The sequence below is a fragment of the Rubritalea tangerina genome, from assembly GCF_042683245.1.
Classification (GTDB): Bacteria; Verrucomicrobiota; Verrucomicrobiia; order Verrucomicrobiales; family Akkermansiaceae; genus Rubritalea; species Rubritalea tangerina.
In genome coordinates this window covers 1-115,343 of record NZ_JBHUJB010000031.1, presented here as the reverse complement: position 1 = coordinate 115,343, position 115,343 = coordinate 1, and the positions used below count along the sequence as shown (strand labels likewise).

General features: G+C 49.9%; 102 protein-coding genes, 2 tRNA genes and 1 other RNA gene (1 of these 105 running past the window's edge). 52 read left to right on the top strand and 53 right to left on the bottom strand.

Features of this window, described 5'->3' with window-relative positions; all coding sequences use genetic code 11:
- Positions 1-33: the 5' end (the start) of an Amuc_1098 family type IV pilus outer membrane protein gene (locus ACFSW8_RS07405; protein WP_377177838.1), read on the bottom strand. 2,355 nt of this gene lie to the left of the window's left edge; 33 of the gene's 2,388 nt are visible here — the first part of the coding sequence; it begins with the start codon at positions 31-33; the stop codon falls past the left edge of the window.
- A 124-nt stretch (positions 34-157) separates the two neighbouring features.
- On the bottom strand, positions 158-334 hold the full coding sequence (locus tag ACFSW8_RS07400) for a hypothetical protein (protein ID WP_377090869.1): 177 nt from the start codon (positions 332-334) through the stop codon (positions 158-160).
- A 136-nt stretch (positions 335-470) separates the two neighbouring features.
- On the opposite strand from ACFSW8_RS07400, the gene ACFSW8_RS07395 reads away from it, so the two are divergent.
- Together ACFSW8_RS07395 and ACFSW8_RS07390 are read left to right on the top strand one after the other, a co-directional pair.
- A complete protein-coding gene (locus ACFSW8_RS07395; protein ID WP_377091588.1) occupies positions 471-1,553 on the top strand; it encodes a type IV pilus twitching motility protein PilT in 1,083 nt (360 codons plus the stop codon).
- A gap of 30 nt (positions 1,554-1,583) precedes the next feature.
- The gene (locus ACFSW8_RS07390) at positions 1,584-2,690 is read left to right on the top strand and encodes a type IV pilus twitching motility protein PilT (RefSeq protein WP_377090870.1); all 1,107 of its coding nucleotides are present in this window, start codon (positions 1,584-1,586) and stop codon (positions 2,688-2,690) included.
- Positions 2,691-2,771: 81 nt separating this feature from the next.
- Here the strand turns inward: ACFSW8_RS07390 and ACFSW8_RS07385 are convergent, their stop codons facing one another.
- Positions 2,772-3,365: an SET domain-containing protein gene (locus ACFSW8_RS07385; RefSeq protein ID WP_377090871.1), complete on the bottom strand. Its 594-nt coding sequence runs from the start codon at positions 3,363-3,365 to the stop codon at positions 2,772-2,774.
- A gap of 15 nt (positions 3,366-3,380) precedes the next feature.
- Entirely contained in the window at positions 3,381-3,998 is a 618-nt protein-coding gene (locus tag ACFSW8_RS07380; protein WP_377090872.1) for a hypothetical protein, read from the bottom strand.
- 160 nt (positions 3,999-4,158) lie between these two features.
- On the opposite strand from ACFSW8_RS07380, the gene ACFSW8_RS07375 reads away from it, so the two are divergent.
- The 11 genes from ACFSW8_RS07375 (at position 4,159) to ACFSW8_RS07325 (ending at position 15,719) form a co-directional block, all read left to right on the top strand.
- Positions 4,159-5,070 (top strand): ParB/RepB/Spo0J family partition protein, encoded by a 912-nt coding sequence (locus ACFSW8_RS07375; protein ID WP_377090874.1) that lies wholly within the window; start codon positions 4,159-4,161, stop codon positions 5,068-5,070.
- Between the two features lie 11 nt (positions 5,071-5,081).
- Positions 5,082-6,065, top strand: a complete 984-nt coding sequence (locus ACFSW8_RS07370) for a M28 family peptidase (protein ID WP_377090875.1) — start codon at positions 5,082-5,084, stop codon at positions 6,063-6,065.
- Between the two features lie 159 nt (positions 6,066-6,224).
- Positions 6,225-6,300: transfer RNA gene (locus tag ACFSW8_RS07365), tRNA-Phe, on the top strand.
- Positions 6,301-6,410: 110 nt separating this feature from the next.
- Complete coding sequence (gene pgsA, locus ACFSW8_RS07360) at positions 6,411-6,998, top strand: CDP-diacylglycerol--glycerol-3-phosphate 3-phosphatidyltransferase (protein ID WP_377090879.1); 588 nt, start codon at positions 6,411-6,413, stop codon at positions 6,996-6,998.
- 12 nt (positions 6,999-7,010) lie between these two features.
- Positions 7,011-8,153: an N-acetylglucosamine-6-phosphate deacetylase gene (gene nagA / locus ACFSW8_RS07355; RefSeq protein ID WP_377090880.1), complete on the top strand. Its 1,143-nt coding sequence runs from the start codon at positions 7,011-7,013 to the stop codon at positions 8,151-8,153.
- A gap of 144 nt (positions 8,154-8,297) precedes the next feature.
- Positions 8,298-8,807 carry a hypothetical protein gene (locus ACFSW8_RS07350; RefSeq protein WP_377090882.1) on the top strand — a complete coding sequence of 170 codons (510 nt, stop codon included), beginning with the start codon at positions 8,298-8,300 and terminating at the stop codon, positions 8,805-8,807.
- Between the two features lie 136 nt (positions 8,808-8,943).
- Positions 8,944-9,336 carry a hypothetical protein gene (locus ACFSW8_RS07345; RefSeq protein ID WP_377090883.1) on the top strand — a complete coding sequence of 131 codons (393 nt, stop codon included), beginning with the start codon at positions 8,944-8,946 and terminating at the stop codon, positions 9,334-9,336.
- 188 nt (positions 9,337-9,524) lie between these two features.
- The gene (locus ACFSW8_RS07340; protein WP_377177836.1) at positions 9,525-10,835 is read left to right on the top strand and encodes a TolC family protein; all 1,311 of its coding nucleotides are present in this window, start codon (positions 9,525-9,527) and stop codon (positions 10,833-10,835) included.
- A 19-nt stretch (positions 10,836-10,854) separates the two neighbouring features.
- Positions 10,855-11,982, top strand: a complete 1,128-nt coding sequence (locus ACFSW8_RS07335) for an efflux RND transporter periplasmic adaptor subunit (RefSeq protein WP_377090885.1) — start codon at positions 10,855-10,857, stop codon at positions 11,980-11,982.
- Positions 11,976-15,101 (top strand): efflux RND transporter permease subunit, encoded by a 3,126-nt coding sequence (locus ACFSW8_RS07330; RefSeq protein ID WP_377090886.1) that lies wholly within the window; start codon positions 11,976-11,978, stop codon positions 15,099-15,101. Before ACFSW8_RS07335 ends, ACFSW8_RS07330 begins: the two co-directional genes overlap by 7 nt.
- Positions 15,102-15,128: 27 nt before the next feature.
- Positions 15,129-15,719, top strand: coding sequence for a hypothetical protein (locus ACFSW8_RS07325; RefSeq protein WP_377090887.1), 591 nt, complete (start codon positions 15,129-15,131; stop codon positions 15,717-15,719).
- A 110-nt stretch (positions 15,720-15,829) separates the two neighbouring features.
- Here ACFSW8_RS07325 and ACFSW8_RS07320 read toward each other — a convergent pair whose 3' ends face one another.
- The 7 genes from ACFSW8_RS07320 to ACFSW8_RS07290 form a co-directional block, all read right to left on the bottom strand.
- Complete coding sequence (locus ACFSW8_RS07320) at positions 15,830-16,570, bottom strand: 3-keto-disaccharide hydrolase (RefSeq protein ID WP_377090888.1); 741 nt, start codon at positions 16,568-16,570, stop codon at positions 15,830-15,832.
- Positions 16,571-16,673: 103 nt separating this feature from the next.
- Positions 16,674-17,930, bottom strand: a complete 1,257-nt coding sequence (locus ACFSW8_RS07315) for an SHD1 domain-containing protein (protein ID WP_377177834.1) — start codon at positions 17,928-17,930, stop codon at positions 16,674-16,676.
- A gap of 111 nt (positions 17,931-18,041) precedes the next feature.
- Positions 18,042-22,118 carry a PVC-type heme-binding CxxCH protein gene (locus ACFSW8_RS07310; RefSeq protein ID WP_377090891.1) on the bottom strand — a complete coding sequence of 1,359 codons (4,077 nt, stop codon included), beginning with the start codon at positions 22,116-22,118 and terminating at the stop codon, positions 18,042-18,044.
- A gap of 146 nt (positions 22,119-22,264) precedes the next feature.
- A complete protein-coding gene (locus ACFSW8_RS07305; protein ID WP_377090892.1) occupies positions 22,265-23,338 on the bottom strand; it encodes an anti-sigma factor in 1,074 nt (357 codons plus the stop codon).
- Positions 23,335-23,946 carry a sigma-70 family RNA polymerase sigma factor gene (locus ACFSW8_RS07300; RefSeq protein ID WP_377090893.1) on the bottom strand — a complete coding sequence of 204 codons (612 nt, stop codon included), beginning with the start codon at positions 23,944-23,946 and terminating at the stop codon, positions 23,335-23,337. Before ACFSW8_RS07300 ends, ACFSW8_RS07305 begins: the two co-directional genes overlap by 4 nt.
- A 59-nt stretch (positions 23,947-24,005) precedes the next feature.
- The gene (locus ACFSW8_RS07295; RefSeq protein ID WP_377090894.1) at positions 24,006-25,028 is read right to left on the bottom strand and encodes an ABC transporter permease; all 1,023 of its coding nucleotides are present in this window, start codon (positions 25,026-25,028) and stop codon (positions 24,006-24,008) included.
- Positions 25,025-25,969, bottom strand: coding sequence for an ABC transporter ATP-binding protein (locus tag ACFSW8_RS07290; RefSeq protein WP_377090895.1), 945 nt, complete (start codon positions 25,967-25,969; stop codon positions 25,025-25,027). The genes ACFSW8_RS07295 and ACFSW8_RS07290 overlap by 4 nt, the downstream gene beginning before the upstream one ends.
- Before the next feature lie 136 nt (positions 25,970-26,105).
- On the opposite strand from ACFSW8_RS07290, the gene ACFSW8_RS07285 reads away from it, so the two are divergent.
- Both ACFSW8_RS07285 and msrA read left to right on the top strand, forming a co-directional pair.
- Positions 26,106-26,894, top strand: a complete 789-nt coding sequence (locus tag ACFSW8_RS07285; protein ID WP_377177832.1) for a M48 family metallopeptidase — start codon at positions 26,106-26,108, stop codon at positions 26,892-26,894.
- 32 nt (positions 26,895-26,926) lie between these two features.
- The gene (gene msrA / locus ACFSW8_RS07280) at positions 26,927-27,577 is read left to right on the top strand and encodes a peptide-methionine (S)-S-oxide reductase MsrA (protein WP_377090897.1); all 651 of its coding nucleotides are present in this window, start codon (positions 26,927-26,929) and stop codon (positions 27,575-27,577) included.
- A gap of 78 nt (positions 27,578-27,655) precedes the next feature.
- Here the strand turns inward: msrA and ACFSW8_RS07275 are convergent, their stop codons facing one another.
- The 3 genes from ACFSW8_RS07275 to ACFSW8_RS07265 form a co-directional block, all read right to left on the bottom strand.
- Complete coding sequence (locus tag ACFSW8_RS07275) at positions 27,656-28,678, bottom strand: aldose epimerase family protein (protein ID WP_377090898.1); 1,023 nt, start codon at positions 28,676-28,678, stop codon at positions 27,656-27,658.
- A 62-nt stretch (positions 28,679-28,740) separates the two neighbouring features.
- On the bottom strand, positions 28,741-32,259 hold the full coding sequence (locus ACFSW8_RS07270; RefSeq protein ID WP_377177830.1) for a PVC-type heme-binding CxxCH protein: 3,519 nt from the start codon (positions 32,257-32,259) through the stop codon (positions 28,741-28,743).
- Positions 32,260-32,365: 106 nt separating this feature from the next.
- Positions 32,366-33,127 carry an AraC family transcriptional regulator gene (locus ACFSW8_RS07265; RefSeq protein WP_377090899.1) on the bottom strand — a complete coding sequence of 254 codons (762 nt, stop codon included), beginning with the start codon at positions 33,125-33,127 and terminating at the stop codon, positions 32,366-32,368.
- A gap of 76 nt (positions 33,128-33,203) precedes the next feature.
- On the opposite strand from ACFSW8_RS07265, the gene ACFSW8_RS07260 reads away from it, so the two are divergent.
- Both ACFSW8_RS07260 and ACFSW8_RS07255 read left to right on the top strand, forming a co-directional pair.
- Complete coding sequence (locus ACFSW8_RS07260; protein WP_377090900.1) at positions 33,204-34,370, top strand: Gfo/Idh/MocA family protein; 1,167 nt, start codon at positions 33,204-33,206, stop codon at positions 34,368-34,370.
- 91 nt (positions 34,371-34,461) lie between these two features.
- Positions 34,462-35,157, top strand: a complete 696-nt coding sequence (locus ACFSW8_RS07255; RefSeq protein ID WP_377090901.1) for a PEP-CTERM sorting domain-containing protein — start codon at positions 34,462-34,464, stop codon at positions 35,155-35,157.
- 131 nt (positions 35,158-35,288) lie between these two features.
- Here the strand turns inward: ACFSW8_RS07255 and ACFSW8_RS07250 are convergent, their stop codons facing one another.
- Together ACFSW8_RS07250 and ACFSW8_RS07245 are read right to left on the bottom strand one after the other, a co-directional pair.
- Positions 35,289-36,650 (bottom strand): dipeptidase, encoded by a 1,362-nt coding sequence (locus ACFSW8_RS07250; RefSeq protein WP_377177828.1) that lies wholly within the window; start codon positions 36,648-36,650, stop codon positions 35,289-35,291.
- Between the two features lie 86 nt (positions 36,651-36,736).
- The gene (locus tag ACFSW8_RS07245; RefSeq protein ID WP_377090903.1) at positions 36,737-37,174 is read right to left on the bottom strand and encodes a YlbF family regulator; all 438 of its coding nucleotides are present in this window, start codon (positions 37,172-37,174) and stop codon (positions 36,737-36,739) included.
- A 242-nt stretch (positions 37,175-37,416) separates the two neighbouring features.
- On the opposite strand from ACFSW8_RS07245, the gene ACFSW8_RS07240 reads away from it, so the two are divergent.
- The gene (locus ACFSW8_RS07240; RefSeq protein ID WP_377177826.1) at positions 37,417-38,118 is read left to right on the top strand and encodes a PEP-CTERM sorting domain-containing protein; all 702 of its coding nucleotides are present in this window, start codon (positions 37,417-37,419) and stop codon (positions 38,116-38,118) included.
- A gap of 72 nt (positions 38,119-38,190) precedes the next feature.
- Here the strand turns inward: ACFSW8_RS07240 and ACFSW8_RS07235 are convergent, their stop codons facing one another.
- From ACFSW8_RS07235 to ACFSW8_RS07215, 5 genes are all read right to left on the bottom strand, one after another.
- The gene (locus tag ACFSW8_RS07235) at positions 38,191-39,702 is read right to left on the bottom strand and encodes a tetratricopeptide repeat-containing sulfotransferase family protein (protein WP_377090906.1); all 1,512 of its coding nucleotides are present in this window, start codon (positions 39,700-39,702) and stop codon (positions 38,191-38,193) included.
- Between the two features lie 331 nt (positions 39,703-40,033).
- Positions 40,034-40,822, bottom strand: a complete 789-nt coding sequence (locus ACFSW8_RS07230) for a thiazole synthase (RefSeq protein ID WP_377090908.1) — start codon at positions 40,820-40,822, stop codon at positions 40,034-40,036.
- 57 nt (positions 40,823-40,879) lie between these two features.
- Positions 40,880-41,725, bottom strand: coding sequence for an SMP-30/gluconolactonase/LRE family protein (locus ACFSW8_RS07225; protein ID WP_377090909.1), 846 nt, complete (start codon positions 41,723-41,725; stop codon positions 40,880-40,882).
- 55 nt (positions 41,726-41,780) lie between these two features.
- The gene (locus ACFSW8_RS07220; protein WP_377090910.1) at positions 41,781-42,764 is read right to left on the bottom strand and encodes a hypothetical protein; all 984 of its coding nucleotides are present in this window, start codon (positions 42,762-42,764) and stop codon (positions 41,781-41,783) included.
- 120 nt (positions 42,765-42,884) lie between these two features.
- Positions 42,885-44,174: a purple acid phosphatase family protein gene (locus tag ACFSW8_RS07215; protein WP_377090911.1), complete on the bottom strand. Its 1,290-nt coding sequence runs from the start codon at positions 44,172-44,174 to the stop codon at positions 42,885-42,887.
- A 177-nt stretch (positions 44,175-44,351) separates the two neighbouring features.
- Between ACFSW8_RS07215 and ACFSW8_RS07210 the strand changes: the two genes are divergently transcribed.
- The 4 genes from ACFSW8_RS07210 (at position 44,352) to ACFSW8_RS07195 (ending at position 49,291) form a co-directional block, all read left to right on the top strand.
- On the top strand, positions 44,352-45,611 hold the full coding sequence (locus ACFSW8_RS07210) for a DEAD/DEAH box helicase (RefSeq protein ID WP_377090912.1): 1,260 nt from the start codon (positions 44,352-44,354) through the stop codon (positions 45,609-45,611).
- 72 nt (positions 45,612-45,683) lie between these two features.
- Complete coding sequence (gene ruvC / locus ACFSW8_RS07205) at positions 45,684-46,187, top strand: crossover junction endodeoxyribonuclease RuvC (RefSeq protein ID WP_377177824.1); 504 nt, start codon at positions 45,684-45,686, stop codon at positions 46,185-46,187.
- Positions 46,188-46,193: 6 nt separating this feature from the next.
- Positions 46,194-47,294: an acyltransferase family protein gene (locus ACFSW8_RS07200; protein ID WP_377090914.1), complete on the top strand. Its 1,101-nt coding sequence runs from the start codon at positions 46,194-46,196 to the stop codon at positions 47,292-47,294.
- A gap of 74 nt (positions 47,295-47,368) precedes the next feature.
- Entirely contained in the window at positions 47,369-49,291 is a 1,923-nt protein-coding gene (locus ACFSW8_RS07195) for a fructose-bisphosphatase class III (protein ID WP_377090915.1), read from the top strand.
- A gap of 3 nt (positions 49,292-49,294) precedes the next feature.
- Here the strand turns inward: ACFSW8_RS07195 and mnmE are convergent, their stop codons facing one another.
- The 6 genes from mnmE to rpsM form a co-directional block, all read right to left on the bottom strand.
- Complete coding sequence (gene mnmE, locus ACFSW8_RS07190; protein ID WP_377090916.1) at positions 49,295-50,644, bottom strand: tRNA uridine-5-carboxymethylaminomethyl(34) synthesis GTPase MnmE; 1,350 nt, start codon at positions 50,642-50,644, stop codon at positions 49,295-49,297.
- Positions 50,645-51,742 (bottom strand): histidinol-phosphate transaminase, encoded by a 1,098-nt coding sequence (gene hisC / locus ACFSW8_RS07185; protein ID WP_377090917.1) that lies wholly within the window; start codon positions 51,740-51,742, stop codon positions 50,645-50,647.
- A gap of 78 nt (positions 51,743-51,820) precedes the next feature.
- The gene (locus tag ACFSW8_RS07180; RefSeq protein ID WP_377177822.1) at positions 51,821-52,354 is read right to left on the bottom strand and encodes a hypothetical protein; all 534 of its coding nucleotides are present in this window, start codon (positions 52,352-52,354) and stop codon (positions 51,821-51,823) included.
- A 79-nt stretch (positions 52,355-52,433) separates the two neighbouring features.
- The gene (gene rpsD, locus ACFSW8_RS07175; RefSeq protein ID WP_377090919.1) at positions 52,434-53,045 is read right to left on the bottom strand and encodes a 30S ribosomal protein S4; all 612 of its coding nucleotides are present in this window, start codon (positions 53,043-53,045) and stop codon (positions 52,434-52,436) included.
- 28 nt (positions 53,046-53,073) lie between these two features.
- Positions 53,074-53,619 (bottom strand): 30S ribosomal protein S11, encoded by a 546-nt coding sequence (gene rpsK, locus ACFSW8_RS07170; protein WP_377090920.1) that lies wholly within the window; start codon positions 53,617-53,619, stop codon positions 53,074-53,076.
- Between the two features lie 19 nt (positions 53,620-53,638).
- Positions 53,639-54,007 (bottom strand): 30S ribosomal protein S13, encoded by a 369-nt coding sequence (gene rpsM / locus ACFSW8_RS07165; RefSeq protein ID WP_377090921.1) that lies wholly within the window; start codon positions 54,005-54,007, stop codon positions 53,639-53,641.
- A gap of 152 nt (positions 54,008-54,159) precedes the next feature.
- Here rpsM and ACFSW8_RS07160 point away from each other — a divergent pair, with 152 nt between their 5' ends.
- Together ACFSW8_RS07160 and argF are read left to right on the top strand one after the other, a co-directional pair.
- Positions 54,160-54,729, top strand: coding sequence for a 5-formyltetrahydrofolate cyclo-ligase (locus ACFSW8_RS07160; RefSeq protein ID WP_377090923.1), 570 nt, complete (start codon positions 54,160-54,162; stop codon positions 54,727-54,729).
- A 92-nt stretch (positions 54,730-54,821) separates the two neighbouring features.
- Complete coding sequence (gene argF, locus ACFSW8_RS07155; RefSeq protein WP_377090924.1) at positions 54,822-55,718, top strand: ornithine carbamoyltransferase; 897 nt, start codon at positions 54,822-54,824, stop codon at positions 55,716-55,718.
- Positions 55,719-55,805: 87 nt separating this feature from the next.
- Here argF and ACFSW8_RS07150 read toward each other — a convergent pair whose 3' ends face one another.
- The 3 genes from ACFSW8_RS07150 to ACFSW8_RS07140 are packed head-to-tail and all read right to left on the bottom strand — an operon-like array spanning position 55,806 to position 58,426.
- Positions 55,806-56,393 (bottom strand): hypothetical protein, encoded by a 588-nt coding sequence (locus ACFSW8_RS07150; protein ID WP_377090925.1) that lies wholly within the window; start codon positions 56,391-56,393, stop codon positions 55,806-55,808.
- A 33-nt stretch (positions 56,394-56,426) separates the two neighbouring features.
- Positions 56,427-57,122, bottom strand: coding sequence for a pseudouridine synthase (locus ACFSW8_RS07145; protein ID WP_377090926.1), 696 nt, complete (start codon positions 57,120-57,122; stop codon positions 56,427-56,429).
- 41 nt (positions 57,123-57,163) lie between these two features.
- Positions 57,164-58,426: an FtsW/RodA/SpoVE family cell cycle protein gene (locus tag ACFSW8_RS07140; RefSeq protein ID WP_377090927.1), complete on the bottom strand. Its 1,263-nt coding sequence runs from the start codon at positions 58,424-58,426 to the stop codon at positions 57,164-57,166.
- 35 nt (positions 58,427-58,461) lie between these two features.
- On the opposite strand from ACFSW8_RS07140, the gene ACFSW8_RS07135 reads away from it, so the two are divergent.
- Entirely contained in the window at positions 58,462-59,799 is a 1,338-nt protein-coding gene (locus tag ACFSW8_RS07135; protein WP_377177820.1) for a polysaccharide deacetylase family protein, read from the top strand.
- A 68-nt stretch (positions 59,800-59,867) separates the two neighbouring features.
- On the top strand, positions 59,868-61,319 hold the full coding sequence (gene ffh, locus ACFSW8_RS07130) for a signal recognition particle protein (RefSeq protein WP_377090929.1): 1,452 nt from the start codon (positions 59,868-59,870) through the stop codon (positions 61,317-61,319).
- A gap of 147 nt (positions 61,320-61,466) precedes the next feature.
- Here the strand turns inward: ffh and ACFSW8_RS07125 are convergent, their stop codons facing one another.
- Together ACFSW8_RS07125 and ACFSW8_RS07120 are read right to left on the bottom strand one after the other, a co-directional pair.
- On the bottom strand, positions 61,467-62,030 hold the full coding sequence (locus ACFSW8_RS07125) for a TFIIB-type zinc ribbon-containing protein (RefSeq protein WP_377090930.1): 564 nt from the start codon (positions 62,028-62,030) through the stop codon (positions 61,467-61,469).
- A gap of 80 nt (positions 62,031-62,110) precedes the next feature.
- A complete protein-coding gene (locus ACFSW8_RS07120) occupies positions 62,111-62,740 on the bottom strand; it encodes a hypothetical protein (RefSeq protein ID WP_377090931.1) in 630 nt (209 codons plus the stop codon).
- Between the two features lie 248 nt (positions 62,741-62,988).
- Here ACFSW8_RS07120 and lepA point away from each other — a divergent pair, with 248 nt between their 5' ends.
- Positions 62,989-64,785 carry a translation elongation factor 4 gene (gene lepA, locus ACFSW8_RS07115; protein ID WP_377090932.1) on the top strand — a complete coding sequence of 599 codons (1,797 nt, stop codon included), beginning with the start codon at positions 62,989-62,991 and terminating at the stop codon, positions 64,783-64,785.
- A 57-nt stretch (positions 64,786-64,842) separates the two neighbouring features.
- Entirely contained in the window at positions 64,843-65,523 is a 681-nt protein-coding gene (locus ACFSW8_RS07110; RefSeq protein WP_377090933.1) for a phospholipase D-like domain-containing protein, read from the top strand.
- On the opposite strand, the gene ACFSW8_RS07105 is transcribed toward ACFSW8_RS07110, so the two are convergent.
- Complete coding sequence (locus ACFSW8_RS07105) at positions 65,497-66,858, bottom strand: AI-2E family transporter (protein ID WP_377177818.1); 1,362 nt, start codon at positions 66,856-66,858, stop codon at positions 65,497-65,499. The genes ACFSW8_RS07110 and ACFSW8_RS07105 overlap by 27 nt on opposite strands.
- A gap of 69 nt (positions 66,859-66,927) precedes the next feature.
- Here ACFSW8_RS07105 and ACFSW8_RS07100 point away from each other — a divergent pair, with 69 nt between their 5' ends.
- Entirely contained in the window at positions 66,928-67,644 is a 717-nt protein-coding gene (locus tag ACFSW8_RS07100; RefSeq protein WP_377090935.1) for a glycosyltransferase, read from the top strand.
- A gap of 106 nt (positions 67,645-67,750) precedes the next feature.
- On the opposite strand, the gene ACFSW8_RS07095 is transcribed toward ACFSW8_RS07100, so the two are convergent.
- The 4 genes from ACFSW8_RS07095 to ACFSW8_RS07080 form a co-directional block, all read right to left on the bottom strand.
- A complete protein-coding gene (locus ACFSW8_RS07095; RefSeq protein WP_377090936.1) occupies positions 67,751-68,461 on the bottom strand; it encodes a YebC/PmpR family DNA-binding transcriptional regulator in 711 nt (236 codons plus the stop codon).
- A 98-nt stretch (positions 68,462-68,559) separates the two neighbouring features.
- Complete coding sequence (tilS, locus tag ACFSW8_RS07090; RefSeq protein ID WP_377090937.1) at positions 68,560-69,510, bottom strand: tRNA lysidine(34) synthetase TilS; 951 nt, start codon at positions 69,508-69,510, stop codon at positions 68,560-68,562.
- A gap of 139 nt (positions 69,511-69,649) precedes the next feature.
- The gene (locus ACFSW8_RS07085) at positions 69,650-71,335 is read right to left on the bottom strand and encodes a 30S ribosomal protein S1 (protein WP_377090938.1); all 1,686 of its coding nucleotides are present in this window, start codon (positions 71,333-71,335) and stop codon (positions 69,650-69,652) included.
- Positions 71,336-71,603: 268 nt separating this feature from the next.
- A complete protein-coding gene (locus ACFSW8_RS07080) occupies positions 71,604-72,674 on the bottom strand; it encodes a 6-phosphofructokinase (RefSeq protein ID WP_377091592.1) in 1,071 nt (356 codons plus the stop codon).
- 557 nt (positions 72,675-73,231) lie between these two features.
- Between ACFSW8_RS07080 and ACFSW8_RS07075 the strand changes: the two genes are divergently transcribed.
- Complete coding sequence (locus tag ACFSW8_RS07075; RefSeq protein WP_377090941.1) at positions 73,232-73,633, top strand: Minf_1886 family protein; 402 nt, start codon at positions 73,232-73,234, stop codon at positions 73,631-73,633.
- A gap of 133 nt (positions 73,634-73,766) precedes the next feature.
- Positions 73,767-74,123: a transfer-messenger RNA gene (gene ssrA, locus ACFSW8_RS07070) on the top strand.
- Between the two features lie 70 nt (positions 74,124-74,193).
- Here the strand turns inward: ssrA and ACFSW8_RS07065 are convergent.
- From ACFSW8_RS07065 to ACFSW8_RS07040, 6 genes are all read right to left on the bottom strand, one after another.
- A complete protein-coding gene (locus ACFSW8_RS07065) occupies positions 74,194-75,177 on the bottom strand; it encodes a malate dehydrogenase (protein WP_377090942.1) in 984 nt (327 codons plus the stop codon).
- 134 nt (positions 75,178-75,311) lie between these two features.
- Positions 75,312-75,584 carry a TlpA family protein disulfide reductase gene (locus tag ACFSW8_RS07060; RefSeq protein ID WP_465270187.1) on the bottom strand — a complete coding sequence of 91 codons (273 nt, stop codon included), beginning with the start codon at positions 75,582-75,584 and terminating at the stop codon, positions 75,312-75,314.
- A 30-nt stretch (positions 75,585-75,614) separates the two neighbouring features.
- Positions 75,615-76,028: a hypothetical protein gene (locus ACFSW8_RS07055; protein WP_377090943.1), complete on the bottom strand. Its 414-nt coding sequence runs from the start codon at positions 76,026-76,028 to the stop codon at positions 75,615-75,617.
- Between the two features lie 139 nt (positions 76,029-76,167).
- A tRNA-Asn gene (locus ACFSW8_RS07050) sits at positions 76,168-76,242 on the bottom strand.
- Between the two features lie 112 nt (positions 76,243-76,354).
- Entirely contained in the window at positions 76,355-77,434 is a 1,080-nt protein-coding gene (locus ACFSW8_RS07045; protein ID WP_377177815.1) for a S1C family serine protease, read from the bottom strand.
- A gap of 116 nt (positions 77,435-77,550) precedes the next feature.
- Complete coding sequence (locus ACFSW8_RS07040; protein WP_377177813.1) at positions 77,551-78,543, bottom strand: S1C family serine protease; 993 nt, start codon at positions 78,541-78,543, stop codon at positions 77,551-77,553.
- A gap of 147 nt (positions 78,544-78,690) precedes the next feature.
- Here ACFSW8_RS07040 and ACFSW8_RS07035 point away from each other — a divergent pair, with 147 nt between their 5' ends.
- Positions 78,691-80,928, top strand: a complete 2,238-nt coding sequence (locus ACFSW8_RS07035) for a transglycosylase domain-containing protein (protein ID WP_377177811.1) — start codon at positions 78,691-78,693, stop codon at positions 80,926-80,928.
- A gap of 56 nt (positions 80,929-80,984) precedes the next feature.
- The gene (locus ACFSW8_RS07030) at positions 80,985-82,622 is read left to right on the top strand and encodes a transglycosylase domain-containing protein (RefSeq protein WP_377177809.1); all 1,638 of its coding nucleotides are present in this window, start codon (positions 80,985-80,987) and stop codon (positions 82,620-82,622) included.
- 106 nt (positions 82,623-82,728) lie between these two features.
- On the opposite strand, the gene ACFSW8_RS07025 is transcribed toward ACFSW8_RS07030, so the two are convergent.
- From ACFSW8_RS07025 to ACFSW8_RS07010, 4 genes are all read right to left on the bottom strand, one after another.
- A complete protein-coding gene (locus ACFSW8_RS07025; RefSeq protein WP_377091594.1) occupies positions 82,729-83,184 on the bottom strand; it encodes a SixA phosphatase family protein in 456 nt (151 codons plus the stop codon).
- A 90-nt stretch (positions 83,185-83,274) separates the two neighbouring features.
- Positions 83,275-84,372 carry a DNA polymerase III subunit beta gene (dnaN, locus tag ACFSW8_RS07020; RefSeq protein ID WP_377090949.1) on the bottom strand — a complete coding sequence of 366 codons (1,098 nt, stop codon included), beginning with the start codon at positions 84,370-84,372 and terminating at the stop codon, positions 83,275-83,277.
- 311 nt (positions 84,373-84,683) lie between these two features.
- On the bottom strand, positions 84,684-86,111 hold the full coding sequence (gene dnaA / locus ACFSW8_RS07015; RefSeq protein ID WP_377090951.1) for a chromosomal replication initiator protein DnaA: 1,428 nt from the start codon (positions 86,109-86,111) through the stop codon (positions 84,684-84,686).
- 503 nt (positions 86,112-86,614) lie between these two features.
- Positions 86,615-88,201 (bottom strand): sodium:solute symporter family transporter, encoded by a 1,587-nt coding sequence (locus ACFSW8_RS07010; protein WP_377090953.1) that lies wholly within the window; start codon positions 88,199-88,201, stop codon positions 86,615-86,617.
- Between ACFSW8_RS07010 and ACFSW8_RS07005 the strand changes: the two genes are divergently transcribed.
- The 6 genes from ACFSW8_RS07005 to ACFSW8_RS06980 all read left to right on the top strand — a co-directional run bounded on the left by ACFSW8_RS07005 (position 88,200) and on the right by ACFSW8_RS06980 (position 95,226).
- Complete coding sequence (locus ACFSW8_RS07005; RefSeq protein WP_377090954.1) at positions 88,200-88,529, top strand: hypothetical protein; 330 nt, start codon at positions 88,200-88,202, stop codon at positions 88,527-88,529. The two genes, ACFSW8_RS07010 and ACFSW8_RS07005, sit on opposite strands and share 2 nt — an antisense overlap.
- A gap of 105 nt (positions 88,530-88,634) precedes the next feature.
- Positions 88,635-89,396: a 3-deoxy-manno-octulosonate cytidylyltransferase gene (gene kdsB / locus ACFSW8_RS07000; RefSeq protein ID WP_377090955.1), complete on the top strand. Its 762-nt coding sequence runs from the start codon at positions 88,635-88,637 to the stop codon at positions 89,394-89,396.
- A gap of 20 nt (positions 89,397-89,416) precedes the next feature.
- Entirely contained in the window at positions 89,417-91,030 is a 1,614-nt protein-coding gene (locus ACFSW8_RS06995) for a CTP synthase (RefSeq protein ID WP_377090956.1), read from the top strand.
- Positions 91,031-91,126: 96 nt separating this feature from the next.
- Positions 91,127-91,582, top strand: coding sequence for a RidA family protein (locus tag ACFSW8_RS06990; protein ID WP_377090957.1), 456 nt, complete (start codon positions 91,127-91,129; stop codon positions 91,580-91,582).
- Between the two features lie 159 nt (positions 91,583-91,741).
- Positions 91,742-93,748, top strand: coding sequence for a discoidin domain-containing protein (locus tag ACFSW8_RS06985; protein ID WP_377090958.1), 2,007 nt, complete (start codon positions 91,742-91,744; stop codon positions 93,746-93,748).
- Positions 93,749-93,858: 110 nt separating this feature from the next.
- Entirely contained in the window at positions 93,859-95,226 is a 1,368-nt protein-coding gene (locus ACFSW8_RS06980; RefSeq protein WP_377090959.1) for a discoidin domain-containing protein, read from the top strand.
- Here the strand turns inward: ACFSW8_RS06980 and ACFSW8_RS06975 are convergent.
- Entirely contained in the window at positions 95,220-96,494 is a 1,275-nt protein-coding gene (locus ACFSW8_RS06975) for a C25 family cysteine peptidase (RefSeq protein ID WP_377177807.1), read from the bottom strand. The two genes, ACFSW8_RS06980 and ACFSW8_RS06975, sit on opposite strands and share 7 nt — an antisense overlap.
- Before the next feature lie 284 nt (positions 96,495-96,778).
- Between ACFSW8_RS06975 and ACFSW8_RS06970 the strand changes: the two genes are divergently transcribed.
- Both ACFSW8_RS06970 and ACFSW8_RS06965 read left to right on the top strand, forming a co-directional pair.
- Complete coding sequence (locus ACFSW8_RS06970) at positions 96,779-98,422, top strand: acetolactate synthase large subunit (RefSeq protein WP_377090962.1); 1,644 nt, start codon at positions 96,779-96,781, stop codon at positions 98,420-98,422.
- Between the two features lie 2 nt (positions 98,423-98,424).
- A complete protein-coding gene (locus ACFSW8_RS06965; RefSeq protein WP_377090963.1) occupies positions 98,425-99,819 on the top strand; it encodes an aldehyde dehydrogenase family protein in 1,395 nt (464 codons plus the stop codon).
- 55 nt (positions 99,820-99,874) lie between these two features.
- Here ACFSW8_RS06965 and trpB read toward each other — a convergent pair whose 3' ends face one another.
- Positions 99,875-101,065, bottom strand: a complete 1,191-nt coding sequence (gene trpB / locus ACFSW8_RS06960) for a tryptophan synthase subunit beta (RefSeq protein ID WP_377090964.1) — start codon at positions 101,063-101,065, stop codon at positions 99,875-99,877.
- A gap of 296 nt (positions 101,066-101,361) precedes the next feature.
- Here trpB and ACFSW8_RS06955 point away from each other — a divergent pair, with 296 nt between their 5' ends.
- The 5 genes from ACFSW8_RS06955 (at position 101,362) to ACFSW8_RS06935 (ending at position 104,839) form a co-directional block, all read left to right on the top strand.
- Positions 101,362-102,090, top strand: coding sequence for a L,D-transpeptidase family protein (locus ACFSW8_RS06955; protein WP_377177805.1), 729 nt, complete (start codon positions 101,362-101,364; stop codon positions 102,088-102,090).
- Between the two features lie 293 nt (positions 102,091-102,383).
- The gene (locus tag ACFSW8_RS06950) at positions 102,384-102,764 is read left to right on the top strand and encodes a DoxX family protein (RefSeq protein ID WP_377090968.1); all 381 of its coding nucleotides are present in this window, start codon (positions 102,384-102,386) and stop codon (positions 102,762-102,764) included.
- 117 nt (positions 102,765-102,881) lie between these two features.
- Complete coding sequence (locus ACFSW8_RS06945) at positions 102,882-103,412, top strand: NUDIX hydrolase (RefSeq protein ID WP_377090969.1); 531 nt, start codon at positions 102,882-102,884, stop codon at positions 103,410-103,412.
- A gap of 81 nt (positions 103,413-103,493) precedes the next feature.
- Positions 103,494-104,312 (top strand): tRNA threonylcarbamoyladenosine dehydratase, encoded by an 819-nt coding sequence (locus ACFSW8_RS06940; RefSeq protein WP_377090970.1) that lies wholly within the window; start codon positions 103,494-103,496, stop codon positions 104,310-104,312.
- Positions 104,309-104,839 (top strand): J domain-containing protein, encoded by a 531-nt coding sequence (locus tag ACFSW8_RS06935; RefSeq protein ID WP_377090971.1) that lies wholly within the window; start codon positions 104,309-104,311, stop codon positions 104,837-104,839. Before ACFSW8_RS06940 ends, ACFSW8_RS06935 begins: the two co-directional genes overlap by 4 nt.
- A 128-nt stretch (positions 104,840-104,967) precedes the next feature.
- On the opposite strand, the gene folD is transcribed toward ACFSW8_RS06935, so the two are convergent.
- On the bottom strand, positions 104,968-105,846 hold the full coding sequence (folD, locus tag ACFSW8_RS06930; protein ID WP_377091595.1) for a bifunctional methylenetetrahydrofolate dehydrogenase/methenyltetrahydrofolate cyclohydrolase FolD: 879 nt from the start codon (positions 105,844-105,846) through the stop codon (positions 104,968-104,970).
- A gap of 38 nt (positions 105,847-105,884) precedes the next feature.
- Positions 105,885-106,541, bottom strand: a complete 657-nt coding sequence (locus ACFSW8_RS06925) for a lysophospholipid acyltransferase family protein (protein WP_377090972.1) — start codon at positions 106,539-106,541, stop codon at positions 105,885-105,887.
- 126 nt (positions 106,542-106,667) lie between these two features.
- Between ACFSW8_RS06925 and ACFSW8_RS06920 the strand changes: the two genes are divergently transcribed.
- From ACFSW8_RS06920 to ACFSW8_RS06900, 5 genes are all read left to right on the top strand, one after another.
- On the top strand, positions 106,668-107,135 hold the full coding sequence (locus ACFSW8_RS06920; RefSeq protein WP_377177803.1) for an iron-sulfur cluster assembly scaffold protein: 468 nt from the start codon (positions 106,668-106,670) through the stop codon (positions 107,133-107,135).
- A gap of 24 nt (positions 107,136-107,159) precedes the next feature.
- Positions 107,160-107,741, top strand: a complete 582-nt coding sequence (locus tag ACFSW8_RS06915; protein WP_377090975.1) for a DUF2062 domain-containing protein — start codon at positions 107,160-107,162, stop codon at positions 107,739-107,741.
- Between the two features lie 189 nt (positions 107,742-107,930).
- Complete coding sequence (locus tag ACFSW8_RS06910; RefSeq protein WP_377177801.1) at positions 107,931-109,871, top strand: DUF1549 domain-containing protein; 1,941 nt, start codon at positions 107,931-107,933, stop codon at positions 109,869-109,871.
- Between the two features lie 15 nt (positions 109,872-109,886).
- On the top strand, positions 109,887-111,182 hold the full coding sequence (locus ACFSW8_RS06905; RefSeq protein WP_377090977.1) for a DUF1501 domain-containing protein: 1,296 nt from the start codon (positions 109,887-109,889) through the stop codon (positions 111,180-111,182).
- 26 nt (positions 111,183-111,208) lie between these two features.
- Complete coding sequence (locus tag ACFSW8_RS06900) at positions 111,209-112,327, top strand: dienelactone hydrolase family protein (RefSeq protein ID WP_377090979.1); 1,119 nt, start codon at positions 111,209-111,211, stop codon at positions 112,325-112,327.
- Here the strand turns inward: ACFSW8_RS06900 and recR are convergent.
- Together recR and ACFSW8_RS06890 are read right to left on the bottom strand one after the other, a co-directional pair.
- Positions 112,324-112,923, bottom strand: coding sequence for a recombination mediator RecR (gene recR / locus ACFSW8_RS06895; RefSeq protein ID WP_377090980.1), 600 nt, complete (start codon positions 112,921-112,923; stop codon positions 112,324-112,326). The genes ACFSW8_RS06900 and recR overlap by 4 nt on opposite strands.
- A gap of 4 nt (positions 112,924-112,927) precedes the next feature.
- On the bottom strand, positions 112,928-113,431 hold the full coding sequence (locus ACFSW8_RS06890) for a hypothetical protein (protein ID WP_377177799.1): 504 nt from the start codon (positions 113,429-113,431) through the stop codon (positions 112,928-112,930).
- Between the two features lie 167 nt (positions 113,432-113,598).
- Here ACFSW8_RS06890 and ACFSW8_RS06885 point away from each other — a divergent pair, with 167 nt between their 5' ends.
- On the top strand, positions 113,599-115,143 hold the full coding sequence (locus ACFSW8_RS06885; RefSeq protein WP_377090983.1) for a sulfatase family protein: 1,545 nt from the start codon (positions 113,599-113,601) through the stop codon (positions 115,141-115,143).
- Positions 115,144-115,343 lie beyond the last annotated feature (200 nt).

The following is a 115,343-nucleotide window of genomic DNA, read 5'->3' as shown; positions in this document are numbered from 1 at the left end:
TCCAGCGCTGTATTCTGAAATTGATCTGACCATAGGTTTGATGCGGCTTATACACACATCCACGCCTCACAGTAAGCCCAAAAATGAGAAATTTTAGCTTTCTTACACATTTAGCCCCTTTCGCTTAGCCCCACTCATATTTCCCCCCCACCCTCACTTAGGGACGACTCGTCTTCTTATACACATTCTTATTAACCTCAAACTCTCTGACCATTCCAAATGAAAACTCCAACTGCTCCATCCGCATTGTGGACTTGCTTGGTCGCTTCATTTCTATCAAGATCTCTCTCGCCTGCTCAGCAGCATTCATCAAAGCTGTCTTTATTGTGTTCATGTGAACATGGATAATATACCTCCAGAAAAGGTCAATACAAGTTTGTCGAAATTTTCGGGGCAATTGAATTTTTTGCGTGCCATCTGGGAAAAGATTGTTTTGTTAGTTGCCTCTACACGATAGCTATAAAAACCTAATGTCCCAGATCCAAGCATACGACCACGTCGACACCTACCTACAAATTGGACTAGAATACGATTGTTCAGATATCCACTTGGCCACCACCAGTAAACCTACTTGGCGACGCTACGGCAGCCTCCAACCCATTTGGGAAGATGCCGCTCCCCTCACCGCTGATGACACTGAACGCTTAGTAAAAACATTTCTCCCCGATGAACACTGGGCCCATCTAGATGAAAAAGGTGACGTCGATTTCGCCTACCAAAATAAATTGGGCAGATTCCGTGTCTCCATCGTCAGACAGCGCCTTGGCTATGACCTCGTCTTTCGTATCATCAATACCCACATCCGCTCTATTGATGAACTCAAGCTCCCAAAAGAACACATCATCCCACTCACCCGTTACCACAACGGCCTCATCCTCGTAACCGGTTCAGTGGGCTCCGGTAAGTCGACAACCATGGCTGCACTCATCGACTTCATTAACCAAGACCGGGAAGACCACATCCTCACCCTTGAGGACCCCATCGAATATGTTTTCGAATCAAAAAGCTGCCACATCAACCAGCGCGAAGTACACACCCATACTGAATCCTTCCCTCGCGCCCTTCGCGGAGCCCTACGTGAGGACCCTGACATCATCGTCGTCGGGGAAATGCGCAACCTAGAAACCATCCAGCTCGCTCTCACCGCCGCCGAGACCGGTCACTTGGTGATCGCAACCCTCCACACTGGTAACGCCCCACGTACTCTCGACCGTATTCTCGATGTATTCCCCACGGACCAACGTGACCAAATCCGCATCATGGTATCAGAATCACTGCGTGGCATTATCTCACAACAACTCATCCCCAGAGCCGATGGCTCAGGCCGTGAAATGGCCCTCGAACTCCTCGTCAATACTGCCCCCGTCGCAGCCACTATCCGTGACGGTAAAACCTTCATGCTCCCAGGCATCATGCAAACAGGTAAAAATGTCGGCATGATCACTATGGATGAATCTATCAAAAACCTCTACACCCAAGGCCTTATCACCCAAGAAGAAGCCTACTTCAGAGCAGAAGATAAAAAACTCATGCTCTCCTACTTCCAATCTTAATCACACCCTAACACATTTTAAAAATCCGCTATGGCTGTTATTGATAAATACTTTAAAATCCTCGTCGAATCAGGTGGTTCAGACCTCCACCTCACTGAAGGCGAACCACCGAAACTTCGTATCCACGGTGGCGTCAAAGCAATCGAAGGCGAGCCCGTCCTCGAAGGTGACACATTCCGCAATATGCTTGCCGAGATCTGTGACCCGAAGGCATTCGACCGCTACCTTGAAGAAGGCGACCTCGACTTCGCCTACGAGATGGATGTCGAGTCCCGATTCCGCTGCAACTACCTCAAACAACGCCAGGGACTCGGTGCTGTCTTCCGACTCATCCCCACAAAGATTGCTTCACTCGAACAACTCGGTATCCCGGAAGTCGTCAAAAAGTTCGCTGATGTCCGCTCTGGGCTGATCCTAGTGACCGGCCCCACAGGTTCTGGTAAATCCACAACGCTCGCTGCACTTCTTGACTACATTAATGAAACGCAATCCAAGCATATCATTACTGTCGAAGAACCTATCGAGTTCGTTCACTCAAATAAAAAGTGTATCCTCACCCAACGTGAAGTCCCCCACCAATGCCCAACATTCTCTGACGGCCTGCGCGCCTCATTACGAGAAGATGCAGAAATTATTCTCGTCGGTGAGATGCGTGACCTTGAAACCATCTCGCTTGCCCTCACTGCCGCAGAGACAGGCATGTTAGTATTCGGCACCCTTCACACGAACAATGCCCGCAAGACCGTTGACCGTATCATTGACGTCTTCCCTGCTGACCAACAATCACAGGTGCGCACCATGTTAGCTGCGTCACTCCGTGGAGTACTTGCTCAGCTTCTCATGAAACGCACTGACGGAGGCCGTGTCGCAGTCAACGAAATCATGTTCACCACCCCAGCTGTCTCCTCCATCATCCGCGAAGGTAAAACCCAAAAGCTTTCCGATGTCATCACTCAGGGGAAAGCTGACGGTATGCAGTTCATGGATGAAGCCATCTGGGACAAACTCCGTGAAGGCATTGTCAGCCCTGAGGAAGCCTACATGAAAGCAATCGATAAAACGCGCTTCAAAAACTTCCTCCCACCCGAAAGCCAGAACCTCGGTGCCGCATCAGGCGAAAGCCCAAATGAGCACTAATTCCTAGCTCAACAATCATTACTAAAAGAGCCCGGGCAGATCCATCTGCCCGGGCTCTTTTTCATAAATCAATTAGCGTAACTAGGATGCCTGCAACGCATTCTTGTCGGAAAGCTTCTCTTTGAGCTGAGGCCATTGCTCGCGGCTCACAATGTACCCAACACAACTCTCGGTGCCGCAAAGACAAGGGTGGTCTTCATAACACTCGATATCGAAGCCATAATCAAAGGTGAGTTCCTCCCCTTCCTTGATGTCCCTCAGGGCATAAATAAAGATTTGATCCTCCTCAATCCACGCCTCGCAATTTGGCTCACATGAATGATTGATCAGGCGAGCGTCATTCCATGGCACATTGCCATCAATATCCCACTTTTTGTCCAAGGTGAAAATGTACACTGCGGCATCACCAGATTCCTCAGCCTTCGCAGCCTGATCCCAGGCGCGTTTCTCACTTTCATCTTTATCAATATATTCACCAAGATACTCGATCACCTGTGTCTCTTTCTCAATGTCGCACGCAGCATAAACACCTCGACCATGAATCACTGAATTGCGTACCTCGCACAGTGCGCTCTGACCACGCTCATACATCTCCTTCATCAAGCGCGTAATGCGCGCCATCTCACTCAAGTGGTCGTAGCGCTTCGATTGCTTCTTTTTCTCTTTCTTAGCCATCAGTCCGATTGCTCCTTAGTTTTTGATCTCTGTGTCTAGCTTCTTGGGAAGCTCCAGGCCATGTGGCAATAATGGGAACATACTGCGCAAATCCTGAACGCGAATTGTCGCACCATCAATAAAGGTCCATTGGTTTGTCCCTTCCTGCGCCAATGCTATCTGAAAACTCTCCCTCATGAAACTGCGCTTTGGGGCATCCTTAATGTAAAAAGTCATCTTCATCTTCGTCGGTACAAATACCAACAGCTCGTAACTCACATCCTCAGAACTACGAATCTCACGTACCCCTGGCTTCTTCTTCGGATGCACTCGGTACGCTTTCCACGCCGGCTGTGCCACAAATGAATCAATTGTAATGCCAGCCTCCTGCATCTGAGCTCCTGCCTTGTTAAATGACTCCAACAACAATGTCTCACTTCCTAAACGCTTCGCCTGACGCACCCGCCACCTTGGATACATCTTATCCACCGCAAAGCGGTAGTTGGATTTCAAAACCTCGTTACCTAATGCTTGTACTGACTTCTTCACAGATGCGCTGACCTCCGGCTTCAATGCCACTTCTCCACCTACCAGTTGCTGAGCGTGCACACTCGCCAACAAACTCATGGAGATTAGAAAAATTCGTTTAATCATAAATGCACGTGTATTGATTCCCTGCAATCGCCGTCACGTCAAGCATACGCAACGATTCCTCCTAAGAAATTCTCACAATTTCCCCCAAGCATCGGAAAAGGTGCATTTCTGAAAAAACTGTTTTGCAATCAGAAGCGCACTCCCTCTATGCTGCCTGCCCATGGCAAAAAAGGCACTAGGAAAAGGACTCGGAGCTCTGATTAAAAAACAGGAATCGCCATCTCCCATCGCACAAAAAAATGCGAAAGAATCAGCCCCAGGTACGCACGATAACGACGTGCGCATGGTCCCTATTGGCTCAGTATTCCCCTCCCCGCTCCAACCGCGTAAGCACTTCACCGATAGCATGCTCGATGACCTGATGGATTCCATCCGCCAGCACGGCATCATCCAACCCCTCATCACACGCGCCATCGGTGACAAACTCGAACTCATCGCCGGTGAACGACGCTGGAGAGCCTCCAAACGCCTCGGTCTCAAAGAAGTCCCCGTCATCATTCGCAAAGTCGAAGACCAAGACGTGCTAGAAATGGCCCTCATTGAGAACCTCCAACGCGAGGACCTCAACCCCATCGAAGAAGCCGCTGGTTACGTCCGACTCGCTAAAGAATTTAAAATGAAGCAGGACAAAATCGCCCAGCGCGTCGGCAAATCACGCGCCGCGGTGGCCAATGCCATGCGCTTGCTTGACCTTGCTTCCCAAGTCCAGTCCTACCTCTCCGAAGCTCTGATCACAGTCGGACACGCCAAAGCCATCCTCGCAATCAAAGACCACAACGCTCAAGTCGAAGTCGCAGAGCTCATCATAAAGAAAAAACTCACCGTCCGCGCCGCTGAAAAACTCGCCCAAGAATTTAATAACCCAAAATCAGACCCAAAATCTGAAAAGGCCAATAAACCCTCAGCCGCTGACCTCGCCATCATCAAACGCGTAGAGTCCCAACTCGCCAAAGACTTCAGCACCAAAGTCAACCTCCACCATACCGCTAAAAAAGGTAAAATTGAAATCGAGTATAGCGGCAACGCCGACCTCAATCGTATTCTCGAACTCTTAGGCGTAAACCTAGGCTAAGCCTCCATCACATGAAATTCATAGCGCGCCACCTCCTTCTTTGTTCCTTCGTCGCGCTTGCCGCCGGCTGTAAGGATGCCTCCCCATCCATCTCCGCTCCCCCATCGGAACCCAAACCCAGCCTTGGTTCACCTCAGGTCGCCGACTCCCTCGCTCAAAAAGCATACCGGCACACGGAGAAAATCCTGAGCTTCGGCCACCGCCAACCCGCATCTCCCGGCCTGCGTAAGAGTAAACAATACGTCTCCCAACAACTCAAGAAACACGGCTGGACCACCGTCGAACAAAGCTTCACGGCACAAACACCCAAAGGCCCCCTCCAATACTCAAACCTGATAGCCCGCTATTCCCCGTCAGCCGGACACAATCCATGGGCACGTTCGTGCACTGGTGTCCTTGCCGCACACATCGATAGCAAAATTCTGCCCAACTTCCTCGGTGCTGATGACGCCGCCTCTGCCGTCGGCACCCTCATTGCCCTAGCCGAGCACCTCGATAAACATCACCCACAAGTCGCCAAAGAAATAGAACTCGTCTTCTTCGATGGCGAGGAAGCCGTTGGCCCAGGCATCAGCTTCCAAAAAGATGGCCTCTTCGGCAGCATCTATTACTCCAGAGCCGTCCAATCCAGCGCCGCCCAGCAAGTCGCCCCCTATAAAAAACTCCCACGCTTCGGTATCGTCCTTGATATGATAGGTCACCAAGACCTCGATATCAAAATTCCTTCCGATACCCCCAAGTCACTCCTCAGAGATTATAAAGCAGCTCGCACCAAACTCGGCTTCGAAAAACACTTCGGATTCAGTAGCGGCGTCATCCTCGATGACCATTACCCCATGAATGTCATCGCAAATATCCCCACAATCGACCTCATCGGCGACTTTAATAAAAATTCCTGGTGGCATACATCCAATGACACCCTCGATATCATCTCAAAAGAAAGCCTCAGCATGAGTATCCAGATGACTCTCGAAATTCTCTCCAACCAACTCTAAAACAAGGATACGCACCAAAACACCCACTACCCACGCATTCTTCCGACAAAAAAAAGAACACATTTCCTCCACTTTTATGTTGTCAAAACCCAGCTTCCACCTTACACAACGCGCACCGCAAGGCGGCCAACGGCCACCGAGCGCTAACAAAAACAAAACGGCCTATTAGCTCAGTTGGTAGAGCAACGGATTGAAAATCCGTGTGTCCTTGGTTCGAATCCGAGATAGGCCACCATCTAACCCTGCATTACGCAGGGTTTTTTGTTTTCTAGCCATAGCTTCTCGCTCCCGATTCAATCGCGCCTTGCCCGAACCCGCACATTATGCACAGTGGCTCTAGCTACCGTGAATATTCCAAATTCCATCACCGTCCTCCGCCTCGTGCTCACCGCCGTATTCATTATCGCGGCTTCTATTGACGCACACTGGGCCGCCGTCACCGCTCTCGTCACCTTCTCAGTCGCCGCCATCTCTGACTGGCTAGACGGCTACCTCGCCCGCAAACTTAACCTCGTCACCGCACTGGGTAAATTGCTCGACCCACTCGCAGATAAAATACTCGTCTCCGCCGGCTTTATCTTCCTCTCAGTAAACCCGCACGTCTATTGTCCAGTCTGGGTCACCTGCCTCATCATCGGCCGCGAATTCATGGTCACCGGCCTGCGCCAAATCGCTGTCGAACAAGGAAAAGTCATCGCCGCCGATAAACTCGGAAAATGGAAAACCACCTTCCAGCTCACTTTTGTCATTGGCAGCCTCACCCATATCAGCTTCCTTCCTCTCGATTCCCAGAACCCAGCTGTAGCTCTCTTTCAGTGGCTCTCAAATCCAGACCACTACATCATCCCCGCCACCATGTGGATTGCCGCAGCTCTCACCCTCATCTCCGGGTTTAACTACATCTATAAAAACCGCGAACTCCTCCAACATTAATTCTCAACGACTATGACAACACTGATTACAAATGCACATATCGTCTCCCCTGATGTGGAAATCGAAAATGGCGCCATCGCTATCACAGATGGCATCATTTCCGGTGTTTACAATCTAGGTGATGCCCTCCCAGAGGCTGATACAACCTTCGACGCCCAAGGCCAATACGCCTTCCCTGGCTTCATCGATATCCATGCACACGGTGCCGATGGCAAAGACGTCTGTGATAACGACCTCGATGCCATCCGCCACATCGCTAAAACAAAATTGCGCGAAGGAGTCACCACTTGGCTCCCTACAACCCTCACACAACCACAAGCCAAGCTTCTTGAGATCGCTGAAAAATGCGCTCAGTACAATGCAAACCAAGAGTTTGCTAAGACTCCTGGCCTCCACGTCGAAGGCCCATTCATCAATGTCTCCAAAGCGGGTGCCCAAAATCCTGAGTTCGTGCGCGAGCCAAACCTCGAGGAATTAAAAGAAATCCACGACATCGCTCCAGCACTTGTCTTCTCCATCGCACCTTGCCAATCAAATGCTTGCGAAGTCATCGCAGGAGCTAAGGCCCTCGGCATCTCATCCTCAGCGGCACATACCGAAGCTACATACGCCCAAGTCCTCGCCGCTAAAGATGCAGGTCTCACCCACCTCACCCACTACGGCAATGCCATGACCGGCCTCCACCACCGTGAAATCGGCATGGTTGGCTCAGGACTCATCGATGATGACCTCAAAATCGAAATGATCTGCGATGGTATCCACCTCGCCCCCGATTTCGTCAAACTCATCTTCAAAGTCAAACCAATCGATCAAATCATCATGATCACTGACTCCATGGCTGGATCTTGGATCAATAATGGTGAATGCACACTCGGTGGACTCGACGTAGTCGTCGAAAATAAAGTGGCCCGCCTCAAGGAAGGTGGCGCTCTCGCCGGCTCCGCTCTCGTCTTCAATGAAGGCGTCGCACTCGTCTCAGAGCTCACCGGACTCCCACTCCACCAAATCGTCAAAGCCACCTCTTGGAACCAAGCTCAATCACTCGGCCTCGATAATCACGGCAAAATCGAAGCCGGCTTCACCGGTGACATCGCCATCCTCGATAAAGAGTTCAATTCTACCGCTACCTTCGTAGACGGTGAACAACGCTTCTAAGCAAACTCTCCCGCTTTCCACATCCCGTCGGTCCTCGCGACCTTCGGGATGTTTTGTTTTATGCAATAAATTTGCAAAAACTCTCACATTAGACTCGCCCCCCTCACTCGAACTTTCATAATCTACATAGTAATTCAACCGATTATGAAACACCGCACGCTACTCATCGCTTCTGCTCTCGCTTGGCCGTTCATCCCATCCTGTGAACAACAAAAACAGGAAACAGTAGTACACTCAAATGACAGCAGCTGCCTACACTGCAGTAAATGTAGCACCAAGGAAGAAAAGATCGTAGAGGGACCTAACCACGGACAACTAATCAAGGACCTCTCGCCACATGCTGAACTCGTAGCTCTCGAAAATGGCAAACTCAAAGTCTACTTGTACGATGAACTAATGCAGCCAATCGAACCAAAAGACCAAACCCTCTCCATCACAACCGGAGAAGCCATCAGCCCGGTCGAGCTCACCTTTGTCACCAGCGATAACACCTTCCTCTCCGAGCAAGCCCTTCCAGAAGGTGATAAATTTCCTACCACCCTCACAATCAAAAATACCCAGTCCTCAGAGACATCCAGCGCCGAGTTCACCCTCTCACGTGAGACATGCAATGAAGCCTGTGATGACGCTACTTGCGAAGATCACACATACTGAGCCTTCCGACAAACGCCTCTCCTCCCCCCCATTTGAAAGCAACTTCCCCCCCTCATTCTAAGTCTACCTGCGCGCGGCCTCCAAAAAATTTCTCCCTTGATCTGACCTCCAAGCTCTACTAGTGGTCAGTATCTCTATGCGTTCAATGTTCGCCATTCTCAGCCTCATCTTCTTGGTCTCGTACCAAGCAGCTGATGCATGCTGCGAACACGACCACCACTCGGATCACGTCCACCTAGAAAAGGCTCACGACGGTGACACAGACCAGATAATCCAACACTCTGGCCACCACCATCACCACGGACCATGTGACTGCCTCTGCCATACCCCTCAGCCAGAAAAGAAATCTACCACTCCCAAACCACGCATTGAAATAGAGCCACAAGCACTCGTCATTACCCAACAATGCAATAGCTTTAGCAGAAAACTCCTGCCCCCTAGCAACGCTCCCCCCATTTCCCAAAACCTCTCCCTCCCCCCACCCAGTGCAGCGAAACTTTGTTCGCAACACTGCCGCTTCCTTCTTTGATCTCCTCACTTGACGAGGAGATTGTTGTCCCATTTTCTGTTAGTGGACACATCTCTGTCGCCCCTTAGGCTCTAACACTTAGTTTCTGAGCCTCCACATCCTTTTTTTTACCACGCTCATGCGTGCCTCAACCTAACAGGTATATCACCGACAAAGATCACCGCCGTACCGGCAACTTACCATTTTTTATGAAAGCCATTTCAATCGGACTCACCACATTGGGAGTCATCATGACCTCTGCTTGTAATTCCACTAGCAGCCTCAACATAGTCACCGCCACAGCTGAAGAACCCAACCTAGCTCTCGGTAACTCAAAGCACATCAACCAAAGCTCCCAACTTAAGGTCTCAGCCATTGCCAAAAGAGTCAGCAATAACAACCCACAACTCAGAGCTGCACGCCTCAGAATCCAAGAAGCACAGGGACAAGTCGTCCAATCCGGCAGACTCTCAAACCCAGAAATCGAACTCGACCTTCGTAAAAATGTTAGAAGCTCAGAAGGTGGACTAGAAGTGACATTTGCTCAGCGCTTCCCCATCACCAATCGACTCAGAGTCGAGAAAAAGATCTCAAACCAACAACTCAGTATCGCTAAAGAAGAAATCAAAGTCGCCCAAAAAGCCCTCACTGCCCAAGCCCAAGAGCTAGCCATCGAAATCCTGCACAACCGCCAACGTGCCACATACCTCAAAAAACAAAGTGCCCTGCTCGATGAATTTGCCGACTTCATAGACTCCGCCGCAGCCCGTGGTGAACTCTCTAGCCTCGACGCAAACCAAGCAAAGGTCGAGTCCGCAACCTTAAAGTCACACCTCGCTCGTATTCAAACCCGCGACGCCATCCTCCTCAATAAACTCAAAGCCTATATCGGCCTCCACCCCGATAAACCACTCGTACTCTCCGGCAGATTACCGAATGCCACCATCCCCACAACTAACCTCACCCTCAACAACCGACCAGAGTACCGCGCTAAGCTGCTAGAAATCGAACAAGCAAAGCAAAATATCGCCCTCCAGAAAGCCAAGCGATTCGAAGATGTCGAAGGCCGACTCTTTACCAGCGTCGACCGCGAAGAAGACGCCCCAGAAGGTATCGAAACTGAGGGAACGATCGGTGCAGGTGTCAGTATCCCCCTCCAGTTCTATAATAAAAACGAAGGAAATATCCAATCCGCACGCGCTCAAGCAGCTAGAGTCACTTCCGAAAAAGTCGCCCTTGCGCTCGAAATCCAACAACAAGTCGCTACCGAACGCGCAGAAATGCAGTCGTGGATTGCTCAGTCAAAGAAACTTACCCAGAGCCTCATTCCTCTAGCTGATACAAATGCTCAACAACTAGAAAATGCATACCGCAATGGCCAAACCCCATTCACCTCCGTCCTAAAAGCGCGAAGTCAACAACTCGAGCTCCAATCACAAAATCTCGACAACCTCGAGGCATTCCATAAAGCGCGCGTCCGCTACCTCGCTGCTATCGGCCGCGAACAATCAGCACTCTAACACTAGCCATTGAACTACTATGAATAGAATTTTCAAAACCACACTCCTGCTAGTGAGTTTCATTTCTCCCCTCTTCGCCAAGCAGTCTATTGATGCCTCAAAAACGATTATCCTAACCGAACAGGGAGTTCAAAACCTTGGCATTACCACAGAGAAGGTTAAAAAAGCCAGCTTCGAAGACAGCGTCTTTGCCATCGGACATATCCAACCAATCCCTAGCAAGCACGCAGTCATCAGTACGCGCTTTGCTGGCCGAGTTGTCCAAACTCCGCCCATCGTCGGAGACTTTGTCCAAAAAGGTGACGTCCTCCTCAAAGTGGAAAGCCGCCAGCCAGGGTCCCCACCTCCCGTCATTGATGTGAAAGCCCCAGAAACTGGCATCATCTCACAAAGTCACGTCACCCTCGGCCAACCCGTCGATCCCTCTCAAGAACTCATGGATATCGTCGACCTGCGCCAAGTATGGGCCGTCGCTAGTGTCCCTGAAAGCCAAGCCTCAAAACTCAAACTCGGCACCACAGCCCATATCAAAGTCATCTCACTCGGAAATACCACTTTCGATGGACAACTCATCCGCATGGGCTCTGAAGCGAATCACGAGTCGGGTACTCTAGAGGCCATCTTCTTGCTCGATAACCCAGACTTAAAACTGCGCCCTAACATGCGCACCGAGTTCTCCATTGTCCTCAACCAGAGAAAAGACGTCATCTCCGTCCCCCGCAAAGCTCTCCAAGGTGATGCAGCTACCCCCTACGTCTTCGTCAAACACTACGACCTCCCCAACGCGTTCGATAAATCACCAGTCGTGGTGGGCGAGAGAAATGACCGCTTCGTAGAAATTAAATCAGGGATCAGCCGCTTCGATGAAGTCGTCACCAATGGTGCCTACTTCCTCGGCTTCGCCCAAGGTGGTGGCATATCGCTCAAAGAAGCCCTCGATGCCGCCCACGGCCATGAACATAACGAGGATGGATCCGAAATGACTCCAGCTCAAAAAGCTGCTAGAGAGGCCCAAAAGAATGCTGCATCCCCAACACAAGCTATCACTTGGCGCTCCCCCCTCGTGATCTTCCTCATCGCTTCCAACTGCATCACTCTCGCACTACTCACCGTTATCACTCTTAAAAAATCAAGTAAGCCATGCTAAATCAACTCATCCGATTTGCCTTGGGCCATCGCGTGATCGTTCTCGCTCTTGCTTTCTTGGTCCTAGCCCTCGGCTTCCAAAAGACGGTATCCCTCCCCGTTGAAGTCCTTCCTGACCTCACAAAACCGACTGTCACCATCCTCACAGAAGCCGATGGCCGTGCCCCAGAAGAGGTGGAACAACGCATCAGCATGCCGATCGAACGCTCACTCATCGGCGTCACCGGAGTCACTCGAGTCCGCTCTACTTCGGATATCTCACTCTCACTCGTTTTCGTTGAATTCGATTGGGACACCGATATCTATAAAGCACGCCAGTTTGTGCAAGAACGCCTACAATCTGTCGAATTGCCCGAAGGCGTCGTACCATACATGACCCCCGTCGCCTCCCTCATGGGTGAAATCATGCTGGTCGGTATCTCCTCAGAGAACGGCTCTGTTAACCCCAGTGACTTGCGTACTTACGCTGACTGGACAGTGCGAAGAAAACTCCAGAGCCTGCCTGGTATCGCAGAAGTTCTCTCCATGGGAGGAGGCATCCAGCAAATACAAATCCTTCCTGACCCTAACAAGCTACTCTCACACGGTGTCACCTTCGAGGAACTACACGAAGCATCCACACAAGCAGCCTCAACCTCCACTGGCGGATTCATCTCCTCGCAAGCCCAGGAAATCATGATCCGAAACCTCGCCATGACCACCGACCTCAATGAACTCGGGAAAACAGTCATCAAGATGTTAGATGACCGACCTGTAACCATTGCTGATGTCGCAGAAGTACGTTGGGGCATCGAACCCATGCGAGGAGACGCTGCAGTCAATGGCAAAAAAGGTGTCATCATGTCAGTCACAAAATCCCCCGGCTATGACACGATCAAACTCACTGAGCAGGTCGAAGAGGCTCTAAAAGAACTCCAACAACAAGCCCCTGAAGGCGTCCAACTTGAACCACTCTTCAGGCAAAAGAGTTTTATAGATATGGCCATCGACAACCTCTTAGAGGCTATCAGAGATGGCGCGATAATGATCATCATTATTCTCTTCATCTTCCTCTTTAACTTCAGAACCACCTTCATCACTCTCACCGCGATTCCGCTCTCCTTCGCGATGACTGCCATCATCTTCTCCACTGCCGGTCTGAGCGTCAACTCCATGACCCTTGGCGGCATAGCAGTCGCTATCGGCATCGTTGTAGATGACGCTATCGTCGATGTAGAAAATGTCTTTAGACGCTTAAGAGAAAATGCCTCGCTAGCCACCCCCCTGCCACGATTAGAAGTCATCGCAAAGGCCTCCGGTGAAGTCAGAAATTCCATACTATATGCCACCCTCTTCATCATCCTTGTCTTCATCCCATTGCTTTCACTGAGCGGTGTAGAAGGTCGTTTATTTACCCCCATCGCGCTTGCCACCATGGTAAGCATGGGCGCCTCTTTCATCGTTTCCCTCACTGTCATTCCAGTGCTTTGTTCCCTCTTCTTGCGACCTAAGCCTGGATCTACCCACACCGACGGATTCATCGTGCGTGGAATGAAATGGCTCTTTGAACGCAGCTTCCTAGTCCTCTCGCTGAGAGCCCCTGCTCTGGTTCTTGCGATAGCGCTCATGCTGCTCACCGCGGCATCACTTCTCTACCCTAAACTCGGTAAAGAATTCCTCCCCTCCTTTAAGGAAGAAACCATCGTCGTCGCCATGACCGCGAGCCCAGGAACCTCACTCGAACAAACAAGCCAAATCGCTTCTGTTGTCGACAAGCTGTTGTTAGGGATGCCCGATGTCAAATCCGTAGGCCACCGCGTCGGGAGAGCCGAACGTGGTGACCATGTCGTCCCCGTCTCAACGGTAGAATTCGATATCGAACTCAAAGAAAATGACACGCCACGTGAGAAAATTATCGAAGAAATTCGCTCACGCGTTAGTGGAGAAAATCTGCCAGGTACCTTCAGCGCAATTTCTGGCCCACTCAAAGATCGAATCGGTCACATGCTCAGCGGGGTATCCGCTAAAGTCGCGGTCAAGATCTTCGGACCAGACCTTGAGACACTGCGCAATATAGGCACTGACATCCAATCAATTTGTCAGGATATCCCAGGACTAGAAACAGCAAGAATCGAACAACAAGCCCCAATTCCACAACTAAGAATTGAAGTCGATCGTGATCGAGCACTCGCCTACAATTTCCGCCCAGCCCAGGTGAACCAACAACTCTCCACCCTCCTCGGTGGCGCAACCACCGCTGAACTTTTTGAAGGTGAACGTACCATCGATATGGTCATGCGCCTTCCAGCAGAATGGCGTGAGTCACCTCAAAAACTCAGAGAGTTAATGCTAACCAATGCAAACGGCCAAAGGGTACCACTCCATGCCATTGCTGAAGTTCGTAATGCAAAGGGACCTAACGTGATCATGCGTGAAAACACTCAGCGTCGATTCGTTGTCTCTATTAACCCCACCGGAAGAGATCTCAAAACCATGATCACCACATTACAAGAACGCATCAACCAATCAGTCCTCTCCACTCCTGCCTACAGTGGTTACAGTGTGAGTATCGAGGGTGAGTATCAGGCCCAGCAAGACGCCTCCCGTAGGATTTTTGTAGCCTCTGCGATCGTCTTATTAGTCATCGCTTTGCTCCTCTATACCTACTTTGGAAATATGACATTTGCCCTCCAGGTTATCTGCGACATCCCTCTCGCTTTGATCGGTGGGCTAGTCTTCACATGGATGACTATCAACAATATCAGCATCGCTACCCTAGTAGGCTTTATTGCCGTTGCCGGAATTGCCGCCAGAAATAGCATCATGCTCATTTCACACTACCTCCACCTCATGAAACATGAAGGGGAAGACTTCACTCCTGAAATGATCGTGCGGGGCACAAAAGAACGTCTAGTTCCCGTTCTCATGACCGCCCTGTCTGCTGGACTCGCACTCATTCCTCTCGTCCTCGCCGGCGACCAACCAGGTAAAGAAATCCTCCACCCCGTGGCTATCGTCATTACAGGAGGTCTGGTCTCAAGTACGATTCTCGGCCTAGCCGTCACCCCTTCCGTCTTCTTCCTCTTTGGGAGAAAAGCAGCCCAAAAAGCAATTAAACAAAATGCCCCAGCTGTGGGTTAAAGTTCTAACAAAAAACACTAACTAATCATGAAATACACCATAACAACACTAGCAGCACTCGGCTTCGTAGCCCTCAGTTCATGCGGAGATAAACCCAAAGAACACAACGAGCAAAACAAGCACACTAACAACGAAGAAACAAATCAAGAACACTCACACGGTGAACACGACCCACATGATGGGCACGATCATAGTTCCTGCTCACATGATCATTCTGGCCATGATCACGGCGACCATGCCGGACACTCACATGTCAAAGCAGGCCCAAACCGTGGCCGCATGATTCAAGAGATTCAACCACAAGCTGAATTCCTTGTACTTGAGGACGGTCGCGTTCAAATCAGCTTCTTCGACCAAGAAATGAAAAATGTCTCCCCCTCCGACCAAGTGGTCAGCGTCGTTAGCGGTGAGCGTATCAGCCCCGTTGAGATGAGCTTCTCACGCGAAGGCGATGTGCTCGTCTCAAAACAATCCCTCCCAAAAGGTAATAACTTCCCAACCGTCGTCGCAATCAAGCCCAATGCCAACGCCGAAGAGGTCACCAGCAAATTCACTCTCAATCTCAGTGATTGCTCCAGCTGTGATAATAAAGAATATGCATGTGAATGCCATCACTAGAGCCATCCATTAAAACAAAAATGCCGTGCAGCAAAAAAAACTGCACGGCATTTTGTCATTCTAACTTAGTGAACTTCCTGAGCGCTCAGAGAATGACTCTCTACAACCGCCTACTTCTTCTTTTTCAAATCTGCCCACTTCACAGATCCAGGAGTCGGAGCAAGATCCTTGATCTCGATGTCTTTGAACTGCACTAAAAATTTTCCACCTGAATGAGCCTGCAATGCAATCAGCCCATCAGCAGCAATGTTAGCGTCTTTTTCTGTGTAATCTAATGCTGCCACGCCATTAATCCACGATTTGATAGATTTGCCGTCGGCGACAATTTTGTACTCATTCCAATCCCAATCCTTTACTGCTGGACGCAGTGCCTTGGCATCAACAGGGGTACCAACCATGCGATTACGACGGTGCTCATCCCACATGTAACCCCAGTACCCTAATCCCCCATTCGTGTTCTTGCCTTCAATCGGAGGGCCTGCATCTACTTGGTAGCCTGCGATGTTAGACCCATGACGAATGCTGCGAATCTGAATCCCTGAGTTCTTTAAACCACCACCATCTCCATTGATGAAACGCACCTTGAAGGTCATCACGAAATTCTCGCGATTCTGATCCAAAATAATCCAAACATTGCGTGGCACTCGATTCTCTAAATCCCCACCAGTAATAGCACCATCCTTCACCGACCAATACTTTGCCTGACCATCAGGGGTAACCCATCCAGCTAGAGACTTTCCATCAAAAACCGAAACAAAACCCTCTTTACTCTGGTCCTTCTTTTCTTGAGCCATCGCCCCAGTCAATGTCACTGAAGCCATGAGACCTGCACTCGCAATGCTCTTAATCATTGTTCTCATAACATCAGACTTAGCCACGATTTCTGACCTTCAGCAAATCGAAAACAACCATCCCACCCACAAGAATATACAGGAAATCCACACCTCTCATACACTAAAACTTCTGAGCATCCTCGCTCAACTTCAGTAAAACCTCCCTCCACGGGCTACCCTCGTATTTCTCTGATTCACGTACACAAGCCGCTGAAACCTTCGGGTCTGCCTTCCACTGAGACGCTGCTACCTTGCCAAAAGTCTTCTCCGCAAAGTCGCGAATTGAATACAAACCTTTAACAAAAAGCACATTTTGTTCATCAGACTCTAACGCCCCATAAACCTTGGTCACACTGGGGTGGTCAAAATCATATCGCTGCGCAAAATCAGCCCACATAAAGGCACGCATCGCATTCCCACTCTCTAACTCAGTAATCCATTGACCTAACATATAATTGTAATGTTTATGCGCCTCAGAATAATCACTCTCGTTCTTCGCCAAAAATACCCCATTGAGATGCGTGATCGCATCCTCACATAACTCGCCATTAGCCCACACATGCCGGCCCGGGAAATAGCGTAAAACTGACCCTTTGTGGGTGAATTCTTTAAAACTATGAGCCATGTCCGTCCGGTTAAAACAATTTGTCCCACATAAACCGTAAACCACTTGCTTCTTTGAACCTACAGCATTGGCTGCCCCACACGCAATCACTCCAGTAATCTTCGAATGCTTCGCACTCGTCATACAAGCCATGCGGCTCCCACCAGAAAACCCACTCGTATACATCCGCTTTTCATCAATAGGCAAGGTATCTAACACATGCTCCATCATGGCATCCACCGCATCCTGACTCCCATTGAACCCATTCTTAGATTGCTTAGAAACTGCAATGATCCAACGATTGCGCTCAGCTCCAGCTTTGTAACGCCCCACATTACCAGCGCCTCCACCACCCGGACTCATGACAAATAAGACAGGGTGCTTCTCTCCCGCCCTCAAACTCGTTGGAAGATATAGAAAATAGCTATACTGCCCCCCCGTCTGAATTTCTCCCGTGGTCTTACCTAACGGAAATGGCAAATCATCCGCTGCTTTCCCTTCCTTAGGCTTCAGGGCCTCCAAGGCCTTCTCTTCCACCCTAAAATGTTTGTTGAGAAATTCCTGATCCGCACTTTTTAGCTTACTCAATGGCACGGTGATCGTTTTGCCATTTTCACGCTCGAAAAGTACCTTCCCACTCTTCAATGACACAGCCTTCGCACTCACCGTATGTCCACTCTTCGAATGCCATTCTCTCAACTCCGTGGCTTCGTCCGCAAACGCAGTGACCAATAAAGAAACACAACAACTTAGATAAAAACAGATACGTTTCACATGAGGCAAGGTGCATAATCACATCAGACATAGCAAGAGCCGTTTTCGTACAAAAAATGCCCATCCGACACTTGGCCAGATGGGCATAAATACTCCATTAAAGATACAGCTCTACTTCCACTGTTGCATGAAAGTCGCAATGTCAGCGACATCTTGTGCACTCAATCCCAGCTGTTCGGCAGATAACATCAATGAACGCTTCATGTATTTCTCAGACTTCACTTGCTTCTTCGGAACCATCTGTACCACCCCACCCGTAGAGGTCACAATCAGAGGATCTCCAGAGACCACAAGTCCATGAAGCACCTTGCCGTCCTTCAGGATAACTTCCTTACCGTGGAATCCATGTGCAATGTCAGCGGAAGGCTCTATAATGCTCTTCACAATTGCTTCTCGTGATTGAGTTGTCCCCCACCCCTTCAGAATCGGTCCATACTCTGGTCCCACGCCATTGATATCGTGACACATTACGCAACGCTGAATGGCAGCCTCTCCACGCTTGGCATCCCCCTTAAGTTTGAGCACCTCAGCCACACTCGGCAATGCACTCTTCTTAGGTGGCTCAGGAACAGTAATGGCGTTCACAACAATCTTATCTGGATCATAGATGCCACGCTTCTTCAGTTCATCCTTGATCCCCATGCTAGCCCATGCGCCAGTTCCACGCTTCAACAGCCAATACACAGCCTTGGACTGGACCAAGCTCTTCTTGTTAGCAACTTCTAGCAAGGCAGTCGCTGCTGTTTTATCCTGAATGAAAGAGAGCGACTCAACCGCTAATTCTCTCTGCTCCTGGCTAAGTGCATTGCTCATTGCCCTCGCTTTGAGATCATCTACCGCTGCCACCGGCCATAAACGCCACGTCAACTTTGCAAATTGATCACTCCACCCTTCCAGATTCCCTGACGCCATTGACTTCTTCAAGCCTAACCAAATAGCTTCTTCTTTGTTTTCAGAACCTAAACCAATCGCTTCCAAGTAATTCTTATCTTTTCCATCAAAACCACGCGCTACAGTCAGCAGAATCGGCAATGCCTCCTCTGCCCCATAGTTGCGCATTGATAAAGCAACATCCCTGCGTACTGCCGCACTAGAGTCATCAGCTAACTTCTTCGCGTATGCCAAAATGTCCTTCTGCGTGCGTCTCAACGCCCGATAGGCTACCAGTCTAACTTCAGCATTATTGTGACCTAACAAGGCCTCACACTGCTTCACGCCTTCATCACCCAAATGAGGCAACAACCAAATCGCTCTGGATGCCACATACTTGTTTGGGTGCTTGAGAAGCTCTAATACCGCACCAAGTGACTTTTCTTTATTGTCCCTCAGAGCAGAGAAGCCCAAGTAGCGTACATTCACAGCTGGGGAGCTCAAAGCGCTTATCTGCCCCTCAGTCGTGGCGAGATCAAAGCTTGGAACCTTCGACTTGAAACCTTTCGGCGCGATACGGTAGATCGCTCCAGAACAGGTGTCATCCATTGTTCCGTGGCCTCCCACTCGTCCATCGTACCAGTCCGTGACGTAGAGTGCCCCATCGGGTCCCACTGTAACGTCAGAGGGTCGGAACAACACTCCCTTGTATTCAATCTGCTCATTGCTGGAGACCCTCTTTGTCTGGTCACCCCCTATGAATTCCTTTTGCAAGTTCGTGGTGACAAAGTCAAATCGCTCCATGTCAAAACTCGCTCCATTCACCTTAGGCTGATAACCAAATACCGTGTTGCGAGCCGCTTCACAGGCCAAATACGTTCCTTCCCACTTTTTGCCCAATGCTCCATTCTCATAGAACACATTTCCTGTTGGTGAGCCATGCCCGTATACATCACCGGCATCGAATGTCCCAGGGTCATCTTGACGCCAATGTGCACGCTGCACTGGCTGCCCTGGACGTTGCTCCGAACGCCACGTCCGTTGACCATCACGTGAGAAGAACCCAGCACATCCATACTCTAACACGTAGGAATTACGGCAGCTTCCCCAGTCGTCATTGTCATTCTGGAAAATGTCTCCCAACGAATTGACGGATTGCTCATAAGAATTACGGTTACCATGCCCCACAATCTCAACATCCGTACCATCTGGATTCATGCGAACCGTGAAACCTGAAGTCCATAAAAATCCATCATCTGACTTCTTCCCTCCCAACTTGTTATTATCAGCATACCACTTACCACCTCCCCCACGGTAGACTCCATTCATGTTGAAGGTCTTGCCAGAGTTATCGGTGAAAATAGCTCCACAGTTACCATTGTTAAAGTACCATTTGCCATCAGGACCAGCCGTCAATGAATGTAGAGAATGATCGTGCTGACGTGCATTAAAACCTGTCAACAGCACCTCTTTCTTATCAACACTCGGATCGAACTTCATGTCGCGGTTCACATCAGTGTACACCAATAAATTTGGAGGCTGAGATACCACCACCTTGTTGTCAAAAACTGCAACTCCAAGTGGCGATTCGAGCTCCTTATCTTGAACAAAGGTGCTCGTTTTGTCTGCCCGACCGTCACCATTGGTATCTTCTAACACTACGATGCGATCACCCTCTGGTCTCCTTCCTGCCTTTCTCCGGTAGTTGACTCCTTCCGCGACCCAGATACGCCCCTTGTGGTCAATATCCATATTCGTCGGGTTATATAACATCGGGGATTGAGCCCAAACTGTGACTTCTAACTCCTCGTCTTTTGGTGTGGCAAAATGCTCCAGTGCGACCTTCTCAGGTGCTTTCATAGGAGCCCACGGAGCGGCATCATCAATGATCGCAAATCTCGCTGAAGCCGGAGTGGGCTTACCATCACGTACCGCACCACCATCATCCAGACCCGCTATAGCAATAAACTTCACAGCCCCCTCAGGAACCTTCAGCTGAATCGCCGCATCCGCATGAGAACCAAAACCACTCTCAAATTTCTTCCCACTTAGCTGAATCGGCTGCCCACCCACATTCTTATCAAACTGAAGCTCGCCCCAACCTTGCTCAGACTTGAGGATGAACTTCTTGTCTACAGCGATTGACTTCCCATCCGCATTCACAAAACGAAGTGCCACCCAGCTCACCCAGTCGTTCGAGTTGCCATCCACTGCATCCGCTTGCAATGTGATCGTCTCCTTGCCTTTGACATCAGCTGAAATTTCTACGTGACGCACTTTGTCACTAGATTTAATCACCGGCGTGCTCGCCAAAAACTTAGCGGACTTTGATTGTGAGCTACTGGCTACCTTCTTCTTCGCTTTCTTCAGCTTAGGCAACTTCATTGGCTTCTGCTGATAGAGAGCCGCAGTCGGTAGATCAATTGGCTTGCGTAAGCCCTCACTCAGCTTCTCTTTGCTGATCGGATCAGATGGCACACCACCCTTTGGTACCTCACCACGCGCTGTCCAAACGATAGCATTGAGTACCATCTTACGAAAATCATCAATCGCCCAATTGCGGTGGTAGTGTCCCCCCGTAAAACCAATCCCACGCCCGCCTTCACCTATCGGCGTGTCTTTGTACCACATCAACTTCTGTGGCTTTCCAAACCCCTTTTCGCCATTCTCATTCCACATGTTGATGTAGCGAATCATCCGGTCCGGAGATGGAACTCCCGTCACAGCACCACCACAACAACTGCAATCCTTGCCATCAGCAAAAATCATGTTGTAGTAAAATTCATCAAATGCAGGAAACTTGTCAGGTAAACCATAAGATACAGGATGCTTCTTGTTAGGCGTCAAATCCGCAATCCAATGCGGATTCACAGACTCCTTGTCATCCATGTAACCACCTATCCAAGGGAGATAAAATTTCTCACCCACCTGCTTCTTTGGATGCACCCCATAGTGCATGAACATGATGCCCATCCCTCCTTTGACATACTTATCTAAAACCTTATACCCCTCACCAAATCGACCACCAGCATCCGCATACACAATACACGCGTCGACCCCCTTGAAAATAGATTCATCCTTCGGAAATCCTGGATGATATACTTTAGCCTCAATATCTAGCCCACTCTTGTTTAAAGCCTCTGCCAGCAAATTACAGCCAGCCTGAAATTCATGCTCACCATTAGCATGACTCTTTTTGCCCGCTAGAAATAGGATCTTCTTTGTCTCAGCCTGCGCCATTGAGCTGCCTACTGCCACGGTCACGGCCAGTGCGACACTTGATCGACGTACAAGTTTTTGGATGCGATTTTTCTTCATAGTGAATTGGGTGAATTGTGACCTAGCTTACTACAAGTCAGTTTCTCTTGCAGCGCTTTGCTTCAGTCACAGATTGTTTCATTCACCCAGCTATTTCTCTCACCTGAATTTTCTGACGCATATTTTTACTTTTTTTTCAAACCCCACTATTTCTTAACTTCAACACCTGTCTCCTGAAGGTCTTCAAGCACCTCAATCTTTAAATTATCGATAAACATCGGAACCTTAGATTTGTTATCTATAGATACCGCAAGCTGTAACCCACTGATATCCACCGCCGACTGCGTGGCGTCACGCCTAAAAATCGAGGGCTTCATCATCAAACTATCACTCGGTAAGGTCAAAATAGCCTCAAACCTCTCCCACGCATCACTCTCCACCTCCAGCTTCTGCACATCTGGCTCCACCTGAGACATCGATGGATACGCACTCACCACAACCCGCGATGATATCCATAGTTGCGCTGGCTTCCCTGCCTCCTCTAACATGGCCCACCCCGATACTTTCAACCTTAGACCCTTCCTCGCAACGAAAGCCTCACCATCATTATAGCTTAATCTCTGGGTCAAAAAGCCACCTTCCATAATCACTGCATACTGGCCGTCCTGTGCCTCCTTTTTTCCATCAGTCGCACGTCTGACATCACAGACCCGCACCGAGCTTGTTTGAAAATAATCCTGCCAATCAAGAACTGTATAGATGAATGGTGGGCTATTCTCGTTGATTTCGAGATCCTCGAATGAAGCATTCCGAAACACCAATTGAGGCTCAGAACTCACAGGCCCACGCTGTATCAAGAATACAATCACAGCTACGAGTACCACTAACGCAAGCCCTCCCCATAACATATACCCTAATACCTGCTTCGGCGTCTTCAAACCTGGCGGAAGCTCGAGCGCCGAACCAAACTTTGGATTCTCTACCCTCACCACGTTACTAACCGCTTTAGACACCGTTGCCAGCCCCTTCTTAGTCTCTACCACCAGATGCCTTTTCTGCATCAACTCCACGCGCACCGGTGACATCAATTCTTCCATTTCAGCGTGGAATCGCATCCGCTCAGCGCAATAGCGCATTGCCGCCTCATCACTCTCAAGAATCGACTCCAAGCGCCTGTTCTCCTCCTCACTCAAACGACCATCAATCAGCCGATCCACAAGCTCGCGCACCTCCACATTCACAGGCACTCCCTCTCCACTCTCTATCAATTCTTCACTCATGGCTGCTGTAACTTGGACTTTCTAGAAACGCAATCCTTCAGAGACGATCGTAACCTCTCCAATTGCTTATAAATAGCATCCACTGAACGCTCCATTTTCTCAGCTAGATTCCTCAGTGCTTTGCTCCCCTCACTTTCATAACGAGCCTCAAGGATCTCTCTGTTCTGTGGGCTCAACTGGTCCATACATTGCTGCAAACTATCTAGTCGCGCATCACGCTCTAACTCAGATGACTTATCAGCCAAACGCTCCACCAATGCTGGCGATAAATACACCTTCTTGGCTGGCTTATGCTTCTTGAGCCAACTCAGTGCCTTGTACTTGCCAGTAACAAAAGCATACTTTTGAAAGGCATCCAGGTCCCAACTCTCATCCCACTTATTCCATACCACCAAGCCCGTCTCTTGAATACAATCCTCAATCGCTGCGTCATTCCCGGCCAAAAATGCATATAAATACGCCTTCAGCGCCGGTCGCGTCCGCAAATAAAACTCAGTGTAACGCCGCACTTTATCTCCCTCGTCTAGAGCTTCGAGCCCGCGTTCATCTAGATACCTACCAAGACTGGTAGGTACCACTTCTGACTCATTCTGCAGCTCTCTCTCCATGGACTGATTGCTCACTACCGCATGACCTCTTCAAGTCTTTCATCCAGCACTTAGCGACATCAATAATCTTTTCTGACAAAAATCCAGCAGCCAATCATCAATACAACGAACTCAAATGCCAAAGAGCTCAACATAATATAACTCGTGCTATTCCTCTCCCTAGCTCTCCTTTCTGCACGCTGAGACTTCTTCTGGATGTCATTTTTCTCAATCGATTCAAGTAAATCAATCTGCTCTAACACTGAGCCGCTATCTCGAAATACCACCAACCGATCAGCGGACAAGGTGACATCACGAACCTTAGGCAGAGGGAGACTAGCTTTCCTTATGAGATCGTAATACCCTGCAGCCTGATCATCGACTGCACGATCCTCGTCATAGCCACTCATCGTTCCTGTCTTCCAATCAATATCCATCTTTTCCTCCACTACCGCATAGGTATTCAAATACATCGTCTGCTCAGTCACTTGCACCAACCACACCATCGCCCAAAATAATACCCCGCATAAGAGCGCTACCAAACTAGAACGCGTAATGACCCCCACTAACACTTGCACACAGTGAATCAAACTAAACGCGAAGGTAATCACACCAACGACCCAAAACAAACTCCAGTTCAAGTAACCTAAGCGCAAATACACCGCTATAAATGCCAGCAAAGCAAATAACCCCGTCTGCAATACCACAAAAAGTAAACACCCAATATACTTTACTATAAATAACTTCACCCGTGATACAGGCTTCGATAATGACACCTCAATCGCACCATTCTTTGTAAATTCAGGAAAAACAGAAACCGTCGTGATCAAAGCTAGCAATAAGGCTCCACTACCTAACCAATAACGATTGATGAAGTTCGTAAAGATGATGATGTAAAACCACTCACCTTCTTGAGTCTCACTCGTAAACAAAGTGTTCTCAAAAATATAAGCGCCAAACAAAAATGAGACCCCTTCTGGTACCAATGAAATCGATAAGTAGATGACCCCAATCAAGGCAGAGATAATCACACTTACCCAAAACAACTTTCGTGCTAAAACCATGCGCAACGAATCCATCAACAATGTCACTGTCTGAATCACGCCCCTGCTCCTTTCTCTAGATTACTTGCGTCCACACTATCCAAAAATAAACTCTCCAGTGACTGCCCCTCTTTCCCCAACGACTCAATAACCACATCGTGCTCCCTCAATAAATCAATCACTGGCTGCACCCGCTCAAGCTCCGCAGTCTCCAAATGAATGCTGTGCTTGTGCATGCTAAACTCCAGATGCCTCCTAATCGCCGAACGAAGCTCAGCCCCAAGATGCCCCCGAATCCCAATCACCACCTTCTCGCCTCTCCCTGTCAACTCACTCAATGAACCATGACGTACCACCTCACCGTGGTTCAATATCGCCACACTATCACACACCATCTCTAACTCACCTAACAAATGGCTATTGATAAACACTGTCCGCCCTTGCGATCGTAATAATTTCAGCACCTCTCGCATTTCGGCCCGCCCTTTAGGATCCACTCCGTCAGTAGGTTCATCCAAAAATACAATCTCAGGATCATTCACTAAAGCCTGCGCCAAACCTATCCGTTGCTTCATCCCCTTCGAATACGTCCTCAGCTTCCTATTCGCCCAAGCACTCATCCCAACAAACTCTAATAGCTCTTCCTCCCTCTTCTTGCAAAACTTCGGACAAATCCCTGATAAGCCAGCTGCATAACGAATTACTTGGCGCCCACTAAGATATTCAGGAAATTGGACGTGCTCCGGTAAATAACCCACTTTCTGCAAGGTTTTCTTGTGCCCAATTGGCTGCCCCAGCATCACCCCACTGCACCGACTCGGACGAATAATCGTCAGTAACACCTTCAGCAAGGTACTCTTGCCAGCACCATTCGGTCCTAACAAACCAAATATCTCTCCCGCTCCCACCTGCAAATCTACCCCCTTGAGTGCTTCTACTTTCCCCGGGTACTTCTTACAAACTCCCTTTACATCTATTACTGGCGGCCTCTGAGTCACCATCCCACACTAAAAAAATATCTAGCAGTTAGCCAACAGAAAAGACGCTCACTAGCCAAATTACCCAAATCCAACATTCATCGATTAGCTCTTGAATGGAATTTACATCACTGCCATTTCACGGTATAATTCCTCTCTTATGAAACGTTTTTACACTCCGATACTGGGTGCTCTAACACTCAGCTTCTACGCCTGTATGGCGCCACCAGCTGTCGATCAGTCTGGAAATGTTCGGGTGACTCAAACCAGTGCCAGCCTCCAGGCACGAGGAGCTGAAGAATTTGCCCTCATCAAAAAGAAGAAGAAAGTCTCCACCAATGCCACGTATAACGCCCAGCTAAGGCGCGTGGCTGCACGCCTCAAGCCAGTGATTAACCTCCCTAATGCACGCTGGGAATTTGTTGTCTTTGACGATCCCACCCCCAATGCCTTCGCCCTTCCAGGTGGGAAAGTTGGCGTCCACACCGGCATGTTCAAAATCACCCAGACCGATGCTGGACTCGCTACTGTCGTCGGCCATGAAATCGCTCACGTTACCTCAAACCATGTCGGAAAACAACAAATGCAACGCCTAGGACTCGTCCTAGGTGCCATCGCTCTCGACCAAGTCGCTCGCCATAACGGAGCCAGTGGCGGTGAACGCGCCGCGATCGCTGGAGCTTACGGTACTGCCGCTACCGTCGGGGTTGCCCTCCCTCACTCACGTAGCCACGAACTCGAAGCCGACAGAGTCGGTACCATCTACATGGCAAAAGCCGGCTATGACCCACGCGAAGCCGTAAAAATGTGGAAACGCTTTTCCGCCTACAATGCTAAACAAGGCCGAAATACCCCAGAATTCCTCCGCACCCACCCACTCGATAGCACGCGTATCCGCGCCCTAGAAAACTTCATGCCTGTCGCAATGCGGGAATATAATCGCCGCTAGCCACCTCCTACCCCTTATAAGGAGCACCCACCATGAAAATAAAACCATTCCTCTACCTCGCCGCAGTAGCTGCCATCGCTTTCACTTACTTCAGTAACCAAACACTTATGTCCGCAGACAAATCACCCGCAAAAATGCCTACCGTCCCAGAAGGCCACCAGCAAATTAGCCTAGGAGCCGGATGCTTCTGGTGTGTTGAAGCCATCTACAACCGTCTAGACGGTATCAAATCAGCCGTCTCAGGCTACACCGGTGGTTCACTCAAAAACCCAACCTACAAAGACATCTGCACTGGTGCTACCGGTCATGCTGAAGTTGTACACCTCGTTTACGATCCAAACAAAATCTCTACAGAAACCATCCTTGAGTGGTTCTGGAAAGCTCACGACCCAACCACTCTCAACCGCCAAGGCAATGACGTCGGCACCCAGTACAGATCCGCAATCTACTACTACACTGAAGAACAAAAAAATGCTGCTAAAGCCTCCATGCAAGCAGCCCAAAAGGACTTTAAATCACCCATCGTAACCGAAATCACCAAAGCAACCACCTTTTACCCAGCTGAGGTCTATCACCAAGATTACTATAAAATTAATGGGAAAAAGAATGGCTATTGCCGCATGATCATTGCCCCAAAAATGAAAAAGCTCGGGCTCGAAAATGCTAAAAAAGTTGCCGAGTAATTTCGTCCTACGCTCAGCCTCTCAATCCCCCCACAAAAACACATGCGCAAGACTCCTCGTCCTGCGCATGTTTGCTATTCACATGGTTGAAAAACGATACCTGATGTGATGCTCATACTTCTCACCAGGCTCAAGGATTGCCGACGGAAAATGCGCGTGATTGACAGCATCGGGGTAATGCTGCGTCTCCAAACATAAACCTGTTCTGTGCTCAATAGCTCCCCCTTTACCGAGCTCTGATCCATCCAGAAAATTTCCCGAATAGAGCTGAACCCCTGGCATGTTCGTCATTACTTCCATAACTCTCCCACTTCCCACATCTCTAACAGTGATACTGTGTTCTAACGTACCGCTCACACAATCTGAGAATACCAGACAATGATCGTACCCACCAGCTCTCACAATTTGCTCAGCACCTGACTCTAATCCATCCCCAAGTGCTCTCCACTTCGTAAAGTCAAATACAGTCCCCTCAGATGGGGCAATGGCTCCAGTCGGTAAAACCTCCTCATTAAGCTCTAAATAGGCCAATGCTGACCCACTCTGAACTTCATGTCGCTCAATTGATTCCTTGGGATTCCCCGTCAGATTCCAATACGCATGCTGAGCTAAATTGACTGGTGTCCTTGCATCCGCCTCAGCCTCATAACACACTGAGAGTTGATTCTCTCCATCTAAAGAATAACGAGCACGCATTACTAATTCCCCAGGATAACCATCATCTCCATCTGCTGATACATAAACAAAGGTAATAGAATCCTTACTCTGACTCTCTACCTCCCATAACACCTTGTGAATCCCACCAAGCCCTCCATGCAAATGATTCGCCCCATCATTCACAGACAACTTTACCAACTTTCCTGAATCTCTGTATTCCCCCCTAGCTATCCTATTAGCAAAACGTCCCACAGTGCTGCCCATGTACGACTGATTCTCTGCTAGTTGAGCCATACTCTCCGGCCCAACAACCACATCCCCAAGACGCCCATCTCTGTCGGTACACTCAAGCTTTATTAAACTCGCACCTAAATTACTCACCTCCACACGTATCTGAGAATTTTCACTCTCTAACACATACCTCATTGCTTGCATCGTATTCATAAGTCTATGGGGGAGGCACTAAACCTCCCCTTCTCATTCTGGTTATATTGTGAGTAGCCTACTTATTCCTCACCTACATCTAACAGATACTCTGCAACCAATTCCAGATCTTTCTCGGTCATGTGAGGGAAACCTGGCATGTTAGGATACTTGTCGCGCTTCTTACCGGGGTTTTTCACCCATTTGATAATGTCTGCTTTGTTATCATAGACTGCAGCAATTTCCTCAAGTGAGGGACCGGGTTGGTCTTTGCCCGGTGCGTGACATGCCGCACAGACCATAAACACACCTTTTGCAGCCTTTTTCCTCTCGGCAATCACAGCCTTCTGATCGATCTCCTGCAGGCCAAACTTCGTGTTTAGATCCTTGATGGCCTTAGCCGATCCAGGGCTTTCCCCTTGAGCTTTGAGAGCGAGTTCCTGCCAACGAGCTGGAGCATTGGCCTTTTCCTCAAACATCAATGCATGAGACATAGCCTCTACAGCATCACTGAGCATCGCACTCCCCTGCAAAGACAAAGCTGCTGCCACTGTCTTGTTAGCATCCTTTTTCATTGCATGCCAATAGATAGAACGCCTTAGGGTTGGAAGTGGTGTCTTCTGGGCTAAAGCTAGTGAGGCATCAAGGTTCTCATCCGCATAGCTACTGTAGGCATACCAGATCATCTTCGGAATAAAACGATCTTCCACATCCTCCGCTCTCATCGCCAATACCTCTAAGATTTGCTTCGCGTATGGCTCGGCAATCCTCTTCTGGCACGCACCAGCAAGATAGAGTCTAACGGTTGCATCCGTACTCGCCTTGGCAAGCTCTACCAACTGGCTTCCGAATCCTTTGCTCTTCTCAACATCCTGCTCGGTAAGGAAAACCAATGCTTGCTTCACTATCACGGGATCCGAGTCCTGCAATAATGCTTGGTAGAGAGCATCATTGAGACCTCCAGCAGCATGTAATGAAACAAGATAACGTAAGCGGTTCTGACTGGTCTTGTCCTGCACCCCCTTAATCAGTGGCCCATAAATAGCACTCAGGTCCTGTCCCGCCGCCCGACGCTGCGCAAATTCATGCTGCGCCATGTGGGAGAACCACTCGTTCTTATGATCTAAACACTTCAATAAACCTTTCGCGCTCGTTTTGGTAAGGTCAATTTTACGTGCCTGATAGCCATCCTTCCAAACCATCTTATAAACCCGCCCATTTGTGCGATTCCAAATGTCGTGTCGGTTGTTATGACACTGTTGTTTATCTGCCCAGTCCGAAAAGTAGACCGCCCCATCAGGTCCGTACTTTAAATGCACTGCCAAATATTCTGGATCAGCTGAGTAAAGCTGGTCGTTTCCTTGACTCGATGACAAATACGCTGAATCCCATTTCTTGAGCAACTCGCGGTTCATCTGACTACCATGAAGGTTGTTAGTAAATAAGTTCCCACGGTAGGACTCAGGCCAGTTATCACCGAGGTAAACCATCGAACCCACATGCGAGTGCCCACCAAAAATACTGCGCGTTCCAGCCTTACCTGCACCACCCTCACCGTGCCCATAGGCAGCCACTGAAGTCATGTAGTTGTCCGCAGGAAGCTTCCTTGCCCTGTACCCAGGTTGATCCGTCGCAATGAAACCTTCGTGATTCCTGTTAGCTTGTGACCAATAGTGTCCATCTCGGAAAACCTGAGTCACAGGCCCCAAGCCCCACGCCGAACGACAGTGCGTCATAAACATCTCCCCATCAGCACTGTAGGTCAGCCCCCATTGGTTAGATCCCCCGTTGGCATAGATTTCAAATACATCTTTCACCGGGTGGTAACGCCAAACTGCAGCTTCCATATACAGTCTGTCCTTCTTAGGTGTGTTTGGCTTCCCAACCCTAGATTTGTTAAAAACCCCGTGACAGCCGTATAACCAACCGTCATTGCCCCACATAAAGGAATTGGGGGTCTCGTGCGTGTCCGCGGTATCAAAACCATCTAAGAGCACCACAGGCTCACTATCTGGAACATCATCACCATCCTTATCAGGAATAAATAAAAACTCCGGTGCACAGGCCACAAATACCCCACCATACCCAACTTCAAACCCACTCACTAAGTTCAAGTTGTCAGCAAACACAGTCCGCTTGTCAAACTTCCCGTCGCCATTGCTATCCTCAAAAATTAAGAGCGTATCCTTCCCTTCCCCATCCTTTGCCCGACGTGGATAGGCAAATGCCTCCGCCACCCACAGTCTTCCTTTTGCATCAAAAGTGAAACCAATCGGCTGCTTGACCTGAGGTTCCGAAAGCGCCGTGCTGACTTCAAAACCTTCCGGAATGAGCATGTCTCTGACAGTCTCGTTCTTATCGGACTGGTTGGGGTTCGCCCCCAGAGCCCACAACAATGGCCCTTTTCCTCCCCCCTTCGGCTTCGTCTCATGAAACCTAAAGTCATCGTAGTTGATATGCCCCCATCCACCTTTCGCCTCGTCCACGATACGAACATAGATTTCTTTGCCTTTGAACTTGGACAAGTTCACTGACTGCACACTCATAGGCTCTAAATTACTCCCTTTGAATGCTTTGATCACCTTGTCGCCAGCTTTCTCGACTATTTCTACCCGCGTGCCATTTCCTGCACCGCCGCCCACTCGCACAGATGCCCACGGGTGGGTCACACGAAAACTCTTTGAACGCATCACCCCAGTTGGAGCATCACTCTTTCGTACCTCGTAGCCCCCATACCAAAAAGCACCGTCAGCATTACTCTTCGTACCACGCATGCGCTGCGCAAGCGCCCCTGATTTCACTGGCTGTCCTTCAAAAGCATCGCCCTCAAATGTCCATCCATCCAGATTTCCCATCTCAAAACCAATATTCGGCGCATCCTTAGGAACAATGCCCAACGATGCCTTTGTCGCCTTCTTCCCTGTCTGCTTGCTCTCAAATTTTGTCAGCTCAACATCCTTGAACTGAATCTTTGCTGGACCCACACCGCTGTGAATCTGAAATGCCAAGAGCCCAGACAAATCATACTGCCCTTCCTGGTAATCCTCTAAAGTCGTGAAATGACGCCCGTTGATAGAGATCTCAATCCGATGCCCTTTCGCTACGATGCGATAACTATTCCAATCATCTTTCTTCGCAAACTTCTCTAATGTCCTTGGGTCTTCAATAAAAGGAAGCTGGTGGCGCTTACCATCTACACCAATTTTAGTTAGAGTACCACGCTCCGTAATCAATGCACGGCCATGCTCATCATAGATCCGTCCCAGCCAGGTCTTCCCATCATCCAAATCACATTGATACCCCACAGCACTCCCATTCTTCTTCTCACTGCGAATCTGAATCCCAGAATTCGCTGTCGGGCCACCACTAATCCGATACTGTAAATTGAGCTCAAAATCCCCCAGTTGCTCATCAAAAAAGATAAACTCATTCCTCCCCAAACGCTCCCCAGCCCTAATCTCTGCAGTGATCGCCTTATCCTCTACACGCCATATCTCTTTGTTGCCAGACCACCCCTTAAGGCTCGCCCCATCAAAGATCCTCTCCTGCGCCTCTGCCGCCAATGGCAACACCAGTATTAATCCTAGTCCAATTGTTCTCATAGATACTTCTAATTAAACATAGCACCACGCTCACATCTTGGATTGGAGAGACAATTTTTATGATATATCGGACACCATCACTCCCGTTTTCAGGCCCACGTAAATTTTATTGAGAACTTTCACGGTTTTGCTTTCTAAATTGTAATGGCGTCACACCAATATGCTTTCGAAAATGCATCGTAAAAGAACTCTGGTCGTAAAATCCCAAATTCATCGCTAAGGTTGCTAGGTCCATGTCACTTTTTCGCAATTCTTCACAAGCTGCCTGAATCCGCGTCTTCATGATGAATTGCTGTGGGGTTGTCCCAAATGCATCCTGGAAATGCCTGCCAAATTGCCGCGTCGAAAAGCCCGACATCTCCGCTAGCTCCTGAATCGTCACCTTACTTCTGAAATTCTCGCGAATAAATTCAATCGCTGGTGCCACTCTAGAAAACGGCTGCATCCTCTCTTGAGATCCCCCATGACTCCACGTCACCCCCATCACCCCAATGGCCTCACCATCCTTATCTAGAATTGGTAGCTTGTTGGTAAAGTACCAATCTGGAAGTCCCTGCCTGTTAAAGAACAACTCAATGATATTTAACTTCGGCGTACTCGTCCCAATCACCTCCAAGTCGTCTTTGCGAAAATTCTCAACCAAACTTGGCGGAAATAAATCATAGTCAGTCTTGCCGATCAACTCACTCTCATCACGAAACCCAAATCGTACCAAGAAGTTCTGGTTAGCCTTCATCAATGCCCCATCCAAGTTCTTAGCAAAAAATGAAACACCAGGAAGATGCTCTAACAATGGTGTAAAACCCTGAGTTACATCAATCCGTGCTAACCAAGCATCCCTATCAAATTCACTAACATCATTCACCATGTCTCATTTATCATAATTTTTGTCCTACTCGCACAAGATCATTTTTCAACTTCCCACTATAGTCACATTTAAATCTATGAGTGATAAAAAGATAAATGTAGCGATTGTTGGCCTAGGATTCGGTTCTGAATTTATCCCGATTTACCAACGTCACCCAAATGCAAATTTAGTAGCTATCTGCCAAAGAAATGAAGATTCACTAAATGAAATCGGTGACAAATTTGGCATCGAAAAACGCTACACCAGCTACGAAGAACTCCTGCTCGCCCCCGAAGTCGACGCCGTTCACATCAACACTCCCATCCCTCTACACGGCCAACAGTCAATCCAAGCCCTCAAAGCCGGTAAGCATGTCGCATGTACCGTCCCCATGGCCACAAGCGTCGAAGAATGCGAAGAAATCTGCAGACTCTGTAAGGAAACTGGCCTCCAGTACATGATGATGGAAACCGTCGTCTACAGCCGTGAGTTCCTCTTCATGAAAGAACTCTACGATAAAGGCGAACTCGGTGATGTCCAATTCCTTAAAGGCAGCCACCAACAAGACATGGACGGCTGGCCCAGCTACTGGCCAGGGCTTCCCCCAATGCACTACGCCACCCACTGCGTTGGCCCAGTACTCGGCCTCACACGCGACCGTGCCGAATACGTCTCCTGCTTCGGTTCTGGCCAAATCCGCCCAGAGCTCGAAGCGGAATATGGCTCTCCCTTCGCTGTTGAAACTGCCCATATCAAATTCAAGGACTCCAAGCTCAGTGGCCAAGTCTACCGCTCCCTCTTTGATACCGCACGCCAGTACCGCGAAAGCTTCGAAGTCTACGGCTCAAAAAAATCTGTCGAATGGCCACTCATCGAACATGAACCACTTGTCGTTCACACCGCTAAAAAGCCTGAGCCTGAAATTCCTGAGACTGTCACATGCCCAGACTATGCCCACTACCTCCCTGATGAAATTGCCCCCTTCACCACAGGTGGCGTCTTCGGCGGTGACACAGGCGAAGAACACCTTTCCTTCACTCAAGGCGCTGGACACGGTGGCTCACACCCACACCTCGTCCATGCATTCGTCTCAGCTCTCCTAGAAAATCGCCCATGCTTCCCAGATGCCGCAGAATCTGCCAACTGGACATGCGTCGGAATCTTGTCTCACGAGTCAGCACTCGAAGGTGGCGCCATCAAACACCTCCCTTCATTCACCCTCGAAAAACCATCCTCTAACATGTGCAGCGCACCTGCATCTTAAGAGTTCACCGCTACCACACTTGAGAACTATTTCCCCGTCAAACAAGGACTAAGGACGGGGCAACCCCAACTAAATAAAAAACAGTACAACTATGAAAAAAACGACTAAACTCGTCCTCTCAGCCGTGCTAGCTGCATCTGCTTCAATGGGCTCAACTCAAGCAGCAATCTTTGCTGGGGACCTAATTGGAATCGACTTCGGCACTTCAGCTCCAGATGCTGGTGACAATTTCAACGTCATCGGATCTTTTGACTCCGATATCGCACTGAACCGCTACTCTGACAATGCCGCCACCGGAGTTACCATCCAAGTGAGCGGCCCAGGTGCCGCTGGTGGCTATAACAATTCTGACCCCTCTGCTGGATCTGCAGGTGAAATCTCACCCTTTCAAGATGCCCACATGGAGGATTGGTTGGGCATTTTCGGTGGCGGCGTAGGCACGCGCGTCACGCTTCTTACTTTCAAAAACCTGGACGACACACTCCGCTACGACCTCACTGCTGTCATTGGCCAGTTCTCTGGCAACACAAGCTTCGACGGCCAAGTCATTTCCGTCTCCGGTCAAGATAGTGATTCCTTTGGTACGGTAAGCACCGCTGGAGAACCCGTATACACCAGCCTCTCCGGCTTAAAATCCACCGATAAGACACTCGTCGTCGTACTTAGCAATGCCTCTACAGCCAACCATGCCTTGTCAGCTCTCACCCTGACCGCAGTCCCAGAGCCAAGTACCTCCGCTCTCATCGGCCTTGGTGGACTTGCCCTCATCATGCGACGCCGCAAGTAAAACGCCTCTTTTCATCGTTGTGTGTATTCGATACATGCAAAAGCCAACTAGCGAGTGCTAGTTGGCTTTTTCTTTGATACTTCCCGTAAAGACCAACAAGTAGGACTATACTATCTCACACAGGTCTCTACTTATTCCACACTAGCGAGTTCACCTAGCAAAATACGGTTCATCGCTATTCCAGCCTCGAAGTTCTCTACCCAGAAATTCTCGTTAGGGGCATGAATTTGACAATCAGGTAATGCGAGCCCAAGTAAAAGCGTATCCGCTCCTAGAATATCCTGCATGTCCTTGATAATCGGAATGCTTCCTCCTTCTCTAATAAGCACAGGCTGTTTCCCAAATGCCTTCTCTAAAGCAACCTGAGCAGCCTTGCCATAAGCACTGTGGGGATCCGTATAGTAGGGTTTACCGTCATGGCCCGCCTCCACGCTCACTCGAACACCTGCGGGTGCGTGCTTTTCCAAATGAGCCTGAACCTTCCGACTGATGTCGATGGGGTCCTGATTCGGCACCAATCTGAATGAAAACTTCGCCATCGCTTCTGCGGGAAGTACCGTTTTCGACCCTTCACCTTGGTAGCCACCACCTATGCCATTAACTTCAGCTGTCGGCCGTGCCCACAAACGCTCAGCCGAACTGTATCCAGGTTCACCAAAGACCTCTGGTGCACCTGTCTGGGCGAGAAGGTCCGCGTCACTCACCCCAGGAACTTGTGCCCACATCTCACGCTCCCACCCCTCTAATGGCTTCACGTCATCGTAAAACCCTTCAATCGCAATCTTACCATCCGCATCATGTAAACTCGCAACCAGTCGCGCCACTGCCGTTGCCGGGTTCGCCACAGCTCCCCCATAGACTCCTGAATGAAGATCCCCAGCCGGTCCCTTCACCGTAACCTCACAGCATGTGATACCTCGCAGGCCATATCCCATCGTCGGAACCCCACGCGCCACCATCCCAGTGTCCGAAACTGCGATAATATCGCAAGCTAACACTTCTTTGTGCGCCTCAATAAATGGCACAAGGTTTGGACTACCTATCTCCTCTTCACCCTCAAAGAGAAAAATCAAATTCACAGGTAATTCACCCTCTTCTTTCAGCGTCTGCTCCACACCTAATACATGTGCTAACATCTGCCCTTTATTATCTGTAGCACCGCGTGCCCAAATCCGACCATCCTTCAATACTGGCTCAAATGGCGGAGTGTCCCATAATTCCAAAGGATCTACTGGCTGCACATCATAGTGACCATAAATCAAAACGGTCTTTCGGTCATCATGGTGCGCATTGCGTGCGACCACCACAGGATGCCCCGCAGTCTCATGTAGCTCCGCATCCAACCCCATGGACGATAATTTTCCTAACAACCACTCCCCACAAGCACGCACGTCCTTACCGTGCTCAGATGCCGTAGAAATGCTGGGAAAACGAAGGAATTCAAATAAGTCATCAAGCTCAGATTGCATGACGCCATTCATGCGAATCCCCATCTCCGAAGCAAGCGCGAAGATCGAAAATAAAAAACCAACGTCGCTGCCGCCACGTTGGTTGTAAAAATTTTGCTCTGTGCTCAGAATTAGCAGCCGCAGCCACCACCTCCGCCGCCACCACAACAACCACCACCTTGGCCAGCTGCCGCAGCAAAATCCTCTTCCGTAGGTACGCGACCAAGCTCAAGGGTCAGGCCGACGTACTTACCAATCGCCTGCTGAACCATCTGAAGCTCACGCTGCGCGTCCATAAAGTCAGTCACCACAGAATTCTGAAGAAGCTGCTCACGAGCTTGCTCAAATTCATTAATCTCAGAATCGCTGAGCTCAACACCTGAACGTTGCTTGTTGTTAAGCGCCTCACCACTCTCGTGCACAGATTGGTACTGGAGGCGTGCTTCGTCATTGCTGAGGAATGCCTCAACACTGTTGTGAAGGTTCTTGAATTCTTCCTGAGAAACCAATGTCTCACAAAGTGACTTCGTAGTCGCCATCAGGGCGGAATCGTCTGCAATTAAGCTCATGCTGGTTCGATAAACCCACATCACCTCCTTGGCAATAGTGAGTTTCCTAATTTTTTACAATCCTTCCAAACGCATTCTCCCCCACCCATCGCCCTCACTACCTCAAACCCTCACATGCTTCATACATTCCGGAGCGACTTCTTCCCTACATCTTATTCACCCTCCTTAAATTTCTCGTTGACCCACATTTTCTTTCTACCTATAACATAGAAGCCCACCTTCCCATCACCCTCGATAGAAAAATGAAATACAATAAAAACAGGATCAAAACTGCTGTTTTGACAGCATCTATGATTGGAGGAACCTCTGCTGTTTCAAAAGCCTCAACACTAGCCATTAACTTCCTAGGCGGTAGGTATAGTGCCGCTAAACTTGCTGATGTTTCAGGCACAGCTTTTGGCATTGATGCCGGTGACTGGACCAACACGTCTGACACTCCCAATGGCTCAACCACTCTTGATGGCGTCTCCTTTACTTGGACAGCTTCTACCGAATGGTCTCAAGCCAACACCTTCTCAGGCACTGCCGGAGCTGAAGAAATCTACCATGGCTACCTCGACGATGGAGGATCGGGTGCTACCGTCAGCATCAGCGGCCTCTCAGCGTGGCTCGGCTCAAATACCAGCTATACCATCACTTTCATTGGTAGTGGTGACTCCACCACCACGGATATCCGAGACAACGTCCCCTTGTTTGTCTCAGATGGAGGTGCCAGCCTCGGTAGTTTTAGTATCAACCAAGTTATCACAAGTGGCGGCAGACACTCGGGCTTCGGCGAAATCTCAGGACTCACCAGTGACACCCTCTTTATCGATGGCCTCCCCCGAAGTGGTAGCGCCAGGGGGGGCATTGCCGGCATCGCCATCGTTGCTGTTCCCGAACCTTCCAGCACACTCTTAGTCGGGCTCGGTGCGCTCACCCTCGTGATCAGGCGCAAGCGCTAACACCACATACACACTGCAAGTTCCCATACAGCAGCACATTGACGCAATGTGCTGCTTTTTTTTATCTCATCCTCAGTCAGCTGAGTAGCCCAAGCTTTCAAGAACTTGCCTCCCTGAACCACCATCAATGCTAAATGTCTCCCCAGCCTCCCGCCAACGACCACAAGCTGACTGGTAGGTCGCCACATGAATGTCCTCAAATGATGGAGATAGATTCAGCTCCACTTCTCGTTCCTGCTCGCCCCCCCCCGGGGCTTCCCAAGCCAACTCCTCTAGGATGCGCCTTAACTCAGCTCCCTCATGAGCTACAAAATCTTCATAGCGCACAAGCACGCGCGCCGTACCCTTCAGCTGCTCCTCAACCTTGGTCCACATTCCCATCGTATGCGTCACGGCAGCTAATGCACCCTCTGGACTCAAACACGACCACCCCAAATGCGTCGCTCCAAATCTCTGAAAATAACAACTCATTGCCACATCTCTCGGATCTCTTAACACAGTCATCCACGCAACGCCTGGCAATAAACGATGTACACTCGCCAGTGACCCCGTGAGACCTGGATTCTTATCTATCCACACCCTATTCTCCCCTTCTCTATAACCCCGTAATTGTGCGCAATATGCATCATTGAACTCCAGCGCCTCATCACCACTAGCTCCAGCTAACAAGCTAGCCATGCTCTTTCCCCCATCATCCAAGCTTCGTCCTTCCATCCAACGCTGTCCCATCGCTTCAAACAATGTTGGCTCATCCACCCAAGCCGCTCCACTTAACTGAGACAACCTCTGTGTAATGAGCGAGGTCCCGCTCCGTGGGTGCCCGAATACCATAACGTTGTCAGCACCTTCAACTGGCCTGCGATCCTCAAACCAACCATCGGGTAGAGCATGCATAAGCTCACTGTCAAACTTACGTCGCTCAGTCACCGTCCGTGAGACATGCTTAAAGGCAATATCCTTCGCCTCCCATCCCTTACACTTCCCTAGTACACCCATTGCTTCATCTAACCGCCCCACCTTTGCATACAAACGTGCCAGACGGTATCCAGACTCTATCAATAGATTCCCACCATTCCCTGCCCCCCAAACTCTCTCGTACAATCGTATCGCCTCATCTACGTTCCCTAGAGATTTTGCCACTATAGCGGCACAAAACCAACGCTGCTCACGCCCAATATCACTCCTTTGCACCCGTTCATTCCATGCCCTTATCCTCTCAGCATCAAAAACACGTTCTAACAATAGCATACCCTCCAGCTCCCCGTCGCCAGCCCCCACACGATGCCTATGCACCCACTCATAACAATCAAGAGCCCTATCAGTCTCCCCCACCAAGATCCACAACTCAGCCAATGCCACTTGAAAGTCAGTATCTTCAATCCCAGCACCAGCAAGCCGAGTAATGGAATCTCGACCACTCGCTATATAGCCTGCCTCTATCTGGCCCCTTGCTAGCTCAAGCAATATCGCAGCGTCATCAGGGTCTAACCGAGCCGCCTGTTCAAAGCACTCTAACGCTTTTTGGTACAACTGCGCCTCTCTCGCCTGAATCCCCTGAACGATCCATTGCTCACATCCTTGCATGGAAAGACGCTATAGAAATCCCAACTAACAATCAAGGTTTGCTCATCCCTCTCACCTCCTGATGGAGCATTCCTGCTAGTGTGGTGCCAGTTAAGTAATGGAAATAATTGAGAAAGGTAATTTTTCTGATCCATAAGTCTAGAGGCAGCCCTGAATAGACATTCCGGACTACCGAAGAACAAAGTTGATCAAAATAACCCGAGCCTAATAAAAGAAGAATCTGTCAGGAGCCATTTCCTCAACCTACTATCGAACAATGATCTTGAGAACTTAGCTGACACCACACCGCATATCTCGGCCCTATAGCGTCACGAGAGCTCTCAGCCTAGCCCTAAGCACCTTCTAAAAAGCCAGTGAGCGGCGAAGTTGCTGATGCACCATCAATCACTTCTGGCATGCCCATCTCATAAGCTGCTCGACCAGCTTCCACCGCAACCTTGAAGGCAGCCCCCATGCGCACCGGATCAGATGCAATCGCAATCGCCGTATTCACTAACACGGCATCAGCCCCTAGCTCCATAGCCTCAGCAGCATGTGAGGGAGCACCCAAGCCCGCATCCACAACCACAGGTACAGTCGCCTGCTCCACGATTATTCTAATCTGATCGCGTGTCACCACACCTTTGTTAGAACCAATAGGTGCTCCTAATGGCATCACAGCTGCCGTGCCTACTTCCTGTAAACGCTTAGCCAAGACGGGGTCTGCATTAATGTAGGGTAGAACCGTGAAACCTTCCTTCACCAGAATCTCCGCAGCCTTCAGTGTCTCAATCGGGTCAGGTAAAAGATATCTTGGGTCCGGGTGAATCTCTAACTTGACCCACTTGGGTAAGCCCGCCGCTGCAGCTAAACGTGCGAGTCGCACGGCCTCCTCCGCATCCATCGCGCCACTGGTATTCGGCAGCAACAGATACTTCTCTGAGTCGATAAACTCGAGAATGTTTGCGTAGGGGTCATTGCCACCACTCAAATCAGCACGACGCAATGCCACTGTCACAATCTCTGATCCCGAAGCGGCTAACGCATCACGCATCAATGGGTTCGAGGCAAATTTGCCCGTACCGGTCATCAAACGTGACTCAAAACTGCGATCGGCAATGACTAATGGCTGGTTCTTCATAGCGGCGGAAAACTAAGCAGCATCGCCAGATGCCGCAATCATCAATTGTGACTAAATTTACCCCTGATAGGCATAAGCAGGTACCCCACACACACCAAGTCCAGTCACGCGAAATAATCTACCAGCGTGTTCTTCCTTTTCGGTCTTGTGCACACCAGTCGTGATATACAGCTCATCTAGCGCCTCTCCACCAAACGCACAGGCTGTCGTCTCCAAACATGGAACCTCTACCCTGCGAATCTCCTCACCACTCGTGGGATTAAAACACGCCACACAGGCACCGTGACAAAATGCCACCCAAAGGTTGCCATCAGAATCAATCGTCATGCCATCAGGTGATGCATCAATGTGGCCAGTATCAACAACGCTGCGCATGTTCGTCATATGCCCATCCGCATAATCAAAGGCCAAAATCTCACGACGCGGCGTGTCGATGTAGTACATCACTGCCCCATCCACCGACCATGCTAAACCGTTAGAATTGGTCACAGGCCCAAAAGCCTCAGCCAAAGAACCATCCTTGTCTAACTTATACAAGCGGGCATCCCCAGTCTTCTTGACTAAAGAAATCGTCCCAGCAAAAAAATGGCCATCAGGAGAGCACTTCCCATCATTGAAACGGTTGTCACTCTTATCTGGTTCAGGATCTGAAATTACCTGCTTCTCCCCAGCCTCACTTAAAAATGCCACGCCATTGTCACCAGCAATCACCATCCCACCAGTCTCCCTCGGCACAACCGTTCCCACACGCTCACCCACGCACCATTCCTTCTCCTCACCGCTCAAGGGGTCGAAACTCAGCACCTTGTGCGCTTCAATATCGACATAAAGTAACTTACCTTCCCACCAAATCGGACCTTCTCCCCAAATCGCACGATAATTACCAACCGGTTCTACTGTCATGCCCATAGCCATAATAGCTCACCACCGCCTTGTCCAGCGAGCTTTCAGACACCCATTACTTATGCAAGATCGTCGCCTTCGACAACACTCTCCGAGTCTGTGAACTAATCTCTAGCAAACTCAAGGTGAGCCGGCCGTTCTGACTCTTTAAGGGCAATAACATCAATACCAACAAAGGCACTAACCAATGGCTACAACGTACAAACATCTCAGCAACCCACGGGTCCATCCCGTAGAACTTCTCAGCGGGTTCATAATGCGCCAGCACCCTCGCAATGCTCGTCACGCCTCCCCAAAAAACCATATAGACCAAACTCGGCTTGCGTAACCACGGAACCAACACCCCAATGGCGACTATAAAGTCTAATACCCCCATCAGGTACAGCCACCCTTTCGCCGCGGACTCCCCCACTCCTAAAATCTCCATCGTCATATTCTGAAACAACCAAGGCACCGGATGGTGGCCCACAGCATACAAGCCATGCCCGATGAAACACATACTCGCTAAACAACAAGCAACCCACCCCCACGCAACTAATTGCCTAGGAAATACTAACACCCACAAAAATAACAAAGGCAGCCCGACTTGAAGCGCATACTCGATCAACATGCCCTCCTGGTAATGCACATCAAAAAAGTTACTGTAACTATCCAATGCCACTATCGCCCACAATGGAATCAGGGCCCACTTGAAAATGGCAAAATAGGGAATACGCATTAATAAGGTCAGAAATGCCCCTACCATCAGAGCTATCCCCAAAAACTCAATCCCCCCGGTGATATAAGGGTCAGATTCTAGCGCAAAATCTTCCCAGCTCACATCGCTCACCTTCGCCAACAAGGGAGCCACCGCCTCCTCATTCCAAATCAAACCTCGAATGTGACTGTCCCAACGGTACATCAACCATCCCCGAGCCGCGAAAGTCACAGCCACTGCCAGCTGCAACAAGCTCAACCATAACCAAGCCACCTTGCTGTACAGGCTCCCCTCATGTGGACTCAGCTGCCCACGGATACAATGCTCTAAAAATGCATTCAAAATTTTGTACGAATTGTGATTTCTACCGATAAAAAATCCCCCAGACTCATTGCCGAGCTGGGGGACCTAAAGTTCAGTATGTTTATATAGAGCTTTCCGCCACCGCTTGGCAAGCGCACACTATTTTTTCTTCGCTCTAATCGTCAGCACTTCGCCACCCTTCGCCTGCCACAAACTCAATCCCTTAGGGGTTTTGAAGGAATTTCGTTGCTCCACAGCCTCAACCTTCAGTGCACCAGTTTTTTCCAATTTGACGGTCTTGATTTGCATAGATTCAGCATTCACCGAAACCCAATCAAAGCCATTAAATGCCGCACAATCCAGCGTCCAAGATTTTGCATCATCTGCCTTTCTTAAGGGTGCCCCCCAACAACCTTCACCAGTGTACACAGTCGCCTTCGGATCATTTGGTGCTGCGACAAATCCCTCCGCACCATCTGAAGCTGGCCTCAATGGCTGCGTGCGCTTAATACAGTGAGAGTCAGACTCAAATGCCAAGTCGACTCCATGCTTATAAAAAATTGGCGCCCACTTGTACGGGTTCGTTCCCTCCTTCTTCTTCGAGACGTGTGGCCGCATCGGCTTGTGATATCCCGCTGCGGTATAAGTCACCGAACCTGCATGCTTCCCTAAGTCCTGGTCCAGCCACGCACTCTGTGCCCCCTCTGCAGGAATTTCAGAATTCAACGCGTAGTACCGCAAAAGATTCTTCCCAACTGTAAAAGCATAATAAACGTCCGCGGGTGTATCAAACTCCTTGCTGATCGCATCCTTCTTGTTCTCATGGTTCCCTCGGTGCGCCACAATGGGTATGATCGTCCCGTCCTCAGAGATCGTCAGCTGCCAATCCTCAAACCATTTGTCCCATTGGTCATGCGTCGGTGATCCAATCATATCTCCTGAAAACGACACAAATAAAGGCTTCAGCTTCGCCACAATTTTGTTGAGCTCCTGACGTGTCTTGCGGTTGCTCCGTGAATCCCCACCATTGATAAATGTAATTGCCTTGTTCGTCGCTGGAGCCGTGTGAAACTTTAACCTCCGACTCACACCAGAAGCATCCTTAATCACGTAAAAATAGGCAGTATCCGGCTCCAGCCCTGTGAGCTTCACAAAACAATTCACCCCCTTACCAATCGGTACCGTCCGATGCACCTGCTGGCTCTTCTCATACAAATGATGCTTTCGCTTCTGGTCCACCTTACCGTAATGCACAACCCCAGGCTTCCCACTCTCCTGCACCCAACCAATCGTCGCCTCACTGCTCGGATTCTCAATCCACATCAAGCGATGCTTAATTGCTTCTGAATCATTCTCAGAAATAATCCCTACGCCCTCTTCAGCCACCAAACTGGCCTGAAATGCCAAACTCCCCCCAAGGACGAGCATCAAACTTTTTACTTTCATCATCGTTTCGCTGTGTATTGTCTAATTAACTCCGTCTCAGTCAACGTAGTCAAACTGGTCACTTACTTACACCTCTATTATCTCCCTCATTTCACAAAATAGGACAGATTTTTCACAGAAAGTGATCAGAAATCCGCATTTGTTCTTTCACATTAGGACAATCCAGCCTAATCCCCCTCTATGTCTTTCAAAGATCTCGGACTCTCAGAGCCTATCGTTCAAGCCGTTAGCGAAGCCGGCTACGAAAACCCCACCCCGATCCAGGCTCAAGCCATCCCGCTCGTGCTCGAGGGCCGCGATGTGGTTGGCGCATCACAGACCGGTACTGGAAAGACCGCCGCCTTCGCCCTCCCCTCACTCTCTAAAATCACCGCTCTAGGTAAACCACAAATCCTCGTCCTCGAACCAACCCGCGAACTCGCTCACCAAGTCGCAGAACAATTCGAAACCTACGGTAAACATACCGGCTGCAAAGTTGCTCTCCTCTTCGGTGGTGTCGGCTACGGCGCTCAAACCGATCAACTTAAAAATGCCGATGTCGTCGTCGCCACTCCCGGCCGCCTCGTCGACCACTTCTACCGTGGTACGATGCGCTTCGCGAATGTCAAAATCCTCATCCTTGATGAAGTCGACCGCATGCTCGATATGGGCTTCCTCCCCATCGTTCGTAAAATCGTCAACCTCTGCCCGTGGAAAGCGGAACTCAATAAACCACGCGAAGAACGCGAAGAAAAATTTAAGTGGCTCGACCTCCCCGACCGCCAGACCCTCTTCTTCTCCGCCACTATGCCCCCTGCGATTCAGGGCTTCGCTGATTTCTGCCTCGATAACCCAGCCCAAATCGAAATTGCTCGCCGCGAAGTTGCTTCCACCATCCAGCACGCCTTCTATCCCGTCTCCATGGACCAGCGTGATGACCTCCTCGTTGAACTCATCAATCGCACCGACACACAGTCCGTCATGGTCTTCACCCGTACCCGTAAAGAAGCCGATTCCGTCTGCCTCCTACTCAACGATAAGACCGACGCTAAAGTCATCGCCATGCACTCCGATATCGGCCAAAAAGACCGCATGAAGGCCCTCGCCGGCTTCAAAGACGGCACCTACGACATCATGGTTGCCACCGACGTTGCCGCACGTGGTATCGATATCTCCTCAGTCTCACACGTCATCAACTACCGCGTCCCCGAAAACTCAGAAGATTACGTCCACCGCATCGGACGTACTGGCCGCGCCGAATCAGAAGGTGATGCCTTCACTATCCTTACCGCCGATGAACTCGACTTCGCAGACGCCGTAGAAAACTTTATCGGTAAAAAAATCGAACGCAAGAAGCTCGAAAACTTCGACTACAAATACACCGCTCTTCTTGACGAAAAGCCGGCTAAGCCAGTGCGTAAAAAGCGTCCACCTGCACCGCGTCGACGCGGTCGTCGATAGACTCCAGAGATTCTTACTTCACACTCTCACCTTCTCACTGCTAGATTGGCCGCGCTCAATCTAGCATTTTTTATGAAAGTCCTCGCCATCGACCCCGCTGTCCGTAATACCGGCTACGCCATCATTGAAGGCGACCAACATAAACAATGCGCCATCGATTACGGTGTCATCAGTATCCCTGCCAAAATCCCCCAATCAGGCGCGCTCTCTGCCGTCAGAACTGGCCTACATAATCTCATTACCCAGTACCAACCCGATGTCGTAGCCGTTGAAGGCATCATCTATGTCCAGTCCGTCCGTACCGCCATCAGCATGGGCGCCGCCAGAGCCGCAGCTCTCATCGCCGCAGCAGACTCAGGCCTCGAAGTCTTCGAATACGCCCCTAAAAAAATCAAAAAAGCTGTCGTGGGAAATGGCAATGCCGATAAAGCTCAAGTAGCTTTCATGGTAAGAGCCTTGTTAGGATTAAGCGAAACTCCTCCGCACGATGCTGCCGACGCCATCGCTATCGCCATCGCCCACCTCTCATCCTCAGACCCTATCAAAGCTTCAGTCCTTGACCAAAAGCGCGTCTGACCCCCAATGCCTCACACCCTCGACACCCGCCGCCACGATCTCGATGCCTTGCGCGCCTGCGCCATGCTGCTTGGTATCGTCCTACACGCGGCCATCGCCTACGCAGGCTTCAACTGGGCTGTCGTTGACCCCTCTCATAACCAATGCTTCGCCTGGCTTTTCTACGGAGTTCATGGATTTCGCATGCAACTCTTCTTCCTCATAAGCGGATACTTCACCTGTATGCTCTATCAAAAGCGTGGATTAAAGGAACTCCTCTTACACCGCCTCAAGCGCATCCTCATCCCACTCCTTATCTTCGCCCCCCTAACCAGCCCGCTCATCAATTACATCCTAACACAAGCATACCAAAAACAAGGAACCGCTGAACTCTTCGCCAGCTTCCACTCCGGAAATATCCTTGCCGACTTCAATTTCCATCACCTCTGGTTCCTCTACTTTCTCTGCTTCTTCGTGCTCGCTTTCAGCCTCATTACCATTTGCCCCAAACCTAACTTTCCCAAGCGCTTCTTAACCTACCCAAGCAACCTCTTCTACATAGTACCCATCACCCTCGTCATCCAATCATTCCTTACCAGAAGCTACCCAACATTTGGCCCTGAATCATCACTCGGACTGATACCCAAACTCCCAGTCCTGCTCTACTACGCCACCTTCTTCTTTTTCGGGTGCCTTCTTTTTCTCCACCCCAAGACACCTGTCGGCCTAAGATGGAAATTACTCACCGTAACAGCTCTACTCTTCCTCTTCCCACTGGGAATGTGGACCGAGTGGTGGAGCTACTATAATGCTCCAAACCTACAAATTCTATCAGACATTCTACAAGTCCTTTTCACCTGGTCCATGGTCTTCGCCTGCATCGGGTTCTTTCAGATATATTGCTCACACCCCTCAAAAGTGATGCGCTACCTATCCGATGCCTCATATTGGCTCTACCTCGCTCACCTTCCTCTCGTCTTCGCAATCCAATTGCTCATCCAAAATTGGCAAATCACCTGCTTTCTTAAATTCCCCATTGTCATTCTCGCCACTCTCGCACCACTCCTGCTGGCATATCATTTCGTTGTTAGAAAGAAACCGCTCGGCAAACTCCTCAACGGAAAATAATCAAAAAACACATTCCCATTTTTAGAACACACATTCCCCTTACATGACTTCACAAATGGCCTTATCACTCCCATATGGAGAAGCTCATTCATCAAATCCTCTCAAAATCTTTTCCCTCCTCCGAGTCAGCAGTCTACGAAATAGCCTCTCTCAAGGCTCAACTCGAACTCCCAAAAGGTGTCACCCATGTCATCTCAGACGTCCACGGTGAAGCCAGAAAACTGCGCCATGTCATTAATAATGCTTCTGGCCGCCTCAGACCTGTCGTCGCCGACCTCTTCAATGGCGATACCAACTCAAAGCCATTCAACGAATTTCTTCACCTCCTCTACTACCCCACTGAACTCCTCCAAATGAAGGCCGAAGAACTCGGTGAGAACCAAGATGCTCGCTTCCATTGGGTACTCGAAAGCCTCACCAAACAATTCGCAATCATCCGCTCAGAAATACGGACAAAACGCCGTAAAGACATCAAGCACTACACCCCCAAACTATTCAGAGAACTCTTCGAAACCCTACTCAACTACCCAGCAGGCGGCCATCATAGCGCATTTCTCGAAGTCACCGTAAAGGAACTCGTAAAGCGTAATATGGATTACCAAGCCCTCCGTGCTGCTTCTAGGTTTATCAGAAATATCACTGTCGAAGAACTCATCGTGGCTGGTGACCTGGGTGATCGCGGAGCTCGTATCGACTGGGTTATCGACTATCTCATTAAACAACCAAATGTCTCAATCGTCTGGGGCAACCATGATGTCAGTTGGATGGGTGCCTGCCTAGGCCAAGAAGCCCTGATCGCAATCGTCCTCAGAGTCTCGCTCAGGTACCGCAGAATGTTCCAGCTCGAAGAAGGCTATGGCATTATCACAAAACCACTCGAACAACTTGCTAACACAATCTATCAGGATGATCCAGCAACCTACTTCAAACCTAAACGCGGTGGCGAAAGAGACGAACTCACCATCGCTAGGATGCAAAAAGCCATCGCCATCATCCAATTCAAACTCGAAGGCCAAATCGTAGATCGCCACCCAGAATGGGACATGGATTCACGCAATATTCTCAAACATATCAATTTCCAAGACCACACAATCACCCTCGATTCCCACACCTACCCCCTGCGCGATACTCACTTCCCAACGATTGATCCATCTGACCCGAACCGTCTCACCCCCGAAGAACAACAATGCCTAGATCGCCTCGTTACTTCATTTGTTAGTTCGTCCCGACTCTGGGAACACATGAAGTGGGTCGTAGAACGTGGCAGCATGGCGGAAGTCCGCGATAAAGCAGTCATCTTCCACGCCTGCCTGGCACTCTCCCCCTCAGGTGATTACCTCCCCATCAACATCGATGGTATTGAACACTCAGGCCCCGACCAATTCGCCGCATTCAATAAAGTCATCAAGCGCGCTTTCCGTAAAGGGTCCTCAGCTGACCAAAATGACAAAGATTGGTTCTACTACCTCTGGGCTGGCCCTCGCTCGCCACTCTTCGGAAAAGACAAAATGGCGACCTTCGAGTCGTATTTCATCGACAATAAGGCCGCACGAAAAGAATCCAGAAACCCATGGTTTGATCGGATTCACAACCCCGCATTCTGTGAAAAAGTATGCCAAGATATGCAGGTCGAAGAGGGTGGACTCATCGTCAACGGACACGTCCCAGTAAAAGTCGAAAATGGCGAAGACCCTATCAAACGCGGTGGAAATGCAGTCACCATCGATGGCGCATTTTCAGAAGCATACGGAGACAAGGGCTTCACACTCATTCTCTCACATACCGGTGACTACCTCGCCCAACACCATGGATTCAAAGACCCAGTCTCCGTCGTCAGAACGGGCGAAGATATCATCCCAACCATGCGCAAAATTAGATCCTACAATAGCCCAAGACTCGTAAAACACACCGAACAAGGGAAAGCCATCCAACAACAAATTAAAGCTCTAGAAGGCCTCGTCACCGCCTACCAAGATGGTCTCCTCAACGAAGATTAAAACCTACTTACCAATACAAAAACTCCCAAAAATCTCCCCGAGAATCTCCTCAGTGTCCACGCGCCCAGCAATCTCACCAATCGCATCTAGCGCTTCCCTCAAGTCGATCGCTGCAAACTCAACCCCCGCTTGCAATTCAAGTGACTCCCTAGCCACATCTAACGACTTAGAAGCTTTCTTCAAACAATCCTGGTGCCGAGCATTGATAGCCATCGCATGCCCCCCCCAACTAGATTCACTCAATAGTAATTCCTCTGAAATCGCATCTGCCAGTGCATCCAAACCGTGATCTTGCCTACAAGAAATCCTTACTCCTCCAGATCCAGCCCAAACATCATCCTGCCCCAGATCTGTCTTGTTTACCACTAACAGGTGGTGCCTACCTCGAATTTGATCTTCACCTAGCAAGCGCTCTCCAGCCTTACTGCCATCCACGACCTCCAAAATCAGGTCAGCCATTTCAATCTGCTTCTCTGAACGTACAATGCCTTGCTGTTCGATTCGATCAGAAGAATCACGCACTCCAGCAGTATCAATCAACCGTACCGGTATTCCTTTCACGTTGATGACCTCTTCCACTGTATCACGAGTGGTCCCCTCAACATCAGAGACTATCGCACGCTCATACCCTAACAAAGCATTGAGCAATGATGATTTCCCCACATTGGGCTCGCCACAAATCACAGTGCGCACACCTTCACGTAAAATCCTCCCCTGCTCTGCTGTCGAGAGCATCTTACCAATACCTTCCTGCACCTCAGCAATTCGCTTCAACATCGCAGCCCCCGTATCTGGGTCGATATCTTCCTCCGGAAAATCAATGTATGCCTCCACGTGGGCTACTACACCCAATAAGCTCTCTCGAAGAGCCTCAGACTGGTCACCCAGCCTACCCTGCAGCTGCTCATGAGCTGCCCGCATCGCCATGTCTGTCTGAGCTGAAATTAAATCCATAATGGCTTCCGCCTGTGTCAGATCTAACTTCCCATTCTCAAATGCCCTCTGGCTAAACTCGCCAGGGTCCGCAGAACGTGCTCCACACTCCAATAGACGCTCAAGCACCCGGCGAGTCACCAAAACACCACCGTGACACGCCAGCTCTACCACATCCTCGCCCGTAAAACTACGAGGTCCTCTAAACACAGTTGCTAACACTTCATCGATAACATCTCCATCACCATTGAGCACCTTGCCAAGAACGGCATAACGCTCGGGTTGAGCTTCGAGCCCGCCCTTACAGCGCAAGGCCTTTGCTGCCATACTAACAGCATCAGGCCCACTCACTCGTATCAACGAAACAGCACCTACTCCAGGCGCACTTGCTATCGCAGCAACTGTGTCCCCAACCTTCATTTAAACTGGAGCTAGTACTTGATCTAATACCTCAAGACAACGTGCGTTTTCCGCTTTTGTCCCAATCGAGATACGTACCCATCCTGGTAATTTATACCCGCGCATTGCACGGACAATCACTCCCTGTTGAAGCATGGCATCAAACACTTTGTCGCCATCCCCCACCTCTACCAGAATAAAATTAGCCACCGAAGGTACGTAGTTCATGCCGCGCTCTTGGAATGCCGCTTCATAGAATGCTAACCCTTCTGCATTATTAGTTACCGTATTTTCCACATGTGCTGTGTCTTCAAGTGAGGCCAATGCAGCCCTCTGTGCTACTTCATTTGTGTTGAATGGCTGACGCGCTTTCTGCAAAATGCCTGCGACTTGCGGCGCCGCTAAACCATAGCCAATCCGCAGCCCAGCCAAGCCATATGCCTTCGAGAAGGTCCTCAAGACCACTACATTGCGCCCCTCACGCACATATTTCAATGTGTCTGGAGCATCTGATAAAAACTCAAAGTACGCTTCGTCAAAGACAACCACCACATGCTCAGGAACACGCTCCATAAAACGAGCGATCTCTTCCTCTCCTACAATAGTTCCTGTTGGGTTGTTAGGATTCGCTATAAATACCAAACGTGTCTTCTCGGTAATTGCATCCGCCATCGCATCCAAATCATGCACGAAGTTCGGATCCGCTACTTCCACGTACCCAGCCCCAAACAGAGTTGCCATCAACTTATACACCACAAATGCATGCTCCGCTGCAATCAACTCAGCTTCCGGATTCAAAAAACAATGGCACAACAACTCAATGATCTCGTTTGATCCATTGCCCAATACCACATTCTCGATACCTAAATCGTATTTCTCAGCTAAGGCCGTGCGCAACTTATAGCCCCCACCGTCAGGATAGATATGCATCTCACCTGCCGCGTTGCGAATAGCATCTAAAGCCATTGGTGCCGGCCCCAAGGGGTTTTCGTTAGAAGCCACCTTCACGATGCTCTCAGGGTCTAACCCCAACTCACGTGCAGTCTCCGTAATCGGCTTACCTGGCTCATAGGCGACCAAATCACAGACAAATTGGTTAGCAAATTGCTGAATACTCATGCGCTGAACCTAGCCGCCATCCTCGTTCGAGCAAGCCCGAATCACTCAGATTTTTCAGCTTCTCACTAGGCCTCCCCACTACCCCACATCACCGCCACCAGCGGAAAATCGCGCAAAAACCAACAAGCTCGTCACCAAGATAGCCAAATCAGATACCTCCTCAACAAACGCCACCTCCAAGTAGGCATCACGGCTCTCAGTCCGATGCCAGATCACGAATTGCTCACCATATCGCACACCTGACTCTAAGTCACCTTCAAGGGCCGCAGCTCCCACTTCTTCCCCTCCGTCCACATCGCGTATTATCGCGTGAACCTCTCCGTCTTCACTGACCAATGGGGCTTCAATAACCACACGATAGGATCCACAAATCAACTCACCCTTGAGATCACTCAGACGCTGCACCTTATCTTGCTTAGGCAAGCTAGCAATACACCTCCCGCCATCTTCCCCCCCGTGAACCCACACCTCACAATCCTTGAAGCCAAAGGAAACAGTAAACCCACCAAAATCCACCTCGTGCGCCGAGGGCCACTTGATCGCCTTCCACCACCGTAATGACCGCCACTTAATTCTCGCTTCTAAGCTATTCACCACACCCCAAGCAAACATGCCTACCACGTTTCAAAAATAAAAAAACGCAAGGCCTCGCGACCTTGCGTTTTCTGTAAATCGTCTTCTCTCTGAGAGATTAACGAGAGTAAAGTTCAACAACGAGCTGAACGTTGACTCCGTGATCGAAATCATCTGGCTCAGGAAGGCGAGCGATGGTACCAACCATCTTCTCACGATCGAGTGTGATCCAATCTTTAAGAGGTACTGCCTGCGTGAGGTCAAGTGCGCGGAGACCGAGTTGCTGAGAAGATGCCTTCTCTGCTACTGCAATCACATCACCTGGCTTACACTGGTAGGATGCGATGTCTGTCTTCACACCGTTCACTGTAACGTGACCGTGGTTCACAAACTGACGTGCTGCAGAACGTGTGTTACCGAAACCAAGACGGTAGCATACGTTGTCGAGACGTGTCTCAAGAAGACGTACAAGTGTGTCACCTGTAATTCCACGCTGACGTACTGCCTCTGCGTAGTACGCGCGGAATTGCTTCTCGAGAACTCCAAATTGGAAACGAAGCTTTTGCTTCTCACCAAGAGCTACTGAGTAGTCAGACTTCTTACGACGACCTGCACGAAGACCGTGCTGACCTGGTGGGAAGTTACGACGCTCAAGTGCCTTGGAAGGTCCGAAGAGAGCTACACCGAATCGGCGGCTGATCTTATCTTTAGGGCCAATATAACGTGCCATAATAAAAAATAGTTAAAGTTAGGTTAAATTAGACGCGACGTGCTTTCTTAGGACGGCAGCCGTTGTGTGGGACTGGTGTCACATCTTTAATTGCTGTGATTTCAAGACCAAGGCCTTGAGCAGCACGAACTGCTGATTCACGACCAGCACCAGGGCCTTTAACGCGAACTTCTACAGTCTTGAGACCGTGAGACATTGCCTGGCGGCATGCATCTTGGGAAACAACCTGAGCAGCATATGCGGTAGACTTACGGGAACCCTTGAAGCCCATCTTACCAGCAGATGACCAACCAATTGCGTTACCATTGAAGTCAGTAACGTTGACAAGAGTGTTGTTGAATGTTGCTGTAACGTGAACGATACCAGCAGTGATGTTCTTGGACTTCTTCGCCTTGTGAATCTTAGTGACTTCTTCTTCGCCACCTGCGATTTCTGCGAAAATGTCGCGCTTCTTCTCTTCCTTCTTAGGAGCTTCTTCTGCTGCTGGTGTTTCAGGAGCTGGAGTCTCTGCAGGAGCTTCTGCTGTTGGTACTACTTCCTCAGTAGCTTCAGTTTCTTTAATTTCTTCAGACATTGTATTTACAGGTCAAAGGTTACTTAGCTACACCCATTGTACGCTTCTTACCCTTACGAGTACGAGCATTGGTCTTAGTGCGCTGGCCACGAACAGGAAGGCCACGCTTATGACGCTGGCCACGGTGACAGTTGATAGAAGTCAAACGCTTAAGCGCTGCTTGCTTCTCACGACGAAGGTCACCTTCAATAAGAATGCTCTCGCTTGTGATTACCGAGGCAATCTTTACGAGTTGTTCTTCTGAGAGCTGACCAGTACGGATGTCTGGATCTACACCTGCCTGCTCAAGGATCTTCTTAGCAGTTGTGCGACCAACACCGTAAATGTATGGAAGAGAAGCTTCGATGCGCTTCTCATTGGGAATTTCGGTTCCGAAAATTCTTGCCATGGTAATCGGTAATTTAGTTGTTAATATGTTTGCTCCGCAGAGTATTATGCGCGTGTTGCGCAAAGCGGGACGGCTCGTTTACCAGAGATTTAGATTCTGGCAAGCGGGAAATGCCCAATCCTCCCCCTTTTCCCTATATTTGACCCACATCCATGGATTTTGACCCGAAACTCGAAAAAAATCGCATCCGCCGAGCCATGCGTGAAGCTCTCAAAGCATTCCCCTCAGACCTCAAAGCTCAGGCCTCACAGCAACTCTGCCAGCAGATCGTTCAATTTACCCAAAAACACCCGAATATCCGCACAATTGCCAGCTTCGCGGCCCTGCCAATGGAACCCGATCTCAGCGCCCTGCACCAATTGCTGCCTCACCACCACCTCGTCTACCCAAAATCTCTCCCAGGCGGCTCGATGACTTTCCACCGCGTTGCCGCCTTCAGCGACCTCAGCCCAGGCCTCTTCGGCATTCTCGAACCCACCGATTCCTCTCCCCATGCCACCCCGCCACAGGAAATCGACCTCTTTCTCTGCCCAGCATACGCATACACGCATTCTGGCCAACGCCTCGGCAAAGGTGGTGGCTACTATGACCGCCTCCTAGAAAACCGTCGCGATGACGCCTTTTTGCTCGGTATCTGCTATGAGCTTCAGCTCCACAACTCACTTCCTGTAGAACCACACGACATTGAGGTCCACAGCGTTCTTAGCGCCCCATCGTCATAAACGCCTCCTCGAGGGGACAGAATTGTCACCCATTCAAGGATTTCAGCATCGACAAGCACCCTAACTCCATGTTTTTCTCCGCGCTCGCTGCTATGAAACATTTACTTTCTATCGAAGAACTCGACGCCCCCACCCTCAATGCTCTGATCGACTCAGCGGTCACTCTCAAAGCAGAGCGTGGTAACCACAGCACCCAACCACTCGCTGGCCAGACTTGGGCCATGATCTTCACAAAATCATCCACCCGCACACGCGTCTCCTTCGAAGTCGGTGTCCGCGAACTCGGTGGTTCCATCATGTTTCTCTCCTCTAACGACATCCAACTCGGCCGCGGTGAGCCCATCAAGGATACCGCTCGCGTACTCGGCCGCATGATTCACGGCTGTATCATCCGCACCTTCGACCAACAAGATGTCGTCGATTTCTCAGATTTCTCAGAAATCCCCACCATCAATGCCCTGACTGACGAAGAACATCCCTGCCAAATCCTCGCAGACCTCCTTACCGTCAAAGAAAAACTCGGTACTTGGGAAGGTAAAAAATGCGTCTTCATCGGCGATGGCGACAACAATATGTCACGTTCGTGGATCTGGGCTGCTAAATACCTCGGATTTGAACTCGTCGTCGCTGCTCCAGAATCCTGCCAACCACCAAAAGATTGGATGGACAAGGTCAACGCCCCCAATGTCACCCTCACCTCAGATCCAGTCGAAGCGGTCAAAGGTGCCCACGTCATCAACACCGATGTCTGGCTCTCCATGGGCCAAGAAGGACAAGCCGAAAAAGAAGCACTCTTCGGCGACTATCAAGTCAACGCTGAGCTCCTAAGCCATGCTGCTGACGACCACATCGTCCTCCACTGCCTCCCAGCATACCGCGAAAAAGAAATTAGCGAAGCAATCCTCGAGCTACACGCAGACACGATCTTCCAACAAGCTGAAAACCGTCTGCACGCACAAAAAGCTGTCCTCGCTGCCATCGCTCAATAAACCTCACAAACACATTTCCCAAACTAATGCCCAAGTGACCCACACTTGGGCATTTTTTATTCCTCAGCCAACTACCCACATCCCCCTCTACTCTTCCACCTTCACCTCAGAGATCGTCTGAGCACGCTGCCCCTCGACCACCTCCGTAGCGTGGTAATCAAGATAGGCTTTCTCTAAATGGGCATAGAGATCTGCAATCGTCTGCTTTTTGCTCACGCGGTATTCCACCATCTCTTTGTGTGTCGTCACCGGGTAAGATTTAATCACAGCATTCACCCTCTGCCCTTTATCTCCCAATGCCGCAGCTTGCACATCACTCAGACGTTCTGTGAAATTCTCAACCGTGTCATTGAGATAGCCACTCGGGCTGTTGCGTGGTTCCACATGATAAATCCTTACCAAATTGCGCGACTTCAGTGATATCGTCAGCTCACGCACATAAGCAGCATTATCCACCGCATATTCCTGAAGCCCAAACGTCTCCACATCCGCCAAAGAGACAAATGCAACCTGCTGGTCAATCGTTGCCTTCCAAAATAAAGTGCGTACCTTCCCAGTAATCGTCCGATGACTCGGACCATTCAGTGTCTTCTCCTGACCAATGATAACCTGAGCTTGGGATACCCCTGCTAATCCCAACAAAACTACTAATAACACGCGTATAGGTACTGACATGTCCTGAGGGCTAGCACGAACTTTGTGATAGATCTACTTCAAAAAGCTCTCAATGTCCTCCGCGTCAAGTGCATAGAATTCACCAGGCTCTAAATCACCTAAAGTCACCTGACCGATCGATTCGCGCTTTAGTGTTACCACTTTATTGCCGATCGCTCCGAACATCCGCTTTACCTGGTGGTACTTGCCCTCCGTCAAAGTCAAGCGTCCCTCACGCTCACCCAACAACTCCAATCGAGCTGGCAAAGTTGCTTTGTCCTCACCACGTAACATCAACCCCTCTGCAAAAATTTCCACAACCTCCTCGTCAATCGGATCAGCCAAGCCCACATGGTACACCTTCTCACATGAAAATTTCGGTGAGGTCACACGATGGCTCCACTTCCCATCACTCGTGAGCAACACCAACCCTGTCGTATCTTTATCCAATCGCCCCGCCACATGCAATTCCTTGTGTGTATACCCATCAACAAGATCAATGACCGTGTCATCCTCTTCCTCAGCTCCTGTCGACGATAAAACACCCTCAGGCTTGTAAAGAGCCAAATACACTTCGCCAGATTCCTCAATCAATTGCCCATGCACCTTGATGACGTCCTTCTCAGACACCTTCTTTCCCTGGTCCCGAACCACCTCCCCATTGACCCGTACCTGACCAGACTTAATGGCCGCTTTCGCTAATGTGCGTGTCGCATCTGAGTGCGTGGCTATGAATTTATCAAGGCGCATGGCTGAACGCTAGGCGTAGATCCCAAGAATTCAAGCCTCCACTACAACGCTTCTCCACGTTGCGTCCCCTCATTCGGGTTCGACCTATCCTCACCACGGCGCTTCCCAATCACCAAACTCCGCCCCCGCCTCGATAATTTTATCGGCTTTGTCATGTCCTCTGGCAGCACCTCATTCCGATGCACCCACACACTCTGCACCATCCCCAACATAAACATACACATCACCAAAAATGTCCCTGAATACGATACCAGTGGCAACGGAATCCCCGTGATCGGCATGATCCGAATATGCATGCCAATATTCTCAAAAATATGCGCAAAAAATAATGCCACCACAGCACACGCAATCACCTGCCCAGATAAATCTCGGCTGTAATAAGAAATAAATAATGCCTGAATCAATAACACCCCATACACAGCCACTAATACCAAGCTGCCGCGAAAACCTTGTTCCTCGGCGATCACAGCAAAAATGAAATCATTGTGAGCCGTCTTCCAAGGAATGTACTTTTTATCGTGAATCGACCCCTTGTTAGCATCAGCTAAATGCCCCACACCCTTCCATCCAGCCTTGCCTACCGCCATCCCAATATAATGCGGTGCATAGGCATCTCCCTGAATATCTACTTCCCGTTGGTTTAGCATATCAAGGTAGAGCTCAATCCGCTTTGTCCCACGCTCTGACTGGGTCGGTAATACGATGAAAAATAACGGAGGAATCATCGCCAAACCAATTAATACAATGAAGCTCAGGTACCGAAACGGAATCCCACCAGTCAACATAATCACCCCCACAACAGGTAACCACACCAAGGCCGACCCCATGTCTCCCATCTTCGCAACCATCGCAAAGGGCACCAAAGACATCACCGCTATCATCCCCACCTTCACAATCGGTAAACCCAAAAGTGGATGCACCCTCGGCATCTGCTGCAGCATCATCGCCATGCTGATAAAACCAGCCACCACCATAAACTGTGCTGGCTGAAAACTCACCCCCGCAAAATTCAATTGGTGTACCTCATTGTCTACAAACATCGCCGCCACCATCAGCCCCAAGCCCCCCAAATACATCGGTAATGCCAAGTACTTGATCCAACGGTAATCCACCAATGCCGTCACAATGTACACCACTCCCCCAATCATCGCCCACATCTTCTGCCGGTCCGCATAATACTCCCCCCCCTGTGGCAAATGCCGCGCCGCACTCTCAATCGAAAATATCCCAAAGACTATCAGCCCCACCATCGTGAGCACTAACACCCAGTTCATTCCCAAAAATTTGCGCAATAGTGGAGTCATCGTCCCGAAATCCTACGCACGATAGTACCCCACCCTTGCATAGCAAGCATTGTTCGCAGAACTTCAAACTCAGCTCATATCAGGATTTACAAGCCACCCTCGCAGCTTACAGTAGACCCATCTTGAAGACCACCTCATTGCTAGCTACATTGCTTACCTGCGCGCTCACTTGGGCCCTTCAGGCGCAAGCTCCACTCACCGCTGACGACTCCCAAAAAGCAGTCGCGGACGCAGTGAACCCACCCACGCTTGTCCAAACGACCAAAGACACCTCACTCGTCAGTGTGCTCGGCTACCACGAATTTACCGAGGACCAAGAAGCTACCGAAATGCGCTTGCCCACCGATAAGTTCCGCAAGCAAATGCAAGCTCTCAAAGACCTGAAATACACAGTCATCAGCCTAGAAGAATTCCTCGCTTGGAAAAATGGCACTCTCAAACTCCCTGAGAGAAGCGTCCTCATCACGATCGATGATGGCTGGAAATCAGTCTACACCCACGCCTTCCCGATACTCAAAGAATTCGAATACCCCTTCACCCTCTTCCTCTATAAGAATTATGTCGACGGCGGCGGTAAAGCCCTCAGCTCCGACATGATTAAAGAAATGATGCAACACGGAGCAAGCATCGGCTCACATTCTGTCTCACACCCCTACCCGAGTACCGTCAAAAAAAATATCAAACTCGGCACCGAGGCCTACTCCGCCTTCCTCAACACCGAGTTCGGCGAATCAAAATCCTTCTTAGAAGACAAATTTGACAAATCCATTGAAACTTACGCCTACCCCGGTGGCTTCCACACCCCCGAGATGTTCGACATCGCAAAGCAAAAAGGCTACGCCTGCCTCTTCACCGTCCTCCCCGGTAAAGTCTCAAAAACCTCCGAAAATATGACCCTGCCCCGATACATCATCCTCGGCACTCACGATTCAATTTTTGAAAATGCTACCCGCTTCCCCGCCACCGCAAATAGCACCGCTAGCCTCGGCGCCATCGTCCAATCCACCCCATTTCCCGTCACCCCTACCGCCGGCTCCACCATCTCAAATCGCATGCCAACCATCTCAGTCGATTTCTCCTCGCTCGATAATATCGACCCCGACTCCGTCGTCATGCGCGTCAGTGGCTTCGGGAAAGTTCCTCTCAGCATTCAGCCCAATCGCAAAATTTTCTCTTGGAAAGTCAACCGACGTCTGCGCAAACCTACCTGCGACATCACTGTGAGTTGGAAATTGCTCGATGCCGATACCTATGAGAAGCCCATGCGCTGGACCTTTATCGTAGATCGCAATGCTGCCTATATCCCCACCACAGCCCCATCACTACCAAAGGCAAAAACTCCAGACACTGAGCCAACTATCAGCTCAGAATAATCCTTTCCCAACTATCTAATTACAACACCTAACAAGCTCAACATTCCCCCACACCGAGACCACTCACTATGTTTAACTCACTCTCAGACTCACTCGAAAACGCCTTCAAAAACCTCCGTGGTGATGGCAAAATCTCTGAAAAAAATATCAGTGATGCCCTTCGCGAAGTGCGCCTTGCGTTGTTAGAAGCCGACGTCGACTTCACTGTCGCCAAAAAATTTATCGCCAACGTCAAAGAACAAGCACTTGGTGAAAAAGTCCTCAAGTCAGTCAAGCCGAGCGAACAAATCGTAAAAATTTTCCATGACGAGCTCACAACTCTTCTTGGCGGTGATAACGAACCACTCGACCTTACGCCGCCAGCACGCATCATGATGGTCGGTCTGAACGGTGCCGGTAAAACAACCACGTCCGCCAAGCTCGCAGCTAGACTCAAAAAAGAAGGCAGACGCCCATTACTTGTAGCATGCGACCTCTATCGACCCGCTGCTATCGACCAGCTCGCCACCCTCGCCAAACAGATCGACGTTCCAGTCTACACACCAGATCCATCCGAAACTGATCTCGTGAAGGTAGCCAAAGATGCCCTCAAATGGGCCGATGGCCAAAATGGCACCCTGATGATCTTCGATACCGCTGGCCGACAAGAAATTGATGAGAAACTCATCGGAGAACTTAAAGAACTACACCAGTTCCTTAGCCCCAAAGAAACCTTGCTCGTGGCTGATGCCGCCACTGGCCAACAGGCGGTCTCAGTCGCTAGCCACTTCGATGAAGCTGTCGGTATCACAGGTATCGTCCTCACCAAGCTCGACGGTGACGCCCGAGGCGGCGCCGCCCTCTCCATGCGTACAATCACCGGCAAACCCATCAAATACGCTGGTGAAGGTGAGAAAATTGAAGACTTCACCGAGTTCCACCCAGAACGCATGGCCGGACGCATTCTCGACATGGGCGACATCGTCTCAATGGTCGAACATGTTGCCGACAAAATTGACGAAAAAGAGGCCCTCAAGGCAGCAGAACGTATGGGCTCAGGACAGTTCGACTTCAATGACTTCCTCAGCCAAATGAAGATGATCCGCTCGCTCGGACCACTCGACGGACTCCTCAACATGCTTCCTGGTATGAAGAAGCTCAAAAAGCAACTTCCTTCAGATGCTCTCAATACCGACAAAATGAAGCACATGGAGGCCATCGTCCTCTCCATGACCCCAAAAGAGCGTGCTCGCCCCGAAATCATCAAAGGCACCCGCCGCAAACGCATTGCCATGGGCTCCGGCACCTCAGTCCTCGAAGTCAACCGCTTGCTCAAACAATTTGGAGAAATGCGTAAGATGATGCGCTCCAAAGGAAAAATGAAGCAAATGATGAAACAAATGGGTGGCATGGAAGGAATGAACGATATGCTCGGCGGCATGGGTGGCAATGACCTCAACATGGACGACCTCGATATGAGCAAACTCGGCGACCTCGGCAAAAAACTCGGAGGTGGCAAAGGCGGCAAGTTCCCCTTCTAAGCACGCGCCGCTCACAATCGCACTCTCAGGCCTCCCCCTCATGGTGGAGGCCTTCTTTTTTACATAGTACATCCGCTCTACGCGGCCGCGGCAACCACACCTGACTCCGCTCTACGCGGCCACGGCAACCACACCTGACTAGCTATATCACTCTTGCGTACCCTGCGCACCTTGCTCAGAGCGCCCCAGATACGCGACCGCAAATTCCCGATACGGGTGTCCCTCAAGTAAACCTTTAATCTCATCCAGCTTCTCCAACAGATCATGCTCGAAGCGCTCCTCCATCAACTCTTTCCGAGTTACCAACCCTTGAGCATCACGTATCGCTTTCTGCCAAGGAGCTGTGAATATCAAATGGATCTCATCGTGAAACTGCCGCTCTTTGAGCGCCTCCCACTCGCCAGCGTCGAGCCATACTCCTCCAGTCATCGATCGATCAATGCTAAATGGAAACCCGTGACCCACCTTGTAACGTAACATAATCGTGCCCGATTCAGGACACACCTTAGCCCCCTGACTCCCCTCGATCTGAGGTACTGGCCCCGTAGCAGCAGGTAAATGGGCAAGCCGTTCGGGCTGCTGTCGCAACCACTCCCAATAAGCCTGGGGTGAAATGTAATAACCCTTACTTTTGGGACATTGGTGCGCAACCAAACCGTCCTCTAACTCCACCTCGACTAAATCTATATTGCTGACGACAGGGCTCTTCATAAGCATTTCCTAGCAAATGCGCCATGAAACCCAACTCTCAAGTCATCACCTCACAGAGGTCATCAAGATGACCTTCCACGTCACTGCTTCCCCTTGAGTATCGCAACCACCTTAGGGTCAATCGTCACACGCCCCAACTTTTGTTGATTCGTATGGGCTCCCTGCAGAATACTCAGTGCGTCATACCGCTTTCCACCACCAGAATAATCCATCGTCATCGTCGCTCGGTTAATCTTGTTAATGGCGGTATGTGGAGGAATCCTCTCCGGCGGCACCCAAACCGATCGATACGTCGTCACTGGCACCACATTGCCCTGCCCGTCAGAAATGTAATCCACAACTGGGACATCATCCCAATACCCTGGAATCACACGCTCAGGAAAATTACTCTCTTCAATATCAATCTGCGTGCTTGGCCCCTTGCTGTAATAGCCCATCTGACCATCCAGCACAGCAAGCTCAGCTGCACGCACCGTAACAAAATAGGCACACGCATTAGCATCTGGCTCGTTGTAGCCCGTAAATTGAACCTTATGCCCACCTCCTGAGAGGCGTGTGTCACTATAGCCCCCCCACTTCCCAGATGTTCCCTGCCACGGTTTCTTGGGAACTGCTGTCTGAGCCTGGTAAAACCTCTGAGCCGGTGAACAGGAACTCGCCCAAACAACTCCCATTCCAGCCAATGCCATTGCTGCCGATTTCCATTTCATCACCTGAAATTCATACCAACATTTTAGCGCAGAGCGAGAGAATCTATCAGATCTTTCACAAACCCCAAACGCTTCCCACCACCCTCCTCACACCAAGCCATTCGTCCCCAATCGCATAAATCATCGGAATCACGCACTTTTTGCTGTAAAATACCCGCAACTTGGATTCTCTTTCGTCCACAAGAATCCTGCCGAGCTAGTCACCCAACCTGCATCGGCAAACAAACGCATCTGAGATCATACCTACCATGTCCATCGAGCTCACACGTAACTTTTCGATCATCGCACATATCGACCACGGCAAAACCACGCTCTCCGACCGACTCCTTGAATTCACCAAGACGATCACCGAGCGCGAGCAGCAAGATCAGCTACTCGATGCTATGGACCTCGAGAGAGAGCGCGGGATTACTATCAAATCCCACCCAGTGAGCATGTACTACAAAGCTAAAGACGGGAAACGCTACCAGCTCAACTTGCTGGATACCCCAGGACACGTTGATTTCTCCTACGAGGTCTCCCGCTCACTTGCCGCCTGTGAAGGCGCCATACTCATCGTCGATGCCGCCCAAGGCGTCGAAGCTCAAACCATGGCAAACCTCCACCTCGCTAACGAGCAAGAGCTGCAAATCGTTCCCGTTATCAACAAAATTGACCTCCCTTCTGCAGACCTCCCCAAGGTCCATAAGCAACTCGAAGACATTATTTGCATTCCAGCTGAGGAAGCCATTCCCGCATCCGCAAAAGCAGGCATCGGCATCGAAGACATCCTCGAAGCCATCGTTGAGCGCATCCCTGCTCCAGATCAACCAGAAGACGAACTCCTCCGCGCTTCCGTCTTTGACTCGGTCTACGACAACTTCCGAGGTGTCGTATCCTATGTTCGCGTCATGTCAGGTAAAATGAAACGCGGCACACGTATCAAGTTTTTCCACACTCCAAACACCTACGAAATTAAAGAAGTCGGTGTCTTCACCCCAGCAATGACCAAGCGCGATGAACTCGTCGCTGGTGACGTTGGCTACGTGATCGCAAACATGAAGTCCGCCAATGAGGTGAAAATCGGCGACACCATGACCGAGTCCAAGAACCCATGCCCAGAAGCACTTCCTGGCTTCAAAGAAATCCAACCCATGGTTTTCGCAGGCATCTACCCAGTCGACACCTCCGACTATGAGGCTCTCAAAGTCGCGGTTGCAAAACTCCAAATCAACGATGCGGCTTTCTCCTTCATGTCCGAATCTTCCGCAGCCCTCGGCTTCGGCTTCCGCTGTGGTTTCCTCGGACTCCTCCACATGGAAATCATCCAAGAACGCCTGCGCCGCGAGTTCAACATGGACATCATTTCCACCTACCCATCGGTAATTTACGAGGTCACTCAGACCGATGGTGAGGAAATCATTGTCGATAACCCATGCATGCTTCCTGACTCACAAGCGATCCAAGAAATCCGCGAACCAATGGTGCGAGTCTACATCATGACACCAGGTGATTACATCGGTGACCTCATGAAGCTTATTATGGAGAAACGTGGTGACATGGAAAATACCGAGACCATCGATGACCTCCGTGTCATGCTCACCTGCCGCATGCCCCTCGCCGAAATCCTCGTCGACTTCAACGACCGCCTTAAATCCATGACGCGCGGCTATGGCTCCATGGACTACGAACACGATGGCTACCGCGCCGCCAAAATGGTTAAAATGGACATCCTCATCGCTGGTGAACCAGTAGATGCTTTTGCAACCATCGTACACCGTGAAAAAGCGGAACACTACGGTCGCCAACTCTGTGAGCGCCTCAAGACTGTCATCCCTCAACAACTCTTCGTCGTCGCTATCCAGGCTGCCATCGGTGGTAAGATTATCGCCCGTGAATCGATCTCCGCCATGCGCAAAAATGTCACCGCAAAATGCTACGGCGGTGATATCTCGCGTAAGCGTAAACTCCTCGAAAAGCAGAAAAAAGGTAAAGCGAAGATGAAGGCCATCGGTAAAGTCAATATCCCTCAAGACGCCTTTATCCGAGTCCTCAAAAACGACTAACAGTGATCCGCGTAGCGCACCCTGCCTACTATCAGATAAAACCTAATACTTAAATCATTGAACAACGTTCAATACTTAGAACAAGTCCTCGCAGATTCCCTGGAGGACTTTTCCATTTCACGCTCAGAGCGCAAAGAGCTGAAAGACCTCCTCGCTACGATTCAAGGAAACGTCGCCGAGCAAGCAAAGGTCAGACAACTCGCTTTTCGCCTCTGTACAAAATCCATCGGTGAGATTGGTGAGCTCGCCGCCATGGACTGGCTCCAGTCAGTCATCAAGCTGCTCTATTCAAAGGAAGCTGAAATCAAAGCATCCGCATTTTTCTCGCCAGGCGACGACTGCCTCCATCGGATCAAACGCTTCATCCGTGAAGCCCAACACTCGCTCGACATCTGCGTTTTCACCATCACCGATAATCGAATCGTCGAAGAAATTATCGCCAGCCACAAACGTGGCGTCGCCATACGTATCATCTCAGATAACGATAAATCTGAAGACCTCGGCTCAGACTTTGACTACCTTATCGATCAAGGTGTCAATTGCCGCTGCGACAACACTGAGGCTCACATGCACCACAAGTTCGCTATCTCCGACAGCAATAAGCTCCTCAACGGCAGCTACAATTGGACGCGCTCAGCTGCTGCTGAAAATAATGAAAATGTCACGGTTACCAACCACAAACAACTTGTGCGCCAATTCCAACAGGAGTTCCTAAGACTCTGGGAACATATGGGATAACTTAGTGGTGTCCTCCGAGAGCTTCTGACGCTTCTCCTCAGCCTCATGGGACTGAGCTACAGCATCCATGAGGATTTGCTCGTCACTCGCCCCAACAGCATTGCGATCTTCCTTACTTATCGCTACTGCGATCCATCGGAAATCCGCGCTATTGTCCATAGCTACCTTCACCAGCATTGTCAGTGGCACCGCCAACAACATCCCAATAGGTCCCCATATCCACCCCCAGAAAATCACCGAAATCACTACCACCAAGGTCGAAATACCAAACCTTCTCCCTAACAAAGTCGGCTCCAAAAAGTTGCCTAGCAAGCCATTGATCAACAAATACCCACCTCCCACTACTACCGCATGCTTCCAATCCCCAGTAACCAACAAGGAAAGCAATACAGGCGGAATCCCCGCAATTACTGAGCCAATTGCAGGAATGTAGTTAAGCGCAAAAGCCAAGATCCCCCATAGCAGCGGAAATTCTAAGCCCACTGCCCAACACAAAACCCCAGCCAAAAAGCCAGTCATTAAACTCACCAAAGTCTTAATTCCCAAATACCGTTGGATGTCCTTGGTCGCACTCAGCATGCGTTGAATGTTCGGTCCGCGGGCCTCGCAAATAGCATTAAACCTCCGCCCAAACATCCGTGCCTCACTTAACATAAACACCGTCAATAACATCACAATGAATGTTGTCCCCAAAAACGATACCAACTTGCCTAAAAAGTCAGTCCCCAACTGAACCACCTTGTTCACACTCAGGTACTTCAGTAATTCCTCAGTCAAAATCTCTAAGCCAGGCCGTGTCGCCTGCCCCACAGCTGGATTCGTCGCCGCCTCAATACCCTCAGATACTGCAATCTCACTCTCAGATAGGTCCTCTTCTACAATCGCTCTCGGAATCCCTCCCGCTCCACTATCCTCCCCACCATCAATAGCTTCACCCTCTGCAGACTCTCCACTGATACTCAACATCCCCCACTTATCCATAAATGCCGAGGTGTTGTCCGCCAACTGCGTAACCCGGTCTTTCGTTAAATCATAATACTTACTCTCCCACTTCGTCTGTAACTCACCAATCAACATGATACCTAACAGCACCACCCCCGCTAAAAAGGCAAAATCCACCAAAACCGTGATAAACACAGCTAAGGCCCTCGGCACCCGATGCTCACGTAACCAATGCGTGATTGGAAAACTGACCGTCGCGATAAAAAACGCCAGTAATACAGGTACAACAAAGTCCGCAGAAGCCTTGGCTCCCGCGATCACTAAAACTAAGCTCGCCAAGACGATCAAAATCTTTGACGCCTCCGCAGCCTTTGGTTTTGACTTCTGCCCCATAGTTGAATGTACCAAAATAGTGGTAACAGCGCGAGACTACGCTAGTTTGCCGCAAACAACAATCGATTCGTGCGTTTGAACGAAAAAAAATCACAGCCTATCAGACTCAGCATTATAGTGCCCATCCACCACGAAGGCTCTAACCTCTTCGACTTTCTAAAACAGAACGAGTTCCATGAAGCCGATGAAATCATTATCGTAGATTCTTCCTACTCTCCCGAACTTGAGAAGTTTTGCAACACCTTCAACAAACTGACATACTCCGTAGCAAACGCCGCGAACCGCGCCATACAAATGAATCAAGGGGCCAATCTAGCCACTTGCGATGGCCTACTCTTTCTTCACGCCGACACCCACCTACCAGCTGGCGCCTGCCAAGCCATCAAACGCACACTCCAAAACAACCACCTCTGCGGCTGTTTCAAAAGACACTTTACTCCAAACTCCCCCCTCCTGCGTGTCACTAGTTGGCTGGCATATTGGCGCACCAAAGCTTGCTTCCTCGCCTACGGTGATCAATCCATCTTCATCCAATCCCAACTCTTCCACCAAATCGGAGGCTACCAGCCCCTCCTCCAACTTGAGGACCTAGATCTCTGCATTCGAGCCAAAAAACACACCCGCCCACAGACTCTAAACCTCCCCATCCAAACTAGCGCCCGAAGATTTTCAAAAGCCTGTATCTCACGCTTACTCAAAGACGCCCTCATGAGCTGCGCCTTCACCCTCAGATTATATTCCCCCAGACGATTCCATGCAGACGCCCACGAGAAGCCTCTGCAATAAACTCAAATAATGAAATTAGACCATGCAGCAGCCCCCCACTGCATGGCTATGAAAATGACTCCCCCCTCATGCTTTTAAAGGAGGTGGGAGCTAACATCTTTTATGATTAAGCAATGTTGGTGAAGACATTCTGAACATCGTCATCGTCTTCTAATTTATCGAGTAATACCTCAATCTCAGCAATTTGCTCCTCCGTGAATTCTGCCGCATTATTCGCGATGCGTTCCGGAGTAGCCTTCGTGATCTCTAAGCCCAATTCCTCAACCCCCTTAGACAGTGACCCAAAACTTGTGAACTCACCAAATGCCACCACCTCTTCACCCATATCCTCCATCTCCTCAAGACCGTGATCGATCAACTCTAACTCAATCTCTTCTATGTCCTGCCCCTCTGGTTTCTTGAACTGCACCACAGCCTTGCGAGTAAACATAAATTCTAAGCCACCAGATGGAAGCAAACTCCCACCCGTCTTATTAAAAATCGTTCTCACATTCGTGAATGTACGCGTGTTGTTATCAGTCGCGCACTCCACCCAAATTAACACTCCGTGCGGCCCCTTACCTTCATAATTCACCTCAGTGTAGGAAACGGCATCCTTGGCCGTTGCACGTGCAATCGCCTTATCAATGTTATCCTTAGGCATGTTTTCAGCCTTGGCTGTCGCAATCGCTGCACGAAGCTTGGCATTCACCTCAGGATCTTCTCCACCCTCCTTAGCCGCCACTGTAATGGCCTTACCTAACTTAGGAAAAAGCTTGGACATCTTGTCCCAGCGTTTCTCTTTTGATGCTCTCCGGTATTCAAATGCGCGTCCCATAATATTCTAGATTGAAAATAATTTGTGTGCCCCATTGCTGGAGGTTTAAGCCGGGAATTTCAAGCGTATATACTCCCGATCACCAAATGACTCCCCCATTACTCTTGAATGAAGAGCCTTTGCTCCTTGCGGCGCATCCAACGCCCCCCCGGTAAATTACACTTAGCTCCCACATCCGTATCCTTGAGCGCCACACATCGAGCCACTAAATCACGACTCAAATCCGGCACCCCATGCCGCTTGAGATAATGAAAAATTACCGACTGCTGTAACACAAAGTCCAGCTCTTTAAATGCGGGTAAAAAGATTCTCCCCTGTGGGTCTAGCAACTGATCCATCTCTAACTCTTTAGCTAAAAAATCCCCCTGCTCCCGACTCACCTCAGCTGCTGCATTGATTGATGGCACCACTTCGCGCTGCATAATGTCAACCAACAAGGGCATCACCTCGTGCCGAATCCTGTTGCGCGCTGTAAACGCCTCAGCATTGCTCGCATCCTCACGGTATTCAATCTCATACCTAGCAATGTAATCATCAATCTCAGAACGCCTAATCTCCAATAAAGGCCTCACTAAGCGCATCGATACTCCATCAATGTTCACAATATTCTCAAAGCGTATCCCCTTCAAGCCATTGGAGCCACGTAATAGATTATATAACACCGTCTCAGCTTGATCATCAGCATGGTGGCCTAACAAAACACCCTTAGCTTCATAAGCCACCAGTGCCCTCGCATACACTTCATGCCGAACTTCCCTAGCCACTAACTCTATCCCCTTCTTCTCCGCTTCCATCCTCCCCTTCACATCCACCGCCTCTTGGTAAAATGGAATACCACAACGACCTGCCAATTCCTCAACAAATCGCGCATCAGAATCAGACTCCCCCCCTCGCAGTTGATGGTTCACATGCACCACCACTAAATCGCTAAACCCAGCTCTCACCAATAACTCCATTAGCGCAATCGAGTCCCGCCCGCCTGAAACCCCCACTAACCATCGATCCCTGCGGTCCACTCTCGCCAATAACTTCTGAATTCTCTCTACCATAATCAAACAAGCAAACTTGTATAGTCACTAACAGATACAATAGTTCACACCTCATGAACATAGAAATTTCACACCCTCAAAACAAAAAAGCGCCCTGGGCATCCCCAGAGCGCTTTGCTTTGATTCTTTGTCGAAAGAATTAGTCTTCGGATGGGCTCCACTCTTCGCCAGTTGAGGCGAGGTTGAATGCCTGCTCGAGACCAACCATTTCGCTGGATGGCTTGAGTGTCTCGAAGGACTGAGACTCCTTGCGAAGCTCGTCTTCTGAGTACTCAACTGCCTTGATGGAAAGACCGATACGACGCTCAACTTTGTCCACCTTGATGACGCGTGCTTCAACGTCGTCTCCAACCTTGAGTACGTCCTTGACGCGCTCAACGTGATCCTCAGAAAGCTGAGAAATGTGGATGAGTCCGTCGATGTCGTCCTGAAGGTTAACAAACGCACCGAAGGATGCAATCTTAGCAACCTGACCTTTAACGAGGTCGCCAACCTTGAACTTGTCATCGATGTCAGCCCATGGATCTGTTTCAGCTTGCTTAACACCGAGAGAAACACGCTGGTTCTCTTTATCGATGGAAAGAACAACAGCTTCCACTTCATCACCCTTCTTAAGAACTTCAGATGGGTGGTTGATCTTACGTGTCCATGAAAGATCGGATACGTGGATCATACCGTCAATGCCTTCCTCAAGACCTACGAATGCACCGTATGTTGTGAGGTTACGCACAGCACCTGTGATGCGCTGACCGATTGGGTAGCGAGCTTCGATCGCATCCCATGGGTTCTCTTCGAGCTGACGTACGCCGAGAGAAATCTTCTGCTCTTCGATAGAAATACCGAGAACAACTGCTTCAATCTCCTGACCAAGCTCAAGAACGTCGGATGGACGTGTGATGCGCTTAACCCAAGAAAGCTCAGATACGTGCACAAGTCCTTCAACACCCTTCTCGATTTCGATGAATGCTCCGTATGGAAGAAGCTTAGTAACCTTACCTTTGACGTGCTGGCCAATTGGGTACTTCGCTTCGATGTCAGCCCATGGGTTATCTTGCATCTGCTTGATACCAAGGGAAACACGCTCCTTGTCACGATCAACGTCAAGGATCTGTACTTCAAGTGACTGACCGATGTGAAGCATCTCAGATGGATGAGAAATACGTCCCCATGACATGTCAGTGATGTGAAGAAGTCCGTCCATGCCCTGAAGGTCAACGAACGCACCAAAGTCAGTGATGTTCTTAACAATACCTTCAACCTTGTCACCAACAGCAACAGTTTGAAGGAACTGCTGACGCATTTCAGCACGCTCAGCTTCGATCACCTCACGACGTGAAAGAACGATGTTCTTACGCTCGTCGTTAACCTTAACGATCTTGAATTCAAAAATCTTACCTACGTACTCAGAGAGATCTTTTGGTGGGATGATGTCGACCTGTGAACCAGGAAGGAATGCTTCAACACCAACGTTGACCATAAGGCCACCCTTGACCACGCTCTTGACCTTGCCTTTGACAAGACCACCGTCTTCGTAAACCTTGACGATCTTCTCCCAGTTCTGCTTGTGTGCAGCTTTTTCCTTGGAGAGTACGACCATGCCGTTGTCATCCTCAAGCTTCATGAGGAGAACTTCTACACCATCACCAACTTCGATTTCTTCGTCTTCGAATTCAGCAGATGGAATAGCGCCTTCGGACTTGTAGCCGATGTCCACGAGAACAACTTGTGGACGGATATCGATGATAGTACCATTAACGATGGTACCTTCTTTAAATTCACGGAACTTAGAATCGATAAGCTCCGAGAGTTCAGCATTAATGCTCATTGTTTGTTTTGTTTATGTTATTGATTCAATCTTCCTCCTGAATTGCCCCAGAATGAGTAGCACGGAACCGGGGCTCCAACATCCATGCCACTGGAAGAAGTTGATCAGTTTTCCCTTCGAGAAGGGGCGGGCAATGTAGAAATCCCTCGCCCTATAGCAAGCAGAATAAACAGTTTCAGCCCCAATTTTGACACTTTTTTCAAGAAATCGACGAAATCCACTCGATTTAAGACGCTTCCGTCACAATTCCCCCCCTCTAATCCACCTCTCAGTCTCCAAGACAAATACCAATCGCACGAGCTGTGTTCACCACCTCTCCATCCGGCTCTACCGTCCGCGTTTTGTGCACAGCCTCCTCGATCGTCACGCTGCTCACATGGTAAGCTTGGTAACTCACCATCCTCCCAAATTTCTTCTGATGCGCCAGCTCAACCGCCTTGACACCAAATCGCGCGCCTAGAATCCGGTCCAACGAAGTCGGTTCGCCACCACGCTGTAAATGTCCCAATGTACACGCCCGCGTTTCCTTGCCCGTCAATGTTCCAATGCGCTCTGCAACCACTTCACCAATCCCTCCGAGTCGAATCGAATTGCCACACTCATCCTTCGTAATCAAATCCCCCTCAGGCATCCGCGCACCTTCTGCCACAACAATCATCGTGCTGTGATTACCACGAGCCTCACGTTCGCGAATACACGCCGCTACCTTATCCAAATCAAAATCAATCTCAGGAATGAGCACCACATTCGCACCTCCTGCTATCCCCCCCCACAAGGCAATCCACCCCGCAGACCTCCCCATCACCTCTACCACCATCACACGCTTGTGACTCACAGCCGTCGTATGCAGCCTGTCCAAAGCATCCACCACACAGGAAACCGCGCTGTCGAAACCAAAGGTCATCGCTGTCGCCTGCAAATCATTATCAATAGTCTTTGGGACCCCAATGATTGGCACCCCTGCGTGATACAAATGCAGTGCCGTTCCCAACGATCCATCCCCACCCACCACAATCAATGCCCCAATCTCCAGAGATGCCATCGTCTCCTTCGTCAAATCAACCACCTTGTCCGCAATCTGCTTTAAATCATCACTACCCACTTTTGCCGCAAAATGACTCTTATTGGTTGTCCCTAAAATCGTCCCACCCAGTTTCATGATGCCTACCGTGTCCGCTGGGTCCAGTCGCACATAGTCTCCTGGTGGCAACAAACCTTCAAAACCATCACGAAAGCCAATCACCTCCATCCCTAGTTTTGAAGCCGCTCCCACAACTCCGTGAATCACAGCATTGAGCCCAGGACAGTCCCCTCCGCTGTTCAATATTCCGATGCGCATGCGCGCACCATAGCAAAGCGTTTCCAGATAGCAAAAAAAACTGTCTGACAAATTTTTCAGCCCCCCTCACCCTCGCCAATCCCCCTGCCCATCAAAGATTTCGAGCACTTTTTACCAAGTTATTCACAATACCCTTCCCAGTTCCTCCAAGCCCCGATAAACCACCACCACCCATGCCCTACCAGTTCATGAATTCCACTCATTCTAACAAGTGACTTCACTTTTGTGAATAATTTGTGAAGTCACACCAACAACTCAACCGGACCCACAAAACCACACAATATAAACAACTTACAACATAACACTCAATTTCACTGTTAGGAAAACCTATGCGTAAATCACTGAACGTAGTAGAGTCCCAAGTATTTCACCCAACATCTACCTAACAGGAACCTAAAGCCTTTGGTAGAGCCATTTCGCCCCGAAAAACAACCGTTTTTGCGGTTTTTTCAGAACTTATTCACAATGGATTTAGACTTATCCACACCCTCTTCACAAAGAGATAAAAATGCAGCTTTCTCTTGCATGACGGCCCCACTCTTCGCACTCTGATTCCTATGCAACCTATGCATTTCGAACAGGCACTCAAGAATATCATCGAGCGCGATCAGCGCTTCTCGCCAGATGCCTACCTCTTTCTCAAACAAGCACTCGATCACACCGTCGAGGAACACACAAAGACAGACCCTGACATGTCTCAGCATGTCACCGCGAAAGAACTCCTGCTTGGGTTCAAGGAATTAGCACTAAAAGAATTCGGCCCAATGGCTTCCACCCTCTTCTCCGAGTGGGGCCTTTCTCAATGTTCGGATATCGGTGACATGGTCTTTAATTTGATCGAAGAAGGCATGTTCGGTAAACAAGACAGCGACAAAAGAAGCGATTTTGTAGAACTTTATGCATTCCACGATGCCTTTGTCGCTCCCTACCTCCCAAAATCTATTTCAAACAAGGCTTAACCTCCTCCTATAAAACGCTGCATCAGCCCATGAAATCCACAGATTTCGGTTGCAAAAGCCCCTAAGTCATGCGACCTATCCCTTAGCTGCTACCTACTGCGGTCAGCGAATTAAAATGATTTTCCCAATTTACGGGGGCGTTTTGGTTTCGACTGGATGTTGGAAGGACTTGCTGCATGTAGAGGTTGATCGGCTGGCCTCTTAAAAAGCCGTTCAAACAAATAATTGCAGACTCTAACGAGCTCGCACTTGCTGCTTAATTGACAGCAACGCCGCCGCCCCCACGTCCGCTAAGGGCCGCCGCGACAACACCAGTGGACTAGCCAGTTGGTCGGGTTTCCGGACCCACTCGCGAATCTAAACAGGAAAATCGGTTTGAGAAAGCTGCTGACAGACTCGCTCATCCCTAAAAACATTCTGACAGCTAAACATGTAGACGCTTGCCTGAAAGGCATCTAGGACATGGGTTCAACTCCCATCGCCTCCACCATTTATAATAAATGAAAAGGCCCCGCACATCCATGCGGGGCCTTTCTTATGAAACAAGAACTCTCCTTCCCCTACAACAAATGCTTCACCGCATCCCTCTCCCCCTGAAGCTCTGCTACCGAGGCGTCAATTTTCTCGCGTGAATACTCACTCAACTCAACACCCTCCACCACCGACCAACTCTTGCCATCCTCAGTCCGAATCGGCATTGATGCGATTAAGCCAGCCTCAATCCCATATTCACCCCGAGAACAAACAGCGACACTAAACCAATCACCAGCAGCTGTAGGTGTGCACAAACTACGTACCGTATCCACAACGCCATTGGCTGCTGAGGCGGCAGACGATGCTCCTCGCGCTTTAATAATTGCCGCACCACGTTGCTGTACCGCAGGAATAAAGGTGTCCTTTAACCATGCCATATCATCAATTACCTCAGTAACCGGCTTGCCTTGAATCTTTGCACTATAAAAATCTGGGTATTGCGTGGATGAATGGTTGCCCCAAATGCACATATTCGTCACATCTGAACTATGCACTCCAGCCTTGGCTGCAAGCTGGCTTTTCGCACGGTTCTCATCCAAGCGTGTCATCGCAAAAAAACGCTCACTCGGCACCCCAGCTGCATGACGCATCGCAATTAAGCAGTTCGTGTTACATGGATTCCCGACAACGACAACTCTCACATCATCAGCCGCCGATCTGCCAATCGCCTCACCCTGCCCCGTGAAAATTTGCCCATTGATACCAAGTAAATCATTTCGCTCCATCCCCGGACCACGAGGTACAGAACCCACTAATAATGCCCAATTTGCCCCCCTAAACCCTTCGTCCAAATCCGCTGTCGTAGTCACTCCCGCTAACAATGGAAAAGCACAATCATCTAACTCCATTACAACACCTTCCAGAGCCGGCAAAGCCGCCTCGATCTCAATCAAACGTAAAGCTACTGGCTGGTCAGGGCCAAACATCGCCCCAGATGCAATTCGAAATAACAATGCGTAGCCAATTTGCCCCGCAGCTCCAGTGACTGATACTGTGATAGGATTTTTCATAAATTCGCGTCTAACATAGGAGTCGATTTTCTCGACGTCAACTTCTTAAGACCCAATCCTCACATCCTTCAAAAAATAAAAAAACGCCACTTCGCAATCTGCAAAGTGACGCTCTAAAGATTCCTAGTGGATGCTTATTTTCCAAGCTCAGCAGCTTTGGCAAATACCGATAATGAATCGTCAGCAATAAGCTTACCTTTAGCATCGATCATTACATACTCTGGCACCCCTCGGTTCTTTTTATACTTACCTAAACCAGATTTCCTTATATCGCTATGTAATACATGCAACCAAGGTAACTTCGCCTTCATAGCCCAAGCTAGTGCATCAGATTTATCCTCATCAAAACTCACGTGAATGAATTCAATGTTACTTAAACCAGCAATCTCATTCTTATATTTGGCCACTAACTGTGGCGCAGAACTTCTACAGGGTGGTCACCAGCTCGCGGTGAAATAGAGGATGTAGTACTCAGGAACTTTCTCAAGCTGAGCCTTCACAAAACGTTTCCCCTCTAATCGTGACAATGTTTTATCAGTCAGATGCCTGCCAACCACCTGTTCTGCTAATTGTTCTGTAATCGACGGGGCATCCTGAAGTTCTTTCTTTTTCGTCTCTTCAGCCACTTTCTGCTTAACCCATTTCTGGTCAGCTTCTGAAAGGACATCCAAAGCAAACTTCATGTTCTTATATTTTCTTATGACAGTGACTTGCTTCGTCTCGCTGTCATACGACTTAAAACTCGCTTCAAAGGTCTTCATCCCATCACTACTTGTCCATGTCCGAGCCTGCAATGAGGCTCCAAGTAGGAGTGATGTCGCCGAAGCAAGCACTAATAATTTGGAATTCATAGGTCAAGAAGCTATCGGTCACACTTTCTAACATGTCAAACGATTTACATAAATTCCATAATCATACCAAACTTGATAAGCTGGCTTACCACAGACAATAAGTAAGCCTCACTTCCTTTTCGGAAATGAGGCTTATTGATGGCTCCGGCACTTGGGATCGAACCAAGGACCTAGTGATTAACAGTCACCCGCTCTACCGCTGAGCTATGCCGGAGTTACATGCCGGTCACCCTTGGGGCTCGCGACGGCGGGAAACTGCACGATTCCACGGCTCTGTGCAAGAAAAAACTAGAAGCTTTTTATAGACCTACTCCCCACACTCACACTTAAGGGCGTGATTCAATCTCCAATATCCTCCTCTCCGCACGTTGGATCATCTCGCGAAGCCTCCGAATCTCCTGTGCTTCAGCCGCACTCAAACCACTGCGCCGTTGTTCGATTAACTGTGCCTGCTTCTGCATACTCGCGGTCATATCCGGCTCTTTTTCAAGCTGCTGAATGATCTTATCCGCGGGCACTATGTAAGTCTTAATGCGACTTGCACGCGCTACAATAATTCCCACAAAACGACCATCTAAATCAAATACTGGGCTTCCTGCATCAATCGCATCCACCTGCATATCGGATTGCAACACCTCAGGAAACCCCTCAGCCACCTCGTTGATAGCTCCCCCCATGCGCTTCATTTGCTTCATGCGTTGCGGCGAATATTGCTTCAATTCAGGTCGAGCTCCGAGCACCACATCCACTTGAAAGGCTTTCCCGTCACGCAAGAACTGGATGCCCACCTGGTCTCCTGGCCGTAAAGTCTGAAGATTATTTCCCATTTCATGTAAGCCATTCACCTTGATTCCATTGACTTGCGTCACCACATCTCCTGGTCGTAGACCTGCTCTTGCAGCCGCAGAGCCACGCTCCACTGACTCCAAACGCACCCCACCACCACTCACGGGATTGAAATCCATCCGAACTCCCAAAAATGCTTTGTCAGATTCTCTCAAACTTCTCGGTAGCACACTCACCACCCCGAAACCATGGGCATCCTTCGCTGGCCCTACCGCCAACAAAAATTCACCCAGATTCAGATCTGTCTCAGCACCAAGATCAACTGCCGGTAGCCCACTTCCATAATCCAGTAAGGCCAAATCGTACTCAAGGTAGACTGCTTTAACAAAAGCCTCATGCTTGGAGCCATCGTGCCCTACGACCCAAATACGATCTCCCTTTGAAACCAATTCACTCCACTTCGTGAGAATGCCTTCCTTGGTGACGGTACCTCGTGACACCATCCGCCCATTAGAAAAAACATTCACGGCATGCTTCCCTGCTTCTTTGGACAGTGGCTCAATCGCCTTAAAAAACTGATCAGCCTGAAGGCCGAGCACCTTCTGGTCTTCTGTTCTCAAAAATGGCAATCCTCTACGCGCAAGCTCCTGATTTTGTCCATGAACAATCCCGCTTACCAGTATCCCTAATACAATTGCTGAAAGTTGTTTATACATCATCTGTTTCTATAAAAAAATTACTGTTGATAAAGGTCTCCGCGTCTCGCCAAGGTTGGCTCGATTTCCATCAACACCTCCCCCCTAAGAATTTCCATCTTCACTGACTGCCCCGGGCGGAAACGGTTCAACTCCACCAATAAGGCACCACCGTCAGTCACTTTCTTCCCATCCACACTCACCACAATGTCCCCCTTCTTAATGCCCGAGCGCTGAGCCGGACTCCCCGGGATCACTTGCCCCAAAAGCACTCCCTGCCGAGTACTCCCTACAATCCCCACCCCTAAAATCGGGCTGTCCTCATTCGCAAATGGATTAGAACTTAACCTTCCCCAGGTCTCTCCTGCTTCTAAGCGTTTCCAGTCAGCGACTAAAGCACTGATACCAGCATGATTGTTGGCACTCCAATCCACGCCAATTGAGGAATTAATCCCAACCAGTTTGCCCTCGATATCAAAAATAGGGCCACCCGAATCACCTCCAATCAAGGTACAATCACTCGTGAAAAAACCCGCCATATTCTTGGAAATCAATCGACCAAACCTCACTGGCGGCTTGCGTAGTGGGTCGTGCCCCCCAGCATGCCCCATAGCTACTAAAAAATCTCCCACACTCAGTGCATCTGAGTCACCTAGCTTAACATGGGGATACTCACCTACCTCATTGATCTGCAGCATCGCCGTATCCTTTGTTCGGTTAGCCCCTAACACCGCTGCTGTCGTCTCAGTACCGTCGGGAAAAATCACTGTCACCACCGAAGCTCCTTGTACCACATGCGCCGCAGTCAAAATCCGACCTTTCTCCGATACCACAACCCCACTCCCCCAGGCTCCCGTCCGCTCAGAAGTCAATGAAACCGTCGCCGGCTGCACCTTCTCAACCAATTCAACCACCTGGCTCTGAAGCTTCTTCAGTGAGGCCAAATCTTCTATCGCTGGCGGAGTAGCCCACACTGGCTGGTCAACCATCACCGCTAGACATACAAGTGGAATGCTCAATTTCTGCAAAATCATAGTCTGTATCAATTTTCTAGCGTCACTATAGATTGCATTTTTTTATTCTCAAAATGAATTTTACCCTCGTCGCAGGGTTGTTTTTCTAGCATTCCTGATGCATACATACTCCCAAGCAGCAACCAATCCGCTGCAATCTCATCCATTATGGCGGCCAGAAAAGCAGCAAAATCCAAAAATAAGCGAAAGCCCGCTCGAAAAGTCGCCAAACGTAACACCAAACGACGCAGCCTGCTTTACAAATTGGTCTTCTGGCCGCTCATCTTGCTCGAGCACGCCACAAAAAGTTGGCATCCCATCTACCGCTTCCTTGTAAAATCTGGTGCTGCCCTCGCCTCCATCGGCCTCTTCATTTTTCTGCTCATGGCGGTCTTCTACGGACTCAGAGCACAAACATACGATCTCGATAAAGTCACAGAAATGCCAGCCCGATCCATCGTCTACGCCAACGATGGAAAAACTGAAATCGGCACAGTACATGGTGATAATAGATTGATGTTAGAATTCGACCAGATATCTCCCTGGTTCATCAAGGCCCTTATCGCCCGAGAAGATGCACGCTTCTACGACCATGGTGCCATCGACCCAAGAGGCCTTGCTCGTGCCTTCAGCCGCTTCGTCACCCGTGGCAAAAAAGAAGGAGCCTCCACCATCACAATGCAGCTCGCCGATAACACCTTCAGCTATGCAGGCAAAACCGTCGATGGCAAACTCCTCGAGATGGCAATCGCCATTCGCATCGAAAATCGCTTCAACAAAGAAGAAATTCTCCAGCATTACATGAACAGGATCTTCTGGGGCCACTCGATTCGGGGCATCGAATCCGCTTCGCGAACCTATTTTGAAAAACCCGCCTCCCAGTTGAGCCTCTCTGAAGCCGCCATGCTCGCTGGCATCATCCGTGGCCCTAATGCCTTCTCACCATTCGTCAATTTCGAAAAAGCTGTCGAACAACGCGATGTCACACTCAGCAGAATGGTCCATTACGAATTCATTACCCAAGACCAAGCTGACTCAGCAAAGAAAGAGCAACTCAAGATCAGACCTGATGGCAGAAGGATCATCCACGATTCCTACGCCATGGACGCCATCCGCCGCGACCTAGAAGTCATCCTTGAACAACACAACATCCAAATGGGGGGACTCCATATCACCACCACCATCGACCCTCACCTTCAAAAAGCTGCCGAACATGCCATTGAATCCCATCTCTCAAAAATGGAAAAACGCTCAGGCTTCGCCCACCAAACCCGCCCCCAATACCTCCGAATCCCCCAACAACAACGAAAAGAGCCCAAGTACCTTCAAGGGGCTGTCGTCTGTATCGAAAACAAAAGTGGTGCCATCAGAGCCATCGTCGGTGGACGAAATGCTGATGAATCAAAGTTTAACCGAGCTCTCCACGGCAGACGCCAAATTGGCTCGCTCTTCAAACCCTTCGTTTACATGTCCGCCTTCGATAAAGGCCTCCAGCCTGGCGCCTGGGTCAGAGACAGTAGAATTCGCCCTGGAGAGATCAAAGGAGCACAACGCTCATGGTCCCCAGCAAATTCTGATGGTGAATACAAAAGCATGATGACTGTCGCTGAAGCACTCGCTAAATCCCGCAATACTGCCTCAGTACGTATCGGCGATTATGCTGGCATTAACAATGTCTTGGAAACTGCTAGAAAAGTTGGCTTTAACCAAAAAATCCCTAACACACCAGCTACCTACTTGGGAGCATTCGAAGCTACCCCCCAACAAGTCGCTCAGGCCTACACCGTCTTTTCCAATGGCGGAACCATATACCGCCCTTTCATCATCTCACAAATTACCGATGCCGATGGCAATGTCGTCTACCCCGGCTCAGGAGCCCTTTCTTACACCGCCGCAAAAACTGGCTCAGCATGGTCAGTTTCTAACACACTTCAGGAAGTCACAACAAGAGGCACCGCAGCAAGCCTCCGAAGCGTCTACAATTTTAAAGCCCCCTCCGGCGGCAAGACGGGCACCACAGATAATTACCGAGATGCCTGGTTCGCAGGTTATACAAGCTCACTCACATGCGCCGTCTGGGTCGGTATGGATAACAATACGCGCACAATGAGTAGAGGCTACGGCTCAACTCTGGCACTCCCAATCTGGGCAAATGTCATGAAAGCCGCCGACTCCCGCGTCTACCCAACCCATTCCCTCAAGCCGACATTCCCATTCCAAAACGTGCGCATCTGCCGCTTCACCTCCCAAATCGCCACTCCCGGCTGTGAAAGCCACCGCTCAGCTTACACTGCTTCCATCCCCATCGACCTCATTCCTGAGCACACCTGCGATAACCACCCCATTCGCGCTGAAGTCCTCCCAGAAGAACCCTCAACCCCACCTCGTGCACTACCTGTTAGGTAACCCCCAATTTCTCTTTCACTAAGATGGCTTGGAAACCACAAAATAGAAAGTCCCCTATGGCCAAATGGCTTCCAGAATGGCTCAGGCTCGCCCTTAAGGTCGGACTAAAGTGCGCCTTCATTGGCCTAGTTATCCTTCTACTTGTAGCCTCCTATTATTACTCCAAAGCTCAAAAGTATGACCTCAGTAAAGTAGCCGAGGAGCAACAGCAAAACACCCTTCTTGACCATAATGGAGCCCCTCTTCTAGGAAATGACTCAAAGGAATCTTTGCTCATCACTTACGACCAACTCCCACAACACCTCGTCGATGCCCTTATCGCTCGTGAGGATACTAATTTCGAACACCACTGTGGAGTAGACTTCAAAGGCTTAATACGAGCGACACTTCGCAATGCTAAGGACATGTCCTTTACTCAAGGTGCCTCAACTCTAACGATGCAACTTGCTAGAAATACATACGATATAAGAGCCAAATCACTCAATCGTAAGTTCCTAGAAATCGCACTTACCCTGCGTATCGAAAGTTCCTACTCAAAGAACGAAATTATGGCCTACTACTTGAATCGAATTTATTTCGGCTCAGGCTGCTACGGTATCGAACAAGCATCGCGTAAGTACTTTAAAAAATCAGTCACCGACCTCACCCTCTCCGAATCCGCTACTCTTGTAGGCATTATTCGTGGACCACATATCTTCTCACCACTCAATGACCTAGCTGCCGCTCAAAACCAACGCAATCAAGTCATCGACCGTATGCTCACCATCGGAAAACTCACCACTGAGCAGGCCTCTGCCGTCAAAAATTCACCACTCGTGCTTCCCCAAAAAATTACCCTCACTAAAAAACCTCTAGAAGCAGCAAACCCCTACGCACTAAAAGCTCTCGACCGCCACCTGAACGAAATACTCGCCCAAAAAGACATCCGGGCTGCAGGACTCACCATCACAAGCGCTCTGGATCTCAAAAAACTACATCAGTGTGAGAACGATATCAAAAAACTGCTGATAGAAGCGAAGCAACCACAGCTTCAAGCTGCCTGCATCATAATCGACCACAAAACTGGTGCCATTCGTGCCCTCGTTGGAGGTCGTGACTATAAAGCACTCCAATTCAATATCGCGCTGGATGGAAAACTAGACCTCGGCGACGCATTCACCCCCTTTATTTACGCCGCCGCCCTCGAGAGAGGTAAGCTTCCTATCAAAGGCAACCCATCTCAAACTGGAAAACAGCTAGATCCAGCAGAAACCCAACGCATAGCAAAACGCTTCGGATTTAATTCTCCCTTCAATCTCCCTGAAATCCACTATGGAAGCGGGACCTGCTCACCTCTAGAACTTGCAACTGCATTCTCCACCATCGCTAACAACGGCAAAAGACCACACACCTTTTTTGTAGAACACATCACAAAAGCGGATGGCAGCGAACTTTTCAAAAACACAGCCCAGAGCACACCAGCTATACAGGAAGGCACAGCCCTCGAAACTGCAAAACTCCTGAAATACAAAGATGGAATAGCATACACCACAGCCGCATTCTCAGGACGATCCCTATGGTCGGCTGCCAGTAAAGACTCCCTCACTGCCGTGATTTGGGTCGGCTTCCAACAGCCTGCCCCAGTACCCAATAAAAACTCCCTGCTAAAAAAGATGCAATCCCTCACCTATCATTGGGTCGCCTCTGAGAAATAACCCTTCCCCGCTCTCTCAGCTTCATAGAGCAAATAAAACTAATCGCTCTCGACGAGCGATAACACTTCGCGATTTGCTATAATGCACTGCCAACGATCCCATCAGATCAAAACTCTTCATGCGCCTCAATGCGATACTCACCATCAAACTCCTCGGGCTCTAGAATAGTCACACTTCCCTTCTTCACCCGAAATGGAAGCACAGCCGCCTCACTGAATTCTTGGATCAAATAGGTTAAATCCGGATTGTGACCCACAATAGCCACAGCCTCAATGTCCTTGTAGGCCGTCAATTCGCGCTTCGCCACATCCGCTTGCATCCCACAAGCTAAAAATGGCTCTAGGATAGGCGCACCCATCTGCATCGCTTCACACATGATTTCCGCCGTCTCCTTCGCCCTCAACACCGGTGAGCTCAACACCAAATCAGGAACCATCGATTTCTCCAATAAATACTTCCCTAGCATTGATGCCTGTTCTCTGCCACGTCCAGTCAAGACACGCTCAAAATCAGACCCCGCAAAATTCTCCGCCTTCGCATGCCGAATCACATATAACCTCATCAAGCAATTCTACCCCATCCCCCTCTAAAATGAAAATGCCGATCGCCATTCACGGCAACCGGCATCTCTTAAATCTTATTGAGTCACCATTTAGTTAGTCACTCGCATCGGCATAATAACGTAGAGGAACGACCCGTCGATGCGAATCACTCCAGGGCTCATCTCATCAATCAAATCTAAATACACATCGTCAGTATCTAGATTTTTAAGCGGAGCCATCAAGAAATCTGGATTGAATGCAATCGCAAATTCAGCACCAGCATAAGTCACATCAATACGCTCAGTCGCTTCACCAATGTCTTGAGTGTTAGCCATGACATCAATGCTGTTAGCGCCAAATGCTAACTTAACTGAGTTCGATTTGTCAGACGCAATCAATGACACACGTCTAACCGTTTCAAGGAAGGCATCGCGACTCACCTGAATACGCTCAGAGGTGTTGTTTGGAATAACTTGACGGTAGTTCGGATAATTCCCTTCAATCAACTTCGATACCAACAAACTACCATTGATCTCAAAGGCAACCTGGCTATCTGTAAGCTTAATGATCACATCTCCCTTATCAGAAAGAAGACGTTGAAGCTCCTGCACAGCCTTAGATGGAATGATCACATCTGCCTCATGGCTCGATGGAAACTCAAGGTCATTCTCAACCATTGCAAGACGACGGCCATCGGTTGCAACAAGTGTGATCTTCCCATCCTTGAAAGATGTATAAATACCATTGAGCACATATCGTGTCTCATCAGTCGAAATTGCATACGATGTCTTCTTCAAAGAATCTAAAAGCACATCCTGAGGCATCTTGTATTCCTTGGCATCCTCAAACTTAGGTAATGGAGGAAATTCATCCTCGCCTAAACCAATGATCTTGAAGAATGACGGACCTGATTTGATGCTCGCGTAGTTCTTACTATCGATCGAAATCTCAACGTTCTCAGCTGGAAGCTCACGAATGATGCTTACCAAACGCTTCGCGGGCAATGTCGTCGCCCCCTCCTTCTCAACATCAGCCATCACTGTACCACTCACCCCAACATCAAGGTCCGTTGTCGTGAGCTTTAACTCACTCCCCTGTGCTTCTATCAGAACGTTAGAGAGGATTGGTAGAGTCGTGCGATTACTTACTACGTGCTGCACCTGTTGCAGAGCATCTAGAAAGGATTGCTTAGAGATCGTAAATTTCATGAGTTTGGCCGATTTTTTGCCCCCTGCCACTGACAGGCGACTTGATGTTCGGGATTAAATTGAACTTTCCCCCACTAAACGCAAGTCTCATTTAGCTCTAACTACCACTTTTGCTCTATATGGCCATTTTTATTCACAATGGCACAATATGTAGTATACCCACTCTGTCCCGTAAATCCCTAACATTGCCAAAGATTCTCGTTCCACTCCATCGACTAAATCCTCATACCTCCCCTCACCTCACCACTCCATCACACAAAAAAGGACCCTCACATAGAGGGCCCTTCTTATTCTTTCGATTTAGGCAAAATTTATCTCTGCAACATGGCATCGAGTAAATCAACAGTATCTCTAACCATCGATTCCTTGTTGATGCGCTGCTCCACCTTTTTGACAGCATGAATTACAGTACCGTGATCTCGCCCACCAAATGCATCACCAATCTCCATCAAAGATGCTTGAGTCATCTTGCGACTCAGATACATCGCAACTTGTCTGGCAAAAGCAATATTAGCAGGACGCCTTCTACTACTCATGTCTGCCAAGCGAATGTCAAAATGCTCAGATACAGCCTTCTGGATCGCATCAATACTCACCTGCTTAGACCCCTCTTCGCGAAGAATGTCACGAAGTAAGGTCTCAGCACGTTCAATATCAATCGTAGTCCCACCAAGTGAAGCATAGGTCGCTAGACGAACCAAAGCCCCCTCTAAGCGCCTCACATTACTGCGAATGCGCTCAGCCAAGAAACGAATAACATCGTCGGATAGCTTTACATCCCAGTCCTCCATCTTCTTGCGCAAGATCGCCACTCGAGTCTCCAACCTTGGAGATTGCATCTCCACTGTCAGCCCACTCTCAAATCGAGAAATGAGGCGAGGCTCAAAATTCTTAATCTCACATGCAGGCCTATCACTCGTGAGCACAATCTGGCTCTGAAGATCTAATAAAGTATTGAAGGTGTGGAAAAATTCTTCCTGTGATCGCTCCTTGCCCGCCAAAAACTGAATATCGTCGATCAACAACACATCGGCCTTCCGGTACTTCTTGCGGAACTTCTCAAGGTCCCCCTTCTTCACCGCATCAATGAACTCGTTAGTGAATTTCTCACTCGTGAGATAAACCACCTTCGCATTCGGCTTCTCAGAGAGAATGCGATTCCCGACAGCTTGCATCAGGTGAGTCTTGCCCAAACCAGAACTTCCGTGAATGAACAATGGGTTGTAAGATACTGCAGAGCCAGATGCCACAGCCGTACACGCTGCATGGGCAAACTCGGAATTCTGCCCAACCACAAATCGCTTGAAGTTGAATAGCGGGTTGAGCCCCACTCCCTTTAGCTTCTTTTCTAAATTTGCCTGATCTGCTGCCGGCAACTTAATCTCATACTCAGATCCACTCGCCTCATCAGAACTATCTGCAGCTGCCTCTTCCGCACCGGCAACCATAACCTTGGCTACTACTGATGGGTCGAGAACCTTGGACACTGCCGCCTGAAGCTCAGGCATGAAGTTAGTCTCAATCCAAACTTGGTGAATATCACTCGGTACCGCGATGCGAATCTCATTTTGTGAAATTTCACCGCACTCAGCTCCAGCAAACCAACGCTGGTAAGCATCTGGGCTTAACAATTCCTGTAAGTGAGTCGAAACTGCTCTCCAGATCGTTTGATCTCCTGCTGTGGTAGTGTGATTTTCTGATGCATCATTCGTAGTGGGTTTGGATTGTAGTTCGCGCATTGTTGTAGCTTCCGCTCGTGTAGTAATTTCTTTCCTGAGGGTTTTGCAGCCTCTCCCTGTCGGGTGCTGCGACGTGACGAAATTGGTACACACCTTCGCCCAACATTGGGAAAACTTTTTAAAAAACAAATCCCCCCTCAAAACTTTTTTTAGAGTTTCCACAAGGGTTCCACGGCCATTTTTTTTTAGAGGCTTGACGTCCCCGATATTTAACTTCGCTAAACTAACTTTTAACGAGTGTTCGCAAGTCGTTGAAAATCCTAGAAAACCTATATTTTTCAATGATTAGAGCACATTTGAACACACCCTAACAGGGGGAGTTTTTTAAATTTTTGGTGTAACTAACTCAAAGTTTTATGCTTAAAAAAATACCTCATTTCCCATACCGCACAGGCAAGAAACAACCCCAGCCTCTCACCTGAGCTATATGTCAGCTTTATCTCAAAGCCTCTTGCAGCAATTGTACCAATTCAGCATCAAGCATTCCTACCGAATGCTACGACTCAAGAAACCTTCTTCCGGGTAGCTGGAAACAATAAGGCCACTCCTATACTGGTAAACAATGTCAGAAAAGTGGTGATCGGGTAAAACCAAGCAAAGCTGATCTCTGGACGCTTATGCCTTAATTCAGACAAGCCCTCAAAACCTAGTGCTTTAAACAAATTGTAGACATCTTCCTGCACATAAGCGCTCGCCGCAACAGAAAGAACAGTCCCTACCACAATCCCAGCAAACGACCATGGGATACGCCTCGCATTCAATGCAATCACCAGAATCGCCAGAATCGGCCCATAGGTATAACTCACCATCCTAAATGCTAGACCGATCAAATTCTTATCACTCCCTTCTGCCAGATAGTTGTGACTGAGAAAAATAGACATCCCTGATAGGAAAATCGCCCAAATCACAACCAGAATACGAGATTTCTTAACCATGCTGCTGTCATTCCCATGCTCCTCCAAATACTTCTGACCATAGAATGCTGAGAGAGATGTTTGAGACAAAGCTGCTAGTATCGAGTCCAAACTAGACACAGCTGCTGCAAAGGCACCCGCCACGATCAGGCCTTTCAACCCAGTCGGCAGCACCGTGACGATCCAAGTTGGAAAGACATAGTTAGAGTCCTCAGCAAATAACTTGGCCTCAGCCTCACTCGGTGGATGCAGCTGATACCACGCAAATAAACCAGCTCCCACACTCAACATCAGCAAGGTGATCACCTGAGAAAAACTACTCCATACTATCGCCTTCTTCGCATCCTCCTTAGTCGCACAACAAAAGATCCTCTGCGCATTCAGCTGATCCGTCCCAAACGCCGCGAGATTCTGAAATGGCATCGCTATAATCGCTACCCAAAAGGTAAAGCTCACTGCCGGATCTGTCGTGAAATCAAATACCCGCATCTTGTTGATCGTCTCGTCCCCCACCTGCACCGTGCTGTTCAACTCAATGACATTGGCCCAACCACACACCGACCACAACCACACAAATGCAATAAAGCCACCAATGATGAAAACCCCAAATTGCATCACGTCAGTCCATATCACCGTACGCATCCCCCCCATCAACGTCCATACCACCGCAAAGAGCCCAATCACCAATATGCAACTCGTCATGTCAAAACCAGTCACCGCACGCAAAATAATCGCCGTCACCAAAACCCGCACGCTCTGTCCCAATATCGATCCAAGCGAAAACAAGATGGTCACTAACTTCTTTACCCCTTCACCCAACCTGCCTCCCATAAAATCATAGGGACTAAATATCTCCTTCTCGTAATAAATGGGCACCAAGTAATACCCCACGATGAATCGAGCAATGATCGAACCAATCCCCCACTGTAAATACGTCCAATCACCACTGAGCGCATACACCCCCCCAGGCACCCCAATGAAAGTCAACGCACTGATCTCAGTCGCAATAATCGAACCACTCACCGCCATCCAAGGAAGCGATTTCCCTCCTAAAAAGAAATCTTTGATGGTAGCCTGCTGCCCTCTCAATGCATGCCCAATCAAGGTCGTCAGTATCATGTAACCAAACACCACTCCCCAATCGATTAACGAAAATTGCTCAGCTACCTCATTCATGACGCGCACCCTAGCAACTCCTCTACTTCACGTCGATACGAATTACTTTACATTACTTAAATACCTCACTAGCTCCACTTCCTCTATGAATGCACCCTACAAAGAACTTAAACGCCTCCTCGAACAAAGACTCAGCGTCATCACCGATTCCTCCCTCAGAACCTCCGCACCAGAAAAACAACTCCAACTCCTCCAGTCTATAAGTGAGTCAATCACCACGTGGCATAACAACTACCAAGCTGAAATCGACCCACGCCTACACCACTTCCTCCAACAGCAAAGCCTCCAAAAAGCTCTCAATTTTATCGATGATGAAGGCCTTGTTTAATCTGTTAGAACACCCCTGAGATTAAGGCTTTTAGATTTATAGATTTTCTCTCAAAAGAACCTTGCGCGTACTAAGGTCCCCCCCTAGTCTGCCGCAGCTCATACCGTGGACACAGACTCTAGCCAATTTGTTTTAGGGATCATTCCAGCTCGTTGGGCCTCCACCCGCTTCCCGGGTAAACCATTGCATATCATTGCGGGCAAACCGCTTGTGCAACACGTCTGGGAACGTTGTCAGGAGTGCACCAAACTGGACGGTATCATTGTCGCTACTGATGACGAACGCATTGCCAATGCTTGCCAAACATTTGGAGCTCAGGTCGTGATGACCTCATCAGACCACCCTACCGGCACAGACCGTATCGCTGAGGCTGCCAACGGTGTTCCTAACGCCACACACATCATCAATATCCAAGGTGATGAACCACTCATTGAACCAAGCCTTATCGATGAACTCGCTGAGGTCTTGCTCGTTGACAGCGATCTCGCTATGGCCACCGCTGCCAACCCCATCGACAGCCCAGAACTCATGGCTGACCCCAATGTCGTAAAATGTGTACTCAAGCTCAATGGCGACGCTCTCTACTTCTCGCGCTCCCCATTGCCCTACCAACGTAGTGAAAGCCCAGAATTAACCCACTACCGACACAAGGGAATCTACGCCTACCGTAAAGACTTTCTCCATCAGTTCGTCCAATGGCCCCCCTCGCCACTCGAACTCGCTGAATCACTCGAACAACTTCGGGCCTTAGAAAATGGCGCGCGCATCAAAGTCATTATCACTGACGACACTTCTGGTGGCGTCGATACCCCCGAACAAGCTGAGGCACTCGAAACCTTCCTCAGCTCACAAATTTCTTCACACTAATCACACACACATAGTTCCTCATGGCACACCCAACAAAATACATCTTCGTCACCGGCGGCGTCGTCTCATCACTCGGTAAAGGACTAGCAGCTGCCTCTCTAGGCACTTTGCTCGAGCACCGCGGCCTCGACGTGCTTATCCAAAAGTTCGACCCCTACCTCAATGTCGACCCTGGTACGATGTCACCATACCAACATGGCGAAGTATATGTCCTTGCTGACGGTGCTGAAACTGACCTCGACCTCGGCCACTACGAGCGTTTCACAAACTGCGAATGCTCCAGCCTCAATAATATCACTTCAGGACAGGTGTTTGAGAATGTCATCAAAAACGAACGCGCAGGCAAATACCTCGGAAAAACCGTTCAGTTCATCCCGCACTGCACCGATATCATCAAAGACCGTATCCGTGAAGTCACCCTCAAGAGCGATGCAGACGTCATCATCACCGAGATTGGCGGAACCACTGGAGATATCGAAGGCCACCTTTTCCTAGAGGCCCTGCGCCAATTCTCTCTCGAAGTCGGCCGCGACAACGTCTGCTTCATCCATGTCACCCTCCTTCCTTACATCGCAGCTGCTGGGGAAATTAAAACCAAACCAACCCAACAATCAGTCGCTAAACTACGTGAAATTGGTATCGTGCCAGACATTATCGTCTGCCGCACAGAACACGACCTCGACGATGATAACCGCGCCAAAATCGCCATGTTCTGTAACGTCGAAGCCAAGAACGTTGTCGCCTTCCGCGATGTCAATCACACCATCTATGAATGCCCGCTCGACCTGCGTCGCGATAAGTTAGACCGCCTCGTTAGTGACCGCCTCGGCCTCGAATCCGAAACTCCTGACCTCGAAGACTGGAGGCTTTTCGTCGACCGCGTCATTAACCCCACCCACGAAGTCACCATCGCAGTCGTCGGTAAATACATCGAACTGCAAGACGCTTACAAATCTATCTACGAATCCCTCGTCCACGCCGGTGCAGCTCATGATACCCGCGTCAAAGTGGTCCGTGTCGATGCCGGAAAGATTGAAGAAGAAGGACCAGCTGGCCAACTAAAAGACGTCGACGGTATCCTCATCCCCGGTGGCTTCGGTGACCGCGGAACTGAAGGTAAAATCCGCGCCGCCCAATTTGCCCGCGAAAATGGCGTCCCATACTTCGGTATCTGCCTCGGTATGCAAATCGCTACCATCGAATTCGCCCGCAATGTCTGCGGTCTAGAGGGAGCCACTTCTACCGAATTCGACAAAGAAACTACCCACCCAGTCATCTCACTTCAGGAAGAACAACAAGGGGTCGTCGATATGGGTGCTACCATGCGCCTCGGTGCCAGTGACTCGGTCGTCTACAAAGACACCAAAGCATTCGAACTTTATGGTGAAGAGCTCATCACCGAACGCCACCGCCATCGCTACGAATTCAACCCTGCTTACCGCGAGCAAATTGAAGGTTCCGGCCTCAAAGTGAGCTCAGTTTCTGCAGACCAAGGGCTGGTAGAAATCGTCGAAATCCCGGATCACCCATTCTATATCGGCGCACAGTTCCACCCAGAATTCCAATCAAAGCCGAACAAGCCACACCCAATCTTTGCTGGCTTCGTCGCTGCCGCACTGGCTAAGAAAAAATAACACTCAGCTAAACCGCTCACGCCAGCATCTTAGCTGAAATATCTCTATCATAAACCGCTCAGAGGATTCCTTCCCGAAGCACTAAGACACAGCATTATGAGTATCGAATCACGCATCGCCGAACTCGGCTACACACTTCCAGAGGTTCCGGCACCCGCTGGATCCTACCTAAACTACACTCGCAGTGGAAACTTACTCTTCCTTGCAGGAGGGATTCCCCCTGTTGAAGAAACCTACCAAGGTAAAGTCCCCACAGACACATCCATTGAAACCGCACAAGAAGCAGCTCGCCTTGTCACCCTCAACCGACTTGCCGTTGTAAAAGATGCTATTGGCTCTCTCGACAAAGTAAAAAAAATCGTCACCGTCAATGGCTTCGTAAACTCTGAGCCAGACTTCTTTGGTCACCCAACAGTCATCAACGGTTGCTCTGACCTCCTAGTAGAAATTTTCGGTGAGCTTGGGAAACATTCACGCACCGCATGTGGAGTCGCAGCTCTTCCGCTCAATGTTTCTGTGGAAATCAATATGATCGTAGAAGTCGAAGACTAAACAAGCTGTAGAAACCTACCCATTTTTTCTATACCCAGTAGCCAAGCGCTTCTGGGTATTTTTTTGCCCCAAACTGTTCACCTAAAGAACATAGATGATGTCAAAATAATTGCTAATACCGCCCCTCCCAAACCTGTAATAACGGGCATACCCAACACTATGAAGCACATCATCTCTCTGTTGCTCTGTATCAGCACCCTCTGCTGGGCAGCCCAACCCTCTGCTGAAGCACTCCTCAAACAAGCTACCATTCAACTCATTGACGAGACTCAGCTATCTGGTCCTCAAGCGACTGCATTCTCGGAAGCCCTCAGTTCCTCACCAGCCTGGCAACGCGAGCTTCTCGATTCAGGAGAGATCGCGCAGCCATCCACCGTCCTCAAGCTTCTCTTTGAAATTTGGAAAGGGGATCCTGATCTCACTAAAACTTCCATCGACAGAGCCATGGCTACTGCCTGCGCACTTGAAGCGCCACGTAAGAACTGGGACGCTCAAGTTGCCATTCAAAGGTACCAATACTTTAGTGAAAAATCCAAACTCGGCCTGCTCAACTCGATGTACGCAGAACTCACGCCATTCCAACGCCGCTACCTCGCACGCGGTGTACAACACGGCCACCTCAACCACATTGAGTCACTAGAATACCAAAACCTTGAAGTCTGCCTCCCATCTGAACGCTATACGGGTGCCTGCTGGTATGCGCGTTGGATCCTACTCAACCCCTTCGGCGATAGCATTCATGGCCCCATGTACTACCAACCTTTCCGCGAAAGCTACACTAGTGCTGCGGAAATGATTCGCAAAGTCGGTGGAGTCTGTGGCTCACTCTCAAACTTCGGAGCTGCTGCTGCCATCGCCAATGGAGTTCCGGCAGCCACCATGGGCGAGCCAGGCCATTGCGCATACACCGTCATGACCAAACCCCACCACTGGCAACCCGCCTATTCCCTTTCCTGGAAACGTGGACTCCACTCCAGCTACTACGGTGGATCCTGGGGGTGGCACGTCTTCAATAATAAAGGACAAGAAAACCTCAAAGCTGCCTACAAAGCCGCGGACCTACGCCGCCTCGCCCAGTTCCAAATCTCCAAGCGCCAAATACCAAACGCCTTCCAAAGCCTCAAGGATGCCCGTAAAACAAACCCCTTCGATTGGCAAAATTGGCTCCTAACAGCTGAAATCTACCAACAACAAAATGCCACCAAGGCTCAGTGGAAAGCCCTCCACGATGAAGCACTTAAACTCCTAGCCCCCCATTCAGGAGAGGTGGCTTGGCACTTATTTGAAAAACATATCTACCCCCACATCATAGATCCTGCCCCCAATTACCTCAGCCAGCGTAAAGAAACTCTGCTCGCCTTCCAACAAGCAATCTCTGGTTGGGGCCTTGCACGCTGGAACTATGCCCAAGCACTCAACCAACAACTCAAACTCCTCAGTAAAGATACCCAAGAACAAGATAAATACGTCGTCCGCATCTTCGGTATCCACGCCAAAGACAATATCTTCACCCCAGTCATCTTCGAGGAACAACTCAAACGCGTCGATAAAGACCCCGAACGCCGCCAGGCATTTATTGCCTCCCTCGGAAAAGGACTCAGCAAATCTAATAACGGTGACTTCAGCGCCGTCATCGACACCATGGCGAAAAGCGTCCTCCCAGATGCCGCTAAACGCGAAGATAAAGCCACCTTTCAATATATCGGCAAGCTCACTCAAAAAAATTACGAGAAATCTAAAGTCGAACACGAGCGCTTCCCCGGAATCCTCCTTAGCTCAGGTGGTACGATGCAGATCGACCAGCCTGGTAACCGTTGGGATAACCCCGCCCGCCACTGGGGAGTGATCGAAAACTATGGCGGCTCATTCCACACCGGATCCAACAAACCCTTTGTCCAAGTCCAACTCGGAAACTTCGGAAGACTCAGTGGCGTGGTCATCATCACTAGAAATGGTCATGTTGGCCGACTCAATGGCGCCATCCTACAAACATCCAGCAATGGCAAAGACTGGACAGATGTCCACACCTTCAAAAATGTCTCACAAGTGAATCGAATCCCACTCGCTGAGAAAAAAATCGATGCCGGCTACGTCCGTGTCTCCCACCCGAATGGACAACCACTCCACTTCATTAAATTCCTCACCTACGGCAAAAAACAAAACTAACGCATTTAATGCACTAGATCCACACTGCCGCACTGAGCTTACTTACAAATTCTAGCTCCCAACAAAAGTTTACAACAAAGCCATCTGCCCACTCGGCCCGGCATCCTAATATGAAAGTCTTCACCATCTTCCTCACAATCGCAACGTGCTGTCTCACTCAGGCTGCCACCATACGTAGTAAAAACTTTGTGGAAGCTGCAAAGAAAGCCAAAGAGCTCGACGCCCCAATCGCCGTCTTTGTCCACGGTGCCTCTTGGCATCCAGTCAGTGAACGCTTCCGTGACAAACTCTGGAACCACGCATCACTCTTCAAATCTATCAAACATGACCTCGTCCTAACCGAAGTCCACGTAGAACAACAACTCGATAAAGAGGAACAAAAAAAACGCGGTGAACTCACTAAAGGCTGGCAAGCTAAACCCATTAAGTCCTACCCCGCCATCCAGCTCTATTCCTCAGATGGACAGCTTCTAAAAACCTATCAAGGCCAAAGCTTCCGTAATCTAGCCACCCCCAGTACCCTCCAAAACCATCTTGCCCACCTCCTCCAGCTAGAACAATCTTGGCAGTCGCTCTGGCTCCAAGCTCGTGAAGCCGAAAAGTCCCAAAATACCCCAGCGCAAATTGACGCCCTTGGCGCCCTCCTTGCTCTCCCCATCCACCGCGATAAAAAGGCATTCGAAACACTCAAAAAAATCGACCCCAGTGACCAAGCCGGACACATCGCTAAAGCACAATTCAATGGCTGGGAATTTATCAGAAAAATCACAGGCCTCGTGAATGACAAAAAGCGAGATGAGGCTCACCAGCTCGTCCAAAAACACCTTTCCAACCCACATTTCACCCCCGCACAATTGGCATTTATCCTCGGTGCTCAAGGCCGCCTTCAAGTTGCAGAAAACGCATACGAGGATGCCTACCAAACCTACCTCAAAGCTTACGCTCTGGACCCCAGAAACCCCGACAACAAGTCCTTACTCAGCTACGGCGAACGTGCCGCAGGACAACCCGCCCGCCTCGTTCTCCCCTCACGTTCTAAACTCCGTGCTCGTAGCTTCGGCACAAATATTTCGAAAGACCACGCCACTGCCTCAGCCTCGAGTGGCTCCGAAGATAACATCGATAAGCTCTTCAAAGGCAGAGCTCCCGGTGACGGCCATGCATTCCATACAGATAAAGAACAAAATCCCTCCCTCATCATCAATCTCCACGGCCCTTGCCTCGTCAATGCCCTATACATTGAAAACCGTAGACGCCATGAAGCTCGCGCCCGTGGCCTCACACTCTGGGTCTCAGATGATGCTCAAAATTGGCAAAAAGTCTGGCAGGCCGAAGACACCCCATCACATTGGGATATCTCACTCGCTGGAATCGAACGCTCAGGACATAAAGCGCGATTCCTCAAATTGAGCCTAGAGGATTCTTCGCCTAACTACTTCCACCTCACCCGCATTGATATCTTCGGAAAACGTTATTGATCGCTTAACTTCGGGTGCACTGCAATTGTTGGATCTCCTAACAAATTAATCTCTGACAGACACATATGGTACATCGCTGACTGCTTGGCTTTCTCTGACATGCTTGCCTTACTTTTCATCAGAGCCTCACCAGTACTAAGTTTACCACCGATACCTAACTCCCAGAAGAAGGCCATTGTAGATGTCGTTCCATCCATCTTCCCTTCTTTCACCATCAACGGGAAATCAATCTTCGGATTCATAAAGTGAGGCTTCCCCTCACGACATGGTGCCACAATAGCTATCGCCCCAGCACTCGGAGCCCTCAGCATGGATTCGCTGATACAAGGGTCCTCCGCACTGTCAAAATGACCTGTAAAACAAGAAACTGTAGTAATAACGGGGTAAGCTCCTTTGTTACCTAACTGCTCAACATGATCCTTTGTAAACTGTTTATGACCATCTAATACCCAACAACCATGCAGGCCATGCCCATGTAAATGCACCTTCCCATAACGCTTGGCATTAAACATCGACACCCAGTTCTTGGGGATCAATGCGTACTTACCTGCTTCTTCATCCCAGTGCTTAGCATCTAAAAAATATTGATACCTCGCTTCCGCTGGAAGCGCGTTTGAGATGTGGTCATCCCAACTACGCACCACTTTCGCATAGGCGCTAGGAACCGTGCAGGTGAATACAATTCTGTCTCTAAACCCATCCTTTGGATAGACAGATTCATAAGCAACAACCTTCTCGGTGTACGCCTTCACTTCCTCCGCAGTCCGCACCGGTATGCGGCCAATCCCAACACTGCCATCCGGATAGCTGATCGCCTCCTTGTCGTCTTTAAATTCCCCATAGATGCCATCACCATCAGCATCCCAACTTGTGGCTGAGAGATAGTAAATATCCGTCGCAATATCAGAATTCTTTCCCCATCGAGTCTCATGCACGGTGTCACGATCTGGCACCACCCCTCCTCCATTTGGCTCACTGTCCCCACCTAGGACCACCCACTGAGTGCCCATCTTGTCAATGTGTTCCCTTACGCAAACCCGAATCTTTTCCTGAAGATCCACCCCATCATACGCCTCCTCGATCTGAGCCGTCGTCATGACCTTTGTCGGCTTCCCCATCACCTCACCCTTCCACTTAACATACGCAGACCAACTCGCTTCTAACTCTGGAGAAGTCACTAACAAAATATCAGCTCCTTTCGCCATAACATGCCCCTGAGCCACACACAGCGTGCTCGCCACCACCCCAAATTTCAAAAATCGATTCATTTGCATGCACCTATAGCGCCACCAAGACATCAGCACACACACATTTTTGCCATTTTTTTAACTTTGCCCCAACAACCACTCCCCCCTCAAACATCTCACAGATCCCTGAATAGTGCATTAGCTCGAGAGATCACCGTTCCCCCGCCCTACCTCACACAAGGATTTGATGATAAAGTGACAATTTATTTAGTCTGCCTCCATTGCGCATGATAGACTCATCAATGCGACCTTACTCAGAATAAATTCTGACTCACCGGACTCTCATCCTAAACCCCTAACTTCTAATGAAAGTATCCGACCTTTTTATCAAAGCCCTCGAAAACGAAGGCGTCGACACAATCTTCGGAATCCCGGGCGAGGAAAACCTCGACTTCCTAGACTCACTCAAAGATTCCTCTATCAAACTCGTCCTCACCCGCCACGAACAAGGTGCCGGATTTATGGCTGCCACCTTCGGTCGACTTACTGGAAAACCCGGTGTCTGCCTCGCCACACTAGGACCCGGAGCAACGAACTTTGTCACCCCAGCAGCCTACGCCCAGCTCGGCGCCATGCCCATGCTCATGATCACTGGCCAAAAACCCATCCGTGAAAGCAAACAAGGTAGATTCCAGATCATCGATGTCGTCGGCACCATGACTCCCATCACCAAATACTCTCGGCAAATCGTCGATGGAAAAAACCTCCCTTCAGCCGTGCGTGAAGCATTCCGGCTCGCCACCGAAGAACGTCCTGGCGCGGTCCACCTCGAACTCCCGGAAGACATCGCCAGTGAAGACACACCTGAAAGACTCTTTCCTCCAGTAAATGCCCGTCGACCTGATGCTGACGCCAAAAGCCTCGATTGTGCCGCCGACATGGTACTCTCCGCTAAAATGCCGCTCATTCTCGTAGGAGCCGGTGCCAACCGAAAACGCACCAGCCAAGCACTAACAGAGCTGATCCAACGTACTGAAATTCCCTTCTTTAACACCCAAATGGGCAAAGGTGTCATCGATGAACGCAGCCCACAGTACCTCGGCACCGCGGCTCTCTCCGCAAATGACTTCCTCCACTGCGCTATCAACAGAGCTGACCTCATCATTAATATCGGTCATGATGTCATCGAAAAACCTCCATTCTTCATGGAAGTTGGCGGTACCAAGGTCATTCATATCAACTACTTTGCCGCCCAAGTCGATGATGTCTACTTCCCAGACCTCAATGTCGTCGGTGATATCAGCTCCAGCGTCGAAGGCCTAACCAAACGTCTCACAAACAACAATCCCCCCTGGGACTTCACTTACTTCCAGAGAATTAAACAAGAAGTCAGCCTCCACCTCAATAAATACGCCAACGATCAACGCTTCCCCATGCTCCCCCAACGCATCGTCACTATCATGCGCAAACTCCTCTCAGACCGTGATATCATCACGCTCGATAACGGGGTCTACAAAATCTGGTTCGCCAGAAATTACCCATGCTATGCTCCTAACACACTCTTGCTCGATAACGCTCTCGCAACCATGGGAGCCGGACTCCCCTCCGCAATCGCCGCCAAAATGCTCAACCCTAATAAAAAAGTTGTTTCTGTTTGCGGCGATGGTGGCTTCATGATGAATTCTCAAGAATTAGAGACCGCCGTCCGTGAAGGCATCGACCTGACCGTCATCATTCTCAATGATAGTGCCTTCGGCATGATCAAGTGGAAACAAGAAGGCATGGGAATGCAAAACTTTGGCCTCGATTACCAAAACCCAGATTTCGTCACCTATGCCCAAAGCTACGGAGCTATCGGCCACAAACCCACGTCCTCAGAAGAATTTGAATCCACTCTGGAATCATGCCTCCAAACAAAAGGCGTCCACCTCATTGACCTCTCAGTCGACTATTCACTTAACCATTCTATTCTTAATGTCCTTCTTAAGGAAAAAACCTGCATCCTCTAACCATGTCTAACACACTCAAAGTATACTCAGCCTATCAACAAGAACTCATTGCTGAGCTTCCTCTGCTAGATGACTCAGCTATTGATAAAGCCCTCACTACGGCGCGAACACTTGCTGATGACAAACACAACCAGCTCCCAGCTTGGGAACGCCACTCGATTCTGAAAAGAGCTGCCGAGCTGATGTTAGAGCACCGTAATACCCTCGCACAACAAGCCGCTAGAGAAGGAGGGAAGCCCTGGGCCGACACCATGGTTGAAGTCAATAGAGCAATCGAAGGCGTCAAACTTGCCGCCGAAGCCATTAATTCCCTCACCGGTAGTCCAGTCCCCATGGGCCACACTCCAGCTTCAGCACACCGCCTAGCACACACATCTCGTGAACCTATAGGTGTCGTGGTCGCCATCTCAGCATTCAACCACCCACTCAACCTCATTGTCCACCAAGTGGCTACAGCCGTCGCCGCCGGCTGCCCAGTCATCGTCAAACCCGCTGGCACCACCCCACTCTCATGCATCGCATTTCGAGATATTCTCATCGATGCTGGCCTCCCAACTGACTGGTGCCAAGTAGCCCTGTGTAAGGCCCCAGTCGCTGAAAGTCTTGCTACCGACCCGCGTGTCAACTTCCTCAGCTTCATTGGTTCCGGCCGTGTGGGTTGGTCATTGCGTAGTAAAATCGCTCCCGGCACCCGCTGTGCACTCGAGCACGGAGGTGTCGCCCCCGCAATCATAGAGCCCGATGCAGACCTCAAAAAAGTCGTTCCATCCCTCACGAAAGGCGGCTTCTACCACGCTGGCCAAGTCTGCGTCTCAGTCCAACGTGTCTACATCCAACAGACTATTCTTTACCAACTCGCAGAGCTCCTAAAAGAAGCAGCTGAACAACTCATCGTAGGTGACCCCTTAGAGCACGAAACTCAAGTGGGCCCCCTTATTACTCCTAACGAAGTCCAGCGCGTCCACCAATGGGTAGAAGAAGCCATCGAAGAAGGTGCGTCTCTACTCTGTGGAGGAGAAATTCTATCTGAAACAACCTACGCCCCCACCATCCTCCTCTCACCTAACAAAAATAGCAAAGTAAGCACCCAAGAAGTATTCGGCCCAGTACTATGCCTCTATGGTTATGAAAACCTCGACCATGCAATCCAAGATGCCAATGGACTCAATGTCGCCTTCCAATCTTCTATCTTCACTCAAGATATCGACACTGCCATGCAAGCGGCTTCCCAACTCGACGCAACCGCTGTCATGATCAACGACCACACGGCATTCCGAGTCGATTGGATGCCCTTTGGTGGCCGCAAAACCTCAGGACTAGGCTTGGGTGGTATCGAGCAAACAGTCCACGATATGACCCAAGAAAAAATGATCCTAATCAACTACTCCACCGAGTAAGCCCCACTCAACAAAGCCACGGTGAATTCCTCACCACCGTGGCCCCCTCCCTCTATCAAAGCTCAAGATGCTTCGCAGCTTGCTCCATGTCCTTGTCACCACGCCCAGAGAGGTTCGCGATGATAATTTGATCTTTCTCCATCGTAGGTGCCACCTTGCTCACGTAAGCCATCGCGTGAGAACTCTCTAACGCCGGAATAATCCCCTCAGATGAGGCTAATTCCTGAAACGCAGCCAATGCCTCGTCGTCAGTGGCGTAAGAATAATCAGCTCTGCCAATGTCCTTTAAATACGCATGCTCTGGTCCAATCGCGGCATAATCAAGTCCAGCACTGACTGAGTGAGTTAACTCAATCTGGCCATCCTCATCTGCCAACAACCAAGTCTTCGTCCCTTGAAGCACTCCTAACTTGCCCCCTTGGAAGCGAGCTGCATGGCGCTCCTTGACGATGCCTTCTCCTCCAGCTTCCACCCCCATCAAGGCAACACTCTCATCCTCCACGAATGGGTGGAATAATCCGATCGCGTTTGAGCCACCGCCCACACAAGCCACACACAAGTCAGGTAAGCGACCCTCTTGTTCCAGAATTTGCTCGCGCGCTTCTAGACCAATCACTCTGTGGAAATCACGCACCATCATAGGAAACGGATGTGAGCCTAATGCAGAACCCAGAATGTAATGCGTGTGATCCACAGTCGCAACCCAGTCACGCATCGCTTCATTGACTGCGTCTTTGAGCGTCGCCTGCCCAGTTTCTACAGCTCTAACCTCAGCACCTAATAGGCGCATCCGCGCAACATTCAGCGCTTGGCGCTCCATATCAACCGCTCCCATGTACACAATACACTCCATGCCGAAGCGCGCACAAACAGTCGCAGTCGCCACACCATGCTGGCCAGCTCCTGTCTCAGCAATGATACGTTGCTTGCCGATACGCTTAGCCAACAAAATCTGACCAATCGCATTATTAATCTTGTGCGCACCTGTGTGCAGCAAATCCTCACGCTTCAAATAAATTTTCGCTCCGCCAAGAAGCTCTGTCCAGCGCTCCGCGTAGTACAATGGCGTCGGACGTCCACAATACTGGCGTAATAGATAGTCAAGTTCTTCCTGGAATGACGGATCAGCCTTCGCCTTCTCGTATTCCGCAGCAAGGTCTTGCAGTGGTGCCATTAAGGTCTCAGGGACAAACATCCCACCATAGGTGCCAAAGTGGCCACTGGCATCAGGTAATTGCGCGTTCATTACCGGCTACCTACGCCAGATTTTCAGAATGATCAAGCGGGATTCAGCTGGGGCGAATCACTGTTTGATAAAAAAACGGCACCGAGTCAGACAATCCTTCCCCCATTCTCCGATTTCTCCCAACTAGCACCATAGCGATGCGCAGCAATCCTTGCCCCACACTCTCATAAACTTTCGACAGCACAAATGCAATTGATGCACACATTCCAGCTCCACACTCTCCCTACATAAAACCGAGAGTCAAAACACACTCGTTCTTGCAAGCCATCACCAAACAACGCATTACTATAGATACTATGCGTTGGCTTTTCATCCTACTCTCACTCACACTCCCCATTTCAGCCTGGCAGCTCCCGCAACAGTCGCGCCAAGTCGTCGTCGGCACCGCTAAGTCTTGGAATTCCTCCTACGTCACAGTCACCCTCTACGAACGTAAGGACAATCAGTGGAAGGCCCTCACCGCCTCCGTCACCGGAAGACTCGGAAAAAGTGGCCTCGCTTGGGGACGCGGAATCCATCCCTACCAAAGCAAACCTTACCTCAAGCGCGAAGGAGATAAACGCGCCCCAGCCGGAGTCTTCCAAATTGGTGGTGCCTATGGTGTTCATAAAAGTATCAAAAAACACAGATCACTCCCTTACACCCAAGTCACCACTCGTGACCTTTGGGTCGAGGACTCCTCCTCCCCGTACTACAACCGACACCTGCGTCTCAATCATGAACCCTCCACAACCTGGGAAAAGAAAGCGCAGATGCGACAAAACGATTACCCCCATTCACTCAAACTCTATATCGGCCACAACACTGCTACTCCAAAAACCAAAGCTAAACCTAACGCAGGCTCCGCAATCTTCTTCCACATCTGGAGAAATGGCGGAAAATCAGCCACCGCCGGTTGCACCACACTCCCTGAGGCTCAACTCAGATTGCTCATTAGCAAAATTGACCCCAACAAATCTCCCCTCTACGTGCTCCTGCCTCAAGCCGAATACCAAAAACTTAAAGCCGATTGGAAGCTCCCATAACTTCCTATCTCCAAGCTTCTGATAGAGTAATACCATTGAGAGAAACGGTATGGACGGAATGAGCTTGCTGAATATCAAGGCGGAGTGAAGGAGTCCAGCACGCGCGGGACAACTGAATGACAACGACGAGATTCTGTAAGATAATCCGATTTACTCTAAAATCGCGAAGCGCAAACTTCATAAGATTGAACCACACCCCATTCGTCTATTCCGAGCCGAGAGATGGTATAACCCCCACCTCCTTTGTTAGTATCTTCATTGAACCCCCTACCGGTTCTCTGCTACAATGAAGCATGATGGATATTCTTCTATTCAGTCTCCACCTCATTGTTGCTTTTGGGTTACTTAACGTCTGGCTCATCAGAGCAAAAAAATCGACTCCCTACCGAGGCGGAACAGCGCACTCTATGCGAGAAGAATTTGCGGTCTACGGCTTGCCGCCAATATTTATGTATCTGATCGGTACTCTCAAAGTCCTCATAGCAATATCCCTGTTGTTAGGTCTCTGGTTTCCATCATTTACTATGCCAGCCGCTCTAACTCTCATTTTCTTAATGCTTGGAGCATTCAGTATGCATCTGAAAGTGAAAGACCCATTCGTGAAAGCCCTCCCCTCACTGCTGATGCTAGCCATGGCAATTGGTATCGTCGCGCTCACACACTTCACTCAGTAAAAACCCTCCCCCCCCTAGAGTGCCACCCGACATACTTCGTGATGGATCCGTCCCCCCACACGATCCTCAATATAAAAAGAAATTTACTCCAGCCCATCTCCTCGCTTGGATAGGCGCATGAACGAAATAGACGTCTTGCACGAAGGAAAATACCTAGGACTCTACCAACGGGGCACTTGGGAATTTGCCCTCCGCCCTAACGCCTCCGTCTGTGCCACGATCCTCCCAATTACCGACCAAAAAGAAATCGTCCTCGTTGAACAATTTCGAATCCCAATGCAAGCACGCGTGATAGAAGTGCCAGCTGGCTTAGTAGGCGATGAGCCAGAATTTGAAGGGGAAACCATCGCCGACTGCGCTGGCCGTGAATTGCTCGAGGAAACTGGCTACCGTGCCTCCAAAATAACGGAACTACTTGCAAGCCCCACCTCTGCTGGCATGACTCCTGAAGTCACCCATATGTTCGCTGCCACTGGACTCACAAAAGAACACGAAGGAGGAGGCGTCGAAGGTGAAGACATCACCGTCCACCTCGTCCCTCTCGAGTCCATCGATACCTTCCTCGCCCAAAAACAACAGCAAGGCTACCAGATCGACTTCAAAATCCACGCCAGCCTCTATAAAGCCAAAGAACTCGGCTTGCTCTGATCCCTACCCTCAAAGCGAATTTTTCTAGCTTTTATTGCCTATCTGCGCGTACCTCGCTGCCAAGCAATCTAGTCACCCTTCATGAACCTCTCCGAAAATACCATCGCCAGATTCGGTGGCATCGCACGGCTCTACGGCGTCGATGCTCTCGAGACCTTCTCCAATGCACATATTGCTGTCGTCGGTATTGGAGGTGTTGGCTCATGGACCGTCGAGGCTCTCGCCCGTTCCGGTGTCGGCCAAATCACAATGCTCGACCTCGACGAAATTTGTACCACCAACATCAATCGCCAACTGCATGCAATGGATGGCAACATCGGCCAACAAAAAACCGACGCCATGGAGTCACGTATCCAAGCCATCAACCCCGAATGCCAAGTCAACAATATCCAAGGCTTCTATTCAGAAAGATCAGCCAATGACTTCTTCAATGCCTCCTATGATGTAGTCGTCGACGCAATCGACCGGGTCAAAGAAAAGACCCACCTCGTCGCCGAATGCAAAAAACGCCAAATCCCGATCATCTGCTGCGGTGGAGCTGGTGGCCTGCGCAACCCTTCACTCATTCAAGTCGATGACCTAACACGCGTAACTAACGACGCTCTCCTCGCTCAAGTACGTACAAAATTACGCAGCCAGTACGGATTTCCAAAAGGGAATACCACAAAGAAGAAGCCAAAGAAGTTCGGTGTCGAAGCTATCTATTCCACCGAGCAGGCACTCTTCCCTCAGGCCGATGGATCTGTTTCCTGTGAGCGCCCTACTGACGCCGATGGGCGTGATATGCGCCTCAACTGTGCCAGCGGTTACGGCTCCATCACTCATATGACTGCCACTGTCGGCCTCTTTGCCGCAGAACGCGCACTCAACCACCTCACTTCCTCCACCAAACAAGCATGAGCCCCTTTGCCACCTTCTCGCTTCCCCCATCACTCCTTGTTGACGAGGACCAACTCCAGAACCTCTACCGTGATCTCGCTGCCCAGCACCACCCCGATAAAGGCGGTGAGCGAAGCACTTTTGACCAAATCAACCGCGCCTACCAAACCCTAAAGTCTCCTTCCAAAAGACTTCAAGCCTACATGGAGGCCACAAATATCGAATTCGATTCCCGTGGTGCTGTCAGTAACCACCTCATGGACCTCTTCATGCAAGTGGGTTCCTTGCTCCAAAATACAGATGCCTTCATCCGTAAAAAATCATCAGCTAACAGCGCTCTCGCCAAGGCATTGTTAGAACCTGAGTCCATGCACCTCCAAGACCAACTCACCCTCCTCATCCATTCTGTAGAGTCCTCCCTCAACACTCTCACCGAAACCCTCTCTGAGTCCCCACCACCAGAAACACTCCCACAAACCTTCCGAGACCTCTCATTCCTAGAAAAATGGCACGCCCAACTCCAACAACGCTACGGAGCACTCTTCTAAGCTAAAAACGCAATAACCAGAGCCCGCATCATGCTAACAACACCATGCGGGCTCGCATCTTAACATAAAAAGCCTCCGCCAGATCCAATCCGACAGAGGCTTGTCTTGTAAAATTTTAGGGCGTCACACTACGCTAAGCCATTGGCAAACTTGGCCGCCTGCACAGTATTCTGCATAAGCATTGCGATCGTCATTGGTCCCACACCTCCAGGTACTGGCGTGATTGCCTGACACTTTGGAGCTACCTCATCGTAGGCCACATCACCTACCAATTTATAACCGCTCTTCTTGGAAGCATCCTCCACGCGGTTGATTCCCACATCGATCACTGTCGCACCATCCTTCACCATATCAGCCGTCACAAATTCAGGCTTACCAATAGCTGCAATGATAATATCCGCACGTCGGCAAACTTCAGCCAAATCTTTCGTCCGTGAGTGTGCAACAGTCACTGTCGCATTCCCAGCTTTACCCATCAACAACAAGGCCATGGGCTTCCCCACAATCATAGAGCGACCAATCACCACGGCCTCAGCCCCTGATGTCTCAATCCCCGCGTCCTTTAGCAAACGCATACAGCCCGCTGGCGTACATGGCACATACCCACTTGGATCTTCCAATGCTAACTTAGCCACATTTTCTGGGTGAAACCCATCCACGTCCTTCGCTGGGTTGATTGCACGGACAATCGCTTCCTCATCAATGTGCGCAGGCGGTGGTGACTGAACTAAGATCCCGTGAATTGCAGGGTCATTGTTGAGTTCGTTTACTACTGCCATCACTTCTTCCTGAGTAGACTCAGCTGGCATCTCGATCTTGCGTGAGTAAATGCCTAACTCCTCACACTTGCGCGCTTTAGATCCAACATACACCTTAGATGCTGGGTCTTCCCCAATCAAAACCACTGCGAGCCCCGGTGTGATCCCTTTGGCTTTCAAAGCTGTGATTTGATCAGAACATTCTGATAGGACCTTTTCTGCTACGAGTTTGCCATCAATTTTGTGCATGGCCATTTCTTAAAGACCCCAGCGATGAGAAACAATAGCTAAATATCTTCTAATCCAACTCGCATCCGCCCCTCCAACTCAAGCCTCTGCCCTTCAAAGACCTCAGCATCCATCTCCTCTGGGATATTCATCGGCTGCTCCAAGATAACATGCACCTTCGAAAAGGGGATCGGTATCCGAAACGCATCCCAAGTTCCAAGCGTAATACAACGCCCGAATTCCACCCGAATCGGCACCACAGGTGTCGCCGTAGCCTGCGCCATCTTGATGATGCCTGCCTGAAGCTGGTAGCGTGGCCCCCTCGGCCCATCCGGCGTGATACAAACATCAAACCCTTGCTTGATCGCTTTTCGCAACGCTACTAACGCTGCCACCGCACGCCTTGAACTAGACCCGCGTACCGCTCCGATATCACACACTCCCACCGCGTGCTCTAACACCGCTCCGTCTTTGCTCGCACTCGTCAAAACCACCACCCTCCGATGCGCAAAAAATTTCAACCTCACATAGGGCATCACAAAGACGGTATTATGCCAAAACGCCCAAAGCACTGGCTGATCAGTCCTGCCAGATAAGCCCGAATGATCCGTGACCTTGATGTCCAATGTCGCCCCCACCAGACGCAGAGCCCAACCAGCTATCTTGCCAATCGCTCTTTGCTTTTTACTGCCCCTGATTTCTCGATGCCTGTCCATTACCCTTGGCCGCCACCATCAACCACAAAGATCCAATTGACAAGCCCCCGACACCCAGAAAATAAAATTCGTTCCCCCCACCATCTTCTGCTTGCATGCGCAAGCTTCCCGAACAATGTTTCCCGCATGAGTGACTTTGAGGACAAGGTTCGTGAAACCCTAGCAAATCCGCAAAACCAAGGAGAAATGCAAGACGCCGACTCCGTCGGTACCGTCGGCTCCCCAGACTGCGGTGATATGCTCCGGATGTGGCTCAAATTTACCGAAAAAGATGGTAAAAAAGTCATCGACCGCGCCTCATTCCAGTCCTTCGGATGCCAGACTGCTATCGCCGTTGCCTCCATGGCCACAGAAATGCTCAAAGGCAAAACCATCGACGAAGCCTCCCAACTCAACGCTCAAGAACTCAGTGGCGACCTTGGTGCCCTCCCCCCCATGAAAATCCACTGTGGCCAACTTGTCGAAGGGGCGCTTAAGAATGCTCTAGACGCAAACGACACACCCGTTTCGGAATCAGAACCAAGCACCACCCTCGCTAGCCAGCTCCAAGATAAACCTAAAGGCTCCATCCGCATCGTACCACTCGAGGACTAATTTCCTTCTCAATCTTTTCGTTCCATGAAGCGTAAATACCTCAGAATGGTTCGCAGAACCTATCGCTATCTGCGCCATCCTAGGATTCGCAAAATCAAGTGGCTTACCCCCTTCACCCAAGCCATCTTTAACAAACGCTACTGGAAACCTTGCCGCGCAACGGTTGCTAATGGTCTCTCCATTGGCCTCTTTTGTGCCATGCTTCCCATTCCTCTACAAATGCTCGTCGCAGCCCTCGGCTGCCTGCGCGCCAGAGGAAATGTACCTGTCGCCCTTGCTGCTTGCTGGATCACCAACCCGCTCACCCAACTCCCCATTATGGTTATCCAACAACAGTTCGGCCATTGGCTTCACACCTCCGTTGGAATCCCCCGCCCCCCAGTGATCGATAAATTCGAATTTCCTGTTGAAGCACCACATATCGACTTCATGGGACGCCACCTCATCGACGCCGGCACCCACGTCGTAAACATCGGTGACTTTGTACTCGGCTTTCTCTCTGCCGGCATTTGCCTGAGCCTCATCGCCTACCCACTTGTCTGGGCCGTGAGCATGTTTCTCCCCAACCGTGGGAAGTCCATGGAGAACTGGGACCCCTCCATTTGAACCCCACTCCCAAAAAGTTCAAAAAAAACGCAACATTTGTAACGTGCCAGGGTTTCACCCTTATGGTAGTGGTAGCAACCACTCGTAACACGCGCGCACACGATGTTCACTTTCAAAAGCTTACAAATCTCCTCCCTCGCATTCTTAGCTAGCTCGCTCTCCTTGTTCGCTGAAAAGCTCCCCTTGCAAATGGCCACAAATTCAGGGGCGGAAATCGACTACATCATCGAGTCAGCCAATAAGGAAAAAGGTATCAACCCAAATCCCATCATCGATGACGCCACCTTCCTCAGGCGCGCGTATCTCAGCATCATCGGCCGCATCCCAACGATGGAGGAAACTAAATCTTTCCTTCAAAATACCGATAGCCAGAAGCGTACCAAACTCATCGACCAACTCGTCTATTCCCCAGGCTTCAGCTCCCACCTCTTTAACTTCTACGCCAACATGCTCCGAGTCCAGAGCACCAAGGACCAATTTGGACTCGGCTGGCAACTCTGGCTGCGCGACTCAGTCGAACAAAATAAACCCTACGACAAACTCGTCTATGAAATGCTCTCAGCTTCCGGCCATTGCTCAGAAAACCCCGCCGTCGGCTACTACCTCAGAGACCGAGGCATGTTACTCGATAACGTCTCAAATACCGCAAAAGTCTTCCTCGGCACCCAAATAGGTTGCGCCCAGTGCCATGACCATCCCTTCGAAGACTGGACCCAAAAACAATATTACCAGCTTGCCGCCTTCGGCGCCGAAATCGACTACCGCAGCCAAACAGTCCGTGACAAAATTCGTGAAACCGTCGCCTACAAACGTCAGGGCCAACCAGGCATGCACCAACTCAATAAAAAGGATAGGAGAGAACGCCAACGCCTAAATAAAGAAGAAGCCCGTGACATCAACAGCCTCTTCCGTAACTTTAACAATAACGCCATCTCCAAATCCGATGGTAAGTCACTCAAACTTCCAGACGATTACAAATATAATGATGGCAAACCTGGCGATGTCGTCACCCCTAATGTCCTCTTCGGCTCTATGCCAAAGAACGTCGAAGCCCCCTCACCGCACGCTGAAATGGGCGCCTGGATCACCTCCCGCTCCAACCCAATGTTCTCCAAGGTCTATGCCAACCGCCTCTGGAAACATGCCCTCGGATACGGACTCGTCGAACCCATCGATAACTGGACCGACCGCAGCAACATCGCGCACCCAGATGTACTCGACACCCTCGTACAGATCCTCCACGCCACGGACTTCGATACCAGAGAAACCCTCCGAGTCATCTTCCACACCAAGCTATTCCAACGCGCAATGTGTGACTTCGAAATCAGAGATGGCCGTGTCCACGATTTCCGCGGCCCCTTGCTTCGCCGCATGAGCGCTGAACAAATCTATGATTCCTTGCTCACTCTCGAAAAAGGTAATGTGGACGGACAAGAAAACCTCCAACAAAGAAACAAATGGGCCTCCTACACCGCCGAGGTCAACAAGCTCCTCACCGCCACTCCCCAAGAAATTATCAAACTCGATAATCAAGCAGACCGCGTCGAAGACGCCACCCGCGATCTCGTCAACAAGTCCCGCACCCTCCGTAGCGAAATTGAAAAAGCACGCAAAGAAGGAAATAAAGCCGCCGTCACACGTGGCGAACGCGAACTCAAACGAAATTACCAAAAAATCAACGAAATCCGCCAAAAAATCCAAGAGGAACAAAAAATGGAAATGAGTATGATGACCATGCGCAATAACCTCCGAGTTAAAGACAACAAATTCCTCCGCGCTTCCGAAATGGCTACCCCCTTCCGACCAGGCAGCTTCGCACGTGACTTTGGCGCCTCCGACCGTGTCACCACGGATGCCCAACACACCCACGCCTCTATCCCCCAGGCCCTCGTCATGCTCAATGGCCGCCAAATCGAAGCCATCACTGGTGAACGAGGTTCTCTTGCCAAACAAATGAAATCAGCCCGCCTCGAAGCGGATCGGCTCAACCTCCTCTACCTCTCAATCTACAATTGCTACCCGACCCGCGAGGAACAAACAAAACTCAAATACGTCGCTCGTAGCCGCCAAGATATCAAGATCCTCGCTAAAGCCATGCTGAACTCCAAGCGCTTCCTCTTCATCCAATAAAACCATTCCAATCCTATGTCTGAACTCGACCGCCGCGCCTTCCTCGCACGCACCGCCCAAAGCTGTTTTGGAGTCACCCTCGGTAGCTCTATGGCTACCCTCTTCTCAAACTCAGCCCAAGCCGCCGCCATCAAATCCGCCGGCGGAGGCAAAGCCAAACACGTCATCTACCTCTTCATGTCTGGTGGCATGACCCACGTCGACACCTTCGACCCCAAAGAAAGTGCCGGCTCACCTATCATGGGCGACACCCGTGCCATCGCCACCAATGTCGCAGGTATCCAATTCGGTCATTGGCTCCCACAGCTCGCAAAACAAGCAGACAAACTCGCCATCATCCGCTCAATGAATTCAACTCAAGGGGCCCACGGCCCCGGCCGCTACTTCATGCGTACCGGATACACCCAGCGCGCTTCCATCGTCCACCCAGCCGCCGGTGGTTGGATCAATCGACTCAGCAAACCACTCAATCAAACGATACCATCCTACGTCACCATCAGCTGTGGCAATGACCACCCAGGTGCTGGCTTCCTAGAACCGAGCCTCCAACCACTGCCCATTGGTAGCCCCATGGAAGGACTTAAAAATTCAAAAAAACAAAGGAATGTCACCGAGTCGGATTTCAAGAAACAACTCGAATTGCGCAAGCTGCTCGATGCCGAATTCGATGCCAAATACCACGCTGGCCACAAAACGGTCCGCGCCTATAACGAAGTCTACGATTCAGCGGTTAAACTCATGAAAAGCGAGGACCTCCACGCCTTTGACCTCTCAGACGAATCACCAGTAACCCACAAACTCTACGGAGAAAGCCAGTTCTCCAAAGGATGCCTCCTCGCGAGACGCCTCGTAGAGAAAGGTGTCCGCTCCGTCGAAGTCGAACTCGGAGGATTCGACTGGCATAACGACAACTTCCAACAAGCCGCAGACAAACTCCCCATTCTCGACCAAGCCATGTCCGCGCTCTTAATCGACCTCAAGGCTAAAGGCCTCCTCGACTCAACACTCGTGGTCCTCGCCACCGAATTCGGACGCACCCCGAAAGTCACCCCAGATGGCGGCCGAGACCACTTCCCTAAAGCCTTCTCTACCATCCTTGCCGGTGGCGGAATCAAAGGTGGAATGGTCTATGGTGAAACCGACGCCACCGCTTCTAACGTCGCAGATAAGCCAGTCACAGCCTCAGACTTTAATGCCACCATCGGCCATGCCATGGGCCTTCATTTCGATGAAACAATCTACTCGGCAAGCAAGCGCCCATTCAAAATGGCTGGCCGTAAAGGGTCGGTCATAAAAGAGGTCTTTGCATAGCATCGCATCTATGCAGACTACCCGACATGCTCAATCACCTTACCACTTGGCTCTGCCTTAGCTCAGCCTGCCTCGCCGCTGGCCTCAGCCAACCAGAAGCCAACGCCTACATTAAAGAAGCCACCGAAAAACAAAAACAAACCCTCACCAAAGAACGCCAAGCTGATTTCGATAATAAAAAAATCGAACTCGATGGCAAAACCCTCCCCTACGCTTTCCTCAAATACGGTGAAGAACCTGAAGGCGGTCACTCGCTCTACATTTCTATGCACGGCGGCGGCAGTGCCCCTCCCGCCGTCAATGATAGACAATGGCAAAACCAAATCCGCCTCTACAAACCAAAAGAAGGTTACTACCTCGCGCCGCGTGCCGCCACCAATACCTGGAACCTCTGGCATGAAGCACACATCGACCCGATGTTTGACCGCATCATCGAAAACTTCGTCGCACTAAAAGGAGTTAACCCTAACAAAGTGTACCTCACTGGATATTCAGCAGGTGGGGATGGCACCTACCAACTGGCCCCACGTATGGCTGACCGCTGGGCCGCTGCAGCCATGATGGCAGGTCACCCTAACGAAGCCCAACCAGATAACCTCTACAACCTCCCCTTCTTTATCCAGTGCGGCGGTAAGGACGCTGCCTACGATCGTAATAAAATTGCCGCCGAGTGGGGCAAAAAACTCGATGCTCTTGCTGCTAAACATCCAGGTGCCTACCCCCACAAAACGATTATCTACCCCGAACTCGGCCACTGGATGGATGGGAAAGACGCCGTTGCTATTCCTTGGATGGCGAGTAAAACCAGATCCCCATGGCCTCAACACATTGTCTGGTTTCAAGACGATGTCACAGTCCAACGATTCTATTGGTTAGAAAACCCAAACCCTCAAAAGGGACAAAAGGTCACTGCCAATGTCTCTGGCCAAACAATCACTCTCGATACCAAAAACATCCCCTCACTCACGCTGCGACTCAGCGACCAACTCGTCGACCTCGATAAAGAGCTCATCGTTAAATCAGCTGATGACAAAGAACTCTTCCGCGGCAAAGTCCAACGCGATAAAAAAAGTATCGATAAGTCACTCAAGCAACGCTTCGACCCTACCACCGTTGCCACAGCCGAACTGACAGTCACCTTCTAACGGCGCCCCTGTAGTGCACGCATCAAAGTCAACTCATCTGCATGTTCAAGTCCACCACCTGCTGGTAACCCTTGAGCAATGCGGGTGACTTGACATTCCCTTCCCTCTAACGCCTCCGCTAGATAATTTGCGGTGGCCTCGCCTTCAACGTCTGAACTGAGCGCTAAGATAACCTCAACCCCACCCTCAGCTTCTACCCGCTTCAATAACTGAGCAATCCGTAAATCTGCAGGTGTGATGTTATCTAATGGTGATAATTTCCCCCCCAAGCAATGATAATAGCCCCTGAATGCACCACTGCGTTCCAGGGGCAATACATCCGTCGCCTGCTCCACAACACAGATCGTCTTACGATCTCTACTCATGTCATCACAGATCGCGCAACTCTCATGCGTCGAAAAAAATCCACATTGCTCACACAATGAAACCTCCCTCTGCGCCCCTAGCAATGCCGTAGCAAGCTCCTCAGGATTGCGCTTCTTGTGCTGAATCATCCACACTGCCATGCGCTCCGCACTGCGTGGCCCCACACCAGGTAGCCGCTTCAACTCCGCTATCAACTCGCGAATCGGTTCTGGATAATCTACGCGTGCCATCCGCTTACTTCACTTTCTTCTTTTTAACAGGAAATGGAATCGTCTCCACTTTCAACTCAAGCGCTTCCTGCGAAGCCGCTAAATCAGCTGGCATCGTGTGCTGCGAGGCGTACAAAAAAGCACAGCCCCACGTCCACGCCAACGCAATCAATGATACAAAAGGTAACCACAAAATCCCCCATAACATGAAGCTAGGCGCAAAGGCTAATACCGAAATGAATGCCATTCCTCCCACCATCACTCTTCTCCAAGACTTCGTACAATCCAAGGTGAAATACGCAATCGACCAACTCATCAAAAAAGCTCCCACCCAATTCAATTCCCCCCTCAACACATACGGGTCGACCAAATAAAAGGGCTCTCGCTCCCAAAATTGCGCCAACATCAAACTCGGCTGCACCAAAAACCCCATCATCTCAAGGCTGATAGCCAAGATGGTTCCTGTCAGAGCACAAAGCATGGCTGGCATGCCCACTGTCCCTGCGGGTTTGGGTGATTGTTTCTGCATCTGCTGGGTTGTGGGTGGGAATATAGAACCAGAGCCACTCAACACTCAAGCGAATACCCAAGACTTCTTCCCCCCTCACAAGCACACATTTTCCAAGTCTGAACCACCATTATCGCTTATTTTTGACTTCTCTGTAATATTTTCGCTAGATCCCACATACTTCAGTAATGACTATTCTACCTAAACTCACGAGTGCTCTCTTTGTAGCAAGCTGTGTCGCCTTATCGGCTGCCGACCGCCCCAATGTGATAATCATCTATGGTGATGACGTCGGCTATGGCGATGTCGGTGCTTACGGCTCAAAAATGATCCCTACCCCTAATATCGATAAAATGGTCAGCGAAGGCCTCATGTTCACGGATGGTCATTGCTCCGCAGCCACATGCACGCCGTCGCGCTTCTCCATGCTTACAGGTATCCACGGCTTCCGTAATGGCGTCAGAATCCTCCCACCTAACGCCCCCCTCTGTATCCCTCAAGATAAAATCACCCTGCCTAAACTCTTCAAAAAAGCAGGATACAACACCGCTGTCATCGGTAAATGGCACCTCGGTATCGGCGCAAAAGGCACCCCTGTTGACTGGAATGGTGATGTCAAACCTGGCCCACTTGAAATCGGCTTCGACTACTCCTTCCTCCTCCCTTCCACCAATGACCGCGTCCCCTGTGTCTACGTCGTAAACCACCGCGTACGTAACCTCGACCCGAAGGACCCACTCTACGTCACCCGTAAATACGAAAGCCCAAATGAAAAGTCCACGCGCTACCCGGATGGTAAAACCAACCGTGAAGCCATGACTTACTACCAAAGCTCACACGGCCACAACCAATCGGTTATCAATGGCATTGGCCGCATCGGATACCAATGGGGTGGTAAATCAGCCCTCTGGGATGATGAAACAATGGCCGACGAATTCGTAAACCAAACCAAAGAATATATCGCCAAACAAAAAGGCAAAGAAGAACCCTTCTTCCTCTATTTCGCCTCCCAAGATATCCACGTCCCACGTGCCCCACACCCACGCTTCCAAGGTAAAACCGAACTCGGATACCGCGGCGACGCAATGGTTGCGTTCGATTGGGCAACAGGTGAAATTATGAAAGCTCTGAAAGAAAATGGCATGGAAGAAAATACCATCGTCATCTTCTCTAGCGATAACGGCCCAGTCTACGACGACGGTTATAAAGATGGCACCACCGTCCTTACCTCCACCAAAGAATCTGACCGTGGCCACGATGGCTCAGGAATCTACCGCGGCGGAAAATACCAAATCTATGAAGGCGGTACACGCGTCCCATTCATCGTCAAATGGCCCGCAAAAATTAAGCCAGGTAAGTCCGATGCAATGATGAACCAAATTGACTTCCTCGCCAGCTTCGCTGCACTTCTTGACGTCAAGCTTGGCGATGACGAAGCGATCGATTCACGCAACATGCTCCCAGCCCTCCTCGGTAAGGATCCTAAAGGACTCCCCTACATGCTCGAAGAAGCTGGCATCCTCGCCCTCCGCCATGGTGACTGGAAATACATCCAACCCAGAAAAAATAAAAAGGGCCCAGGCAAACCACAACTCTACGATCTCAGCAAAGATCCAGGTGAGTCCAAAAATATCGCCACAGATAACCCAGATAAGGTGAAAGAACTCCAAGAGATCCTCGAACAACTTAAAAAGTCCAAGGTCGGCGTTCGAAACGAAAAAATCTCTTCCTAGCCCATCACCCATATTGAGACAAGCGCCCCTGAACATCCCCCTCAATTCCAGCATTGTCCTCATACGCATAATTGCTAGCTAGGGAAAATATTCCTCTACAAAATAAGATAAGCTCAATGAGTCTCCACTCATTGAGCTTTTATGTGAAGAGAGGTCAACTGGTAAGTTTGTTTCCTTTCTATTGGTTAGGGGTAAGTTGT

Excerpts from the sequence above, each read along its gene's own strand:
- ACFSW8_RS06905 (WP_377090977.1), top strand. The coding sequence starts at position 109,887 with ATGTCTGAACTCGACCGCCGCGCCTTCCTCGCACGCACCGCCCAAAGC.
- ACFSW8_RS06925 (WP_377090972.1), bottom strand. The coding sequence starts at position 106,541 with ATGGACAGGCATCGAGAAATCAGGGGCAGTAAAAAGCAAAGAGCGATT.
- ACFSW8_RS07075 (WP_377090941.1), top strand. The coding sequence starts at position 73,232 with ATGCAACCTATGCATTTCGAACAGGCACTCAAGAATATCATCGAGCGC.
- ACFSW8_RS07370 (WP_377090875.1), top strand. The coding sequence starts at position 5,082 with ATGAAATTCATAGCGCGCCACCTCCTTCTTTGTTCCTTCGTCGCGCTT.
- ACFSW8_RS06975 (WP_377177807.1), bottom strand. The coding sequence starts at position 96,494 with ATGAATCGATTTTTGAAATTTGGGGTGGTGGCGAGCACGCTGTGTGTG.
- ACFSW8_RS07380 (WP_377090872.1), bottom strand. The coding sequence starts at position 3,998 with ATGATTAAACGAATTTTTCTAATCTCCATGAGTTTGTTGGCGAGTGTG.
- ACFSW8_RS07160 (WP_377090923.1), top strand. The coding sequence starts at position 54,160 with ATGGATTTTGACCCGAAACTCGAAAAAAATCGCATCCGCCGAGCCATG.
- ACFSW8_RS06920 (WP_377177803.1), top strand. The coding sequence starts at position 106,668 with ATGAGTGACTTTGAGGACAAGGTTCGTGAAACCCTAGCAAATCCGCAA.
- ACFSW8_RS07005 (WP_377090954.1), top strand. The coding sequence starts at position 88,200 with ATGACGCGCACCCTAGCAACTCCTCTACTTCACGTCGATACGAATTAC.
- ACFSW8_RS07345 (WP_377090883.1), top strand. The coding sequence starts at position 8,944 with ATGCGTTCAATGTTCGCCATTCTCAGCCTCATCTTCTTGGTCTCGTAC.
- msrA (WP_377090897.1), top strand. The coding sequence starts at position 26,927 with ATGAAAATAAAACCATTCCTCTACCTCGCCGCAGTAGCTGCCATCGCT.
- ACFSW8_RS06970 (WP_377090962.1), top strand. The coding sequence starts at position 96,779 with ATGAAAGTATCCGACCTTTTTATCAAAGCCCTCGAAAACGAAGGCGTC.
- ACFSW8_RS07215 (WP_377090911.1), bottom strand. The coding sequence starts at position 44,174 with ATGATGAAAGTAAAAAGTTTGATGCTCGTCCTTGGGGGGAGTTTGGCA.
- ACFSW8_RS06955 (WP_377177805.1), top strand. The coding sequence starts at position 101,362 with ATGCGTTGGCTTTTCATCCTACTCTCACTCACACTCCCCATTTCAGCC.
- ACFSW8_RS07200 (WP_377090914.1), top strand. The coding sequence starts at position 46,194 with ATGCCTCACACCCTCGACACCCGCCGCCACGATCTCGATGCCTTGCGC.
- ACFSW8_RS07085 (WP_377090938.1), bottom strand. The coding sequence starts at position 71,335 with ATGAGCATTAATGCTGAACTCTCGGAGCTTATCGATTCTAAGTTCCGT.
- argF (WP_377090924.1), top strand. The coding sequence starts at position 54,822 with ATGAAACATTTACTTTCTATCGAAGAACTCGACGCCCCCACCCTCAAT.
- ACFSW8_RS07260 (WP_377090900.1), top strand. The coding sequence starts at position 33,204 with ATGAGTGATAAAAAGATAAATGTAGCGATTGTTGGCCTAGGATTCGGT.
- ACFSW8_RS07150 (WP_377090925.1), bottom strand. The coding sequence starts at position 56,393 with ATGTCAGTACCTATACGCGTGTTATTAGTAGTTTTGTTGGGATTAGCA.
- ACFSW8_RS07335 (WP_377090885.1), top strand. The coding sequence starts at position 10,855 with ATGAATAGAATTTTCAAAACCACACTCCTGCTAGTGAGTTTCATTTCT.
- recR (WP_377090980.1), bottom strand. The coding sequence starts at position 112,923 with ATGGCACGCGTAGATTATCCAGAACCGATTCGCGAGTTGATAGCGGAG.
- ACFSW8_RS06910 (WP_377177801.1), top strand. The coding sequence starts at position 107,931 with ATGGCCACAAATTCAGGGGCGGAAATCGACTACATCATCGAGTCAGCC.
- ACFSW8_RS07230 (WP_377090908.1), bottom strand. The coding sequence starts at position 40,822 with ATGAAGAACCAGCCATTAGTCATTGCCGATCGCAGTTTTGAGTCACGT.
- ACFSW8_RS07025 (WP_377091594.1), bottom strand. The coding sequence starts at position 83,184 with ATGAGGTTATATGTGATTCGGCATGCGAAGGCGGAGAATTTTGCGGGG.
- nagA (WP_377090880.1), top strand. The coding sequence starts at position 7,011 with ATGACAACACTGATTACAAATGCACATATCGTCTCCCCTGATGTGGAA.
- ACFSW8_RS06945 (WP_377090969.1), top strand. The coding sequence starts at position 102,882 with ATGAACGAAATAGACGTCTTGCACGAAGGAAAATACCTAGGACTCTAC.
- ACFSW8_RS07255 (WP_377090901.1), top strand. The coding sequence starts at position 34,462 with ATGAAAAAAACGACTAAACTCGTCCTCTCAGCCGTGCTAGCTGCATCT.
- hisC (WP_377090917.1), bottom strand. The coding sequence starts at position 51,742 with ATGAGTATTCAGCAATTTGCTAACCAATTTGTCTGTGATTTGGTCGCC.
- ACFSW8_RS07010 (WP_377090953.1), bottom strand. The coding sequence starts at position 88,201 with ATGAATGAGGTAGCTGAGCAATTTTCGTTAATCGATTGGGGAGTGGTG.
- ACFSW8_RS07180 (WP_377177822.1), bottom strand. The coding sequence starts at position 52,354 with ATGTTTGCTTGGGGTGTGGTGAATAGCTTAGAAGCGAGAATTAAGTGG.
- mnmE (WP_377090916.1), bottom strand. The coding sequence starts at position 50,644 with ATGAAGGTTGGGGACACAGTTGCTGCGATAGCAAGTGCGCCTGGAGTA.
- ACFSW8_RS07390 (WP_377090870.1), top strand. The coding sequence starts at position 1,584 with ATGGCTGTTATTGATAAATACTTTAAAATCCTCGTCGAATCAGGTGGT.
- rpsK (WP_377090920.1), bottom strand. The coding sequence starts at position 53,619 with ATGTCTGAAGAAATTAAAGAAACTGAAGCTACTGAGGAAGTAGTACCA.
- ACFSW8_RS06965 (WP_377090963.1), top strand. The coding sequence starts at position 98,425 with ATGTCTAACACACTCAAAGTATACTCAGCCTATCAACAAGAACTCATT.
- ACFSW8_RS07340 (WP_377177836.1), top strand. The coding sequence starts at position 9,525 with ATGAAAGCCATTTCAATCGGACTCACCACATTGGGAGTCATCATGACC.
- ACFSW8_RS07350 (WP_377090882.1), top strand. The coding sequence starts at position 8,298 with ATGAAACACCGCACGCTACTCATCGCTTCTGCTCTCGCTTGGCCGTTC.
- lepA (WP_377090932.1), top strand. The coding sequence starts at position 62,989 with ATGTCCATCGAGCTCACACGTAACTTTTCGATCATCGCACATATCGAC.
- ACFSW8_RS07210 (WP_377090912.1), top strand. The coding sequence starts at position 44,352 with ATGTCTTTCAAAGATCTCGGACTCTCAGAGCCTATCGTTCAAGCCGTT.
- ACFSW8_RS07330 (WP_377090886.1), top strand. The coding sequence starts at position 11,976 with ATGCTAAATCAACTCATCCGATTTGCCTTGGGCCATCGCGTGATCGTT.
- ACFSW8_RS06885 (WP_377090983.1), top strand. The coding sequence starts at position 113,599 with ATGACTATTCTACCTAAACTCACGAGTGCTCTCTTTGTAGCAAGCTGT.
- rpsD (WP_377090919.1), bottom strand. The coding sequence starts at position 53,045 with ATGGCACGTTATATTGGCCCTAAAGATAAGATCAGCCGCCGATTCGGT.
- ACFSW8_RS07325 (WP_377090887.1), top strand. The coding sequence starts at position 15,129 with ATGAAATACACCATAACAACACTAGCAGCACTCGGCTTCGTAGCCCTC.
- ACFSW8_RS07065 (WP_377090942.1), bottom strand. The coding sequence starts at position 75,177 with ATGAAAAATCCTATCACAGTATCAGTCACTGGAGCTGCGGGGCAAATT.
- ACFSW8_RS07375 (WP_377090874.1), top strand. The coding sequence starts at position 4,159 with ATGGCAAAAAAGGCACTAGGAAAAGGACTCGGAGCTCTGATTAAAAAA.
- ACFSW8_RS06950 (WP_377090968.1), top strand. The coding sequence starts at position 102,384 with ATGATGGATATTCTTCTATTCAGTCTCCACCTCATTGTTGCTTTTGGG.
- ACFSW8_RS07225 (WP_377090909.1), bottom strand. The coding sequence starts at position 41,725 with ATGACAGTAGAACCGGTTGGTAATTATCGTGCGATTTGGGGAGAAGGT.
- ACFSW8_RS07385 (WP_377090871.1), bottom strand. The coding sequence starts at position 3,365 with ATGGCTAAGAAAGAGAAAAAGAAGCAATCGAAGCGCTACGACCACTTG.
- folD (WP_377091595.1), bottom strand. The coding sequence starts at position 105,846 with ATGCACAAAATTGATGGCAAACTCGTAGCAGAAAAGGTCCTATCAGAA.
- ACFSW8_RS07145 (WP_377090926.1), bottom strand. The coding sequence starts at position 57,122 with ATGCGCCTTGATAAATTCATAGCCACGCACTCAGATGCGACACGCACA.
- ACFSW8_RS07095 (WP_377090936.1), bottom strand. The coding sequence starts at position 68,461 with ATGGGACGCGCATTTGAATACCGGAGAGCATCAAAAGAGAAACGCTGG.
- trpB (WP_377090964.1), bottom strand. The coding sequence starts at position 101,065 with ATGAACGCGCAATTACCTGATGCCAGTGGCCACTTTGGCACCTATGGT.
- ffh (WP_377090929.1), top strand. The coding sequence starts at position 59,868 with ATGTTTAACTCACTCTCAGACTCACTCGAAAACGCCTTCAAAAACCTC.
- ACFSW8_RS07235 (WP_377090906.1), bottom strand. The coding sequence starts at position 39,702 with ATGCAAGGATGTGAGCAATGGATCGTTCAGGGGATTCAGGCGAGAGAG.
- ACFSW8_RS06980 (WP_377090959.1), top strand. The coding sequence starts at position 93,859 with ATGAAAGTCTTCACCATCTTCCTCACAATCGCAACGTGCTGTCTCACT.
- ACFSW8_RS07040 (WP_377177813.1), bottom strand. The coding sequence starts at position 78,543 with ATGATTTTGCAGAAATTGAGCATTCCACTTGTATGTCTAGCGGTGATG.
- ACFSW8_RS07285 (WP_377177832.1), top strand. The coding sequence starts at position 26,106 with ATGAAACGTTTTTACACTCCGATACTGGGTGCTCTAACACTCAGCTTC.
- ACFSW8_RS07245 (WP_377090903.1), bottom strand. The coding sequence starts at position 37,174 with ATGAGCTTAATTGCAGACGATTCCGCCCTGATGGCGACTACGAAGTCA.
- ACFSW8_RS06890 (WP_377177799.1), bottom strand. The coding sequence starts at position 113,431 with ATGCAGAAACAATCACCCAAACCCGCAGGGACAGTGGGCATGCCAGCC.
- ACFSW8_RS07195 (WP_377090915.1), top strand. The coding sequence starts at position 47,369 with ATGGAGAAGCTCATTCATCAAATCCTCTCAAAATCTTTTCCCTCCTCC.
- ACFSW8_RS07250 (WP_377177828.1), bottom strand. The coding sequence starts at position 36,650 with ATGGGGATTCGCATGAATGGCGTCATGCAATCTGAGCTTGATGACTTA.
- ACFSW8_RS07035 (WP_377177811.1), top strand. The coding sequence starts at position 78,691 with ATGGCGGCCAGAAAAGCAGCAAAATCCAAAAATAAGCGAAAGCCCGCT.
- ACFSW8_RS07275 (WP_377090898.1), bottom strand. The coding sequence starts at position 28,678 with ATGAATACGATGCAAGCAATGAGGTATGTGTTAGAGAGTGAAAATTCT.
- ACFSW8_RS07030 (WP_377177809.1), top strand. The coding sequence starts at position 80,985 with ATGGCCAAATGGCTTCCAGAATGGCTCAGGCTCGCCCTTAAGGTCGGA.
- ACFSW8_RS07305 (WP_377090892.1), bottom strand. The coding sequence starts at position 23,338 with ATGAGTGAAGAATTGATAGAGAGTGGAGAGGGAGTGCCTGTGAATGTG.
- ACFSW8_RS07265 (WP_377090899.1), bottom strand. The coding sequence starts at position 33,127 with ATGGTGAATGATGTTAGTGAATTTGATAGGGATGCTTGGTTAGCACGG.
- dnaN (WP_377090949.1), bottom strand. The coding sequence starts at position 84,372 with ATGAAATTTACGATCTCTAAGCAATCCTTTCTAGATGCTCTGCAACAG.
- ACFSW8_RS06940 (WP_377090970.1), top strand. The coding sequence starts at position 103,494 with ATGAACCTCTCCGAAAATACCATCGCCAGATTCGGTGGCATCGCACGG.
- ACFSW8_RS07395 (WP_377091588.1), top strand. The coding sequence starts at position 471 with ATGTCCCAGATCCAAGCATACGACCACGTCGACACCTACCTACAAATT.
- ACFSW8_RS07290 (WP_377090895.1), bottom strand. The coding sequence starts at position 25,969 with ATGGTGACTCAGAGGCCGCCAGTAATAGATGTAAAGGGAGTTTGTAAG.
- ACFSW8_RS07140 (WP_377090927.1), bottom strand. The coding sequence starts at position 58,426 with ATGACTCCACTATTGCGCAAATTTTTGGGAATGAACTGGGTGTTAGTG.
- ACFSW8_RS07320 (WP_377090888.1), bottom strand. The coding sequence starts at position 16,570 with ATGATTAAGAGCATTGCGAGTGCAGGTCTCATGGCTTCAGTGACATTG.
- ACFSW8_RS06900 (WP_377090979.1), top strand. The coding sequence starts at position 111,209 with ATGCTCAATCACCTTACCACTTGGCTCTGCCTTAGCTCAGCCTGCCTC.
- ACFSW8_RS07055 (WP_377090943.1), bottom strand. The coding sequence starts at position 76,028 with ATGAATTCCAAATTATTAGTGCTTGCTTCGGCGACATCACTCCTACTT.
- tilS (WP_377090937.1), bottom strand. The coding sequence starts at position 69,510 with ATGGTAGAGAGAATTCAGAAGTTATTGGCGAGAGTGGACCGCAGGGAT.
- ACFSW8_RS07240 (WP_377177826.1), top strand. The coding sequence starts at position 37,417 with ATGAAATACAATAAAAACAGGATCAAAACTGCTGTTTTGACAGCATCT.
- ACFSW8_RS06990 (WP_377090957.1), top strand. The coding sequence starts at position 91,127 with ATGAGTATCGAATCACGCATCGCCGAACTCGGCTACACACTTCCAGAG.
- ACFSW8_RS06935 (WP_377090971.1), top strand. The coding sequence starts at position 104,309 with ATGAGCCCCTTTGCCACCTTCTCGCTTCCCCCATCACTCCTTGTTGAC.
- ACFSW8_RS07300 (WP_377090893.1), bottom strand. The coding sequence starts at position 23,946 with ATGGAGAGAGAGCTGCAGAATGAGTCAGAAGTGGTACCTACCAGTCTT.
- ACFSW8_RS07120 (WP_377090931.1), bottom strand. The coding sequence starts at position 62,740 with ATGAAATGGAAATCGGCAGCAATGGCATTGGCTGGAATGGGAGTTGTT.
- ACFSW8_RS07310 (WP_377090891.1), bottom strand. The coding sequence starts at position 22,118 with ATGAAGAAAAATCGCATCCAAAAACTTGTACGTCGATCAAGTGTCGCA.
- ACFSW8_RS06995 (WP_377090956.1), top strand. The coding sequence starts at position 89,417 with ATGGCACACCCAACAAAATACATCTTCGTCACCGGCGGCGTCGTCTCA.
- dnaA (WP_377090951.1), bottom strand. The coding sequence starts at position 86,111 with ATGCGCGAACTACAATCCAAACCCACTACGAATGATGCATCAGAAAAT.
- ACFSW8_RS07400 (WP_377090869.1), bottom strand. The coding sequence starts at position 334 with ATGAACACAATAAAGACAGCTTTGATGAATGCTGCTGAGCAGGCGAGA.
- ruvC (WP_377177824.1), top strand. The coding sequence starts at position 45,684 with ATGAAAGTCCTCGCCATCGACCCCGCTGTCCGTAATACCGGCTACGCC.
- ACFSW8_RS06985 (WP_377090958.1), top strand. The coding sequence starts at position 91,742 with ATGAAGCACATCATCTCTCTGTTGCTCTGTATCAGCACCCTCTGCTGG.
- ACFSW8_RS07270 (WP_377177830.1), bottom strand. The coding sequence starts at position 32,259 with ATGAGAACAATTGGACTAGGATTAATACTGGTGTTGCCATTGGCGGCA.
- ACFSW8_RS07080 (WP_377091592.1), bottom strand. The coding sequence starts at position 72,674 with ATGCGCATCGGAATATTGAACAGCGGAGGGGACTGTCCTGGGCTCAAT.
- ACFSW8_RS06915 (WP_377090975.1), top strand. The coding sequence starts at position 107,160 with ATGAAGCGTAAATACCTCAGAATGGTTCGCAGAACCTATCGCTATCTG.
- ACFSW8_RS07105 (WP_377177818.1), bottom strand. The coding sequence starts at position 66,858 with ATGGGGCAGAAGTCAAAACCAAAGGCTGCGGAGGCGTCAAAGATTTTG.
- ACFSW8_RS07125 (WP_377090930.1), bottom strand. The coding sequence starts at position 62,030 with ATGAAGAGCCCTGTCGTCAGCAATATAGATTTAGTCGAGGTGGAGTTA.
- rpsM (WP_377090921.1), bottom strand. The coding sequence starts at position 54,007 with ATGGCAAGAATTTTCGGAACCGAAATTCCCAATGAGAAGCGCATCGAA.